113 protein-coding genes, 1 tRNA gene and 6 pseudogenes (1 of these 120 only partly in view) are annotated in these 111,282 nt (G+C 63.1%); 59 read left to right on the top strand and 61 right to left on the bottom strand.

Annotation, left to right across the window (positions count from 1 at the left end):
- From D8Y22_RS10240 to D8Y22_RS10225, 4 genes are all read left to right on the top strand, one after another.
- Positions 1–255 carry the 3' portion of a mandelate racemase/muconate lactonizing enzyme family protein gene (locus D8Y22_RS10240; RefSeq protein WP_141464613.1) on the top strand. Its footprint begins 858 nt before the window's first position, so the window shows 255 of its 1,113 coding nt (coding positions 859–1,113); its start codon lies off the left edge, out of view; it ends in the stop codon at positions 253–255.
- Positions 243–1,832 carry a class I adenylate-forming enzyme family protein gene (locus D8Y22_RS10235; protein WP_246084398.1) on the top strand — a complete coding sequence of 530 codons (1,590 nt, stop codon included), beginning with the start codon at positions 243–245 and terminating at the stop codon, positions 1,830–1,832. The genes D8Y22_RS10240 and D8Y22_RS10235 overlap by 13 nt, the downstream gene beginning before the upstream one ends.
- A 63-nt stretch (positions 1,833–1,895) precedes the next feature.
- Positions 1,896–2,666, top strand: coding sequence for an NRDE family protein (locus tag D8Y22_RS10230; RefSeq protein WP_141464612.1), 771 nt, complete (start codon positions 1,896–1,898; stop codon positions 2,664–2,666).
- Positions 2,667–2,738: 72 nt separating this feature from the next.
- Positions 2,739–3,089, top strand: a complete 351-nt coding sequence (locus D8Y22_RS10225; RefSeq protein ID WP_141464611.1) for a helix-turn-helix transcriptional regulator — start codon at positions 2,739–2,741, stop codon at positions 3,087–3,089.
- Positions 3,090–3,138: 49 nt separating this feature from the next.
- On the opposite strand, the gene D8Y22_RS10220 is transcribed toward D8Y22_RS10225, so the two are convergent.
- From D8Y22_RS10220 to D8Y22_RS10205, 4 genes and pseudogenes are all read right to left on the bottom strand, one after another.
- Positions 3,139–3,549 (bottom strand): hypothetical protein, encoded by a 411-nt coding sequence (locus D8Y22_RS10220; protein WP_141464610.1) that lies wholly within the window; start codon positions 3,547–3,549, stop codon positions 3,139–3,141.
- A gap of 106 nt (positions 3,550–3,655) precedes the next feature.
- On the bottom strand, positions 3,656–4,936 hold the full coding sequence (gene gatA, locus D8Y22_RS10215; protein WP_141464609.1) for an Asp-tRNA(Asn)/Glu-tRNA(Gln) amidotransferase subunit GatA: 1,281 nt from the start codon (positions 4,934–4,936) through the stop codon (positions 3,656–3,658).
- A 1-nt stretch (position 4,937) separates the two neighbouring features.
- Positions 4,938–5,216 (bottom strand): Asp-tRNA(Asn)/Glu-tRNA(Gln) amidotransferase subunit GatC, encoded by a 279-nt coding sequence (gene gatC / locus D8Y22_RS10210; RefSeq protein ID WP_141464608.1) that lies wholly within the window; start codon positions 5,214–5,216, stop codon positions 4,938–4,940.
- A 93-nt stretch (positions 5,217–5,309) separates the two neighbouring features.
- A pseudogene (locus D8Y22_RS10205) lies at positions 5,310–5,455 on the bottom strand (IS1595 family transposase); the annotation flags it as partial.
- Positions 5,456–5,755: 300 nt separating this feature from the next.
- Here D8Y22_RS10205 and D8Y22_RS10200 point away from each other — a divergent pair.
- The 4 genes from D8Y22_RS10200 (at position 5,756) to D8Y22_RS10190 (ending at position 7,850) form a co-directional block, all read left to right on the top strand.
- Positions 5,756–6,736: a transcription initiation factor IIB gene (locus D8Y22_RS10200; RefSeq protein ID WP_141464607.1), complete on the top strand. Its 981-nt coding sequence runs from the start codon at positions 5,756–5,758 to the stop codon at positions 6,734–6,736.
- A gap of 113 nt (positions 6,737–6,849) precedes the next feature.
- Positions 6,850–6,978: a hypothetical protein gene (locus tag D8Y22_RS23140; protein WP_281282392.1), complete on the top strand. Its 129-nt coding sequence runs from the start codon at positions 6,850–6,852 to the stop codon at positions 6,976–6,978.
- 53 nt (positions 6,979–7,031) lie between these two features.
- Positions 7,032–7,475, top strand: a complete 444-nt coding sequence (locus tag D8Y22_RS10195) for a hypothetical protein (RefSeq protein ID WP_141464606.1) — start codon at positions 7,032–7,034, stop codon at positions 7,473–7,475.
- A 72-nt stretch (positions 7,476–7,547) separates the two neighbouring features.
- The gene (locus D8Y22_RS10190; protein WP_141464605.1) at positions 7,548–7,850 is read left to right on the top strand and encodes a hypothetical protein; all 303 of its coding nucleotides are present in this window, start codon (positions 7,548–7,550) and stop codon (positions 7,848–7,850) included.
- 94 nt (positions 7,851–7,944) lie between these two features.
- Here the strand turns inward: D8Y22_RS10190 and D8Y22_RS10185 are convergent, their stop codons facing one another.
- On the bottom strand, positions 7,945–8,586 hold the full coding sequence (locus D8Y22_RS10185; RefSeq protein WP_141464604.1) for a hypothetical protein: 642 nt from the start codon (positions 8,584–8,586) through the stop codon (positions 7,945–7,947).
- Positions 8,587–8,681: 95 nt separating this feature from the next.
- Complete coding sequence (gene nirK, locus D8Y22_RS10180; RefSeq protein ID WP_141464603.1) at positions 8,682–9,773, bottom strand: copper-containing nitrite reductase; 1,092 nt, start codon at positions 9,771–9,773, stop codon at positions 8,682–8,684.
- Positions 9,774–9,944: 171 nt separating this feature from the next.
- On the opposite strand from nirK, the gene D8Y22_RS10175 reads away from it, so the two are divergent.
- Positions 9,945–10,838, top strand: coding sequence for an alpha/beta fold hydrolase (locus D8Y22_RS10175; protein WP_141464602.1), 894 nt, complete (start codon positions 9,945–9,947; stop codon positions 10,836–10,838).
- A gap of 42 nt (positions 10,839–10,880) precedes the next feature.
- Here D8Y22_RS10175 and D8Y22_RS10170 read toward each other — a convergent pair whose 3' ends face one another.
- The 3 genes from D8Y22_RS10170 to D8Y22_RS10160 form a co-directional block, all read right to left on the bottom strand.
- Complete coding sequence (locus D8Y22_RS10170) at positions 10,881–11,150, bottom strand: DUF2249 domain-containing protein (protein ID WP_141464601.1); 270 nt, start codon at positions 11,148–11,150, stop codon at positions 10,881–10,883.
- Between the two features lie 72 nt (positions 11,151–11,222).
- Positions 11,223–11,456 (bottom strand): DUF2249 domain-containing protein, encoded by a 234-nt coding sequence (locus D8Y22_RS10165; protein ID WP_141464600.1) that lies wholly within the window; start codon positions 11,454–11,456, stop codon positions 11,223–11,225.
- A gap of 53 nt (positions 11,457–11,509) precedes the next feature.
- Positions 11,510–11,737 carry a DUF2249 domain-containing protein gene (locus D8Y22_RS10160; RefSeq protein WP_141464599.1) on the bottom strand — a complete coding sequence of 76 codons (228 nt, stop codon included), beginning with the start codon at positions 11,735–11,737 and terminating at the stop codon, positions 11,510–11,512.
- A 135-nt stretch (positions 11,738–11,872) separates the two neighbouring features.
- Here D8Y22_RS10160 and D8Y22_RS10155 point away from each other — a divergent pair, with 135 nt between their 5' ends.
- From D8Y22_RS10155 to D8Y22_RS10105, 11 genes are all read left to right on the top strand, one after another.
- Positions 11,873–12,553, top strand: coding sequence for a helix-turn-helix domain-containing protein (locus D8Y22_RS10155; protein WP_141464598.1), 681 nt, complete (start codon positions 11,873–11,875; stop codon positions 12,551–12,553).
- A gap of 173 nt (positions 12,554–12,726) precedes the next feature.
- Positions 12,727–14,349 (top strand): 4Fe-4S ferredoxin N-terminal domain-containing protein, encoded by a 1,623-nt coding sequence (locus D8Y22_RS10150; protein WP_141464597.1) that lies wholly within the window; start codon positions 12,727–12,729, stop codon positions 14,347–14,349.
- Positions 14,346–15,707 carry an NrfD/PsrC family molybdoenzyme membrane anchor subunit gene (nrfD, locus tag D8Y22_RS10145; RefSeq protein WP_141464596.1) on the top strand — a complete coding sequence of 454 codons (1,362 nt, stop codon included), beginning with the start codon at positions 14,346–14,348 and terminating at the stop codon, positions 15,705–15,707. Before D8Y22_RS10150 ends, nrfD begins: the two co-directional genes overlap by 4 nt.
- Positions 15,704–16,024 carry a hypothetical protein gene (locus D8Y22_RS10140; protein WP_141464595.1) on the top strand — a complete coding sequence of 107 codons (321 nt, stop codon included), beginning with the start codon at positions 15,704–15,706 and terminating at the stop codon, positions 16,022–16,024. The genes nrfD and D8Y22_RS10140 overlap by 4 nt, the downstream gene beginning before the upstream one ends.
- A 125-nt stretch (positions 16,025–16,149) precedes the next feature.
- Complete coding sequence (locus tag D8Y22_RS10135) at positions 16,150–17,241, top strand: Mrp/NBP35 family ATP-binding protein (protein ID WP_141464594.1); 1,092 nt, start codon at positions 16,150–16,152, stop codon at positions 17,239–17,241.
- A gap of 141 nt (positions 17,242–17,382) precedes the next feature.
- A complete protein-coding gene (locus D8Y22_RS10130) occupies positions 17,383–17,712 on the top strand; it encodes a cupin domain-containing protein (protein ID WP_141464593.1) in 330 nt (109 codons plus the stop codon).
- Positions 17,713–17,786: 74 nt separating this feature from the next.
- On the top strand, positions 17,787–18,131 hold the full coding sequence (locus D8Y22_RS10125; protein ID WP_141464592.1) for a glutaredoxin family protein: 345 nt from the start codon (positions 17,787–17,789) through the stop codon (positions 18,129–18,131).
- Positions 18,132–18,412: 281 nt separating this feature from the next.
- Positions 18,413–18,994 carry a DUF7110 family protein gene (locus D8Y22_RS10120; RefSeq protein WP_141464591.1) on the top strand — a complete coding sequence of 194 codons (582 nt, stop codon included), beginning with the start codon at positions 18,413–18,415 and terminating at the stop codon, positions 18,992–18,994.
- A 97-nt stretch (positions 18,995–19,091) separates the two neighbouring features.
- Positions 19,092–19,484: a hypothetical protein gene (locus tag D8Y22_RS10115; RefSeq protein ID WP_141464590.1), complete on the top strand. Its 393-nt coding sequence runs from the start codon at positions 19,092–19,094 to the stop codon at positions 19,482–19,484.
- Positions 19,485–19,831: 347 nt separating this feature from the next.
- Complete coding sequence (wecB, locus tag D8Y22_RS10110; protein ID WP_141464589.1) at positions 19,832–20,941, top strand: non-hydrolyzing UDP-N-acetylglucosamine 2-epimerase; 1,110 nt, start codon at positions 19,832–19,834, stop codon at positions 20,939–20,941.
- Positions 20,942–21,166: 225 nt separating this feature from the next.
- Positions 21,167–22,138, top strand: a complete 972-nt coding sequence (locus D8Y22_RS10105; RefSeq protein ID WP_141464588.1) for a phosphoadenosine phosphosulfate reductase family protein — start codon at positions 21,167–21,169, stop codon at positions 22,136–22,138.
- A 26-nt stretch (positions 22,139–22,164) separates the two neighbouring features.
- On the opposite strand, the gene D8Y22_RS10100 is transcribed toward D8Y22_RS10105, so the two are convergent.
- From D8Y22_RS10100 to D8Y22_RS10075, 6 genes are all read right to left on the bottom strand, one after another.
- Positions 22,165–22,356, bottom strand: a complete 192-nt coding sequence (locus D8Y22_RS10100; RefSeq protein WP_141464587.1) for a DUF7333 family protein — start codon at positions 22,354–22,356, stop codon at positions 22,165–22,167.
- Positions 22,357–22,456: 100 nt separating this feature from the next.
- Positions 22,457–23,209 carry a hypothetical protein gene (locus D8Y22_RS10095; protein ID WP_141464586.1) on the bottom strand — a complete coding sequence of 251 codons (753 nt, stop codon included), beginning with the start codon at positions 23,207–23,209 and terminating at the stop codon, positions 22,457–22,459.
- 67 nt (positions 23,210–23,276) lie between these two features.
- Positions 23,277–24,122, bottom strand: coding sequence for an aldo/keto reductase (locus tag D8Y22_RS10090; RefSeq protein ID WP_141464585.1), 846 nt, complete (start codon positions 24,120–24,122; stop codon positions 23,277–23,279).
- 89 nt (positions 24,123–24,211) lie between these two features.
- The gene (locus D8Y22_RS10085) at positions 24,212–25,648 is read right to left on the bottom strand and encodes an amidase (protein ID WP_141464584.1); all 1,437 of its coding nucleotides are present in this window, start codon (positions 25,646–25,648) and stop codon (positions 24,212–24,214) included.
- A gap of 85 nt (positions 25,649–25,733) precedes the next feature.
- On the bottom strand, positions 25,734–27,110 hold the full coding sequence (locus D8Y22_RS10080; protein ID WP_141464583.1) for a geranylgeranyl reductase family protein: 1,377 nt from the start codon (positions 27,108–27,110) through the stop codon (positions 25,734–25,736).
- 115 nt (positions 27,111–27,225) lie between these two features.
- Entirely contained in the window at positions 27,226–27,969 is a 744-nt protein-coding gene (locus D8Y22_RS10075) for a proteasome assembly chaperone family protein (protein WP_141464582.1), read from the bottom strand.
- A gap of 147 nt (positions 27,970–28,116) precedes the next feature.
- On the opposite strand from D8Y22_RS10075, the gene D8Y22_RS10070 reads away from it, so the two are divergent.
- Positions 28,117–29,025, top strand: a complete 909-nt coding sequence (locus D8Y22_RS10070; protein ID WP_141464581.1) for an RsmB/NOP family class I SAM-dependent RNA methyltransferase — start codon at positions 28,117–28,119, stop codon at positions 29,023–29,025.
- Complete coding sequence (locus D8Y22_RS10065) at positions 29,025–29,606, top strand: DUF7122 family protein (protein ID WP_141464580.1); 582 nt, start codon at positions 29,025–29,027, stop codon at positions 29,604–29,606. Before D8Y22_RS10070 ends, D8Y22_RS10065 begins: the two co-directional genes overlap by 1 nt.
- Before the next feature lie 16 nt (positions 29,607–29,622).
- Here D8Y22_RS10065 and D8Y22_RS10060 read toward each other — a convergent pair whose 3' ends face one another.
- Positions 29,623–30,594: a malate dehydrogenase gene (locus D8Y22_RS10060; protein ID WP_141464579.1), complete on the bottom strand. Its 972-nt coding sequence runs from the start codon at positions 30,592–30,594 to the stop codon at positions 29,623–29,625.
- A 209-nt stretch (positions 30,595–30,803) separates the two neighbouring features.
- On the opposite strand from D8Y22_RS10060, the gene D8Y22_RS10055 reads away from it, so the two are divergent.
- Positions 30,804–32,120 (top strand): MATE family efflux transporter, encoded by a 1,317-nt coding sequence (locus D8Y22_RS10055; protein ID WP_141464654.1) that lies wholly within the window; start codon positions 30,804–30,806, stop codon positions 32,118–32,120.
- 97 nt (positions 32,121–32,217) lie between these two features.
- Entirely contained in the window at positions 32,218–32,955 is a 738-nt protein-coding gene (locus D8Y22_RS10050; protein WP_141464578.1) for a hypothetical protein, read from the top strand.
- 79 nt (positions 32,956–33,034) lie between these two features.
- Here D8Y22_RS10050 and D8Y22_RS10045 read toward each other — a convergent pair whose 3' ends face one another.
- Together D8Y22_RS10045 and D8Y22_RS10040 are read right to left on the bottom strand one after the other, a co-directional pair.
- The gene (locus tag D8Y22_RS10045; protein WP_141464577.1) at positions 33,035–34,597 is read right to left on the bottom strand and encodes a DUF790 family protein; all 1,563 of its coding nucleotides are present in this window, start codon (positions 34,595–34,597) and stop codon (positions 33,035–33,037) included.
- Positions 34,598–35,119: 522 nt separating this feature from the next.
- Positions 35,120–35,437: a hypothetical protein gene (locus D8Y22_RS10040; protein WP_141464576.1), complete on the bottom strand. Its 318-nt coding sequence runs from the start codon at positions 35,435–35,437 to the stop codon at positions 35,120–35,122.
- Positions 35,438–36,179: 742 nt separating this feature from the next.
- Between D8Y22_RS10040 and D8Y22_RS10030 the strand changes: the two genes are divergently transcribed.
- Positions 36,180–36,521, top strand: a complete 342-nt coding sequence (locus D8Y22_RS10030) for a HalOD1 output domain-containing protein (protein ID WP_246084397.1) — start codon at positions 36,180–36,182, stop codon at positions 36,519–36,521.
- 115 nt (positions 36,522–36,636) lie between these two features.
- Here the strand turns inward: D8Y22_RS10030 and D8Y22_RS10025 are convergent.
- Both D8Y22_RS10025 and D8Y22_RS10020 read right to left on the bottom strand, forming a co-directional pair.
- Positions 36,637–37,129: pseudogene (locus D8Y22_RS10025) on the bottom strand (hypothetical protein).
- Positions 37,130–37,198: 69 nt separating this feature from the next.
- Positions 37,199–37,270, bottom strand: a tRNA-Ala gene (locus D8Y22_RS10020).
- Positions 37,271–37,378: 108 nt separating this feature from the next.
- On the opposite strand from D8Y22_RS10020, the gene D8Y22_RS22360 reads away from it, so the two are divergent.
- Entirely contained in the window at positions 37,379–37,546 is a 168-nt protein-coding gene (locus tag D8Y22_RS22360; protein WP_174811822.1) for a hypothetical protein, read from the top strand.
- Positions 37,547–37,560: 14 nt separating this feature from the next.
- On the opposite strand, the gene D8Y22_RS10015 is transcribed toward D8Y22_RS22360, so the two are convergent.
- From D8Y22_RS10015 to D8Y22_RS09975, 9 genes are all read right to left on the bottom strand, one after another.
- On the bottom strand, positions 37,561–38,211 hold the full coding sequence (locus D8Y22_RS10015; protein WP_141464575.1) for a rhomboid family intramembrane serine protease: 651 nt from the start codon (positions 38,209–38,211) through the stop codon (positions 37,561–37,563).
- Between the two features lie 121 nt (positions 38,212–38,332).
- A complete protein-coding gene (gene rpsJ, locus D8Y22_RS10010) occupies positions 38,333–38,641 on the bottom strand; it encodes a 30S ribosomal protein S10 (RefSeq protein ID WP_006090080.1) in 309 nt (102 codons plus the stop codon).
- A complete protein-coding gene (gene tuf, locus D8Y22_RS10005) occupies positions 38,642–39,904 on the bottom strand; it encodes a translation elongation factor EF-1 subunit alpha (RefSeq protein ID WP_141464574.1) in 1,263 nt (420 codons plus the stop codon).
- Positions 39,905–40,092: 188 nt separating this feature from the next.
- Positions 40,093–41,778 (bottom strand): histidine kinase N-terminal 7TM domain-containing protein, encoded by a 1,686-nt coding sequence (locus D8Y22_RS10000; protein WP_141464573.1) that lies wholly within the window; start codon positions 41,776–41,778, stop codon positions 40,093–40,095.
- A gap of 88 nt (positions 41,779–41,866) precedes the next feature.
- The gene (locus tag D8Y22_RS09995) at positions 41,867–43,591 is read right to left on the bottom strand and encodes a sensor histidine kinase (RefSeq protein WP_141464572.1); all 1,725 of its coding nucleotides are present in this window, start codon (positions 43,589–43,591) and stop codon (positions 41,867–41,869) included.
- Positions 43,592–43,657: 66 nt separating this feature from the next.
- A complete protein-coding gene (locus D8Y22_RS09990) occupies positions 43,658–44,605 on the bottom strand; it encodes a homoserine dehydrogenase (RefSeq protein WP_141464571.1) in 948 nt (315 codons plus the stop codon).
- The gene (locus D8Y22_RS09985; protein WP_141464570.1) at positions 44,602–45,153 is read right to left on the bottom strand and encodes an amino acid-binding protein; all 552 of its coding nucleotides are present in this window, start codon (positions 45,151–45,153) and stop codon (positions 44,602–44,604) included. Before D8Y22_RS09985 ends, D8Y22_RS09990 begins: the two co-directional genes overlap by 4 nt.
- A 139-nt stretch (positions 45,154–45,292) precedes the next feature.
- Complete coding sequence (locus D8Y22_RS09980; RefSeq protein WP_141464569.1) at positions 45,293–45,658, bottom strand: NifU family protein; 366 nt, start codon at positions 45,656–45,658, stop codon at positions 45,293–45,295.
- Positions 45,659–45,743: 85 nt separating this feature from the next.
- Entirely contained in the window at positions 45,744–47,222 is a 1,479-nt protein-coding gene (locus tag D8Y22_RS09975; protein WP_141464568.1) for an LVIVD repeat-containing protein, read from the bottom strand.
- A gap of 97 nt (positions 47,223–47,319) precedes the next feature.
- On the opposite strand from D8Y22_RS09975, the gene D8Y22_RS09970 reads away from it, so the two are divergent.
- Positions 47,320–47,520: a hypothetical protein gene (locus D8Y22_RS09970; protein ID WP_141464567.1), complete on the top strand. Its 201-nt coding sequence runs from the start codon at positions 47,320–47,322 to the stop codon at positions 47,518–47,520.
- A gap of 8 nt (positions 47,521–47,528) precedes the next feature.
- Here the strand turns inward: D8Y22_RS09970 and D8Y22_RS09965 are convergent, their stop codons facing one another.
- A complete protein-coding gene (locus tag D8Y22_RS09965; RefSeq protein ID WP_141464566.1) occupies positions 47,529–48,146 on the bottom strand; it encodes a DUF5804 family protein in 618 nt (205 codons plus the stop codon).
- 90 nt (positions 48,147–48,236) lie between these two features.
- A complete protein-coding gene (locus D8Y22_RS09960) occupies positions 48,237–49,415 on the bottom strand; it encodes a tRNA sulfurtransferase (protein WP_141464565.1) in 1,179 nt (392 codons plus the stop codon).
- Between the two features lie 159 nt (positions 49,416–49,574).
- Here D8Y22_RS09960 and D8Y22_RS09955 point away from each other — a divergent pair, with 159 nt between their 5' ends.
- Both D8Y22_RS09955 and D8Y22_RS09950 read left to right on the top strand, forming a co-directional pair.
- Positions 49,575–50,957, top strand: coding sequence for a methyl-accepting chemotaxis protein (locus tag D8Y22_RS09955; protein WP_141464564.1), 1,383 nt, complete (start codon positions 49,575–49,577; stop codon positions 50,955–50,957).
- Positions 50,958–51,090: 133 nt separating this feature from the next.
- On the top strand, positions 51,091–51,783 hold the full coding sequence (locus tag D8Y22_RS09950; protein ID WP_141464563.1) for a DUF4336 domain-containing protein: 693 nt from the start codon (positions 51,091–51,093) through the stop codon (positions 51,781–51,783).
- Between the two features lie 86 nt (positions 51,784–51,869).
- Here D8Y22_RS09950 and D8Y22_RS09945 read toward each other — a convergent pair whose 3' ends face one another.
- Positions 51,870–53,075 carry a methionine adenosyltransferase gene (locus D8Y22_RS09945; protein ID WP_141464562.1) on the bottom strand — a complete coding sequence of 402 codons (1,206 nt, stop codon included), beginning with the start codon at positions 53,073–53,075 and terminating at the stop codon, positions 51,870–51,872.
- Between the two features lie 125 nt (positions 53,076–53,200).
- Positions 53,201–53,779, bottom strand: a complete 579-nt coding sequence (cyaB, locus tag D8Y22_RS09940) for a class IV adenylate cyclase (RefSeq protein ID WP_141464561.1) — start codon at positions 53,777–53,779, stop codon at positions 53,201–53,203.
- Positions 53,780–53,867: 88 nt separating this feature from the next.
- On the opposite strand from cyaB, the gene D8Y22_RS09935 reads away from it, so the two are divergent.
- Positions 53,868–54,836 carry an FKBP-type peptidyl-prolyl cis-trans isomerase gene (locus D8Y22_RS09935; RefSeq protein ID WP_141464560.1) on the top strand — a complete coding sequence of 323 codons (969 nt, stop codon included), beginning with the start codon at positions 53,868–53,870 and terminating at the stop codon, positions 54,834–54,836.
- Between the two features lie 202 nt (positions 54,837–55,038).
- Here D8Y22_RS09935 and D8Y22_RS09930 read toward each other — a convergent pair whose 3' ends face one another.
- Positions 55,039–56,103, bottom strand: coding sequence for a polyprenyl synthetase family protein (locus D8Y22_RS09930; protein ID WP_141464559.1), 1,065 nt, complete (start codon positions 56,101–56,103; stop codon positions 55,039–55,041).
- A gap of 165 nt (positions 56,104–56,268) precedes the next feature.
- Here D8Y22_RS09930 and D8Y22_RS22355 point away from each other — a divergent pair, with 165 nt between their 5' ends.
- The gene (locus D8Y22_RS22355) at positions 56,269–56,445 is read left to right on the top strand and encodes an HVO_A0556 family zinc finger protein (protein ID WP_174811821.1); all 177 of its coding nucleotides are present in this window, start codon (positions 56,269–56,271) and stop codon (positions 56,443–56,445) included.
- A 28-nt stretch (positions 56,446–56,473) separates the two neighbouring features.
- On the opposite strand, the gene D8Y22_RS09925 is transcribed toward D8Y22_RS22355, so the two are convergent.
- From D8Y22_RS09925 to D8Y22_RS09905, 5 genes are all read right to left on the bottom strand, one after another.
- Positions 56,474–57,202, bottom strand: a complete 729-nt coding sequence (locus D8Y22_RS09925; protein WP_141464558.1) for a diphthine--ammonia ligase — start codon at positions 57,200–57,202, stop codon at positions 56,474–56,476.
- A gap of 50 nt (positions 57,203–57,252) precedes the next feature.
- Positions 57,253–58,494: a DUF373 family protein gene (locus tag D8Y22_RS09920; protein WP_141464557.1), complete on the bottom strand. Its 1,242-nt coding sequence runs from the start codon at positions 58,492–58,494 to the stop codon at positions 57,253–57,255.
- A 168-nt stretch (positions 58,495–58,662) separates the two neighbouring features.
- Positions 58,663–59,625 carry a signal peptide peptidase SppA gene (gene sppA, locus D8Y22_RS09915; RefSeq protein WP_246084400.1) on the bottom strand — a complete coding sequence of 321 codons (963 nt, stop codon included), beginning with the start codon at positions 59,623–59,625 and terminating at the stop codon, positions 58,663–58,665.
- Between the two features lie 210 nt (positions 59,626–59,835).
- Positions 59,836–60,717 carry a coiled-coil protein gene (locus tag D8Y22_RS09910; RefSeq protein WP_141464555.1) on the bottom strand — a complete coding sequence of 294 codons (882 nt, stop codon included), beginning with the start codon at positions 60,715–60,717 and terminating at the stop codon, positions 59,836–59,838.
- A 547-nt stretch (positions 60,718–61,264) separates the two neighbouring features.
- Positions 61,265–62,347 (bottom strand): tubulin/FtsZ family protein, encoded by a 1,083-nt coding sequence (locus D8Y22_RS09905; RefSeq protein ID WP_141464554.1) that lies wholly within the window; start codon positions 62,345–62,347, stop codon positions 61,265–61,267.
- Between the two features lie 198 nt (positions 62,348–62,545).
- On the opposite strand from D8Y22_RS09905, the gene D8Y22_RS09900 reads away from it, so the two are divergent.
- Positions 62,546–62,971 (top strand): DUF5791 family protein, encoded by a 426-nt coding sequence (locus D8Y22_RS09900; RefSeq protein ID WP_141464553.1) that lies wholly within the window; start codon positions 62,546–62,548, stop codon positions 62,969–62,971.
- Positions 62,972–62,991: 20 nt separating this feature from the next.
- Here D8Y22_RS09900 and D8Y22_RS09895 read toward each other — a convergent pair whose 3' ends face one another.
- Complete coding sequence (locus D8Y22_RS09895; protein WP_141464552.1) at positions 62,992–63,402, bottom strand: type II toxin-antitoxin system VapC family toxin; 411 nt, start codon at positions 63,400–63,402, stop codon at positions 62,992–62,994.
- Positions 63,389–63,616 carry an antitoxin VapB family protein gene (locus D8Y22_RS09890; protein ID WP_141464551.1) on the bottom strand — a complete coding sequence of 76 codons (228 nt, stop codon included), beginning with the start codon at positions 63,614–63,616 and terminating at the stop codon, positions 63,389–63,391. Before D8Y22_RS09890 ends, D8Y22_RS09895 begins: the two co-directional genes overlap by 14 nt.
- Positions 63,617–63,768: 152 nt before the next feature.
- Between D8Y22_RS09890 and D8Y22_RS09885 the strand changes: the two genes are divergently transcribed.
- Positions 63,769–64,656 carry an SDR family oxidoreductase gene (locus tag D8Y22_RS09885; protein WP_141464550.1) on the top strand — a complete coding sequence of 296 codons (888 nt, stop codon included), beginning with the start codon at positions 63,769–63,771 and terminating at the stop codon, positions 64,654–64,656.
- A 68-nt stretch (positions 64,657–64,724) separates the two neighbouring features.
- Positions 64,725–65,906, top strand: a complete 1,182-nt coding sequence (locus D8Y22_RS09880; RefSeq protein WP_141464549.1) for a DHH family phosphoesterase — start codon at positions 64,725–64,727, stop codon at positions 65,904–65,906.
- Between the two features lie 37 nt (positions 65,907–65,943).
- On the opposite strand, the gene D8Y22_RS22350 is transcribed toward D8Y22_RS09880, so the two are convergent.
- Entirely contained in the window at positions 65,944–66,114 is a 171-nt protein-coding gene (locus tag D8Y22_RS22350; RefSeq protein WP_174811820.1) for an HVO_0758 family zinc finger protein, read from the bottom strand.
- A gap of 146 nt (positions 66,115–66,260) precedes the next feature.
- Here D8Y22_RS22350 and D8Y22_RS09875 point away from each other — a divergent pair, with 146 nt between their 5' ends.
- The 7 genes and pseudogenes from D8Y22_RS09875 (at position 66,261) to D8Y22_RS09845 (ending at position 72,558) form a co-directional block, all read left to right on the top strand.
- Positions 66,261–67,397, top strand: a complete 1,137-nt coding sequence (locus D8Y22_RS09875; RefSeq protein WP_141464548.1) for a glycosyltransferase family protein — start codon at positions 66,261–66,263, stop codon at positions 67,395–67,397.
- Positions 67,398–67,507: 110 nt separating this feature from the next.
- Positions 67,508–68,026, top strand: coding sequence for a DUF7109 family protein (locus D8Y22_RS09870; RefSeq protein ID WP_141464547.1), 519 nt, complete (start codon positions 67,508–67,510; stop codon positions 68,024–68,026).
- Between the two features lies 1 nt (position 68,027).
- Entirely contained in the window at positions 68,028–68,615 is a 588-nt protein-coding gene (locus D8Y22_RS09865; RefSeq protein WP_141464546.1) for an NUDIX hydrolase, read from the top strand.
- 57 nt (positions 68,616–68,672) lie between these two features.
- The gene (locus tag D8Y22_RS09860; protein WP_141464545.1) at positions 68,673–70,007 is read left to right on the top strand and encodes a tRNA pseudouridine(54/55) synthase Pus10; all 1,335 of its coding nucleotides are present in this window, start codon (positions 68,673–68,675) and stop codon (positions 70,005–70,007) included.
- A gap of 84 nt (positions 70,008–70,091) precedes the next feature.
- Positions 70,092–70,640, top strand: coding sequence for a carboxymuconolactone decarboxylase family protein (locus tag D8Y22_RS09855; RefSeq protein WP_141464544.1), 549 nt, complete (start codon positions 70,092–70,094; stop codon positions 70,638–70,640).
- 57 nt (positions 70,641–70,697) lie between these two features.
- The gene (gene rnhB / locus D8Y22_RS09850; protein ID WP_141464543.1) at positions 70,698–71,369 is read left to right on the top strand and encodes a ribonuclease HII; all 672 of its coding nucleotides are present in this window, start codon (positions 70,698–70,700) and stop codon (positions 71,367–71,369) included.
- A gap of 95 nt (positions 71,370–71,464) precedes the next feature.
- Positions 71,465–72,558, top strand: a pseudogene (locus tag D8Y22_RS09845) (sodium:calcium antiporter).
- Between the two features lie 78 nt (positions 72,559–72,636).
- On the opposite strand, the gene D8Y22_RS09840 reads toward D8Y22_RS09845, so the two are convergent.
- Complete coding sequence (locus D8Y22_RS09840; protein ID WP_141464542.1) at positions 72,637–74,268, bottom strand: preprotein translocase subunit SecD; 1,632 nt, start codon at positions 74,266–74,268, stop codon at positions 72,637–72,639.
- Positions 74,268–75,164 (bottom strand): protein translocase subunit SecF, encoded by an 897-nt coding sequence (gene secF, locus D8Y22_RS09835; RefSeq protein WP_141464541.1) that lies wholly within the window; start codon positions 75,162–75,164, stop codon positions 74,268–74,270. The genes D8Y22_RS09840 and secF overlap by 1 nt, the downstream gene beginning before the upstream one ends.
- 118 nt (positions 75,165–75,282) lie before the next feature.
- On the opposite strand from secF, the gene D8Y22_RS09830 reads away from it, so the two are divergent.
- A complete protein-coding gene (locus D8Y22_RS09830; protein WP_174811819.1) occupies positions 75,283–75,699 on the top strand; it encodes a hypothetical protein in 417 nt (138 codons plus the stop codon).
- A gap of 46 nt (positions 75,700–75,745) precedes the next feature.
- On the opposite strand, the gene D8Y22_RS09825 is transcribed toward D8Y22_RS09830, so the two are convergent.
- Entirely contained in the window at positions 75,746–76,219 is a 474-nt protein-coding gene (locus tag D8Y22_RS09825; RefSeq protein WP_141464539.1) for a DUF5812 family protein, read from the bottom strand.
- Between the two features lie 191 nt (positions 76,220–76,410).
- Between D8Y22_RS09825 and D8Y22_RS09820 the strand changes: the two genes are divergently transcribed.
- Complete coding sequence (locus tag D8Y22_RS09820; RefSeq protein ID WP_141464538.1) at positions 76,411–77,715, top strand: glucose-6-phosphate isomerase; 1,305 nt, start codon at positions 76,411–76,413, stop codon at positions 77,713–77,715.
- A gap of 93 nt (positions 77,716–77,808) precedes the next feature.
- Positions 77,809–78,924 carry a CPBP family intramembrane glutamic endopeptidase gene (locus D8Y22_RS09815; protein WP_141464537.1) on the top strand — a complete coding sequence of 372 codons (1,116 nt, stop codon included), beginning with the start codon at positions 77,809–77,811 and terminating at the stop codon, positions 78,922–78,924.
- 39 nt (positions 78,925–78,963) lie between these two features.
- Here D8Y22_RS09815 and D8Y22_RS09810 read toward each other — a convergent pair whose 3' ends face one another.
- Complete coding sequence (locus tag D8Y22_RS09810; RefSeq protein ID WP_141464536.1) at positions 78,964–79,422, bottom strand: NOB1 family endonuclease; 459 nt, start codon at positions 79,420–79,422, stop codon at positions 78,964–78,966.
- Between the two features lie 4 nt (positions 79,423–79,426).
- Positions 79,427–79,672 (bottom strand): PRC-barrel domain-containing protein, encoded by a 246-nt coding sequence (locus D8Y22_RS09805; protein WP_141464535.1) that lies wholly within the window; start codon positions 79,670–79,672, stop codon positions 79,427–79,429.
- A gap of 195 nt (positions 79,673–79,867) precedes the next feature.
- Here D8Y22_RS09805 and infB point away from each other — a divergent pair, with 195 nt between their 5' ends.
- Positions 79,868–81,673: a translation initiation factor IF-2 gene (infB, locus tag D8Y22_RS09800; RefSeq protein WP_141464534.1), complete on the top strand. Its 1,806-nt coding sequence runs from the start codon at positions 79,868–79,870 to the stop codon at positions 81,671–81,673.
- A gap of 100 nt (positions 81,674–81,773) precedes the next feature.
- Here the strand turns inward: infB and D8Y22_RS09795 are convergent, their stop codons facing one another.
- Together D8Y22_RS09795 and D8Y22_RS09790 are read right to left on the bottom strand one after the other, a co-directional pair.
- Complete coding sequence (locus D8Y22_RS09795; RefSeq protein ID WP_141464533.1) at positions 81,774–82,181, bottom strand: type II toxin-antitoxin system VapC family toxin; 408 nt, start codon at positions 82,179–82,181, stop codon at positions 81,774–81,776.
- Positions 82,162–82,449 carry an antitoxin VapB family protein gene (locus D8Y22_RS09790; protein ID WP_141464532.1) on the bottom strand — a complete coding sequence of 96 codons (288 nt, stop codon included), beginning with the start codon at positions 82,447–82,449 and terminating at the stop codon, positions 82,162–82,164. The genes D8Y22_RS09795 and D8Y22_RS09790 overlap by 20 nt, the downstream gene beginning before the upstream one ends.
- 199 nt (positions 82,450–82,648) lie before the next feature.
- Here D8Y22_RS09790 and D8Y22_RS09785 point away from each other — a divergent pair, with 199 nt between their 5' ends.
- Entirely contained in the window at positions 82,649–83,725 is a 1,077-nt protein-coding gene (locus tag D8Y22_RS09785; protein WP_246084396.1) for a polysaccharide deacetylase family protein, read from the top strand.
- The gene (locus D8Y22_RS09780; protein ID WP_141464531.1) at positions 83,722–85,083 is read left to right on the top strand and encodes a hypothetical protein; all 1,362 of its coding nucleotides are present in this window, start codon (positions 83,722–83,724) and stop codon (positions 85,081–85,083) included. The genes D8Y22_RS09785 and D8Y22_RS09780 overlap by 4 nt, the downstream gene beginning before the upstream one ends.
- Before the next feature lie 39 nt (positions 85,084–85,122).
- Here the strand turns inward: D8Y22_RS09780 and D8Y22_RS09775 are convergent, their stop codons facing one another.
- A complete protein-coding gene (locus D8Y22_RS09775; protein WP_141464530.1) occupies positions 85,123–86,046 on the bottom strand; it encodes an NAD-dependent epimerase/dehydratase family protein in 924 nt (307 codons plus the stop codon).
- 172 nt (positions 86,047–86,218) lie between these two features.
- On the opposite strand from D8Y22_RS09775, the gene D8Y22_RS09770 reads away from it, so the two are divergent.
- From D8Y22_RS09770 to D8Y22_RS09755, 4 genes are all read left to right on the top strand, one after another.
- On the top strand, positions 86,219–87,727 hold the full coding sequence (locus tag D8Y22_RS09770; protein WP_141464529.1) for a flippase: 1,509 nt from the start codon (positions 86,219–86,221) through the stop codon (positions 87,725–87,727).
- 111 nt (positions 87,728–87,838) lie between these two features.
- Positions 87,839–88,762, top strand: a complete 924-nt coding sequence (locus D8Y22_RS09765) for a hypothetical protein (RefSeq protein ID WP_174811818.1) — start codon at positions 87,839–87,841, stop codon at positions 88,760–88,762.
- Between the two features lie 184 nt (positions 88,763–88,946).
- Positions 88,947–90,533 (top strand): alkaline phosphatase family protein, encoded by a 1,587-nt coding sequence (locus D8Y22_RS09760; RefSeq protein WP_141464528.1) that lies wholly within the window; start codon positions 88,947–88,949, stop codon positions 90,531–90,533.
- A 442-nt stretch (positions 90,534–90,975) separates the two neighbouring features.
- A complete protein-coding gene (locus D8Y22_RS09755) occupies positions 90,976–93,015 on the top strand; it encodes a right-handed parallel beta-helix repeat-containing protein (RefSeq protein ID WP_141464527.1) in 2,040 nt (679 codons plus the stop codon).
- Between the two features lie 57 nt (positions 93,016–93,072).
- Here the strand turns inward: D8Y22_RS09755 and D8Y22_RS09750 are convergent, their stop codons facing one another.
- Complete coding sequence (locus D8Y22_RS09750) at positions 93,073–94,296, bottom strand: carboxylate--amine ligase (RefSeq protein ID WP_141464526.1); 1,224 nt, start codon at positions 94,294–94,296, stop codon at positions 93,073–93,075.
- 292 nt (positions 94,297–94,588) lie between these two features.
- Here D8Y22_RS09750 and D8Y22_RS09745 point away from each other — a divergent pair, with 292 nt between their 5' ends.
- Positions 94,589–95,605, top strand: coding sequence for a polysaccharide deacetylase family protein (locus D8Y22_RS09745; protein ID WP_141464525.1), 1,017 nt, complete (start codon positions 94,589–94,591; stop codon positions 95,603–95,605).
- A gap of 30 nt (positions 95,606–95,635) precedes the next feature.
- Here D8Y22_RS09745 and D8Y22_RS09740 read toward each other — a convergent pair whose 3' ends face one another.
- Complete coding sequence (locus D8Y22_RS09740) at positions 95,636–95,899, bottom strand: hypothetical protein (protein WP_141464524.1); 264 nt, start codon at positions 95,897–95,899, stop codon at positions 95,636–95,638.
- Between the two features lie 92 nt (positions 95,900–95,991).
- Here D8Y22_RS09740 and D8Y22_RS09735 point away from each other — a divergent pair, with 92 nt between their 5' ends.
- Positions 95,992–97,203, top strand: coding sequence for a CaiB/BaiF CoA transferase family protein (locus D8Y22_RS09735; RefSeq protein WP_141464523.1), 1,212 nt, complete (start codon positions 95,992–95,994; stop codon positions 97,201–97,203).
- Positions 97,204–97,233: 30 nt separating this feature from the next.
- Here the strand turns inward: D8Y22_RS09735 and D8Y22_RS09730 are convergent, their stop codons facing one another.
- The 6 genes from D8Y22_RS09730 to D8Y22_RS09705 form a co-directional block, all read right to left on the bottom strand.
- A complete protein-coding gene (locus tag D8Y22_RS09730; RefSeq protein ID WP_141464522.1) occupies positions 97,234–98,325 on the bottom strand; it encodes a LeuA family protein in 1,092 nt (363 codons plus the stop codon).
- A gap of 50 nt (positions 98,326–98,375) precedes the next feature.
- A complete protein-coding gene (locus tag D8Y22_RS09725; protein ID WP_141464521.1) occupies positions 98,376–99,872 on the bottom strand; it encodes a tripartite tricarboxylate transporter permease in 1,497 nt (498 codons plus the stop codon).
- Positions 99,873–100,427 carry a tripartite tricarboxylate transporter TctB family protein gene (locus D8Y22_RS09720; protein WP_141464520.1) on the bottom strand — a complete coding sequence of 185 codons (555 nt, stop codon included), beginning with the start codon at positions 100,425–100,427 and terminating at the stop codon, positions 99,873–99,875.
- Between the two features lie 73 nt (positions 100,428–100,500).
- Entirely contained in the window at positions 100,501–101,493 is a 993-nt protein-coding gene (locus tag D8Y22_RS09715; RefSeq protein WP_141464519.1) for a Bug family tripartite tricarboxylate transporter substrate binding protein, read from the bottom strand.
- Positions 101,494–101,696: 203 nt separating this feature from the next.
- Positions 101,697–101,978 (bottom strand): HalOD1 output domain-containing protein, encoded by a 282-nt coding sequence (locus D8Y22_RS09710; RefSeq protein ID WP_141464518.1) that lies wholly within the window; start codon positions 101,976–101,978, stop codon positions 101,697–101,699.
- 566 nt (positions 101,979–102,544) lie between these two features.
- Positions 102,545–104,503: an AMP-dependent synthetase/ligase gene (locus D8Y22_RS09705; RefSeq protein WP_141464517.1), complete on the bottom strand. Its 1,959-nt coding sequence runs from the start codon at positions 104,501–104,503 to the stop codon at positions 102,545–102,547.
- A gap of 259 nt (positions 104,504–104,762) precedes the next feature.
- Here D8Y22_RS09705 and D8Y22_RS09700 point away from each other — a divergent pair, with 259 nt between their 5' ends.
- Positions 104,763–105,320, top strand: coding sequence for an HVO_2922 family protein (locus D8Y22_RS09700; protein WP_141464516.1), 558 nt, complete (start codon positions 104,763–104,765; stop codon positions 105,318–105,320).
- 161 nt (positions 105,321–105,481) lie between these two features.
- Positions 105,482–105,926 (top strand): annotated as a pseudogene (locus tag D8Y22_RS23345) (RNA-guided endonuclease TnpB family protein); the annotation flags it as partial.
- 11 nt (positions 105,927–105,937) lie between these two features.
- On the opposite strand, the gene D8Y22_RS09690 reads toward D8Y22_RS23345, so the two are convergent.
- Positions 105,938–106,831: a universal stress protein gene (locus D8Y22_RS09690; protein ID WP_141464515.1), complete on the bottom strand. Its 894-nt coding sequence runs from the start codon at positions 106,829–106,831 to the stop codon at positions 105,938–105,940.
- Between the two features lie 61 nt (positions 106,832–106,892).
- Between D8Y22_RS09690 and D8Y22_RS09685 the strand changes: the two are divergent.
- The 3 genes and pseudogenes from D8Y22_RS09685 to D8Y22_RS09675 all read left to right on the top strand — a co-directional run.
- A pseudogene (locus tag D8Y22_RS09685) lies at positions 106,893–107,300 on the top strand (PIN domain-containing protein); the annotation flags it as partial.
- Positions 107,301–107,456: 156 nt separating this feature from the next.
- Positions 107,457–107,714 (top strand): type II toxin-antitoxin system HicB family antitoxin, encoded by a 258-nt coding sequence (locus D8Y22_RS09680; protein ID WP_141464514.1) that lies wholly within the window; start codon positions 107,457–107,459, stop codon positions 107,712–107,714.
- Positions 107,715–107,963: pseudogene (locus tag D8Y22_RS09675) on the top strand (type II toxin-antitoxin system HicA family toxin); the annotation flags it as partial.
- Positions 107,964–107,988: 25 nt separating this feature from the next.
- On the opposite strand, the gene D8Y22_RS09670 reads toward D8Y22_RS09675, so the two are convergent.
- Together D8Y22_RS09670 and D8Y22_RS09665 are read right to left on the bottom strand one after the other, a co-directional pair.
- Positions 107,989–108,279 carry an HNH endonuclease gene (locus D8Y22_RS09670; RefSeq protein WP_141464513.1) on the bottom strand — a complete coding sequence of 97 codons (291 nt, stop codon included), beginning with the start codon at positions 108,277–108,279 and terminating at the stop codon, positions 107,989–107,991.
- Between the two features lie 34 nt (positions 108,280–108,313).
- A complete protein-coding gene (locus tag D8Y22_RS09665) occupies positions 108,314–109,525 on the bottom strand; it encodes a DNA cytosine methyltransferase (RefSeq protein ID WP_141464512.1) in 1,212 nt (403 codons plus the stop codon).
- Positions 109,526–109,713: 188 nt separating this feature from the next.
- On the opposite strand from D8Y22_RS09665, the gene D8Y22_RS09660 reads away from it, so the two are divergent.
- Positions 109,714–110,895, top strand: coding sequence for a hypothetical protein (locus D8Y22_RS09660; protein ID WP_141464511.1), 1,182 nt, complete (start codon positions 109,714–109,716; stop codon positions 110,893–110,895).
- The last annotated feature ends 387 nt before the right edge of the window (positions 110,896–111,282 follow it).

The raw sequence follows: 111,282 nt of genomic DNA, 5'->3' as shown, positions 1-111,282 counted from the left end.
ATCGCACGCCGGGTCGCAGCCTGGGTGTGCGAGATCGATCTGACGCCGATCGTGACGACGACGATCGACGGCGTCGTCGCTCGGACGGCCGCCGTCCACCTCGCGGCGGCGATCCCCGAAGTTCCCGCCTGTGGGCTCGCTACCGCCGACGTGCTCGCCGAGGATCTCGGGCCCGACCCGGTCTTGCTCGAGAAGGGTGCCGCTGTCGTCCCGCAGGCGAAGGGAATCGGCGCCGACGGAGTGTGGGAACCGTGATCGGGCCGACGACCGACTGGCCGACGCGGGATCTCCTCTCACACCGGGCGGCCGCGACGCCACAGCGAACCGCACTGATCGACGTCGCGACCGACAGGACCTGGACGTACCGGGAGTTCGACCACCGCGTCGACGCCGTCACGACAGCACTCGAGGCTGATTCTGGCGAGCGACTCGGGATCCTCATCGACACTCGCCCCGCGTTCGCGACACTGTTTTTCGCCGCGATGCGCCGCGGTGTGACCGTCGTTCCCCTGAACGTCCGCGAGACGACCCGGGAACTCGCGACGAAGGTCGAACGCACCGGGCTCGAGAGTATCGTCTGTGAGCGCGATACCGAAGCCGCGGCGCTTGACGTTGCAGACGCCGTCGCGGATGGCGGCCCGCCGTCGATCCGATCGGTCGACGAGCCAGGGGACGAACGGACCCAGTCGCTCGCGGTGGCCCACGAGGACCACTCGCCGACCCACTCGGCCGACGCCGCCGCAGTCGAACCGGCCCCCCTCGAGCGCGACGACACGATGCTCGTCATGTTCACCTCGGGCACATCGGGCGATCCGAAGGGTGTTCGACTGACGATCGGCAACCTCGTCGCCAGCGCGACCGCCTCGGCGTTCCGGCTCGGCGTCGGGCCCGACGATCGGTGGCTCTGCTGTCTCCCAACGTATCACATGGGTGGACTGGCACCGATCGTCCGCTCGACACTGTATGGCACCACAGCCGTGATCCAGCGCGAGTTCGACGCCGAGGACACCGCCCGCGTGCTCGAGCGCTTCGAGATCAGCGGCGTCTCGCTCGTGCCGACCATGTGCAAGCGGCTGCTCGCGGCTGGCTGGGAGCCGTCGGATGCGCTGCGGTTCGTCCTGCTGGGCGGCGCGCCGGCCTCGAGCGAGTTCCTCGAACGTTGTCACGAGCGGGCGGTGCCGGTGTATCCGACCTACGGCATGACCGAGACGGCCTCCCAGATCGCGACGGCGACACCCGCGGAGACGCGGGCCCACGAAGGGACCGTCGGCCAACCACTCGCGTTCACCGACGTGACGGTCGTCGACGACGACGGGAACGTCCGCGGCGCGGGCGACACCGGCGAACTCGTCGTGTCCGGGCCGACGGTGACACCCGGCTATCTCGAGGACGCCCACACCGACGCGGCGGTCACCGACCGGGGACTGCGAACCGGGGATATCGGTCGCCGGGATGAGGACGGCCGACTCTGGATCCTCAACCGCCGCAGCGACCGCATCGTCACCGGCGGCGAAAACGTCGATCCCGGCGAGGTGATTGACGCGCTCCGGAGCGCACCGGGCGTCGAGGCCGCTGCGGTCGTTGGACTCTCCGACCCCGAGTGGGGTGAACGCGTGGGGTCGCTGATCACCCCCGACGGCGCTGGGAACGGCGAGACGCTCGAGATTCGGTCCGTCCTCGATCACTGCGAGGATCGGCTCGCTGGTTTCAAGCAACCGAAGACGATCGCCGTCGTCGACTCGTTGCCCCGAACGGCGTCGGGAACCGTCGATCGCGAGGCCGCTCGAGCACGGGTACTCGAGGACGGCGTGGACATCACCGATCTGCCATAGCGTCGACCAAACTGGCGTTCCGCGAGACCCGGAGTTAAGGCGATCCCGCGCCTACAGCGACTCGTGTGTACACTGACGCTCGCCTGGCAGGTCTTCGACGACGTGCCCATCGCAGTGGCCGCCAATCGTGACGAGTCCCTCGATCGCGAGTCGTTCCCGCCCGGGATATACAGCGCGGACCCCGTGATCGTCGCACCGCGGGATGCGGACGCGGGCGGGACGTGGATCGGCTACAACGAGTACGGCCTGTTCGTCGGTATTACGAACAAGTGGACCGACACTGACCTGGCCAGCGACCGCTCTCGGGGCTTGCTCGTCGCCGACATCCTCGAGTGTTCGTCGGCGACTGCAGCGGCCGAGTTGCTCGAGGAAGAGACGGGCACGCGGGAGTACGACGGCTTCTATCTCGTCGTCGCGGACGCGAACGACGCGGTCTGTTATGCGTGGGACGGTGATCTCACCCGCACCGAGTTCGATCCCGGCGTCCACGTCGTGGTCAACGCCGCCGTCGACGACGAGGTCGACGCGCCACCCTCGCGTCGCGAAACGGCTCGAGCGCAGGCCGATAACGCTCGAGCCGTGCGCCGGGAGCTCGCCACGTCGACCGGAGAGACGGCAAGCAAATGGCTCGAGCGGGCTGGCGGCATCCTCGGCGATCACGAGTACGGCGTCTGTCTTCACCACGATGGCTTTGGGACGCGGTCGTCGTCGTTGCTGTCAGTCGGCGAGACGGGAAGCTACCGGTTTGCCGCCGGGCCGCCCTGTCGGACGAGGTACGAGTCGATCGATCTCGAGCGGACCGAGGGAAGTGGCAACCTCGAAGGGCACATTTAAGCGGCTCCCTCTCTCTCGTGTACGTATGGACGGACTCCGACCTGTCGCGGCGAACGCGGAGGGGTGGTCACCGTGAGCGCTATCGAAGCCGAAGCGGAACTCTCCGAGGACGAACGGGCTGGACTGGAACTCGTTCGCCAGACTGGCGGCATCCACCAGAGCGACTTCTGGAAGGAGCTCGATGTCTCCTCGCGCAAGGGGAGTCGTATCGTCGAATCGCTCGTCGAAAAAGAACTCGTCGACCGCGAAGAGACGGTCTACAACGGACACAACACCTACTACATCTCGCCGACCGCTCGCGACCTCGATTTCACGCTGTTGATGGCCGGTGACATGCTCTCGCCGTTTATCGGGGAGGAAGAGGTCGATCCCAACAGTGACGCCTTCTCCCAGTGGATCATGAACCTCGCCTACGAGGAGTAGTCCGCCTGAGGTCGAGTGCAGCGGTGTTTTCGCACCCGACGAGTGACCGCTACGTCTCGATCGGATGCTCGATGAAGACGAACGGATCGCGGCTATGATCGTCGGCCATACTGCGGCTATCGACGGCTTCGATAATTCGTCGGTGGACGTTGCAAGCGGCCAAACACTCCGTCGACGACAGATTATGCGACTCGCGAAGCTCGTCCCAGAACGCCGTCTCGAGCCAACACAACGTCTCCCGTGAGGACTGGTAGACGATGTCGGAACGCTCAAGCCGTCCGCTTGCGGTCAGGTCGTGACCGGCAATTTGTGCTCTTGCGAGGACGGCCACGAGCTGTCGTTTTGAAACCGGAGCATGGACCGCGACCTCGTCGACCGTCTCTCCGAAGTACTGTTCGACGAGGTCGCAAAGGCGGGCAAATTCGTCGAAGGAGACAGTCCACGCTCGTGTTTCGATCATGGTTCGGACGGGTAGTTACTACGACTAACCTCGATCATTTACAAAAGTATATCGTCCGTGCTTCGAGCCTGACGAGTCAAATCAGGCAATTGATTCCGGTAATATCCTACGAGAGTGCACTGCCAGCCCGGATCAGTTCGCGTTCGCCAAAGGCGGGCCCGACGAGTTGCAAGCCGACGGGGAGCCCGTCGGTTTCGCCCGCCGGGACAGAAATCGCCGGCAGATCCGCGAGATTGACCGGGACCGTGTTCGCGTCCGCGAGATACATCTGGAGCGGATCGTCGAGGCTCTCGCCGCGTTCGAACGGCGGGACGGGCATCGTCGGCGAGGCGAGTACGTCGGCTTCCTCGAGGACCCCGTCGAAGTCCTGTTTGACCCACGCACGGGCGTCCTGGGCCTTCTTGTAGTACTTGTCGTGGTAGCCAGCCGAGAGCGCGTAGGTGCCAAGCAGGATGCGGCGTTTGACCTCGTCGCCGAAGCCTTCCTTGCGAGCCGTTGCGAACGTCTCGTTCCAGTTCCCGTCGTAGCCGCCCGACTCGCCGTACCGAACGCCGTCGAAGCGAGCGAGGTTCGAGGAGGCTTCGGACATCGCGATCACGTAGTAGGCCTCGACGGCGTGTTCGACCGACGGCAGCGAGACCTCGTGGTAGCTCGCGCCCTGGGATTCGAGGTCGTCGATCGCGTCCCAGAAGGTGTCGACGACGCCCTCGTCGGCGCCCTCGAGCAGTTCGGTGGGGACGCCGATGGAGAGCCCGTCGACATCGCCGGTCGCCGCGTCGGCGTAGCTGGAGTCGCTCTCGCCGTCCGCGGGCGGTTCCCGAGTGGTGGCGTCGCGGTCGTCCGGCCCTGCGATGACGTCGAGGGTGGCGGCGGCGTCCTCGACGCTCGTCGCGAAGGGACCGATCTGCTCTAAACTGTTGCCGTAGGCGACGAGGCCGTAGCGCGAGACCAGCCCGTAGGTGGGTTTGATACCGACGACGCCACAGAACGCGGCCGGACAGCGAATCGAGCCGCCGGTGTCCGAGCCGAGTGCGACGTCTGCCTCGCCAGCGGCGACGGCGGCAGCGGAGCCCCCCGAGGAGCCACCGGGGACGTGACCGGGTGCGGCCGGGTTCTCCGTCGCGCCGAAGGCCGAGGTCTCGGTCGTCGTTCCCATCCCGAACTCGTCCATGTTCGTCTTGCCGACGATGGTCGCGCCGGCATCTTTCAGCCGGGAGACGACGGTGGCGTCGTAGGGCGGCACGTAGTCGTCCAACATCGCTGACCCGCAGGTCGTCAGTATGCCCTCGGTCGAGATATTGTCCTTGACGGCGACGGTCGTGTCCGCGAGCGGGCCGTCCTCGACCCCGTCGATCGTCTCCTCGGTGATGAAAATGTTCGCCGACATGTTAGGAGACGTTCGGGCCCTTGAAGTAGCCATCCTCGGTTTTGGTCGCGTTTTGCAGTGCCTCCTCGCGCTCGAGGGTGTCTCGAACCTCGTCCGGTCGCATCACGTTCGCGAGGTCGGCCTCGCGGTCGACTTCCGGCACCTCGTCTAACGTCTCGAAGTAATCGAGAATGTCCGCGAACTGCCGGGCGAACTGGTCGACCTCGTCGTCGGCGAGGTCGACGCGTGCCAGCTCCGCGACGTGGCGGACCTCCTCGGGACTGACGGCGTCGTCGCTCATACGTGTTCGAATCGGGTTCCGGGGAGTAAGCGTTTCGATGTCGCCGTTAGATTCGACTGCGCTCTTGTGACGTAGATTGTTGGTGACTCGGCGTGCAGTTTCGAGGATTGTTTTGAGCGCTACTTTCCTGGTTTTCGATAGACATGACGGCGAGGTTGGAGCGCTTTGAGAGACGACCTAAGCTTGTCCGTGGAGACGCCTTGGTGGAGCGAGAGCCAGATCGTGCTAGCAAATCTGTGACAGCAGATTCGCGGCCCGACGCTCCGAGACGAACGCCTTCAATGGGCACATGTTTTGTCAGACCACGCGAATGCGCTACCCCCCTATTCCGCTGTGACTTCCAGCTACCGCTGAGAACTGACCACCAATTCGCTACCCAAGAGCGTTCGACTGGGACATGCAGCGGCCCGCCGATCCGCGCAACTCCCGCTCCGTACTCGGTTTTTACCCCGCTGTACGACCGCAGTATTTAAGTGCTTGAGGCCCGTTACTGTTCCCGCTAGAACGTTTTCGATCGACGGTTGGATTCGTTCAATACAATGACTGATTCCACGATCCGAACTCGCAGCGACGAGCGGCGCCAGGCCGACCAGACGGAGTCGGCCGAACGCCAGGAGGGCGACCGCGAGCAGTGTCCCGAGTGTGACGGTCGCCTCGTCTCCGACGCCGAACACGCAGAGACCGTCTGTGAGGACTGCGGGCTGGTCGTCGAGGAAGGCGAGATCGATCGCGGCCCCGAGTGGCGCGCCTTCGACGCCAGCGAGAAAGACGAAAAGTCCCGCGTCGGCGCGCCGACGACCAACATGATGCACGACCAGGGACTCTCGACCAACATCGGCTGGCAGGACAAAGACGCCTACGGCAAGTCCCTCTCGAGTCGCCAGCGCCAGAAGATGCAACGGCTGCGTACTTGGAACGAGCGGTTTCGCACGCGTGACTCCAAGGAGCGCAACCTCAAGCAGGCACTGGGCGAGATCGACCGCATGGCGAGTGCGCTCGGCCTCCCGGAGAACGTCCGCGAGACCGCGAGCGTCATCTATCGGCGCGCCCTCGAGGAGGATCTGCTGCCCGGCCGCTCGATCGAAGGCGTCGCGACTTCGGCGCTATACGCCGCGGCCCGTCAGGCCGGGACCCCGCGCAGTCTCGACGAGATTTCGGCCGTCTCCCGCGTCGGCAAGGACGAAATCGCTCGCACCTACCGCTACGTCATCCGAGAACTGGGACTCGAGGTCCAGCCGGCCGATCCCGAGAGCTACGTGCCGCGATTCGCGAGCGATCTCGAGCTCTCAGACGAGACCGAACGCCGCGCACGACAACTGCTCAAGACCGCGAAAGACGCCGGCATCCACAGCGGTAAGTCGCCGGTCGGCCTCGCCGCTGCGGCCGTCTACGCCGGCGCACTGCTGACCAACGAGAAGGTCACCCAGAACGACGTCAGCGAGGTCGCGAGTATCTCGGAAGTGACGATACGCAACCGGTATCACGAACTGCTCGAGGCCGAAGAGGGCGCACCAGCCTGAGATCGCCGACCGCGCTTCTAACGACTAATTAACTCGTCGTAACGTCTCACTACGCTACCAGTCACGTCCCTAATCGGTCCATACTCAAGAGGGATTCCGTGGCTGGCGCCAGTATGGAGTGCGATACCTGTGCAACCGAGGGCGAGATCGCGTACACGCTAACGACATACGTCGAACGAAACCCGAGTGAACAGATCGATCTGCACTTTTGCTCGAGCGACTGTCTCGACGTCTGGACGTGATTCCGGGACGGACTTTCCCAGCATCGACCTACGGAAGGGCGTCGTCGACGACTGTGACCGCGTCTGACGCTGCGCGAGCGAGTGCTTCGATCCAGACGTATGGCCTCGGCAATCGCGCGTCGGTCGGGGTCGGCGTCGGACCCGACGGTCGTGTCCGGATCGTCGAACCGAGCGACGAGTCGGGAGGCGCTCCAGCGCTCGAGGGGCGACGCCGCGGCGGCGAGATCCTCGATGGCATCGATAGCACTCGCTCGGTTTTCGCCCAGGGCATCGCCGTCGGCCGGAAACATATCGTCACCGTCGTCGATACGGTCGCTGATCGCCGCTATAGCGTCGAGTCCCGCCACTGCCCAGTACGTCGACCGGAGGGTGTGTGCCGGGTGCGAGACGGTTGTGTCCGGCCAGGCGAGTGGTTCGAATCGAATCTCGTCGAAGTGGTCGTACAGTTCGCTCGAGAGGAGTCGAGCGCTGGGTTCGTCTCGGGGCGGGTCCCGTGAGAGGAGATCCGCCGTCGACGGCGACCGGTGCGGGTAGTCGACGCTCTCGCCGTAAAATTCACGAAATCGCTCGTGGACCGTCGACTCGAGGGCCTCGAGGGCCGCCGTGAGATCGTCCTCGATCGGTCGGGACTGCTCGAGGCTGCCGACGTAGCGTTCGCGGAGGTGATCGCCTCGCGGATCGCGCCGTTCGGAACGATGTCGTCCGTCAGTGGTTCCGGAATCGGCTCGAGGTGGCTCTCGACACGGTCGGCAACTGCCTCGAGTTGCTCGTCGGCGATGTCGACGGGGATCACGGCCGGTCGGTCGGGCACCGATCGGTCCGTCACCGACTCGAGGCCGCTGTCGTCGAACGACGGCGGGTCGTCCCAGTAAGAGCCCCGGCCGCGGTCGAGACAGCCGGCCAGCGCGAGGGTTCCGACGGCGCTCCCGATCGTCGTCAGCGCCCGTCGTCTGGAGGGCGGTCGCCTCATCCGCCGGCCTCCGATGCGTTCGGCTCGATCGTCTCGTACGCCGTCTCCGAATCCCGACACGGGGTTCGGCCGCTCGAGCCGCCGCCTCGAAACGCCATCGAGATCGGTTCGGGCAATCGGATGCAGAGTCCGATCTGTTCTCGCCTGTCCGCGACACAGTCGTCGTCGGGCGGTCGAAGTTCGCGACAGTAGTCGTAGCCGACGCTATTTCCGTCCCAGGAGACGGCCTGAATTCGATACTGCATACAGGATTCGACGCCGACGTGGGCCACGTAGATCGTCTCCGCGTCGAAGTCCGTCTCGGCGAAGAACTCGCGTGTCGACTCGACGTGATCGTCTGGAACGCCGGCGCCGAAGCCGAGACCGTCGGCCTCGGACTGGCTGGTTACGAGCGACCGACGAAGGCGACCCCTCGAGCCATCGGCATCGTCGCGGGCCGAGAGCAGCACCGGTTCCCCCTCGGGATTACGCGGCTGGTGGACGGCCGGATCGTGTTCAGTGCCACGCGACCCGCCGCCCGACCCGCCGTTCGACGGCGTACTCGCGTCGTCCGGTGGCGGGCTCGCGTCCGTGCAGCCGGCCAGTCCGGCCGCGACGGGGAGAGTCGTCCGGAGTAACTGTCGTCGGGTCGGGGACATACCTCGCCGTCGTGTCGGCCGTGATAAATATTTTCGGTCCCGACTCGAGTGCGGCGTAACGAAAAAAGCGACGCGGACGATCGATTCGAGCGCGGCTACGGATCGTCGTCGTAGACATCGGGGTTCGGTTCGCCTTCGACATCGATCACCCCCATCATGCCCTTGTGGAGCACTCGCGAGAGCGCGTGGTCGACGAGTTTGATCGGGCCGGGCACGGGCAGTTCCATTTCGCCGGCCACGACCGTCCCGGGGGCGATCGGCGCCGTCTCGACGTTCTGGCCGGGGTCCGAGAGTAAGTCGCCGTCCCGGTAGAGCCTCGACCAGACGTTGCCGATCGGATGGAACGCGCTCGTGAGGTTCGGACCGCCGTTGGCGAAGTACACCCGAACCGTCTCGCCGACTTCGGCGTGGACCGGGCCGTGCTGGCCGTCGTCGGTGAAGGCGTAGGCCTCGCCGTTCAGGAGGACGTAGGTCGGATCCTCGTCGGCCGAGGCGTCGAAGTCGAAGCGGTGGTGGCCGTCTTCGCCCGTCTCGCCGTCGGTGTACAGTTCGTGCTGACCGAAGTAGAACTCCCGATCGACTTCGGGGAGCCCCTCCTTCGGTTCGACGAGGATCGCGCCGAACATCCCCAGGCTGATGTGCTGGTCCATCGCCGGGACCGCACAGTGGTAGATGTGGATGCCGGGATATCGCGTCTGGAAGCGAAGTCGCGCCGGCTCGTCGCCGGGTGCGATCGTCGTCGCCTCCGCGCCGCCGCCCGGGCCGTAGACCGCGTGGAAGTCCACGTTGTGGACGTCGCGGTTGTGGTCGTCGGGCACCTCGAAGGTCAGGTCGATCGTGTCACCTTCGCGAACCCGGACCATCGGGCCCGGGATCTGCCCGTCGTAGGTCATGTACCGGATGGTGACGCCGGGTTCGATCTCGGCGGTGACCTCGATGGTCTCCATCGTGATCTCGTGCGTTCGCGGCTCGTCCCAGTCGACCGGGGGCGGAATATCCGTCGGATCGGCCGCAACCGTCTCGACGTCGACCGCTTCGGCCGGGGGAAGCCCCTCGTCGTCGTCGGTCGCCTGCGGTTCGTCGTCGGTCCCCGACGCCGAACTCTCGAGGCAGCCGGCAACTGCCACCGCGCCGGTCGCTCCAACACCTTGCATGAACGTTCGTCGATTGATTGTTGTGACGGTCATTGGTCTTCTCCTCAGTTCGACGTATGGGTGTCTATATGTTCAGCCAATCGATGATTCCTTTCGAGAGAGAAAAGCGGCGAATCGGTTCGGCCTGAGGTATATAAAGCCACGACGTTTGCACCGTCGATCGGCACGGCTCACCTTCAAGGGGTTACGCAAAGCCATTCGAGTATGGAACCGACGACGGCCACGAGTGACGCGCTTCCGACGGACGTTGGGTCGAGAACCGACCGCGAGGGACACGGCGTCGACCTCCATGCGGTCGTCGCCGGCGAGGAGACCGATCCTCTCGTTGTCTTCTTACACGGGTTTCCGGAATGGTGGTACACGTGGCGGGACCAACTCGAGCCGTTCGTCGACGCCGGCTATCGGGTTCTCGTCCCCGACCAGCGTGGCTACAATCTGAGCGACAAACCGCAGTCGGTTCGAGCCTATCGACAGTCGGAACTCGCTCGAGATATCATCTCGCTGATTCGGTCCGAGGGTCGTGAGAGCGCCCACGTCGTCGGCCACGACTGGGGTGGGATGATCGGCTGGTATCTCGCGCTCGAGTATCCCGCGGTCGTCGATCGACTCGCGGTCGTCAACGCCCCGCACCCGACCGCATTTCGACGGCAGCTGCTCTCGAACCCCGAGCAGATTCGCCGGAGCTGGTACGCGTATGTATTCCAGCTCCCCTGGCTCCCCGAGCGAGTTTGTCGACACGACGACTATCGGGTGCTCGAGCGCACCCTTCGGTCTACGTCCGCCCCGGGAACCTACACCGACACGGCTGTCGCCCACTACCGTCGGACCTGGAGTCAGGACGGCGCACTGACGGGCATGTGCAACTGGTATCGAGCGAGCGCCCGCTATCCACCCGACCTATCGCGCGACAGGGTAGCCCCACCGACGCTCGTTATCTGGGGTGAAGACGATTCGGCGCTCGTCCCGGCGTTGGCCGTCGACAGTTACGACTTCTGTGCGGACGCTCGCCTCGAGTTGCTTCCCGAAACGAGTCACTGGGTTCCCCGCGAACGGCCGGCGCGAACGACATCGCTCTTGCTCGAGCACCTCCACAAATAGAGACTTGCCCACCCGAGGCGGGACACCCACGCCGTGTTTCGGTTAGACGGCGGGATCCCAGATGACGGTCACGACCTCCGCCTCGAGTTCGACGGTCTCGTACGCGTAGCCTCGATCCTCGAGTTTCGGGAAGAGAAACTGCGGGACTCGGTCGTTGCGCTGGACGAGGACCGTCTCGTCGGGAACCTCGGTCAGTAGCTCGAGCGTCCGTTTGAGCGGTGTTGGTGGACCCAGCGATCGGACATCCAGCGTTTCGCGGGGCCGGTCTTGCGGTGCGTCGGTTCGGTCGGCGACGGAGGTTACAGTGGACATTGCTGCGGTGGGGGGTCGGTATCGGCGGTCGGTGAAACGTGATTAGTGTCGGTGGTCGACGGTTGGTGGTGACTACGGCGCTCGTTTGGGGAATCGTGCGACGAATTTCTCGGGTTCGACGCGTTCGACCTCGTAGCCGTCGTCGTCGAACGCCGGCACTTCGGCCTGGAACTCGTAGAACAGTGGCTTTGGCTCGTGGTCATTGACGATCGTCAACGTCTCACCCGGCTCGAGATCGTCGAACGCGTCGTGGATGGTCGGATGGCGGTTCACCGGCGGTATATCCCTGACATCGAGTCGTGTCATGCGGTTTGATATCGGTGCGTACTCGCTGTCCGTGTTGTCGCGAACATCTTCCCCTACGCCCGTTCTATACGGACGTGCCACAGATCCGCCGATTGTTGATCGCTCTCGTAGGCGAACCCGCGCGTCTCGAGGACATCGTAGAGTGGGACTGGTTCGAACGGAACGACAACCAGGAGTTCGTTGTCGCGCTCGAGGCTATCGAGCGCGGTCGTGATATCCTCGAACGGGGGGCCATCGATGTCGCGGATGTCGACTGTCCGGTCTGCTGAATGTGCTGTCATCACTCGAGGTATTGGGCCGTGGGGAGTTGGCTGTTCGTTCGAACGTGTTCGCCCGCTCGCGATTCCCAGTTCGTAAGAATACAGCCGTACATATTCGTCCCTAGACGGAGTAGGGGTGGATACGAAGGAATTTCTATGGCACAGGCAACACTGACGATCACTATGCCGGAGCAGGTCTGGATCCAGCAACTGTCGACGGACTATCCGGACGCAATCTTTCGCGTTCTGGCAGGCGTTCCCGGATCGAGCACCGGATTCGCCCTGGTCCGAATCACCGGACCGGCCGTTCCGGACGTGATCGACGATATGAACGACCATCCACAGATCACTGAACTGACACTCGCCCAGTGGAGCGACAGCGAGGCGACGGTCCACTTCGAGACGACGGCGCCGTTGTTGCTCTTTTCCTCCCAGGAGTCGGGCATGCCGATCGAACTGCCGGTCGAGATCAGCGACGGGGAGGCGACGATCGACGTGACTGGCTCGAGAGAACGGCTCGCCGAACTGGCCGACCAGCTCGAACAGTTCGGACTCCAGTACCGGATCGACCACGTTCGCGAGCGGCTTCACGAGAGTCAACTGCTGTCCGACCGCCAGCTCGAGGTCGTCGTCGCCGCGGTCGAGGAGGGATACTACGATACGCCACGTCGGTGCTCGTTGACCGACCTCGCGACCCACCTCGATATCGCGAAATCGACCTGCAGCGAGACGCTACATCGCGCCGAAGAAGCGATCATCAAGCGCTTCGTCGACGACGTTCCCGGCCTGGACGACGAATCGCTCGAGGAACAGCTTGCGCCACACGCCTCGACATAAGTATAGGCGAACATATTCGCCCCAATTCTCACGAGGTGGAAATCGGGATGATACTTCATCCGAATCTAGTCGTGAGTGGCCAGTAGCGTAGCCACAAATGAACGTATTCAAGTATAGCCCGGTGAGTACCTATTCGATGATAGACCAGTTATGTTCAGAGGTGTGTTGAGGTAATGAGTACGGACGACGAATCATTCCACCCGCTCGGGAACGAGTGGGAGAACGAACTCGAGGAGATGCTCGACGATACCGAGTACGATAGCGATCTCGGTATGGAGATGGCCCAAGACGCGATGCGGGTCACCAAAGGGGAGCTTTCCGAAGCCGAATTCCACGAGATGTATCACGACGACGTGATGGAGGAATTCGGCGAGGACCAGCGACCGACCGAAGCCGCCTACGAGGAGGCCCAGGCCGCCGAGGAAGGGACGATGTCCCGAATGCTCTCGAAATTCGAGGGCGACGGTGAAGAGGGCCGCCGTGACGCCATGAAAAAGATGGGTGCCGGCGCAGCGTTCGTCGGCCTCGGTGCGTGGGGGACCGTCGACGACGGCGAGCCCGAGCCCCAGGAACAGGTCGCTGCTGCCCAGGAAGACGACGGCGGCGATGGTACCCAGTGGGGGATGACCATCGACCTCGAGCGCTGTGACGGTTGTCTCACCTGTGTCACGGCCTGTGGGAACGAGAACAACCTCGATCAGGGCGTCAACTGGATGTACGTCCTCGAGTTTGAGGATAGTACGCCCCAGACAGGTCGGCCTAACCGGCTCGTTCGACCGTGTCAGCACTGTACCGATGCTCCCTGTGAGAAGGTGTGTCCGACGACCGCTCGTCACACACGTGATCAGGACGGGCTCGTTCTGACGGACTACGACGTCTGTATCGGTTGTCGCTACTGTCAGGTCGCCTGTCCCTACGGCGTCAACTACTTCCAGTGGGACGAACCGGATATTTCCACGGACCAGATCGAGGAGTATTATACCGAAGAGCAGGGGATGGACAGCGACCACATGACCACCACCTACGAGAACGGCGAAGAACGGTGGGTCGACAGTCGCGCCCCGCGTGGCACGATGAGCAAGTGTACGATGTGTCCGACCCGTCAGGACGGCGAGATGGGCGAGGACATGGTCGGGACGACGGCCTGTGAGCAGGCCTGTCCGCCTGGCGCTATTCAGTTCGGCGACGTCAACTCCGATACCAGCGACGCATCGAAGTACGCCACCAACCCGAGTCGGGGTCGGGCGCTTCAATGGCTGTCTCCACCATCCGAAAGCGCTCTCGAGGAGGACCTCGATGGTGCCGACGACGATCTCGAGTCCGTGCTCGAGGCTGCTGGTCTCGACGTGGAGGATCTCATGCTGATGAAAGCCGTCGGGATCACTGGCGAGAGCATGGGCGAGGGTGACGGCGACATGGCTGCCACCGAGACCGACATTCAAGCGGCTCTCGACGTGATCGAAGCACACGGTCTCGACCTCGATGACGAGGATATCCTCGACGAACTCGGCCTCGGCGATGGCGACGCGGACGACGCGCAGGTCGTCCTCGACCAGCAGTATGGTTCGCCGGAATCGAGCTTCTTGCTCCAAGAAGATATGGGAACGAATCCGAACATTACGTACTTCGGCCACGAGCCCGGTCCGAACGCCGAGCAGACTGAGCCAACTGGAACGGGTGTCGAGTACGCCGACCTGAGCTACGAGCGTGCTGACGGCGAGATGGTCGACATGGTCGACAATCGCAAGGAGGTCCTCGACGAGGAAACAGTCGGTGACGCCGGGGTGTCACTATGAGCACGAAGACGCCATCCGAGGGCGATATTATCCGCCCTATCGGCTCGTTCTCGAAGCAGTTTATCGCCCTCTTCGTCGCCTGCGCGCTCGTCTTCGGGGCGTTTCTCGTCGCGTGGGCGTATCAGCTCCAACAGGGAATGATCGTCACCGGCCTCTCGGATTGGGGCTCCGGTGGCGGTGCAACCTGGGGGCTGTACATCGGCGCGTTCATCTGGTGGGTCGGGATCGCCCACGGCGGGATCATCCTCTCCGCCGCGGTCCGGCTGCTCGGCATGGACCGGTACATGCCGGTCGCCCGCCTCGCCGAGATGCTCACGCTGGCCGGTCTCTCCGCGGCTGGCTTCTACATCATCGTCCACATGGGCCGTCCCGACCGGATGGTCACGAGTATTCTCGGTCATTACCACATCACGGTCAACAACTCGCCGCTGGTGTGGGACGTGACGGTCATCACGGCCTACTTCGTGTTGACCGCGACCTACCTCGCACTCACGCTCCGGTACGACATCACGCGTCTGCGTGATCAGCTCCCGGACCTCTTCGAACCGATTTACAAGATGATGACCCTCGGCTACACCGAGGAGGAAGACGAGATCGTCGAGCGGATGGTCTGGTGGCTCGCACTCGCGATCATCATCATGGCGCCGCTGCTCCTTCACGGCGGCGTGATTCCGTGGCTGTTCGCGGTCCTGCCGGGCATGCCCGCCTGGTTCGGCGCCGTCCAGGGGCCACAGTTCCTGACGATCGCGCTGACATCGGCGATCAGCGGCGTCATCATCGTCGCCTACGCGTTCCGTCGTGCCTACGATTGGGACCACATCATGACCGACGACGTCTTCCGTGGCCTCCTGCTGTGGCTCGGTTTCTTCTGTCTGCTGTTCCTCTGGCTCCAGCTCCAGCAGAACGTCACCGGCCTGTTCGCAGCGCCGGTCAGCACCGACGTTGCACAGACGGCGACGATCGGCCACCCGGTCTACATCACCGCGATGGTGCTGGTCCTCGGAACGCTCGCGTACATCTTTGCACAGACAATCCGACCGTCGCTGTTTACCAAGCCTCGAGCGATCGTCGCCGCACTCGCCGTGCTTACCGGCACGCTGCTCGAGAAACTGATCTTCGTCGTCGAAGGCTTCCTGCACCCCGAGTTCGAAATCTACGCGGCGACCCCCGGGGAGTACTTCCCAAGTGCTATCGAGTGGCTTTCGCTCGCCGGCACGATTGGTATGGTCGTGCTGTTCTTCCTCGTGGTTGCGAAGATCGTTCCCGTCGTCGAACTCCACGCGATCGAGCATCTCCGCGGCGATCACGGCCACGGAGAGGACACTGAACACGCGACCGAACAGGAGGTGAAAGCATGAGCGCGACACTCGCAGCTGCACTCGCATCGATCCCACCGGAGGTACTGTATCACGGCTACGACGGCACCCAGGGTGTGACCGGCTTCCCGAACACGGGGACCTGGCTCATCTTCGGCGTCGTCCTCGTGCCGATCTACGCGATGGTTATCGCGTGGTTTACCGGCACGCCCCGCGATGCGAAGACCGGCCTACTCGGCGTTGGCTATCTGGTCGGCCTGACGTCGTCGATGTGGATCAGTATGTTCGTCCTGACCGTCATCATCGGCATCGTCTTCTTCGGCGGTGCACCCGAGCCGCTCGCTTCGCCCGGTCCGTAACCGCTGACTGACACCGTTTTTTGCGCCCGGACTACGTCGGTTCGTTTCCCTGGCTCTTGGCGACTCTGAACCATCACACGTATCCCACTCGGTTCCGTACAACGGATAACGAACACCGACCCAGTATGTCTATTACAGAACACGAACTCAAAATCAAACTCGAGGAGATCACCGATCCCGACATCGGCGAGGACATCATGACCCTCGGGCTGGTCAACGACGTGACGATCGACGACGAGACGGCCCGCATCTCGCTGGCGTTCAACGCGCCGTATGCCCCATCCGAGATGGAACTTGGCAATCGGGTCCGCGAACTCTGTGACGAGGTCGGCCTCGAAGCGGACCTGCGTGCCCACGTCGGCGAGGAGCACGGCTTCGACGATCAGGTGCTGCCACAGGTTCGAAACGTCATCGCGGTCGCCTCCGGGAAGGGTGGTGTCGGCAAGACGACCGTCGCCGCGAACCTGGCTGCCGGCCTCGAAAAACGCGGTGCGATGGTCGGCATTCTCGATGCCGACATTCACGGTCCGAACGTTCCGAAGATCCTGCCGATCGAAGGTGAGCCGGGGGTGATGCCAAACGAGGACATCGTGCCGCCGCGCTCGGACGGCGTTCGGGTCATCAGTATGGGCTTCATGACCGAGGAGGACGACGACCCGGCGATTCTCCGCGGGCCGATGGTCAACAAGTTCATGATGAAGTTCTTGGAGGGCGTCGAGTGGGGCCGACTCGACTACCTCATCGTCGACCTGCCGCCGGGAACCGGCGACGCGACGCTGAACCTCCTGCAGTCGATGCCGGTAACGGGTGCCGTCGTCGTGACGACGCCCCAGGAGATGGCCTTAGAAGACACCCGCAAGGGCGTCCAGATGTTCAACAAGCACGACACCTCCGTCCTCGGCGTCGTCGAAAACATGAGCTCGTTCGTCTGTCCGAGCTGTGGCGACGAACACGGCCTGTTCGGTACCGAAGGCGCCGACACCATCGTCGACAACTACGACGTGCCGCTGGTCGGTCGCGTGCCGATCCACCCGGATTTCGGCGCGGACGGCAGCGAAGGCCCGATCGTCAAAGACGACGATAGTCCCGTTCAGGAACACGTCGAGGACCTCGTCGGCGAGGTCTCGGATCGGATCGGCGAGGCAAACCGTCGAACGGTTTCGGAGCATACGTCCGACGAGCCGGCCGACGCGTTGCCGACCGAGACCGAAGACTGATACTGCCGAATCGAACTATCGTGACCATTCGCCGCCCCGATCCGGGGAGTTCTCTTCGTTGACTTCTGTCCGACAGTATACGGCGATAACTGTCGGTGCGCCGACGCCGTCTTTTTACTCCCGACGCTCGAACGACCGGGTATGTCTCTCGACCGATACGCAGACACGCTCGCCGACATAGAGCCCGACGAGGGCGGCCTCGAGAGCGCGGAACTGGTCGTCACCGACGACGTGCTCGTCAAACTGTTCGTGCTCGGGCCGGGGGCGACCCTCGAGCCCCACGAACACGCCGACAGTACGAACGTCTTTCACGTCCTCGAGGGGGAAGCGACCGTCGTCCAGGACGGGAAACGCGAACGGATCGCGGCGCCGGGTGTCGTCAAACACGATCGGGGGGTCGCCCACGGCGTCGACAACGAAACCGACGAGCGCGTGGTACTGACGGCGAGTCTCTGTCCGTTGCCGTCCTGATCGACCGTCAGTTGCCGGCGGCGGCCCTCGAGAATGACGCAAGGTTGATCCCCGTTGGCCAGCATACTACGGGTATGGACTTTCCACCGAACCAGGGGCTCGATCAGGAGGAAGTCGACGAACAGGTCGATGACACCATCGCCAACAACGAGGTCGTCCTCTTCATGAAAGGGACCGAACTGATGCCACAGTGTGGCTACTCGCGGAAGGCGCTCGGACTCATCTCCCAGCACCGCGACGAGTACGAGACCGTCGACGTCCTCGAGTCGCTCGACGAGTATCGCGCCGCGCTCGATCGTCACAGCGGCTGGGAGACGATCCCACAGACGTACGTCGACGGCGAGTTCGTCGGCGGCTCGGATATTCTGGAGGAACTCGAGGAACGCGGTGAACTCGCCGAGACGCTCGAGACGGCTTGACATCCTCCCCGCACTGAACAGTAGTTGCCGATTCAACGCGGAGAGCCGAACGAAACTTGTCGATAGCCGATTTGGATTGCAGCGCTCCAACGACCGATGCGACACAGCGAGGAAGGGAGCGAAGAAACGCCGCTATCGACGGCTCCCGCGCCGGGCTGCTATCGCGTCGAGGGTGCCGACGTTAAATTAATCCGTACGTATCGGTGACGCAGCTAATAGCAGATCATATAAGTCACGCACCCGTACTAGGGAGTAACGACCCTCGCCCCACCCTTCCCACTATGTCAACAGAGGAATCCAGACACGTATATCGGCTGCACTCGACACTCGAACTGCCACTCGAAGACCTTCGTGATCACATCGACTCGGCGACCTACCCTGACGGGATCGACGATGTCGAGATCACGCGACGCAACAATACGCTCATTCTCAAAGCTGTCGCAAACGACCAGTCGGTGAGCAAGTATACGCCGACGGCTCAGCTCAAAGCCAGCGTCACGGAAAACCGGGTCTACGAGGAAGAGCCGGAAGACCGACACAACTCGTTTCGCTGGGACGAAGACGAAGAGGAGGAGATCGAATCCGAACTCATCGAGTTCGCGGCGTTCAAAGGCGATCGCGAGACGGTCCTCCAGAACTCCCTGTTGCAGTACGAGATGTTTCTCGTCCTCTGTGGCATCGCCGAAGCCGCCGAGAAAGGGACACTGACAGCAATCTCCGAACACGAAGGCGAACTCGAGGCGACCCGAATCGTCGAAGGCGAACAGCGGCCCGCGGACATCGAAGTCGTCGAAGGACCGCGCGACCACGGCTCCGGAGAGACGGGGGTCAACTGGCGAGATAACAAGTTCATCAGCGACTGAGCGACCATCTGCCCGACATTCGAGCTTGATACCTATACGAAGCGGGGCGGTCACTGGCAAGCACAGCGCCTACAACCGTTTCGGTAGTCGTCTACCCATGGTCGACGAAGACCTCGAGCTCGAGGAAGACCTCGGCGAGGCGACGATCGTCTACGAGGATCCCGCGGACGGGACCGTCGAGAAACAGGTACCGAACGAACACGTCGCGTACTTTCAGGATCACTGGATCGTCAAGACCGAAGAGGACGATCGAGGTCGGGATATCGTTCGCCGAATTCCCGCCAGACGAGTTCACTACGTTGAGCGGACCGTCGAGGAGTTCGAAGAAGAAGTCAAGACGCTGTACGACCGCGTCGAGTCGATGGCATCACGACTGCAGACGAAGATTCCGATCGGTGGCGGCGACGCCGACACCGAGCAACGAGAAGACCCCTATCGCATCGACGTCGATTCGGACACCCCCGACCCCGACGACTCCGCCGATCGGTAATCGATCGTCCGTACACTCTGGTGGAATCCGTTAGGGCAATCCGTCTGCATCGGAATGGGACGTTCCGTTGGTGTCCCCGACCCGATAGTCACAGGCGGTGGATTCTACGCGGTAACGCACTGTTAACGATATGGAACCGTCCGGAAGGAGTGACTGCTATGTTTCACGAGGTGATCGTCCGTGCACCGTCTCGGCGCTGAGGCGAACGCACACGTCCACCCGTCCTCCGCGTTTGCCGCCCGACTCGAAACCTCCAGCCGACCGGGACGGCCCCGTCCCGCCGACCGCGACCGGTTGCGCTCGAGGAATCGGACTCGAACCGGCGGTGGATCGACGGAGGGCGAGTGATGCACGTCTGTTCGATCGTCGGCGCACGACCGCAGTTCGTCAAAGCCGCCGTCGTCTCGCGCCAGCTCCGTGAGGTCGGCGAGGAGACGCTCGTCCACACCGGACAACACTACGACGAGGAGCTGTCGGACGTCTTCTTCGAGGAACTCGACATTCCCGAACCCGAATACAACCTCGGCGTCGAGTCGGAGACACACGGTCGTCAGACGGCGGCGATGATCGCACGTCTCGAGTCGGTCGTCGACGAGATCGATCCGGACGTCCTGTTGCTCTACGGCGATACGAACTCGACGCTCGCCGGGGCAGTCGTCGGCTCGAAACGCGACGTCACCGTGGCCCACGTGGAAGCCGGCCTGCGAAGCGAGAACCGCGCGATGCCCGAAGAAATCAACCGCATTCTGACGGATCACGCCTCGGACCTCTGTTTCGTGCCGAGCGAAACCGCCGTCCGAAATCTCGCGGACGAAGGCATCACCGACGGCGTCCACTGGACTGGCGACGTGATGTACGACGCGATCCTCGACGCTCGAGAGCGGTCGCGACGCCGATCGACGATCCTCGAGGATCTCGACCTCGAGGAGGGCAAGTTCGCCCTCGCGACCGTCCACCGCGCGGGCAACACGGACGATCGGTCGAACCTCGCGGCGATCGTCGACGGACTCGCGTCGTCACCGTTGCCGGTCGTCTTTCCCGCTCACCCGCGAACGGTGGATAAGCTGCGGGAGTACGGCCTCTGGACGCGAGCGACGACCCACCTCGAGATCATCGATCCGCAGGGGTATCTCGACTTCGTCCGGCTGCTCGACGGCGCCGAGCGCGTCGCGACGGATTCCGGCGGCGTCCAGAAGGAAGCGTTCTTCTGCAGTACGCCCTGTCTCACGATGCGCGCGGAGACGGAGTGGGTCGAAACTGTCGACTGTGGGTGGAACCGCCTCGTCGGGCCCGACGAGGCCCGCATTCGGGAGGCGCTACATGCCGACTGGACGCCGACATCACATCCCCATCCCTACGGTGACGGGACTGCGGGCCACCGCATCGTCTCGCTCCTCTCGGATCACGTTACGACCGACGCTCCGGATCCGGCACTCGAGACGGCCTCGCTCGATTAGGGGGCCGCCGGCCATCGATCGCCCCCGACCGTCGTCGAGATGGCGGAAAGGATTGCCGAGTCCGCTGGGATCGTCGGCGTACCACCGCCGTCACGCGCCGATGATGTCGCCACTGAGCGACGGCTCACCGTCCGTAGCGACCGTCTGTGAACCGTCGAAGGTTCCGTCAGACGTTTCCGGTCTCCCAAAGGGCTTTACTACGCTAATTATATCTAATTACAGACGATGACCGAGAACTTCCCCGAATACGTCGACGTCGATTACGAGGACGGCGACGGCGAGGAACCCGCGGAGTATCCACACATCAACGAGAAGATCGAGAAGGCAGTCGAGGTCACCCGGCAGGGCTTAGAGCAGTACGAGAACCCAGCCGTCATGTGGACCGGCGGGAAGGATTCGACGCTCGTGCTCTACTTCGTCAAGGAGGTCGCAGATCGCTTCGATCTCGAGGTTCCGCCGGCGATCTTCATCGATCACTACCAACACTTCGACGAGATCCACGGTTTCGTCGACCACTGGGCCGAGGAGTGGGACCTCGACGTGATCTACGCGCGCAACGAGGACGTCGGCGAGTACGTCGACGAACACGGCTTAGAGCCCGGCGACGAGATCGATATTTCGGCACTTTCCGAGCACAACCGCCACCACGTTCGGGACATCCTCGAGTACGAGGAGGACACGTTCCCCTTCCTGCTCGATACCTACGTCGGCAATCACCTGCTGAAGACGGTCGCACTGAACAACGCCTTAGAGGAGTACGACGTCGACGGCGTCATCTCCGGCGTCCGCTGGGACGAACAGGAAGCACGCGCCGACGAGACGTTCTTTTCCGAGCGTCACGATCCGGACATCTACCCGCCACACGACCGCGTCCAGCCCATCCTGCAGTTCGACGAGGCCGCCGTCTGGGAGGGCTTCTGGAACTTCGTCGTCCCCGATACGGTTCCCGAATTCCCCGACGAGGGCTACGTTCCCCAGAGCGACGACGACCTGCCGAACGATCTCACCCAGGACGATATCCCCGTCTCGCCGAAGTACTTCGCCGGCTTCCGCTCGCTTGGTAGCGAAGTTAGCACCGAAAAGAGCGACGAGGAGCCGGCCTGGCTCCAAAATCTCGAGGAGACGACCGAACGCGCGGGCCGTGCACAGGACAAAGAGGATCTGATGGAGCGCCTTCGCGATCTCGGTTACATGTAATTGTCCGCGAGACACGGACGATTCGATCAGTTCGTCGCGCGATACTCCCCGTACTTGAGGCCGATCCCGAGCATCACTAGCCCGAAAACGATCATCGACGGGGCGACCATCATCAGGACGGTATCAGTTGCCATCATTCCAGAGGCGACCATGCCGCCGATGCCGGCTGCGTTGATGAGGACGAACAGTGCTGCAGTGACGGTCAGATCGAAATCCATACCGACGTGTAGGGGTTCGATGACCTAATGGTCGGTGGAACTGTGCATTCGTTCAGAACTGTTGTCTCCGTGGCTCGAAACCGAGCCACCAACTGGTGGCTTACTCCTCGGACGGGCGAACCAGGTTCGCCAGCGCCACGAGACTCCCGAGGAACCAGCCAAGCGGGAACGAGATGCCGACCCACATAGCAGCGTAGGCCGCCCCGGCGAGTTCGTAGTTCGCCCGAAGCCACTCGTTGACACCGCCGACGACCAGTAGCGTATCGAGGATCCAGATCGCGAGTTCGTAGCTCGGATCCAATACGTAGGGCTCGAGCGACGGTGTGACGAGTGCAGCGACGACCGGGGGGAGGAAGATCGCGGTCATCGCGAAGGGGTAGGCAAACAATACCGTCGTGAGCCGACCGCCGAACTTCGCGGCGGTCGCCGCAAGTGCCGTCGAGATGACGGCGACGAGACTCGCCGCTGCGACGGCGAGAAACCGATCGAACGGCAACTGAATGTGTGCGACGACGGTCAACGTCCCCCAGGCGAAGATCGCGATCGCCGTGACGCCGACGATGCCGAGTCTTGTTCGCGTCGAGTCGAGCTTTCCTGCGTAGTATCGAATAGCGAACCCGAGGACGGTAAGCGGATAGAGGACGAGGAGGCCGAGGGTTCCGAGCGTACTCCAGCCGTGATAGCCGATCTTCTGTGGCAGCGTTTCGGGCTCCCATTTGCCCATCACGGAGTGGCCGCGGCCACGCTGGCGTGGAAAGACGAGCTCCATCCAGGCACCGTGTAACCGCGCTAAGTCGGTCCGTATCGCACCGACAACCCCACCACCGCCACCGCTTCGCGAGTGGGTTGACATACGCGAGCCAAAAAGCCGGCGTACCGTAAACTTTCCTTCTCTTTCCGCTCTGGAAACATGTCTCTCGCTACCGGTTCCAGGGGCCGAAATCGGGGTCGACGACGCGCGTACGTTCGTCGATCCCATCGATCCGATCGATGTCTGCAGTCTCGAGGTCGAGCGCGAGCGAACGCCAATTATCGCGGATGTGATCGGAACCCGTCGCTTTCGGAATCGCAGTGATCCCCTTCTCGCGGAGCCAAGCCAGGCTGACTTGTGCCTCGCTGACGCCGTGTTTCTCCGCGATAGCCTGGATCTCGGGCTGTTCGAAGACGTCCCCGCGAGCCAGCGGCGAGTAGGCGACGACTTCGACATCGTGCTCCTCACAAGCTGTCCGAATGTCGGACTGGGGAAGCAGCGGATGGAGCTCGACCTGGTTCGCCAGGATCGGCGCGTCACAGACCTCGAGTGCGGTCTCGAGCTGTTCGGGAAGGAAGTTGCTGACACCGACGTTGCGGATCAGCCCCTCCTCGTAGAGCGTCGAGAACGCAGACAGCGTTGGGTCGGGATCGTAGCTCCGCGCCGGCCAGTGGACGTAGAGTAGGTCGACGTAGTCGACGCCGAGTCGATCGAGGCTCGCTTTGGCCGTCTCGAGGACATCTCCGTGGGCGAGATTCGAGATCCAGACCTTCGTCGCGAGGAAGACCTCCTCGCGGTCGACGGCGGCCCGTGCGATTCCCTCCCCGACAGCGGACTCGTTCTCGTAGGCCTGTGCGGTGTCGATGTGACGGTAGCCCGACTCGAGGGCCGTTTGGATGCTTTCGGCACACTGCTGGGCGTCGGTATTTTGCCACGTGCCGAGGCCGAGCATCGGCATGCCGCTGGTGGTCGGACAGCTGTCCGGCGTGAACGCGTCGATATCGTCACTACTCATACGTACCACGTCGGCCAGCGGGCGAAAGTGGGTTTTGGTTGCGGCGATGTCGTTCCTGCGTATCGATTGTCACAACCGGCGGCGTCCCGTTACTCGTCGGCGTCCTCGTAGAGATGGTCCCAGGGCCGTTCGCGCTCGAGGGCTCCACTGGCAGCGAGCACCACGTCGTCCTCGAACCGGCTGCCGACGAGCTGGATACCGACGGGATGGCCGCGGTCGGTGAGGCCGACCGGCGCGGCGCCGACGGGGTGGCCGGTCCAGTTGAACGGCCAGGTTAGCGTCCAGTTCCAGCCCTCCGAGCCCGGCTCGTCGTGTAGGCCCATATCGGCGCGAGATAGCGTCGGCGTGACGAGCAGGTCGTACTCGGCGAGCCGGTCCTGGATCGCGTCGAAAAAGCCCGTTCGAACGACGCCACTGCGTGCGATATCCGCCGGCCCGTAACGCTCGCCGGCCTCGATCATCGCGAGCAAACTGTTGTCGACCTCCTCCTCGTGGTCCCGGAGATCGATCCCGTGCTCGGCCTCGAGCAGCGTCGCCGTCTCGAGGATCGACGTCGTATAGGTGGGCATGACGGCCGCCTCGAGGTCGGCCATCGAGTAGCCGTGATCGATCGAGATTTCCTCGACAGTCGCGCCCGCATCCGCGAAGGCGGTGACGGCGTCGTCGACGATGTCCTCGACCGCATCGGTAATCGAGAAGACATCGAGGTCGGGACTGTAGCCGATCCGGTAGTCGTCGATCGAGCGGTCGACCGCCTCGAGCGGGTCGACGTCGACGGGGACGCTGCGGGGATCGCTGGGGTCGGGACCGGCCATGACAGAGAGTCCGAACGCGGCGTCTGCGACGCTGCGAGCCATGGGACCTTTCGTGACGTGGTGGGTCGACCGGCCGAACGCGCTCGGTCGGCCGTCGTCCGGAACGAGCCCGAACGTCGGTTTGAGCGCGTAGATGCCACAAGCGGCTGCCGGAATGCGAAGCGAGCCGCCGGCGTCACTGCCCGTCGCGAGGGGCGTCATGCCGGCTGCGAGTGCCGCGGCCGAGCCGCCCGAGGAGCCGCCGGCGTTCAGGTCGGTGTCGATCGGTGAGGCCGTCGGGCCGACGACCGCGTTGTCGGTCGTTCCCTTGTGGCCGAACGCCGGCGTGTTCGTCTTGCCGATGACGATCGCGCCGGCGGCCTCGAGTCGCTCGACGAACAGCGCCGTTCGCTCGGCGACGTTGTCCGCAAAGAGCGCCGACCCGAAGGTGTGGCGGGTACCGTCTTTCAGCCCGCCGAGGTCTTTCAGTGCCAGCGGCACCCCGTGGAGCGGCCCCACGTCTTCGCCGGCCTCGAGCGCGCGGTCGGCCGCCTCGGCAGCCTCGCGAGCCCGATCGGCACAGACAGTGACGAACGCGTTGATCTCCCCGTCACGGGCGTCGATGCGCTCGAGGTGGGCGTCGACGGCGTCGGTTGCCGTTATCTCGCCGTCTCGAATTCGGGATGCGAGTTCGGTCGCGGTGAGTCGCGTGAGTCCTCGGTCGCCAGCCATACCGGTAGGTCGAGACGAAATTTGTTATATGTTAGCATCGAAGCACCGGTCTCGGGGATCCCAAGCTGTCGAACGCTGGTGGCGGTCAGTACTTCGGTTCCGCACCGGCGATGTCGTACACCCGGTCTAACACCCCGTCGCGTTCTGCTTGCCAGGCGTCGTAGTGGCTCGGGTCGTCGGGGTAGCTGTCGTAGACGTCTTTGAGCGAGTCGGCAGCCGTTTGAACCTTGTACAGATCGTAGAGGGTATCCCAGTGGCCGACCGACTTCCACAGCGTCTTGAGTTTGAGCGCGAGACCCATATCGGCGGTCCCGCGTTTGCCGATGGCGTCGACGAGTTGCTGGCCGGGAATAGCCGTGACGAGCGAGACGAGTTCGTCCAGCTCGTGGGCGGTGCCGAAGATGTTGTAACAGTCCATCGCGGCGAAGCGTTTGCCGAAGTCGGTCTGGACGCGACGGTTGTACTCCCACAGTGTGGACTCGCTGACATCGCCGTCTTCGATGGCGTCGGCGGCAACGTCGGCGGCCCAGTGGCCGGCCTTCGCCGCGCCCGGAATGCCGCCGCCGGTACAGGGGTTGACGTGGGCGGCGGCGTCGCCGACGGCGACGTATCCGGGGTGGACGGCCGAGTCGTAGGGCCGTCTGGTCGGTAACGCGGCGCCGAGTTTGTTCTTGACCGTCGCGTCGGCGAACTCGGATCGGTTCGCAACGTCGTCTTTGAGCACGTCGACGAGTTCGATCGGCTCCTGGGTCATCTGAAAGCCGAGGCCGACGTTGATCTCCGTCGACGACCGCGGGAAGTACCACAGGTAGCCCAACTCGTCGGTCGGCTTGAACACCAGCGCGTCGTCCCACTCGACGGGCTCGGACACCTCGAGGACCTCTCGGTAGGCCGAACAGAACTGCGAGTAGTCGACGTTGGTATCGAACGTCGAGTCCGAGAGATCGGCCATATCCTGGAGCACGGAGAGCGCACCGGCGGCGTCGACGACGACGTCTGCCTCGTATTCGATCGCCTCGCCGTCGCTGACAGCTCGAACGCCCTCGACGGTACGGTTGGGCTGGACGACATCGTTGACGACCGTGTCGTAGTGGATCTCCGCGCCGGCTCTTTCGGTCTCCTCGACGAGCACCTGCCCGTATCGGTAGCGGTCGACGACTGCGCCCGTCTGGTCGAAGGGAATCTCGAGCGTCTCGCCGGTCTGGGGGTTCTCGAAGAGCCCCCGTTCGATGTGCTCGTTAGTGAACGATTCTGCGCGCAGCCGGTCGCGATCGACCACGTCGGGAAACGTGCTCTTGCCCTTGATCCCGTCGCCGCAGGCGATGAATCCTGCCTCGTCTTCGGGCTTGCGTTCGACGAGGACGACCTCGAGACCGCGCCGGGCGGCAGTTGCCGCCGCGAAACAGCCGGCGGTCCCGGCGCCGACGACGACCATATCGTACGATTGCGTACCGCTGCTCATTGTGCTCACCCGAACAGTTCGGAGAACAAAAAATACGGTGAAAGTGTTTTGTCCGCAATACGAGGACGAAACGGATGTCGGCAGCCGCTCCCGATGCGTGATAGGGCGACGGTTGCTACTGATACATCCGAAGCGGCTGTGCCTGCGTACTCTCGTCCTGGCCGATCGCTTGCATCTGTTGGGCGAGTTGTTCGCGTTGCTGGCGAATTTCTTCGGCCCGGTCGACCAGGTCCTGGATGTCGACCGAGACATCGGCGATCGGAGCGATACCGTCCTCGAGCAGGACGCTCGCGGCTTCGGGGTCGGGAAACTGCGGGCTACATTCGACGACGATCCCCAGACTGTCATCGCCGAGTTGTGCGGCCCGGTTGATCAACGCACCCGTCGGTCCGGTGACGACGCCGTCCTCCGGCGGAACGGGAACGTCCTCGCGCTCGAGCGTCCGGCCGGCGTCGCCGGTCGCGATACCGTAGAGTTCCGGGCGGCTCTCGTCGCGTTCGGCGGGGAGACCGCTGAGGTAGACCGGCGTCGCGTCTTGGTCGACGATCCAACTCGTGACGCAGTCGGCGACGCTCTCGATGGCCGAGGAACTGATCGGTGCGTCGCTCTGGAGCGCGAAGAGATCGTGGTCCTCACTGACGTAGATTCTGACCGGTGGGCGGGCGGTTCGGTCGCCGCCGCGGTAGACGCCGATCCGTGGCAGTCCCTCGCAGTGGACGCTCGCGTAGTAGCGCATCTCGAGTTGGTTGACGAGATGGTCGGTCGCGATTTTCCCGACGAGTCCGACGCCGGGGAAGCCTTCGACGAGCGTTGGCGATTCGAGATCGACTTCCGGCGCCTGAATGCACATCTCTGACATACCTACAACGTGCACTGCTGACAGTATAAACGCGACGGCGACGGCCACGCTCGGCGACCGCCGAGGCCGTTCGCAAGGGTCGGTCGGCGCCTGAGATCGTCCCGGAGTTCGAAACCCACAAACGACGGGCGCTCGAGAGGACGACTAATGGAGCCACTCGAGCGGTATCGACCGATTATCGACGACTTCAAGGCCTTTCTTGGGGCCTGCGAGCGGCCGCTTCCGAGCGCCGTCCGGATCAATACGATCACGGCCTCGACCGAGCGGGCGCTCGCGATGCTCGAGGCCGACGACGTCGCCTACGAGCAGGCCGAGTGGAACCCACGCGTGCTCCGCCTCGAGACGGCGTCGCCGGGCTCGACGTGGACGTCGTTTCACGGCGTCACCCACGGCCAGGAGGAGGTTTCGGCGGTGCCGCCGGTCGTCCTCGACCCACAACCGGGCGAGCGCGTCTGGGACTGCTGTGGGGCGCCCGGCGGGAAGGCTACCCAGATCGCCGCCCGGATGGACGACCGTGGCACCGTCGTCGCCAACGACAGCAACCTCGGTCGGCTCTCTGCGTTGCGGTTCAACGCCGAGCGCCTCGGCGCGACGAGCCTGGCCGTCACCAACCACGACGCGCGAAACTACTCGATGAAACCGTTCTCGTTCGACGAGTTCGATCGCGCGCTCGTGGACGCACCCTGTTCCTGCGAGGGAACGATCCGGAAGAATCCCGACGCCCTCGAGGACTGGTCGCCGGATCACATCGCGTCGGTCTCGGGCATCCAGAAGGGGATTCTCCGCCGCGCGATTCAGACCACCCGCGAAGGGGGCACGGTCGTCTACTCGACGTGTACCTTCGCGCCCGAGGAAAACGAAGCCGTCGTCCAGCACGCCATAGAAAACGAGCCCTGTCGCGTCGTTGACTTCGACCTCGACCTCAAGTACGCCCCCGGACTGACCGCCTGGGAGGACGAGACGTTCGATTCCACACTCGAGCGTGCGGCCAGAATCTATCCCCACCACAACGACACCGGCGGCTTCTTCGTCGCGAAACTGGAGGTGACCGCCTGATGGGCGACGGCCCGGATGGCGACGACATCGCGGAGATCGGCGAGACAGACATCGCTGGGGACAGCGACGGACTCGAGCAAAACGATGGCCAGCGATTCGACCGGCTCCCCGAAACGCCGGCCGAGCGAACCGTCGAGGGCCGAGTCAGCCGCGAGGAAGTCCTCGAGTACTTCGCGGATCGGTTCGACATCCCGCCCGAAACGTTCGACGACCATACCTTCTGGGAGAAAGGCGCTGGCAAGATCTGGATCTACGCGGGCGAGGCCCCGACCCCGCTCGCGATCGAAGCGATCGGCATGACCTGTCTGCGGACTCGCCAGGAACACTGGAAGCCGACCACCGACTTCGTCCAGCGGTTTGGCACCCACGCCAGCGACTGCGTAATCGAACTCGAGGGGCCCGAGGCTCGGCGGTTCGTCGCCGGCGAGGATCAAGAGATCGACCGCTGGGACGGTGACTGGGGGTATCTGATCGCGACCCACGAGATCGGGAGCGACGTAGCGCCCATGGGCGTCGGCCTCTACGTCCACGGGGAGCTGCGCTCGATGGTGCCGAAGGGGCGCCAGCGCGACCTACCGTAACGACCCAACTCGATCGCTATCCAAGGGACGACCGAATCGCGTCGGCCGCGTCCTCGAGGCCGCGTCGCTCTTCGTCGGTGAGTTCCCACTCGAGAATTTCGGCCACGCCGTCGCTATCTAGCACGACCGGCACGCTTAGCGTGACGTCCTCGAGGCCGTACTCGCCGTCGAGCGGGGTCGCGAGACAGACGGGATCGTTCCGGTCGGTGCCGCCCGCGAGCAGTCTGGAGACAAGCAGGGCTGCGCCGCGGCCGGTCACCCATCGCGAAGAGTCGTCGGCGCCGCGCTTGTCGATCACGTCGTAGGGGACCTGGCGAACGTAGTCGAGGATCGCCTGACGTTCGCCACTCGAGAACGAGAGCGCCTCGCCGGCGGCGGTCGCCCTCGAGAATACGGGCACCATGTGCTCGCCGTGTTCGCCCAGAATCGGACAATAGATCTCGTCGGGCGCGGCGTCGGTACGCCTGGCGAGTTCGTCGGCGAGACGGGCCGTCTCCGAGAGCGAGTAGCCCACAAACGACGAGCGCGGCCAGCCACTTGCCTCCCACAACCGGTGTGTCACCCGATCGGACGGATTCGCGACGACGACCGTCGGCGTCGGCCCGCTCGCCCCGAACCACTCGCCGAGGTCGGCGGCAATCTCGAGGTTGCGCTCGAGCACCGCGAGTCGGCCGCCGCGTTTCAGGTTGTCCATCGAGCGCGGTTCACTGGCGGTGACGACGACGGCGTCGGCCGCCTCGAGGGCGGCCTGACCGGGCTCGTCGGTCGGATCGACGGTCGAGATCGTTCCCGGTCGGTCCTCGAACGCCGGCCGACCGATGGCGTGTGAGGCGTGACACTGTGAATGACGCAGATCGGTTGCGTGGGCGTCTGTCACCTCGGTACGAGGGTCGGCGAGCGTGATGTCGAGGCCGGGCCGATCGACGGCGAGCGTGTACGCAGTAGTGATACCGATAGTACCGCCACCGCCGACGACGAGCACGTTCATGGGCCGACATCGATTCCCGTGACTAAGAATTTCACCCAACCGGAACTGGACGAACGCCTCGCTGTACGGTGGCGTCGATGCCACCGGTATCTGAAACTACAAGGGCCCGTTAGCACAAGGGACAGGTAGTGGAGACTGCTGGCGATCCGTCCCTTCGCAGCCGCGTGTTTCGGGTTTGGCGGGAGGTGTTCGACCTCTCGTGGCCGGTGATGGCAGAACAGGTGTTGCGGACGCTGATGCGGACGACCGACCTGATCGTCGCGGGCTTTTTCTCGCCCGCCGCGGTCGCCGCGGTCGGCCTCGCGGACATCTACGGGCGACTCCCGCTGTGGCTCGGTCTCGGGGTCGGCGACGGCGCGATCGCGCTCTCGAGCCAGGATACGGGCAGCGGCCAGGAGGCAAATCGCAACGAAGCGGTGAGCCAGGCGCTGCTACTGGGGGTCCTCGCCGGGGTTCCGTTCGCGCTGTTCGGCCTCGTCGGGAGCGTCTGGGCGATCGCGATTCTCGGTGCGGAAGCCGAGACGGTGCGTCTTGGCGGGCTCTATCTGGCGATTATTCTCCTCACCGCGCCAGCGTTTCACGTAACGATGATCGCCGCGCGCTCGATACAGGGCACGGGCGACACCCGGACGCCGATGTACATCAACGCAGTCGCGAACGCGATCAACATCGTCCTCACCGTCTCGCTGGCGTTCGGACTGGGCCCGTTTCCGGAGTTGACGATCGTCGGCATCGCACTCGCGACGGCGATCGGCGACGTGCTGGCTGCGGTCACGTTCACCGCGGTTATCCAGAGCCCCTGGAGCGAGCTATCGCTCGTCCGACCGACGAAACTGGTCATCATGAAGCAACTCGTCGTCATCAGCGCGCCACGCGTGGCCGAGGGGCTCGTCGAACTGGTTGCCGAGTTCCCCTTTAACGCCATCTTGCTCGCGTTCGGGACGGAAGTCAACGCCGCCTACCACATCGGCCGGCGGGTCTACCAGCAACTCTCCGCGCCGCTGGCGCGGGGGTACGGGACCGCCGCGAACGTCCTCACCGGCCAGGCGCTGGGCCGCGGCGAGCCCGGCAAGGCCTACTTCAACGGCCTCGCCTCGGCCGCGCTCGCGGTCCTCTCCGTCGGCGGTCTCGGCATCGTCATCTTCGTCGCCGCAGAGTGGGTCGTCCTGGTATTTACCCGCGACCCGGCCACGATCGAGTACGCCGTCGGCTTCGCGCGGGCCTACGCCATCTCGACGTTCCTCATCGCACTGTACGTCGTCGTCGCCGGCTCGCTCCGGGGTGGCAGCGAGACCCGCCCACCCTTCGTCGCGAAAGTTACAGGTGCCGTCTTCTTCCTGCTTGGCACGACCTACGTCCTCGGCGTCTCCCTCGAGTACGGTGTCGTCGCGGCCTACGTCGCCATCGTCGCGGACTGGGCCTGGCGCAACGTCGTCGTCGGCACCGTCTACCTCCGGAAGGGCTGGCTCGAGCGCGGGACGGCAATGATGCACGAGCGCGGAAGCCTGGCGGAGGACGAAGATTGAGGCAGTTCGAGCTCGGATGCGAGAATGGCGACACAAACCGAGTGTCGAACGCCTGGCCGACCTGAAAACACTTGCCACGCCAGCGTGACAATCAGGTATGCATCGACGGTCCCTGCTGGCCGCACTCGGCGCGTCCGGCGCCGTGCTTTCCGGCTGTCTTACGAGCCACGGCCCCGACGACGGTTCGGACGGCGGCGAAACGAACGACACCGGCTCGGACGACGGCCCGAACGGCGATGGTTCGGATAGTCGATCGACGACTACTGGCTACGAAGCGTGTACAGCCGGTCCCGAGGTCGTCCCCGTCTCGAACCTGCCGCCCGCCGCCGAGACCGAGGCGACGACCGCCATCGAGACCGACGCCTACGAGACCGACGGCGACCTCATCCTCGAGTCACTGGTCGACCTCGAGAGCTATCACCTCATCCAGGGCGGCAGCTACTACGAGGCGACCGTCGAGCGAGACGACGGCGAAACGCGACTCGTGCTCGAGCCATCGCTACCGACAGCGTCGCACCTCGAGGTGGAAAACGCGACCGACGAATCAGTGTCGCTCGGTGTCCGCGTCGAACTCGGGGGCGAGACGCTCCTCGATCGCGAGGTGTCACTCGACCCCGGCGAGGAGCGGCCGCTAGCGGACGCCGACTACCGATACGGGAGCTATCGCGCCGACCTCGAGACCGACAAGCAAGCCGAGACCCTCGAGTGGCGGGTCAACGAGTCGATCTGGCAGCCGGTCATCGTCGTCACCCCCGAAGAAATACGGCTCAGACAGGATGTCGCCGAAATCGTCTACTGCGACTGGGACGACGAAGGTCGATTGAAACCGGTGTGACGTGCTCTTACAGCGCTCGACGCATGGTCGACGGTTCTCGTGAGCCTAACGTACTCGAGTCACACCCCCAGGAGTTGGGTTACTCGCGCTCGAGGAGCGTCCCGCCCGCCAGCCCCTCCCACTCGACGCGATAGCCCAATTCCGCGAGAATCGCACTCAAGTCGTCGATCCCTCGCGTCTCGAGTGTGTCTTCCGCATCCGACAGCGACATCCCGGCCTCGAGCGCGTCGGCCAGCGACTCGAGTACACTCGGCCGAACGAGGGTTCGGCCGACGCGTTCGTGTTCGGGAAACGTCTTGTCCGCGAGGGCGTCGGTACTCACGCCGTGGCGGTCGGCGAGTGACTCGAGCGAGACGGCGTCCTCGTCGGGGCGCAGTTCGTCGGCCAGCGAGGCTGCGCTCTCGGCCACCAACTGGCGTTCGTACTCGCGAAGGACGCTCGCGACATCCTTGATCCGCACGGATCCCGAGTAGGTGATCGCACGATGATCGCGAGCGTCGATTTCCTCGCCCACACCGAGGGATTCGTCGACGGCGACGAGCATGTCGACATCCTCGAGCGTCGACAGCTGCGAGAGCTTCTTCTCGACGTACTCGGGCGTCCAAAAGCCCATGATCTCGAAGAACACGCGAAACTCGCCGTGTTCGTACTCGAACGCGAAGTCGGGGATCATCACGCGCGTGCCCGTCGCCAGCGGCTCGGGTTCCCGGACGAGAGTCCACTCGAGGTCGATATTTTCGAAGCGAGCAGCGAAGTCAGCCTCGACGCCGCTGTCGAAACTGACCTCGGCGACGGGGGCGGCCTCGGGCACCGCAACCGGATCCTCGTGAGAGAGCGAGAGCGTGCGCTCGGTCCCGCGGTCGTCGATTGTCGCCTCGAGGGACCACTCCTGGGCGCTCGCGACGGTTCGCAGGAGGCGGGCGAATCGCGTGCCATAGCGCCGAGTTGCCCGGAAGAGGTGCGTCGGGCCGGTGACGATCACCTCGCGGTCGCTCGCGGCACCGTTCGGGGTCGCAAGTACATCTTGCTGGAGTCCGTCCGTCACCTCGTCCTCCGGACGGTGAATCTCGTAGAGCAACCGCAGCCGTTTGACTGCCGAGACCAGCGCCTTCGGATCGCTCGAGCGCACTCGCAGTTCGGTCGCGTCGAACAGTGCCGTCTGTGACAGCGAGAGGTTGTACTGCTCCAGTAACCCGTCGGGCGTCCACCGGGGATCGACCGCGGTGAGGCAGTGGCGCTCCTCGAGGTCGGCGTACAGGGCGGTCTCGAGATCGTCCGCAGAATGCCCGAGTGATTCGCCCGCTCGAACGAGCGCCATCGCTCGCTCGTCCTCGTCGACGACGCCAACCGCCTCGGCGGCCTCGAAGGCCGCCTTGCGCGCCCGTTCGGGGTCGACCGTCGCCTCGGTCTCGAACGTCGCGTCGCGCTCTAACAGCGCCGCGAAGCCGCGGACGAGTTTGAAGTCGTCGGCGTCGGTCTCGAGGTCGGCAAGTGCAGCCTCGAGATCGCCGCGTGTTTCGCCGACGTGACCTTGGTAGGTCCCGAGGACGCGAGCCGCGAGCGGCCGGTGTTCTCGCTCGGCGAACTGGAGACGATAGCCTCCACCCGCTCTCGAGACGCGCAGCAGGTCCTTGGTCAGCATTCCTCTCGAGGTCGGGTCCGAGACGGCAAAAACCGTCCGCTCCGCGGTCCGCCGCCTGCCGACTGGTCGGGACGCCTCTGTCGAGACGTACGAGAAACCTGGTCCGTACAGGCGGCCAAGGCGACTGTCCCGGGTGTGTTCACCACGGTGTGGTATGGAACATACTGGACGAAGCGTGACCAGCGATCTCTCTCCGTCGTCGATCGCTCACCGGTGGGAACGCTTTCGTTCCCGCTGTCACCGGACGGTTCAGCCATAGCTCGTCAGTTGGCTCATCGTGATCTCCATACGATCCAGCTGTTTCAAAACAGAATATGGGTTTATTACTGTTTAGATTAGAGACCGAAATGGCCTCGAAGCACCCTGCAATCCGTCTCGAGGCCGGTCATATCGATGTCCACTGGAAGCTGACACTTGACATGCGATCGGCGGTGACGAAGCGACGAACGCCCTCGAGGCCACAGAGAGTCGCGCCCACCGAACCGACCAGGTGGCCAGGCAGAGCTGACCCGGTCCGAGCGATCACAGCTCGAAGACCGTCGCGACTGGGACGGCCGGTTGCTCTTTCATGCCCAGTCCGCGAAGGCAGTCCTCCAGGGGAACGGCGTTGACGCCACGGCTACCGGCGCTGTCGGGGCTCCGGTTCAGCAACGCGAGCGAGCGGCCGACGAAGTTATCGAACTGAGCGACGAGCACGATCCCGAGGTGTTCCGGGCGATTCTGGCCGGCGACGATCCCGGCGTCTCGAGTGCTCGTGTTCGACGCGCCCAGGAGACGATCGCGGATATCCGTGCCGAGTACGGTCACGGGTTCTTCGAACGGGCTGCTCGAGACTGCCATCGCGAACGTCGAGCCGCTCCCGAGCCAGTCGATCCGGTCCAGTTCGAACGCGATTCGCCGACGGGTTGGTTCATACCACCGAGCCCCCAGCCGGATCCACTTCCAGACGTCGATCGGTCGGCTGCCACTGTCCGGTTCGTCACGCAGGACTGTGTGCCTGCAAGAGTTGGTCGAGGAGACGAAACTGGACGGTTTTGGCCCAATGGCTCTCTGCTCTGAGCTCGAAACATCCTCTGGTCATGGTGGGGTACTTCAGCGGTACGCTCTTGTGAAGCACGTTGTTGATTTTCAGAGCATAAACTCAGCACGACATCATCGTTTGTTTCACGTCGAACCCGGTGATGGACTACCAGATCAAGTCTCAGCGATAGCCTCGATGTGAAGGTTGTTCGCTCCAGTCAACATCTCGCGGACAGTGATCGTACCGACGAGTTCCAATACTTCTTCGGCGAACTCCGCACGCTCGTCAGGGGGCACCCGACAAATGATAAAAATGTGGAGTTGGTGACTTCCTCCCCACCCTACTCGCTCACGGCTCGCGCCGTTCGCTCCTTGAGGGTAGCGTGAGACCTGCGTCTCGTTCGCACACCAGAAATCTCCGATTTCTGGGGACGCTGTATCCCCTCCCTGCTCGCGCCTTCGGCGCTCGCTGAGGAAGGGGCATTAACGCCTCGATTTAGGTAAAAGAGTATTGCGCGAGCAAAATCCAGCGTCATCCCAGTGGAGCCCCTCCATTCTGGTGATGGAATTCTCTACTAAGACGGTGGATAGCGTCGAAGTCGTTCCAACGATGGAATCCGTTGAGTTCGTCGACGATGATGGTGTCTACCGAGCGGAGTACGACAGTAGTCAAGATCAGCCGAGTTTAGCAATTGTCGCGGTGATAGCGGCTGCTGACCAAAGCGCTCTTTCCGAATTACCTCCACTCTACTCCGCGATTGATACTGACGCGCTCAATGAACTGTTCTCCACGACTGCCACCGAAGGGCAAAGAAAGGGCCGCCTCTCATTTCCGTACGAAGGATTTGAGGTGACCGTATCCAGCGAAGGAGTCATCGAGGCCAAACCGACGGAGAACGCGTAGTCGGAAGTATAGTTCTGAGTATACGGCACTGCTAGTGGCTTCCCAAGCCTGCACTGCTGGGTCGAACCAGTTGGCGGGTGTCGGTTCGACCCAGCAGTCGACGGTTGGGAGGGTACTAGATTGAACCTCTCTGTTTGAGTGCTTCAACTGGCGGTTGATTGTCGAGTGCTTGGTGGTTTCGATGGTGATTATAATAGGCGGTGTAGGCAGTCAACCAGCGCTGAGCGCTGGCTTGACTGCCGTTCCAGGTTTCGTGGAAACGCCCAATTCGCATCGTATAGGTCTGAAAGAGCTTTTCGACGATGTTTCGATCAGTGTAGTTGACGTCACCACTCAGATCGGTGCGTGCAAGCGCAGTGAGATAGCCCATGCCATCGACGAGAAACATAGTGATCGGCATAGGCTTGATACCAGTGATGGATCGTGGCTCGGCGTCTCTCGACGCCGAACCACTCACAGAAATCTCGACATTCCGCTAACGAGGCTGCTCCGGCATGAGCAGCGCACGCCAGCCTGATCAACCAGGCTGGCGTGCGCGTCCGGTCACTATCCAAAAACTCCACATCCGAAAAATTCGTTATGTCTATCTGGTGTTCTTCGAATAGCATCTTCCCACCCTAATCGAAGAACTCCGTTCAGTTCAACCTCAATCTAGCAGTGCCCGTGCCGCAGAATTATGGACTCGCTGGGATTTGAACCCAGGGCCTCTTCCTTGCGAAGGAAGCGATCTACCACTGATCTACGAGCCCTCGAGAGCTTGTACCCGGCGTTTCTATTTGTACCTTGTGTTTCATCGGGAGACCGTGAAGATGGCACACGCACCGACGCTTTTGTCCGTGGCGGCCGTACCGCCGGACATGGTTCGACAGTGGATCTCTCGAGTGCGTGAGTGGATCGCCGTCGAGGATCCCGAGGAGCGAATCGAGGGCTCGGGCGAGCCGATTACGTCACCACAACATCGGCGAAGTGCAGACGCGGACGAGCTATTGTCGGAGACCGACGAGCATCGTGAACGGGAGTCCTGATCGAGACGTTCGAGCTACCGACCGGCGTTGAGTATGCGCGCTCGCCCAGCGAGCAGCCCTAACAGGAAGCCGGTAAAGTGAGCGATCAACGCGACCCCGGGGGCCGCGGTCGCGAGTGTAACGGCGATCGCGAGCCCGAGAAAGACGACCCAGGCGAGCCAGCGAGGGACATCGACGAACGATGCGAGTCCGGCCGAAAGTCGGTTCGAGGCGATGAGATAGCCAAGCAGTGCAAAGACCGCGCCGCTGGCACCGAGCACGCCAGCCGTCGGTGTCCCTGGTACGAACGGCATCGCCGTGGCCAGTCCCGGGACGAGGATCTGGGAGATACCCGCGAGCGATCCCGTCACGAGGAAGAAAACGTGAAAACGGATTCGAGTCGTCGCGCGGGCAACGGGCCAGCCGAAGACGATCAACGCGACGCTGTTCGAGAGGAGGTGGCCGATACCGCCGTGGGCGTAGACGCTGGTGACGATCGTCCAGGGGTTGGTCTCGAGCGGCGGGGTGAGGACGAACAAGCTGGCCATCGCGCCGACGAGCGAGGTGAGCCACTGGAGCGCAAATACGACGACAAAGACGACCAGTACCTCGAGGATGGGGCTGGCCGATCCCGAGTCGGGTTCGGTCGCCCTGGTGTCCGATGGGGGACCCGGATAGGTCGACATACGTGTTTCTGTGCTGTCGAGCGACAAAAGTCTCTGCGTCGACTCGTATGACAGCGTTCGAGCGAGTGGCTCTCGAGTGGTGAGAAAACGAAGGAAATGACTGCAAATCAGCCGATCGAGCTCAGTCTTCGAGGACGATCTCGATCGAAACGTCGTTTGGCACCTGAATGCGCATGAGCTGTCGGAGTGCGCGTTCGTCGGCGTCCAGATCGATCAGGCGCTTGTGGACGCGCATCTCCCAGTGCTCCCACGTCGCGGTGCCTTCGCCATCAGGCGATTTCCGGGTCGGCACCTCGAGGGTCTTGGTCGGCAGCGGGATCGGACCGCTGAGGTTGACGCCGGTATTGTTCGCAATCTCGCGGACATCGTCACAGATATCGTCTAAGTCTTCTGGACTCGTGCCCGCGAGTCGAACGCGTGCCTGCTGCATTTATTTCTCGTTGACTTCGAGGACCTTGCCGGCCGCGATGGTCTGACCCATGTCGCGGATGGCGAAGCTCCCGAGTTCTGGGATCTCGCTGGATGGCTCGATGCTGAGGGGTTTCTGTGGCCGGATGGTGACCACAGCAGCGTCACCCGACTGGATGAAGTCGGGGTTCTCCTCGGCGACCTCGCCGCTCGAGGGGTCCATCTTCTTGTCGATGGACTCGATCGTACACGCGACCTGCGAGGTGTGGGCGTGGAAGACCGGCGTGTAGCCGGCCGTGATCACGGATGGGTGCTGCATGACGACGACCTGTGCCTGGAAGGTCTCGGCGACCTTTGGTGGGTCGTCGGCTGGGCCACAGACGTCACCACGGCGGATGTCGTCCTTACCGATGCCTCGGACGTTGAATCCGACGTTGTCACCGGGTTCGGCCTTTGGTACTTCCTCGTGGTGCATCTCGATCGTCTTGACCTCGCCGCCGACGTCGGACGGCTGGAAGACGACATCGTCGCCGACGTTCATGACACCGGTCTCGATACGTCCGACTGGGACGGTACCGATACCCGAGATGGTGTACACGTCCTGGATCGGAAGGCGGAGCGAGGCGTCCGTCGGTGGCTCCGGCTCCGGCAGGGCGTTGAGTGCCTCGAGGAGGATTTCGCCGTCGTACCACGGCGTGTTGTCGGAGGCCTCGGCGATGTTGTCGCCTTCGAACGCCGAGATCGGGATGAACGAAGCGTCGTCGGTGTCGAACTGGACCTGCTTGAGCAGCTGGGTCACTTCTTCGACGACATCGTTGTAGGTGTCTTCCTTGTAGTCGACGACGTCCATCTTGTTGATGCCGATGATGAGTTCGTCGATACCGAGGGTGCGGGCCAGGAAGACGTGCTCCTGGGTCTGGGGTGCGACACCGTCGTCGGCGGCGACGACGAGGACCGCGTTGTCGGCCTGGCTCGCGCCAGTGATCATGTTCTTGACGAAGTCGCGGTGGCCAGGACAGTCGACGATGGTGAAGTCGTACTCGTCGGTCGAGAACTCCTGGTGGGCGATGTCGATGGTGACGCCACGCTCTCGCTCTTCGGCGAGGTTGTCCATCACGTAGGCGAATTCGAAGCCGCCTTTGCCCTTCTCTTCGGCTTCTTCGCGGTGCTGTTCGATGACGTGCTCTGGTACGCTCCCCGTCTCGTAGAGGAGTCGTCCCACGAGCGTACTCTTCCCGTGGTCAACGTGGCCGATGATGGCCAGGTTCTGGTGTTGTTCGCTCATTGTTGTAGCTCACGCGCAGAGGCGCTTATATCGGTCTTGTTTGCTCGTTGCGGTTAAAACCATTTCGAAAGCGTATTCTACCGAACCCGTCGCCTTCTTGCGGTTTGCTGAGCATTCACACGCGAAGGGACGTTTGCCGGACGCCGGTACGGTGGACCAACGCCGGTACGTACGTTGGCGGAGCGTCGTTACGATCGGGGCACGTGGATCGATACCAGGTTCCGATTACGGCCGGTCTCGATAGCCATCGACGCCGTGGATCGCTCGACGATCCAGTGGACGATCCAGAGGCCGATTTCGTTCGTCTGTTCGAACAGTTGTTGGTCCGATTGGGCAACGACTGCCAGTTCCGTCTGGGGGAGGCAAGCACCCTCGTCGATCACGGTGACGGTCGCGTGCTCGTCCGTCCGCTCGAGGGCGACCTCGATCGTCGCCTGTGGATCGGCGTGTTCGAGTGTCGTCTCGAGGAGGATATCGAACGCGTACTCCAGTTCCGGATCGGTTTCGATCGCACACTGGTCGGGAATCGATAGCGAAATGGTTGCGGGTATCTCGTCGGTTCGGTAGAGGCCGACGAGTTCTTCGAGATGATCGGCGAGATCCAGTTGCTCGGCACACCCCTCGCGATCGATAATTCGTTGGATCGTCCTGGCGTTGCGACTCGTCGCCAACAGTTCGTCGCTTGTCTCGACGATTTCGGCTGCCATCGGTGCGACTGTCGGGTTTCCCTCGTTGGCGATCATCGCGGCGTACCCGCGGACGAGCGAGAGGTCGTTACGAAGGTTGTGTCTGAGCACGCGCGTCAGCAACTGGCTGACGAACTCGAGTTCGGATTCGCGTTGTTCGAGCGCTCGCTCCCGTTCTTTGAGGGGCGTAATATCGCGGAGAACGATCAGTCGACCGGTAGCGTCGGCGGGGCGACCGTCTTCGAGTGGCGAGATCGTGAGGTGGAAGTCCCGTCGTTCGCCGTCTGTTGGGATGGTGACTTCGGTGTCGACGCCACGAGTGTCGCGAAATCGCTCGATTGCGTCGGGGACGGTGTCGAAGAATTCGTCGACGGGTGTGCCAGCGTAGTCGCCGTCGACGCCGATCAGGTGGCGAGCGGCGGGGTTGCAGTCGACGACGCGATCCTGTGCATCGAGCACGACGGCGGCGTCGTCCATCTCCTCGACGATGCGGCGGTGGCCGACCGGGACGGTCTTGAGGAGGTTCGCCCGAAACAGCGCCCAGGCGATCGCAAAGACGCTTATACCGACACCGAACGGGAGCAACGAGAAGACGGTCGCATCGATCACGTAGACATCGATGACCGTAATCACGAGCGTCGGGACGCCGGCGGCGACGAGCGCGAGACTTTGATTGCGTCGCGCTCGAGGGCCGGTGATGACATCGGCCAGCAGCAACAACGCGGCGACGGCGGCGACGGCGAGCGTCGAGACGACGAGGACGGTTGCCAGCGGCTCGGCCGAACCGATATCGAGGATCGGTCTGGCCGTCGGCCCCCAGAGACGGCCGTGAATCGGGTCGGTCAACGAGAGCAGTTGGACGGCGAGGACACTCACGGCTGCGGCGTTGACCAGCCGTGTCGAAAGTCGAGCCGTCTCCGTGTATTCGATCGCGAGAAACAGATATCCGATCGCGGCGAGTTGCCCGCCGAACAGAACGAGCGATCCGAGGGCCAACACGGTACTGTAGGCCGACGACGTGATTGCCAACCCGTACGCGACAGACCAGATAGAAAGACCGATCAGCGCGACGAGTAGCCCGGTACTGCCTGGCTTCTTCGAGTGACGCCGAACCGAGCTGACGAGTGCAAAAGGAACGAGGCCGCACGCGAGATACGCAAGCGCAAGCAGCGATGTCACAGAGACCATCGGTTATAGTTACCCACCAGCCACTCGTGAGATATAGTTTATTCCATTCTTGGGCTTGAAAAGACAGCGCTACCGGCGTTCGGAACAGTTAGTGGCCCGGAACAGATTTCGAACTGGCCGCCATCGAGCGCGGGGATGTCGGGATGCGTATCGACACTCGAGTACCCGCCGATCCGGTATCGAACGTGATCGATGCCCCAGAGCGATCGACGACCCAGTGGACGATCCAGAGCCCGACGCCGCTGGTGTGCTCGAGTGGCGTTTCCTCGCCCTGTTCGAGGACGGCGAGTTCCGCCGGCGGAATTCCGGGGCCGTCGTCGGCGATCGTCACCGTCGTTTCGTCGTCGCCTCGATCGACGGTCACGTCGACGGTCGGTTCGTCTCCGGCGTGTTCGAGGGCGTTCTCCAGCAGGACATCGAACGTGTGCTCGAGCCACGGATCGGCCTCGACCGGACAGCTGTCGGGTGCTGTCAGCGAGATCGTCGCACGATCGTACGTGCTCCGGTAGTCGATGACGAGGTCGGTGAGACGTGCGGTGAGATCGAGTTTCTGCGTGACCGGGTCTTGGTCGATCACCTCTTCGATGATCCGGGCTTTGCGGCTCGTTTCGAGGAGATTATCGCTCGTTTCGACGATCGTCTCGGCTAAATCGGCGTGTTCCTGCTTGGCTTCCGTCGCGATCAGGTCCGCATAGCCCCGTACAGCCGTTAGATCGTTTCGAATGTTGTGTCTGAGAACGCGCGTCAGGATTTGTCGAAGAAACTCGAGTTCGGACTCCCGTCGCTTGAGCGTTCGCTCGCGTCGTTTCAACGCCGTGATATCGCGGAGAACGACCAGACGGCCCGCAGGAACCGACGAGGCGTCGTCGAGGCGTGACACGGTGAGATGAAAGTGGCGCCGGTCGCCGTCGATCGTGGCGGCGAGTTCGGTATCGACACCGCTGTCGTCAGCGAGTCGGTCGACGGCGGCCGGGACGGAACTGAAAAACTGCTGGACGGAGAGCCCGGTGTACTCCGGACCGATGTCGACGATGCGGCGGGCTGCGGGGTTACACTCGACGACGCGGTCGTCGGCATCGAGAACGACGGCGGCGTCGGTCATTTCCTCGACGATACGTTTTCGGCCGATCGGGACGATGTCGAGAAAGTCCTTCTGGAAGATCGCCCACGCGTACGCGAAGGCACTTCCGGCGAAGCCGATCGGAAGCAGTGTGAGTTCGGAACTAGATAACAACGCAAAATCGACGAAGTAGCCGGCGATCGTCGGTATGCCAGCGAGTACGAGCACAAAGCTTTGTCGCCGGCGAATGCCGCTTGCAGTGACGACATCGGCGACGAGCAACAACAACGCGGAGATGGCGATACCGACCGTCGCGAGAACGATGAGGATACCAGCCGGACCGAGTGTCACTTCGTTCATCGGTGGCGTCGTCGTCCCCTCCCAGACGAGGTGGTGGTACGGATCGCTGAGTGACAACGCCGCGGATAGTCCGATCGCGGTACCGAACACGTATCCCGTTCGTCGCGTCACCACCAGGGCCCCAGTGTACTCGGTTGCCAACAAGAAGTAGCCGACAGCAGCGAGCTGCCCGCCGGCGCCAAACAACGTCCCGAAGAGCCGGTATCGAGTCGAATCGGTTTCCAGCAGCAACAATCCGACCGCGATCGACCAGATCGCCAGCCCGAGAAGCGTCACGAGAACGCCGATCTTTCCAGGTTTCGGACCCGCGTTCCGAACGGAGGGGACGAGCGCGAGTGGCAGTAGTCCACAGCAAACGTATGCGACGGCCAGAAATACCACTGTGGAAACCATTGCACCCGGCGAAATGGTGCAGCGGAGCCGTTAAATACGTATCGGACGCCTCACAGTTCGGCCCGCCTACAGCAACGGGAGGCGTCCGACGTCCGAGAGCACGGCCGTGGCCGTTTCCGGACCACCGGCACCGCGCCCGCTCGAGTGCAACGAGCCGGCGTTCCGGGTCTCGATCTGGACGATGTTGCGCGTCCCCGTGACAGCCAGCGGGCCGTTTTCGGGGACGAGTCGCGGTCCGACTCGGACGCCATCGCGGGTCGCCTCGCCGATGAGCCGAATCGTGCGGCCGTCTTCGGCGGCCAAATCGAGCGCGCTTCCGGGCACGTTCTGGATCCCCTCGACCGTCGCATCCTCGAGGGCGAAGCCACCGTCGGCGAGGACGTTCGCGAGGATGACGAACTTGAGCGCAGCGTCGGTGCCGTCGACGTCGAACGTCGGATCGGCTTCGGCGACGCCCAGATCCTGTGCCTCGGCAAGGACGTGTTCGTAGTCCAGCCCCTCGGCAGCCATGCGTGTGAGGATGAAATTTGCCGTCCCGTTGAGAACGCCACGAACGGCCGTTACGGCCTGGGGCGTGCTATCCTCGATCGTCGACAGTACGGGAATAGCACCACCGACGGTCGCTTCGAATCGGATCGAACCCGCGCTCTCGGCTTCGAGCGCGCGGATGTCTTCGTACCGTTCGGCGACGGGCCCCTTGTTCGCCAACACGACGTGGCGGTCGGACTCGAGTGCGCGTTTCGTGTGTGAAAAGCCGGGTTCGGCATCACCGAGCGTCGTCGGCGTCGCCTCGACGAGGACGTCGTAGTCGGTCTCGAAGATCTCGTCGGGATCGGCCGTGCCGACGCCGTCGTCGCCCGCCTTGCGCTCGAGGGTGGCGTCGATGTCGATGCCGCCGGGATCGACGGTCGCAGTGCTCGAGTCGGCGATCGCGACCACGGTGTGGCCGTAGTCCGCGGCGAGGTCGGCGACCGAGCGCCCGACCGCACCGGCACCCAGGATAGCGAGTTTCACGCGCCCTCACCCCCCTGCAAGGGTTCGACGACGGTGAGGTCTTTCGCCGAGCCGATCGATCGAATCGACGCCACTGCGGCGTCGGTTTTGCCCGAGTCGATCGCGAGTCGGATCCGAGCGCTCGAGACGTCCTCGGTGCCGTCCGGCGCTGCGAGCGAGAGGTCCCGAACGGCCGAGTGGGCCTCCGATTCGATCCTCGAGAGCGTCTCGGAGAGATCTTGCTCGACCAAGTGACCGATGAGTAAGACGTTGATCTCCTCGCCGTAGTGTTCGGCACCGGCCTGGATAACGTTGACGCCGGCGTCTCGCAACGCGTCGACGATCCCGTCGAAACGGTCCGGTGGACACTCGATATCGACCTCGACAGGAATGTGGCCACGCGGCGTCATGTTCCCTCGTTCGTGATGGATACTCAGCAGATTTCCGCCGTTGTCGGCAATCGGGGCGAGCGCGCGCAGCAACTCGCCGGGTTCGTCGACGAGCTCGAGACGGACGGTGTACGCGCGTACGCCGCCGTCGGTCTCGGCGTCGTTGCCGTCCTCACCCATCGCCGTCACCCCGTTGTCGTGGGCGTCTACACGTCGTCATCGTTACGAACAAGGTTGGCGGGCACACGCATATAGGCGTTCCCAAAACTGTCCGTCACCGTGGTCACCCCGGACGCGTAGACGAGACCGCAGCGACTGGTTAGAGGTGGTCTTTCCCGGGATTGGACGATCCCCAGTCACCGCGGCCACCTTCGGTTCGGTCGACGCCCATTATCGACTCGGCCTGTTCGGGGCCACCCAGGCTTTCACGGGGGTCGGGAACGCGGATGGTAACTTCCTCGATCTCGGACCAGGTGATGAGTTCGGCCTCGATGTTCCCCGTCGTGACATCGCTGACGGAGCAGCCCTTGCAGCCGCCGCCCAGTTCGATGACGACCTCGCCGGTCTCCGGATCAGCCTCGCGGACGGCGCTCGTCCCGCCGTGCATCTGAATGATCGGCATCTCACGAGCGAGCCACATCTCGACGCGCTCTTGGAGCGATCGATCGGCGTCGGATTCGGACATACCCTCTCTTGGGGCTCGAGCGGGGTATAGGTTGTGTCACACAGCCGAATTCGTCAGGAACGACCACGAAAGACTCCTGGTTTCACTACTGTCGCCGGCGACGTAGCCACTCGAGGCCGACGACCCCACCGGCGACGGCCGCCCCGGTCGCGGTAAATCCGGCCATCGGATCGTCGCTCGAGGCGGCGTCGGCCGTGGATGGGTCGTCCGACGCTTGACTGGACGCCTCGGTCGCGTCGCCGTCGTCGGTCGCGTTCGGTTCGCTGGCGACGCCGTCCGGTACCTCGAGGTCGTCGGGGTCGGTCAACGACGGCGGATCGGCTTGCTCGCCGGCCTCGATCGGGACCGTATAGAGGGCGCCTTCCGTCGGGGAGTTGGGAATCACGGGCGTGCTGCTGGCGACGAACACCGACCCCGGATCTGCGACGCGAGCGGTCCAGAAGCCCGCCGTCTCGGGCTCGAGCCAGCGCGCGCGTTCGACCGGCTCCGCGGGATCGCTCACGTCGTGGATCGCGACGCCGCCGCGGTACCACGAGGAGTAGAGTTCCCCGTCCCGGAGTTCGAAGTTGTGTGCGGTCGTCCAGAGGCCGCCCGCGTAGCTCTCGTCGATCGCCCGCGGGGCGTCGATCGTCGCCCGGTGTTCGGGGTCATCCGGATCGCTCACGTCGTAGAGGTCGATCCCGCCCGGTCGGTCGGGCTCGTCGCCACCGGTCGCCCAGGCCTCGCGCCCGACGGCGAGCAGGTCACCGGTCTCGTCGACCGCCGCGTAGTGGTCGTTGCCCGGCAGCCCGAACTGGGCCTCGTCGTCGTCGCGTTCGCGCTGGGTCTCGAGGTCGGTCTCGCGCACGTGCGACATGTACTCGGGCTCGCTGGGATCGCTCACGTCGAGCAGGTAGGTGCCGGGATTCCAGTGGGCGAGGTAGGCGACATCGTCGTGGACGTAGACATCGTGGAGATAGCGCGCGAGCCAGTCGATATCTGCCCAGCCGGGTTCGTGCTCGAGCAGGGACCACGACCCGATCTGCTCGACGCCGTCGCCGACGTCGAACACCTCGAGCGTGTTTTCGGTCAGTTCGTTTCGAACCACGTACAGCGTTTCGCCGTCGAGATAGCAGTTGTGGATGTGGTAGCCGGTTTCGTAGGGGTCGCCGATGAGGGCGGGCTCGCTGGGATCGCTCACGTCGAAGCAGAAGAAGCCGTGAAAGATCGAGTCGGGGCCCTGGTTGGCCGGTCCGGGGACGACGAGTCGGTCGCCGTCGACTGTGACATCGAGAATCTCCATCAGCGGTACGTCCGCGACCTCGAGGCGTCGTTCGGTCGCGAGGACCGCGGGATCGGCGGGGTCGCTCACGTCGACGGTCGCGAAGCCGGTCGTCGTGGCGAGATACGCCGTGTCGCCGTCGTCGCCGACGACCGCCTCGGCGGCCCCATCGACGTCGACCCGGCCGAGGGGCTCGTACGCGTCCCCGTCCGTGTCGCCCTGTCGCCACGAGACATCCGGTCGCGCGATCGCCGAAACCGAGAGGGCACAGCCGGCGGTACGAAGCAGGGATCGCCGTTGCATACCGTCAGGTACGCCGACCAGTTACATATACTGTCGGCCGACCCCAGTGCCGACGGAACAGCGGGGCTTTTCATCCGGGGCACGCGAACTGAAACCCATGGCAGGGGACGCGATCATTCCGCGGACGGCGATCGAGTGGTACATGTTCGGCGGGATACTCGTGGTGCTCAACATCGTCGGCTTACTGCTGACCGGGCATACGCTGATAGCGGCCGTCGGTCTGGGACTGGTCTCCGGGCTCACGATCGCGCTGCTGGTCGCTGTCGTCGCGGCCGTCTTACGGGTGGTCCGAGAGTAACTGAGCCGCTATGGCGCCGACGCGTACTCGGATTCGGTCACCCGAACCACGAGTGTCTCCGAGACATCGCGGAGATCGTAGGCCGGCAACTCGCCGCCCGTCCGCCGAACGTACAGTGGTTCGACGAGCCGCGGTCGACCCGCTGCCGGCTGTGTCTGTCCGCCGTCGTCCCCCGGCTGTGCTGGCTCCTCGTCCGTCGGAGGACTCGAGTCGTCGTCCCCGGCGGCTCTCGAATTAGCTTCGGCCGCAGCCGCTTTCGAGTCGCCACTCGTCCCGTCCGACTCGCCGGACTCGCGCTCGAGACCGTAGACCTTGTAGAACTCACGCGTCTCGGCGGGGTCTGCGTCCCCGTTTCGAAGCCGTTCGGCCAGCGGCCGCGACAGCCATTCGTCGTCGCTGATGCTCGGCTCGAGGACGAGCGCCTCCTCGACGAAGCGGGTGAGATACCACTGGAGGTCGTTCAACAGCGAGATGGCCGCGCCGATGCTGACGGTCCGAACCGCAAGCGAGTTCGCGAAGGGGCGCTCGAGGTCGTAGGTCGCGAGCGCGTCCCGGGAGGTCTCCCGGGAGAGGAGTTCGTACTGCAGATTGCAGTCGTCGTCGCCGATGAGACAGACGCGGGTCACTATGTGCCACTGTGGCGGAAGTTCGTAATGTCGGTTTCGTCTCTCGGGCGCGAGTGGCGATCGCCCGCCAGCGGCGTTCGACCCTGGCAGTTACGGATCGACCAGTTCCGCGTTTCGCGCCGCCTCCTCGGCGCGCTCGAGGAGACCGTCGGGTTCGTGCTCGAGCAACACCCCGTGGCGGGCGTTGGTCTCGACGCGGTCGGGTGCGACGCGGTTGCAGCCGGCGTTGATCGTCGACTGGGTGAAGGTGTCGATCTCGCGGGCCTGCGCGACGATGTCCTGTTTGTCCCGGGTCAACAGCGGCCGGTGGATCGGCAGATCCGTCGCGCGACTGGTGACCCCGAGGTTTTGCATGGTCTGGCTGGATTTCTGGCCGACGGCTTCGCCGGTGACGATGGCGTGGGCGTCGACGCGGTGGGCAAGCACTTCGCCGATCCGGTAGAAGAACCGTCGCAGCGAGAGCATCCGTCCCTGTTCCATCTCCCGAACCAGGAGGTCGACTGCCTCGCCGCCGGGGACCTTGTAGACGGGCAGCTCCTGGTTGGGCGCGTATCGCGAGAGGGTTCGGACCGTCTCCATCGCTCGCGCCTCGTGATCGATCCCGCCGTACGCCCCGAGGTCGACGTAGGCTGGCACGATCGGACTCCCGCGTCGCATCATCTCATAGGCTGCGACCGGCGAGTCGATGCCGCCACTGACCAGCGCGACGACCCGTTCCTGAGAGGCAAGCGGGAGTCCACCGGGGCCAGGAGCTGACTCGAGGTAAACGTATGCGGCGTCCTCGCGGACTTCGACGCCGAAGATGAGATCGGGGTCGTCGAGATCCACTTCGGGGTCGAACTCGTCTTCGACGGTCTCCCAGATTGCCGTCCCAGCCTCACGTGCCAGATCCTCGCTGTCGTAGGGAAGGGTCTTGTCGGCCCGCCGAGCGTCGACGGCGAACGTCCCGCCATCGTAACACTCGTCCGCAATTTCGACGAGAGTCTCGAGAATCCGTGCTTTCTCGGTGCTGACGGTACGACAGGCACTCGCAGAGACGACGCCGAAGGCGTCGGTCGCGGCCGCGGTCGCTGGGGCGATGTCGTCTTCAGTCGTGTGAATCAACGGTCGGTTCCACCGGTGCTCGACGTCGCCGCCGATCGATCGGTCCTCGAGAAGGGCCGCGAGATTGTCGACGAGCAACTCGACCATCCGACGCTTGACGACGTTGCTCTTGGTGTTGATATCCCCGTGGCGGACGAGGACGGTGTCGGCCCCTGGCGGATGCATGTGCTGTGATAGATGGCTGTGGCTATAAGGGGGTTACGAGGACCGCCGGCCATGCCGTTCGGGACGCTGGGAGAGGATGACGGACGAGAGCTACCGCCGAATCGTGCGATATCGAACTGGCCAATGAGATTATATGTGCTGCGTCTGGTTTCCTGCATAATGAGCGAAACGATACGCGACAATCATGTGGGATCTGTTACCGATAGTCAAGGTGAATCCGCACTCCTCGAGCAGTATCTCGATTCGCTCGAGACCGAGGGGCTCGACGAGCGCGAGCGGCTCCGCGAGGAGCGGGATTTCTGGCATTCGATGTTCGCACAATTGGTCGCCGCCTTCCCGGAGGGAGCGTTCGCGGTCGCCGAAGACGGCGAAATAACGAACTGGAATCGGGCGATCGAGCGGATCAACGGAACCGCACCGGAAGAGGTTCTCGGGATGAACGCCTACGAGTTTTTAGGCACCGAAGGCGAAGACGAAACGCTCGCCGAGACGGTCATCAGACGGAACGAGGCGATCAGTGAGGACGATACACGAACGATTCCGACGACGGACTACTACCACCAGGTCTACGCCGTCCCGTTGCGCGACCCAAACGGCGATCCGGTCGGCGCGTTCGAGGTGACGCCGGACGTCACCGAGTTTGTCCAACAGCAACAGGCCTACGAGAACCTTCAGGAGACGGTCTCCGAACGCGTCAGAGCCGAAGTCGAAGCGCTCGAGGCATCGTCGGAATCGATCACGGAGACGATCACCGAGGTTCGCGACCGCGGTGTCGATCAGACCGAGCGAATGGAGACGGTCGCGACGGAGGTCTCGAACCAGAGTGCGACGATCGAAGAGATCGCTTCGACGACGGAAACCGTCAGAGAGAGTAGCGACGACGCCGCCGAACTGGTTGAAGACGGTGCCGATTCCGCAAGCGACGCCATCGACACGATGACCGAGGTCTCCGAGGCCGCCCAAGCGGTCTCGGATGACATGGCAACGCTCCACGACAGCGTCGACGAAATCGAGGCGATCGTCGACGTCATCAACGACATCGCCAGACAGACCAACATTCTCGCGCTCAATGCACAGATCGAAGCCGCACAGGCCGGGGAAGACGGGGCCGGTTTCTCGGTCGTCGCCAGCGAAGTGAAATCCCTCGCCGAAGACACCCAGGAACAGGCCGGGCGCATCGAATCGACGATCGAGGAGATCCAATCCGAAATCGGGACGACCGCAGACAGCCTCGAGACGACGACCGATCGGATCGACGAGGGCGTCGACCGAGTCGAAAACGCCCTGGCGCGACTCGACGACATCTCGACGGCCGTCGCCGACGTCGCGACCGGCGTCGACGAAGTCGCGACGGCGATCGACGATCAGGCAAGTGGCAGCGAGGAAATCGCCGCGACCGTCGATTCCGCCGTCGACGAGATGGCCGCCCTGCAAGACGACCTCGAGACGATCGCCGAGGCCACGCGGGAACAACGCGACAGCGTCGCCGCCGTCCGCTCGAGCGTCGAACAGCTCTCGGAGACAGAAACGACGTTCGAGTGACCGCATTCGGATCGTCGAGGGATCGAGCGCCGAACGCAGTATCTGCCGATCTGTGGCTTGCGACCAGTACGTCCCGTCCGGGCCGGGTTCGACCGCAGTTATATACCCTCGTGTCTCGTGTGGACGGATATCGATGCTCACCCGGCTCGGCGATCGCTTCTGGGTTTTCGCGGAGCCACTGGCGTTTTTCGGCGTCGAAATCGGCCGTATCATGTCCGTCATCGAGCTCTCGAGTGGCGGACTCTTCGTCCAGTCGCCGGCACAACTGACTCCAGCATTGAAATCGGCACTCGCCGATCTCGGCGAGGTTCGGTTCGTCGCGCCGGCGAGCAAGCTCCACGGACACATGTACATGGAGCAGTACAGAGCCGCCTACCCCGACGCCGAACTGCTCGCCGCACCCGGTCTCGAGGCGCGCAGACCAGATCTGGTGTTCGACCAACAGGTGGGAGATATACCCGATCCGCGGTGGGCCCCCGATATCGACCACGTCGTGGTCGCCGGTCACCGCTGGATCACCGAACTTGCCTACTTTCATCGGCGGAGTCGAACAGTTATTCTCGGCGATATCGGGTTTCACATCGGCCCATCCAGTCCGCTGCAAACGCGACTCGTCGCGCGCGGGTTACGGGTGTACAAACGAATCGGCCCGCCGATCGAGTTCCGCTATACGATCGCGAACGAGCGGTCGTTTCGGCGGGCCATCCGCGACGTCCTCGCCTGGGAGTTCGATCGCGTCGTACCGGGCCACGGCGAGATCATCGAATCGGGCGGGAAAGAAGCGCTGCTCGAGGGCTTCGAGTGGCTGCTGGCGAGCGATTCGTGATCGACCCAAAACACGGCCGTCCCCCAGATGGAGTGTATCGGCTCTCGTACGGACTGCTGTCCGTCGTTACCGGTACAACAGACGTATCAGAACGTCGATAGCTCGCCGTCGATCACGCGCCGGGTGATCTCCGTGACGTTCGCGAGTTCGGCGTCGACGATCGCCCCGACCTCGTCTTCGACGTCGCTGAGTGCGACGCCGTCGTCGGTCACGACGTGGACGTCGGCGACGTGGGGCTGATCGATCGGCCGGCCGATCTGGCTGAGCAGTCGCACGCGCAGGTCACGAATGCCGTCGACTTCCCGGACAACCTCTTCGGCGATCTCGGTCGAGAGCAGGTTGTAGATCTTCCCGATGTGGTTGACGGGGTTCTTGCCGCTGGTGGCTTCCATCGACATCGATCGGTTGGGAGTGATAAGTCCGTTCGCGCGGTTGCCGCGGCCGACGGAGCCGTCGTCGCCCTGTTCGGCGGAGGTACCGGTGACGGTGAGGTAGATCGACCCCTCCTCGTAGTCGTCAGCCGTGTTGACGTGGACGGTGACCGCACGGTCGGTGTGTTCGCTCGCGACATCGGCGACGAACTCCTGGACCGCGTCGACGGCGTCGGCGTAGGCGTCCAGGTCCGCGATGTGTTCGTCGATCATCGCCGCCGCCACGGTGACGTCGATCGCATCGCCCTCTCGTTTGCCCATGATCTTCACGTCGGGGCCAAGATACGGATTCTCCGCCGCGAACTCGCCGTTGAGTCGTCGCTCGGCCTCGAGGACGATCCGCTCGGTCTCGGTCAGGGGTGCGTGACCGACCCCGAAACTCGTGTCGTTGGCCATCGGAACGGAGACTTCGTCTTCGCCGAAGACCTCCTGTAAGTCGCCACTGCCCTCACCGAGTTTGACGTCGACGACGATGTCCTCGCCGTAGGCGAGCTGTGGAATCGTCTCCTCTAAGTACTCGCGGGCAGCCCGCAACGCGATCGTTTCGGCCGGGATCGTCTGGCCCTCGTAGTGTTTGGTCGCGCGACCGACGATCAGGAGATAGATGGGATCGACGACCTCGCCGCCGCCGAACGCGGGCGCGGCTTCGCCCGCCACCAGCTGCGTCTCGTCGGTGTTGAAGTGCAATACTTCGCCGACGCGGTCGAGGTACTCCCTCGCCAGCGCGCCGGCGACGGCCTCCGCGACCCCGTCGCTGATCGAGTCCGGATGTCCGATCCCCTTTCGCTCGACGATTTCGACCTCTTGATCTTCGACTGCTTGCCGATCGATCGGCTCGACCCGGATATTCCGTTCGCTCATTGGCGGCTATAGACGACTCGAGGTTCTATAACTTGCGGAAACAAATTTGCCAAGAAAATACACAGGAGTAATTACGCTGCCGTCGTCTGGTCTCGACCGAGGGTGTGAAACGGTACACCAGACCGTCAGGAGTCGAGCAACAGGCCCAGATACGACGTCCGAAGCTGGTCGTCGGGATCGAGGTCCAGCCGTTCGAGGACGGTGTAGGCACCCTCGCGAGCGGGCTCGAGGTCGGCTTCTCGCTCGACGTCGGTTTCGACCTCGACGTACTCGCCGACGTCCTCGACCGCATCGAGCGTGATCGTATACGGATAGGCTGGCGTCTCGGCCTCGAGCGTATCGGGCTCGAGACGATACCGCTCGCGTTCTTTGCGGACCGTCGCCGCGGGGTCGAAGCCGAGATTCGTCAACACGGCGGCCATCGTCTCGCCGTCGTCGACCCCGGTTTCGAACTCCTCGCGGCTCTTCGACTCGTCGTCCAGCAGCGGCCCCTTGTAGGTGATCCGGGCCACACCGACGTCCGACCCAAACGTCGACTCCCGACGGATTCGCAACGCTTCGTCGGTTTCGGCGAACTCGCGGTGGGGCGCATCGTAGTACGTATCCGCCTGAACGATGGCCCGCTCTCGGCTCGCACCGAGGGCCTCGAGTCGATCGCTGACGACCTCGAGATCCGCGGGGACCTTCACTTCGACTTCGTACATAGCCGAGGCCACACGGAGCGCTCGTAAGTATCGGTCGCTCTCGGGCCAAAGCGTCGTACTTAAATGTCGACGGCGGGACGTACAACGTATGACCGAGGAACAGGAGGCCGAGCTCGAGGAGCAGGCCGATGACGTCGATGCAGACGACAACGACGAGGAAGCCACCGGACTGCAACACGGTGACTTCGTCGAGATCGAATACACCGCCTACACCGCCGACGGCGAACAGCTAGTCGATACGACCGATCCCGAGGTCGCCGAGGAGGAAGGTGTCGACGACCAGGGCCAGGAGTTCAAGCCCCGGACGATCGTTCTGGGCGAGGGCCACATCTTCGACGGCGTCGAAGACGCCATCGTCGGCAGCGACCCCGGCGATTCGGACACTGTAACGATCGACGCCGAGGACGCCTTCGGCGAGTACGATCCCGACAACGTCGAGACCGTCAGCGCCGAGAAGATCGACGAGGACGACCGCTACCCCGGTGCGAACGTCCAAATCGACGGCCAGCAGGGCTACATCAGCACGATCATCGGCGGACGCGCCCGCGTCGACTTCAATCACCCGCTCGCGGGTGAGGACGTCGAGTACGAGTACGAAGTCGTCGAGGAAGTCGAGGACCGGGAGAAACAGGCCGCCGGCCTGTTCGAGATGTTCCTCGGCATGGAGCCCGAACTCTGGATCGAGACCGACGAGGTCGAAGAGGAGGTTCCCGTCGAACCCGACGAAGACGACGACGATGAACCGGCCGAACCCGAGTTCGAGACCGAACTCGTCGAGAAAGAGACGCTCTACCTCGAGGCGACGCCACAGATGACGATGAACCAGCAGTGGATGATGGGCAAACAACAGATCGGTCAGCAGATCATCGACCAGATCGGTGTCGACCGCGTCATCGTCCAGGAGGTCATCGACGGTATGGGCATGGGTGGCCTCGGCGGCATGATGGGCGGTATGGGCGGTGGCATGGGTGGCGAAGAAGATATCGAGGCAGCACTCGAGGACGCCGATATCGACGCCGACGAGATCGTCGACGAACTCGACGTCGACGAAGAGTAATCCGCTCTCTCGTTTCGACTGTTACCGGACTAGTACTGTAGCGCCCAGTCTCTCATCGTCGCCGCTGGACACCTAATCGAACGGCGGCTGTGTGAGTAGTGTGTGCAGTGGGTACTATCGCCACCCGGTACTGTGGGGATTCCAGCGAACAGAACGGTACGCACCAGGAGGCCGCCAAAGGTGGCCAGTCGGCGTATCGCCACTACACGTCGCGCTCGATGACGAACATCGTAAACTCCCGCAACTTGCGCGTCGTCTCCTCGTCGAACTCGAGGTCTTCGATCTCGGCGCGAGCCTGCTCGGCGAGGCCGAGCGCGCGTTCGCGGGCGTACTCGATGCTGCCGGCCTCCTCGATGATCGAGAGCGCCTCGAGTACCTCCTCGTCGGTGGTCGAGTCGGCGGCCAGAATCTCCTGGAGTCGTTCGGCTTTCTCAGGCGAGCTCTTTTCGATGGCGTGAATGACCAGCAGCGTCTTCTTGCCCTCGCGGACGTCGTTACCGAACTCCTTGCCGAACTCGCCGGCGCGACCGAGCGAGTTTTCGACATCCAAGATGTCGTCGCCGATCTGGAAGGCGACGGCCGTGAGTTCGGCGTAGTCGGCGACCGCTCGTTCGACGGCTTCCGGTTGACCGGTGACGATCGCCGCTAATCGAGCCACGATACGACCGAGACAGCCGGTTTTGCAGGCACACATCTCGAGGTACTGATCGGGCGTGATCTGTGGATCGCGTTCGTTGTGCCAGCAGATGTCCATCCCCTGTCCGAGATGCGTGCGATTGAGTTCGGCGATCAGCATCTCGTACGCGGCGAGTTGGCGGTCGGCAGGAAGAGCAGCGGGGTTTTGCGTCAGTACCTTCAGTGGCAGGAAGTACATCGCGTTGCCGGCGTTGAGTGCGACGTCGCGGCCGTATATGTGATGCAGTGCCGGTTCGCCGCGGCGTTTTCGAGCCTCGTCTTCGACATCGTCGACGATGATGGTCCCGTTGTGAAGTATCTCCGGAATACAGGCGTAGGGCAAGTACCTCTCGGGGTCCTCCCCGAACCCCTCGATAAAGACCAGAAAAAGGACGGCTCGCCAGCGTTTCCCACCCCGATCGAGCAGTTCCCAAAGTGGGTCCGCAAGCGCTCGTTGGATCCCGTCGGGATCGTATTCGTAGGTCGGCTCACCGAAGTACGCCTCGAGATAGTCGGCGTCTACCTCCCGTGGAACGAGATCGGTGATCGCCTCGTCGACTGCCGGCCGCCACTCGGCAAGCGTCTCCCGCATACCCACCACGAGACGGAGCCACGTGAAAAAGATTCAGTTCTTCGGTGATTCGTGACATTCAGCATCGACGTTGCTCGTGTCACCTACACCCGTCAACAGGGTCCATGCATTCGGCTGGCACAGTCATGGCCAACCGTTTCACCGCCATCTGCGATTGGGTGATATATGGCACAATCACCCCAGCCCGCCGCGGACGACCGCCGACTCCTCGACGTTCTCGAGGAGCGTCCCTGCTCGTTCTGTGAAACGGGCACACTCGAGCGTGGTCTCTACAAGGGTAACAACGCCGTCGTCTGTGACAACTGCGGGACGCCCCGTGCCCAGCTCTGGACGCCCTCGTGACAGGCCGCGACGGCCGTGTACGGTCTTCCTACGACTCGAGTTGGGCCTCCATCACTCGAATCGTTCCGCGAGATCCGTCCCACGTCGTCTCGTACTCGAGATCGAGCCGTCGATCCATGTGGGGACCGTCGACCACCAGCGTCTCGAACTCGCCACCCTCACCCAGGATGTGGACGCCGTACTCCTCGTTGTGTTTCGCGAGTTCTTCGATCGCATCCCGATCGAGGCTGCGTCCGAGCCAGGATTCGTCGAGTCCATAGGCAGCGACCTGGATGATCCGGATCTCGAAGCCGGCCTCGAGCATCGCATCGGCGAGATCCCGCGGTGATTCCTGCCAGAGCGGGGCATACAGCTCACAGTCGAGTCTGTCGCACATCGCCTGGATGCGACTCGTCTGAAACTCGCTTTCGACAGCACCAGCCGTCACGCCCGCGATGCCTCCCTCGAGTTCGCAATCGAGGTCGACCAGCGCCGCTTCCAGGGGCTCGAGTTCGTCGTCGCCCTGCTGGCCGGCATCCGTCGCCGAGCCAGCCTCGAGATCGTCGGGTTCGACCTCGAGCAGTTCGATCCCGATGCTCTCGGCGGCCAGCCCGGCGAGCTCCGTCGCCGGAACGTGATACATGTAGGAGTCGTCGGTCGGGTGGACGGTGACGAGTCGGCGGACATCGAGGCCGTCCTCGATGGCGCGATAGAGTGCCCACGAGGAGTCCTTGCCACCGGAAAAGAGGCTCACCCACGCACCGTCTGTCTCGCTCATGGTTGGCCCTCGAGGTACGCGAGTAAATGCGTGACGAGTCGACGCGACGATCAGTCCGGTCCGTCGTCCCGCTGGTCGTCCGTCTCTGCGGTCGAATCGTCGATCATCACCGTTTCGCCGGCCGTTTCCGGGCCGCCGTCGGTAACCCCTTCCGAGGACGAGGTGGCGTCGCCGCCTCGAGTGCCGCTCATCGATGCCGCGATACGCGCACCGACGAGGCTGAGAACGATCGCTGTCAGGACGAATAACGCGAGTCGTTCGCCGGCGGTGATCACGAACGGATCGACCGAAAGGACGCCCAGTTCGATCGCCGGGACGGCGACGGGTTCGATGACGCCCTGTTGCTCCAGAAAGTACGCCGAGAACCCGCGGACGACGAGCCCGACGGCGACGACCAGAAACGGCAGATTGAGATACGAACTGCGGATCGGCTCTTCGCTGATCGCCTCGTCGAGCAGGCGACCGGCGCTTGCGGTGAGCCCGGCCATCGCCAGCCAGGGGACCGCGTCGAATGCGAACTGGGTCGCGGGGACGACGACCCCCTGTGGATCCTCGAGGCTCGAGACGCCGAGGACGCCGGCGAACAGCCCGACCAGCGTCAGCCCGGCGGCAGCGACGTAGGTGACGACCGACACCTGCCCGGAGTACAGCGACTCGCGCACTTTGTGGGCGACGCCGGTCATGATCTCGTCGACGCTAAAGCCCTTGTAGAGCAAGAACAGTCCGATGACGGTCGTGATCGCGGCTGCTGCCTCGGCAGGCGAGCGGACGGCAGCCAGCATCGGAAACACCAGCAGCGTCAATCCAAGCGGGATGAGGATCGTCTGGCGAAGCTCCTCGTCGGCGAGAAACTGCTTGAGCAGGTAGTAGGTCGATTCGATATCTCGCGCCTGCCGGACGACGACGCGGTCGACGGAGTCGACCTGGACGCGACTCTCGACGATCGGCACCAACCGTTCGTCTTCGGCGCTGTCGATGACGACCACCGCCGAATCCGGCTCGTGGTCGACGATGAGGTCGTCGAGCTGGCGGGCGACCGCTCTGTCGGCAGAAACCATCGACTCGCGGTCGCCCGAGACGACCGCGACGATCGCCTCTTCGTCGCTATCGCGGAGGTCCTGTGCAACCCGCAGCGTCTCGAGCAACGTGTTGACTCCTGAATCCTCCGGATCCGAGAGTCCGATGTCGGTTACCAGCGCGCGAACTGCCTCCCAGCCGACGATGGGCGATCGGAGCCCAGTTTTCCGGCCGACATCGTCGGTCCGGTCGAGGCAGACGACCAGCGTTGTCACGAGTTCGACTCCTTGCTGTGTGACGATAAAACCACTCATACGGTTTACTGTAAGTCATTTCCGGCGCACCCGCGACCCGGACGGCGGGTGCGCCGGTACATCGGTACAGTAATCCGTATCACTCGTTCGGACGGTTCGACCGCGCCACCCCGACCGTTCGCAGGCCGGTCAGGTCCGCAGGCGGAACTGGCGGTCAGTTGCGATGCTCGCGACACCGGCGCCGAACGCGTATGCGACCGTTCGTGCACCGGCACCGAGCTTGGCCATCAGCGGTCGCTCGGGTTCGAACGCCGTTACCGTCACCGTATCCCGATCGAGCCTGTCGGCGAGTTCGTCCTCGAGATCCCGCCGGGTGCCAAGTTCGTCGACGAGCTCGAGATCGTCTGCCTCGTCGCCGAGATAGATGCGAGCTTCGGTCTCGCGGACGAACTCGGGGTCGAGGTCGCGGCCGTCGCTGACCCGGTCGACGAACGTCTCGTAGTAGTCGTCGATCAGCCCCTGCAGGTATTCGCGTTCGTCCTCCTCGAGTTCTTTCAGTGGCGTGCCGGCGTCTTTGAACTCGCCGGCTGCGAACCGCTCGTAGGAGAGCCCGACTTTCTCCGCGAACTCGGTCGCGTTGACTCGCGAGCCGATGACGCCGATCGAGCCGACGATCGACCCCTCGCGCGCCCAGAGTTCGTCACAGCCGCTTGCGATCCAGTAGCCGCCACTGGCACAGACATCGGTCGTGTAGGCGATGGTTGGCCCGTCGAATCGCTCGGCGGCGAGGCGGATGTCGTCGCTCGGAACGACCTCGCCGCCGGGCGTATTGAGCTTCACTAAGAGTGCGTCGACGCTGCCGTCCTCGTCCGCGCGGTCGATCTGTTCGACGATATCGTCGGCCGGCGTCGATCGTGGATTTTGAGGTAACGGACCGCCGCTACCGTCTCGCGTAATCGGTCCGTCGACGGCGACTTCGGCGACGTTGTAGCCTGGAAAGAGCGATCCGGCGACGTTGCCGGCGATCCTCACGCCGACCACCGCGACGACGAGCGCGAGCACCACGCCGAACAGATCCGTCAGCGTCGCCGGATACCAGACGAACAGTGCGACGCCGACCCCGACCGAGACGACGGCGGCAAGCAGTACGATCGTGAGTCGGCCGACTGCAGCCTTACTGACCACAGCTACCACCTCGAGTCATGTCCTATGCTGGGTGTGCCGGGCGGTTAATCGTTGTCGTCCCGGCGGCTGTTGGCTGGATTGGCTCGATGGACCAGCGACTCCTCGATCAGGCTCGTTGGGCAGGTGTCGGCGCGCGCCTCCGGTGAAAAAGACCGTGAGACGAATCGAAACGACGACCTAGAGCAGTCCCGTCTTCTGGAGCTTCATCAGGTCCTCGGTATCGAGAGTTTCGCCTTCCTTGAACTTCTGATAGATTTCTTCGGCCTCCTCTTTGGCCTCCTCTTTCTTCTTGTCGCGTTCGGACTTGCGCTCTTCTTCTTCCTGCTTGTCGAGTTCGCGCAGGCGTTTCTGGACGCGCACGAAGTCCTCGTGGTGCTGGTCGGCGGCCTCCTGGGCGTCGACGAACTTCTCGTGCATCTCGTCGGCCTCGTCACGGATGTCGTCGGCCTCGCGGTAGGCCTCGATCATCTGGTTGTGGTGTTCCTGGGCCTTGTCGGCGAGTTCCGTGACCTTCTGGTGGTGCTGGGAGGCTTCGGATCGCACTTCCTCGGCTTCCTCGACGAGCCCTTCGAGATCCTCGTTTTGCTCGAGTTTCTGCTTGCGCTCTTCGTACTCCTCGCGCTTGGTCTCGATCTTCTCGATGAGCTCTTTTTCGTCCTCGCTCGAGAGGACCTCGGTCTGTTGTTTGAACTCGAGATCTTCGATCTCACTCTCGAGTTCCTCGAGGTCTTTTCCCTCGTCGAGTTCCATGTCGGACTTGAGCTTCTCGACCTTGTCGAACAGCTCGTTGGCCTCCGCGTTGAGCTCGTTGCGGCTCTCTTTGTGCTCTTGGACTTGCTCGTTGAGCTCGTCGCGCTGTTCGCGGTGTTCCTGGGCCTCGTCGACTTTCTCGCGGGTCTTCGCGTTGAGATCGTCACGCTTGGAGGCCCGATCGGAGGCCATCTGGTTCAGCTCGTTTCGCCGGTCCCGCAGTTGGCCGGCCATTTTGATGAGCTGTCCTTTCGATTTGTTTTCTAAGTCGTCCTCTGTCAGTTCGATGTTTTTCGATTCGTCTACCATGTGTTACTCAAACCTCTGTGCCATACCCGCACCGGGATGGAACCGAGTCGGCGGAGTGCCCGACCGATCGCGGGTCGAGTACAGCGCGCAGTTGGGTTCCCGTATAAAGCAATCGCTCACGATCTGCGAAACCTCGGTGAATAAGATTTCCTGTCATCGATCGTCGAGCGATACGCGCCCCGGTGGCGTTCTGGTACCGGTGACTACTGTCGCCTATAATTTAAATGTACCGATCTACAGACCCGTGAAAACCGTTAGCAGGGGCCTCGTCCGGCATGTCGACAACTCACATGGGCGTCTCGAGTATATATAAACGGCCGACCAAACGTAACGGAATGGGGACGGGCGGTGAGACGCGACAGAACGGTCACGACGACCGGCTTATACGGACTGCTGTACGTCGGTACCGGAGCGACCGCGAGCCGTCCGACAGTCGTTCCAGCAAAACGGTACAACAGACCGTCTCATACGGTTTACTGTAAGTCATTGCCGGCGCACCCGCGACCCGGGCGGCGGGTGCGCCGGTAAATCGTTACAGGAATCCGTATCAGAAGAGATTCTCGAGGCGGTCGTCGGTGAGCTCCTCGGCCGGATCGGCCCGTTCGGTCTCCTCGGCGTGTTTGGCCTCGCGTGCGCGTTCCATGAACTCGTCGACCCGATCGGATCGTTCCGCACCGCCAAGCAGGACGAGCGCGCCGAGGCGATCACTATCCAGCGGGAAGTCCCCGCCCCGAACCTGCATGCTGCCGGTCTCGTCTTCGAGCCAGCGCCGCGCCTTCTCGACGCCTTTGCGGGGAATCAGGTCGGGCTGGCCGGCGATGACCAGCAGCGCGGAGTCGGCTTCCGTCGCGTCGGGCATGCTCGTGCCCGTCAGTAGGGCCTGCCGGGAGACGCTCATGACCGTCTGGAGGTTCGTCGCGCTGTCCTCGCTCGCAAGTTCGCTTGCGTACCCAAGCACCGAGATACCTCCTGCACGGAGCGTGTTGATGACCTCGCTCGAGTCGACGACGCTCTCGCCGACACCGTCGACGGCCTCGCCGGACGCGAACAGTAAGCCGACCCGTTGGGCGATCTTGCCGTTGATCGTCTCGAAGGCGCCTTCGACGCTCTCGCCTTGTTCGTGCCACGAATCGTTGTCGATCAACAGCGTCGAGTCGGCTTCGCGAGCGAGGGTTTTCAGCGAGCGCCCGGCGTTTGCCTGATACAGTGCGCCTTCGTTGCGCCCGGGGAGGATACCGAGCGCGTAGACGGGAACGTCGTAGACCTGCTGGAGGTGATGGACGAGTACCGGCGCGCCGCCGCTGCCGGTTCCGCCGCCGAGACCGGCGACGACGAAGATCGCTTCCGAACGCGAACTGACGCGCCCGTCGAGCCCACCGAGGACTTGCTGGACATCGGATTGCATGATTTCGGTCCCGAGTTCGTTGTCGCCGCCGACGCCGTGTCCGTTGACGCGGTCGGCGCCGATCAACTGCGTATCGACGAACTCGAGCGATTGGAGGTCTGGTTTCGCGGAGTTGATGGCCAGGGCACCCTGCACGGCTTCGAAGCCCATGTTCGCGTCGAACCGGGCGAGTCGTTCCGTGACTTTCCCACCGGCCTGACCGACTCCGATCAGGGCGACTTTCATACACCAGGCCATATTCGTGAAGCTAGTTGAACGTTGCGATGGTTCATATCAGGCCGACGGCAGTAGAGAGTGTGTATCGCGTTCGGATCGGGGTGTACCTATGCCGTTTGGGCGATACGGCCCGCTCGAGATGGACAACCACCACTTGCCCGAACGCCAATGGCAATTCACTTGGGGCCCAACGCGTTCAGTTCCGGTATGTTCCACGAACAGCGCCTGAGTGCGCCCGACTCGCCCGAGCAACTACAGGCGGAGTACGCCGCCGACCTCGCCGCTATCGTCGACGGCCGCGGCCCCGACGCGGTCGCGGACGCGACCGATCTCGATCCAGAGACCGCAGCGGCCGTCGGCAAAGAACGCGTTGGGGGCCTCAGCCTCGAGGCGGCCGCCCAGATTCAGGCGCTCGAAGACGGCGCGCCCGACGCGGAGACGATCGTCACGATGGCCTGCGAGCATCTGCTGCTCGGGATGACCACTGCTGTGATGGATGTCGACGCCGTCGAGAGCGAACTCGAGATCGAGCTGGACGCCAAGGAGATTCAACAGAAGATCGAACGGCGCGCGCCGATGTCCTTCGAGGAGTTCGTCCACGTCCAGTACGCTATCGCCGACGGCGCACCCTGAATCGGAACGAGAGTGTACGGTCAGTATTCTGTCCAATCGACGACAGTAACGTCGTCAATTCGCTGGAAGTGATCGACGTTTGCCGTGAGGACCGGGAGTTGTTCCGTTTGAGCCGTTGCTGCGATGTACACGTCGTGCAAATCGTGTAACGGACGACCACGACGCTCGAGATCAGCGATAATATTCGCGGCAGCGGTAGCGACTGGACGGGAGATATCGACGACATTGAATCGGGCGAGAAGTCGATCGAGACCATCGAGAGCGTCCATTTTGTGTCGGCCAGTATCGTATCGTTTGTTGACGCCCAGTCGAAGTTCTGTGACAGACACTGTACTAATCACGTGACGGCCCTCGTCGTCCAATCGATTGATTCGGTCGTCGTCTCCGGTGCGATCGATGTCGACCAACACCGACGTATCACAGAGTTTCATCGTCAAGTCGAGAGAGTGTACCGCGGCTCAATCGTTCTATATCGGCTTTCGTGTCGTCGTACGACGTTTCGTCCAGAATCCCTGCGCCAGCGATATCGGCTAATTTTCGGCCGTCGTCGAGAGTCTCATCGATCACGTCACTGAAACTCTTATCTCCCTTCTCGCGCTTCAGTTCTCGGTAGACCTCGTCCGAGATTGCGATGTTCTTGCTCATAGATAATATATGTGTACCCATACGCAAAACAGTATCGCAACCGAGAGTACCACGCCGCTTTCCAGCCACCGGGAGTTCGACAGATCGAACGAAATAGAACGGAATGTCTCCTCGAGCGGTGTCGTTATGACCGTTCGTCTACAAGTTTCCGTATGGACGTTGCAATTTTGGGATGTGGCCACGTCGGTCTCGAGTTGGGTCGCCAACTCGAGTCTCGCGGACACCGCGCGATCGGCGTGCGACGATCAGAATCGGGACTCGAGGCGATCGACGAGGCCGGGTTCGAGCCGGTGCAGGCGGATATCACCGACGTGGACGCCCTCGCAGCCGTCCCGGAGGTCGACGCGATCGTCTTCGCCGCCAGCAGTGGCGGCCGCGGAGCCGAGGCCGCCCGCGAGGTGTACGTCGAGGGCTTGAAAACGGCGATCGACGCGTTCGGCGAGCGTGAAACGCCGCCCGAACGGCTGGTCTATACCTCCTCGACGGGCGTTCACGGCGACCACGACGGCGACTGGGTCGACGAGGAGTCGCTCCTCGAGCCCACGACCGACAAGACCGAGGTGCTGGCCGAGGCCGAACGGATCGCCCTCGAGCGCCCGACGGAACACGGCTACGACGGCACCGTGGCTCGCTACGCCGGACTGTACGGCCCCAGTCGGTACCGCCTCGAGCGCTACCTCGAGGGGCCGGTCACCGAAGGCTATCTCAACATGGTCCACCGTGACGACGCCGCGGGATCGGTCCGGTATCTCCTCGAGGAAAATCTCGCGCGCGGCGAGGTCGTCCAGGTCGTCGACGACGAACCCGTCGACAAGTGGGACTTTGCGGATTGGCTCGCCGAGCAGTGCGGTCTCGAGGCGCCGCCGAAACAGACGAAAGCCGAGCGGCTCGCGGACGACGACCTCTCCGAGGCGGCCCAGCGGCGGATTCTGACGAGTAAACGCTGTTCGAACGATCGGCTTCGCGATCTCGGCTACGAGTTCGCGTATCCGACCTTTCGCGCGGGGTATCGCGACGCTATCGACGACTACTGCAACTAAGTTCCATCAGCAATAGTGATTGTCTCGAGCGGGGGAAATTTCTTAATCGTTCGATTTGAGTGTCCGATATGAACAACTGGGACGCCTCGGCCGGCATCGAGTTCGGGGCGGACCGCTCGACGCTCGAGGGACTGGTCGAACCGATTCAGTCCCTCGAGCCACTCGTGCTCTCGTTAGTGGTGCTTGCGGTGGCTGTATTGCTCGTCGGTGGCTGGTGGCTCGTCCGCTGGTTTCGCCGGCCCGCAGGCGCGCGGCTGCAACGGGTCCTCGACGATTACGACGCGGTGACGGTGTTGATGCATCCCAACCCGGATCCGGACGCGATGGCCTGTGCGATGGCCGTCGAGACGATTGCCGAATCGGTCGATACCGATGCGACGTTACAGTACGCTGGCGAAATCAGACACCAGGAGAACCGTGCGTTTCGAACCGTTCTCGATCTCGATCTCGACACGATCCAGGCGAGTTCCGAACTGGCGACGGATCCGGTCGTGCTGGTCGATCACAACACGCCGCGGGGCTTTACCGGCGCGCAGTCGGTCGAACCGATCGCCGTCGTCGATCACCATCCGGGAAACGGCACCGGGACGCGGTTTACTGATGTCAGAACCGAGTACGGGGCGGCGTCGACAATCTTCGTCGAATACCTCGAGGAGCTTGGGGTGACGGTCGACGACGAGGACGACGGTTTCGAGCTCGAACCGGCGCTGGCGACCGGCCTGCTCTACGGGATTCTTTCGGATACGAACCAGTTGACCAACGGCTGCTCGAGCGCGGAGTTCGACGCCTGTGCGACGCTGTTTCCTGCTATCGATGAGGATCTCTTAGAACGGATCGCGAACCCGCAGGTCAGCGACGACGTGTTGCAGGTCAAAGCGACGGCGATCACCGACAAACGCGTCGAGGGACCGTTCGCGATCTGTGATGTCGGGTCGATCAGTAACACGGACGCGATTCCCCAGGCCGCAGACGAGCTGATGCACTTAGAGGGTGTGACGGCGGTGATCGTCTACGGCGAACACGACGGGACGATTCACCTCTCGGGACGTTCACGCGACGATCGGGTGCACATGGGCGAGACCCTACGCCACGCCGTCAGCGATATTCCGATGGCAAACGCCGGCGGCCACGCACGAATGGGTGGTGGACAGCTCTCGGTCGACCACATGCGCGGGATCGGTCCCTCGGACGGGATCGATAAAGCGGAGTTCGAAGATCGGCTCTTTGCGGCGCTGGCTGGCGAGCGATAGTCGGAAACCGACACGATCCGTTATCGAACCGGGCTCGTCACCGAATCTCTTTCCACTTGGCGTCACAGTCCGGACAGATCCTGACCGTCTTGATCTCGTCCGGGTCGTTTTCGGTTTTTAGGGGCTTTTCGCACTCGCCACAGACGAGCCGGTCGTAGGTGTCTTTGTCGAGTTCGCCTTCGCGGAGTGCCTTCCGGACAGATCTCATGTGCGCTCTGTATGAAGCTAGGGGAGAAAAAGACCGGGGCTTCATCGAACGTGACGTTCTGTCAATCGGATATGGGTTTTCGCCAAGTGGACGTTACGTTGGCCGGAGTCGTGGCCGTTATACTGGTTCGGCCAAACACACACCCGATGGAATACGTCCAGGAGCGGATCGCGACGCTCCACGATCTCGAGGGGGGTGACGCTGCAGAAGCGGTCAGTGCAGAAGGTACGGGCCCGATGCCGTCTCTCGATGCGACCGCCGTCGTCGTCCCGATGACCGATCGCGAACACGAGAGCCAAGCCGCCGCGCGCGTGCTCTCGGAGCTCGAGACGCTCGATCCGACCGCGGTCTTCGTTCCCGTCCGTGCCGCGGCCGACCGACTCGAGCCATTTCGGGAGTGGCTCGGGTCGTTTGCGCTGCCTATCGACATCCTCTGGTGTAACTCGCCGTCGATGGAGAGCCTGCTCGCAGACGCCGGGCTCGCGAACGGGTTCGGGAAGGGACGCGATGTCTGGCTCGCGCTCGGACCGGCGGCCGCGGCCGGCGAGTACGTCGTCGTCCACGACGCCGACGCGCGTAGCTACGAGGCCGAACACGTCCGTAGACTGGTAGCGCCGCTGGCGATGGGGTTCGAATTTTCGAAGGGATACTACGCTCGCGTCGAGGGCGATCGGCTATACGGGCGGCTGTTTCGCCTATTCTACGAACCACTCGTCGCGACCCTGTCGACGGCCCACGACGCGGCGATCCTCGAGTACCTCGAGTCGTTTCGGTACGCCCTGGCCGGCGAGTTCGCCGTCACCGCCGATCTCGCGCGTCGGCTGCGCGCGCCCCGATCGTGGGGTCTCGAGGTCGGAACGCTCGGCGATGCGTTCGATCACGCCGGATTCGCGGACACGGCACAGGTCGATCTGGGCCGACACGTCCACGATCACCGCGCGGTCGCCGGCGAAAGCGGACTCGAGAGGATGAGCCGCGAGGTCGCTGCCGAACTGCTGCGAGTGTGTGACGAACGCGGCGTCGAGCCGGAGTACGAGACGCTGCAGGATCGATACCGCCAGACTGGCGAGCGGTTGATCGGCCAGTACCGCGCCGACGCGGCCTTTAACGGCCTCGAGTACGACGTGGTTGCCGAGCGTGACCAGCTCGAGCGTTACGCCGACTCGATCGCACCCCCGGATACCGACCGACGGTTGCCGCGATGGACCGACGCGCCGTTCGATCCGGACGCGGTCCTCGGGGCGACCCGCCCGTGGCACGACGAACGGCTTCAAACTAAGTAACGAGGCGGATTCCCCCCCCACCGTGGGCGGGGTTGAATCGAGTGTGAGTGTGTAATGGCGTCCCGAATCGGCTATCAATCTTTATCTGGTAACCACCCGTTTGGCCGGACATGAACGTGACCGCCGACGAACTGGCAGGCGTGGTCGACCTCTTCGGCGGCCTGACGCGAGGGGAACTCGAGCGCGCGCTGTCGGAAGCCGCGTTTCGAGTCGACGGTGGGTCGATCGACGAGGCGGCACTCGAGGAGACGCTCGAGGCGGCCCTCCACTCCTACGCACTGCTCGAGTTCGAGCAGATAGCTACCACCGCAACCGCGACGGCGACGACAGACAAGGTGAACAGCGGCGACGACCAACCGGTGTTCGTCGCCGGCCCAACGGCGTTTCCGACGTTGCCGTCGGGTGCAGAAGACGTCCCGCACATTCTCGACATCGAACCGCGGCAGTTCGATCGCGAACGGCTGGGCGAGCGGGCTCGTGAGCGATTACTCGAGGATCTAACGGCCGCGATAGCGGCCGACGACGCCGACCGTTGTCGTCGTCTGCTCGATGTCAGTTACGATCTCGAGGCGTGGGCGCCGATCGATCTCGACGACGAGCGACGACGACTGGAGGCGGCTCTCGACTGAAATGGTACGACTGACTCTCGATCCCGTCGCCGCACACGAGCCGACCACGATAACCGATCAGACGTACGATGCAGCGGTTCTCGCACCGGTTATCGACCGCGATGGCGAGGACCATCTGCTGTTTACCCGTCGGGCAGACCACCTCGGTGAACACCCGGGCCAGATGAGTTTTCCCGGTGGCGGTGCCGAGCCGGTCGACGAGACGATCTTAGAGACAGCACTCCGGGAGGCCAACGAAGAGATCGGGCTTGATCCGGAGACGGTGGAGATCGTCGGGCAGCTCGACGACATCCGGACGGTCAGTGAGTATGCGGTCACACCCTTCGTCGGCCGCGTTCCCGACCAGGAGTACGAACGTGATGGCAGCGAAGTCGCCGAGATCGTTACCCTCCCGCTGTCGGAGCTGCTCGATCCGGCGAACTTCGAGTACGAACGTCGGGACCACCCCTACTACGGTGACATGGTCGTCCACTACTTCCACGTCGACGGCTACACCGTCTGGGGTGCGACCGGCCGTATCCTAGTGCAACTGCTCGAGTTAGCGACTGATTTCGACGCGCCGGAACCGAGTGCCCAGTCAGATAGCTGATCTTCGCGGCTGGCCGAAAGGAAAACGTGTTACCCGCGGCGGCCCCATCCTCGAGACATGCTTACCGAAGACGCCCGCGCGTTGCTCGCGACGGGGCCGGTCTGTGATACCTGTCTCGGCCGCCCCTTCGCCGAGCGGAGTTTCGGGCTGACGAATGCCGAGCGCGGTCGGGCACTCCGCACGACGATCGCACTCGATGACGATGCCGATTTCGAACCGGACGAGCCGGCCGATTGTTGGGTCTGTGAGGGGTACTGTGGCACCTTCGACGCCATCGCCGAAACGATCGTCGACCGGCTCGAGACCGTCGAATTCGACACCTATCAGGTCGGGACGCGCGTCCCGCCGCTGGTCGAGGAGAACGACCGCCTCCTCCGGGAAGACGCCGGCCTCGAGGCCGACGCCGGCGAACACATCAAACGCGACGTCAACCGGGAGGTCGGCCGCCGCGTCGGCGCTGCGACGGGCACTGACGTCGACTTCGATCGCCCGGACGTGCTGGCCGTCGTCGACCTCGAGGGGTTCGATCCGCTGGAAGCCATCGAGACGGGGTCGGTCACGGGCCACGCGGTCGACGTCCAGGTCAACCCGGCGTTCGTCTACGGCCGCTATCGCAAACTCGAGCGCGACATTCCTCAGACGGAGTGGCCCTGCCGGGAGTGTGGCGCGAGCGGGGTGCAGTTGGGCGACGACGGCGAGGAGCCCTGTGACCACTGCGGCGGCTCGGGGTACATGTACGACACGAGCGTCGAGCAGGTCGTCAGACCCCACGTCGTCGACGCGATGGACGGCGAGGAGGGGACCTTCCACGGTGCGGGTCGGGAAGACGTCGACGCGCGGATGCTCGAGGATGGTCGTCCGTTCGTCCTCGAGGTCAAACGGCCAACGCGGCGCGATCCCGACCCCGAGACACTCGAGCGCGCGATCAACGATGCGGGCGACGGCGCAGTCGAAGTCGACGGCCTTCGGCTGGCGAGCTACGAGATGGTCGAGCGCGTCAAGGAACACGACGCGAGCAAGCGCTACCGAGCCGATGTCGAGTTCGCCGACTCGATCACGGCGGACGACTTCGAGACCGCACTCGCGGAACTCGCGGGCACCACCGTCGAGCAGTACACGCCCACCCGCGTCGATCACCGACGAGCCGAACTGACCCGAGAGCGAACCGTCTACGATATCGACGGCGAGTTGCTCGAGCCCACTCGCGCGGAGGTTCGAATCCACGGCGAGGGCGGCCTCTACGTCAAGGAACTCGTCAGCAGCGACGAGGGCCGAACCGAGCCGAGCCTGGCCGGCTTGCTCGAGACGGACGCCGAGGTAACGGCACTCGACGTTATCAGCGTCGACGGCGAAGACGAGCCGTTTGAACTCGAGGAATACTTTCGAACGTAGTACCGCACCGATCGCCGACTGACGGTGGACGCGCCGTCGTGCCGGGTTGCATACTATTTTGCTGCCGTGTGCGAAACGGGGACTATGTCGCGCGATAGCGCACGCGTTCCGCTCGTGACCCAGGACGAACTGCCCGAGGACTACCAGTATCTGTTCGACGAGGACGTGCTCGGCGAACTGCATCTCTTCCAGTCGATGGGCCACGTACCACGCGCCATGCAGGCGTACATGCGCTACGGCACCGCCCTCTGGAACGCGGGTGATCTGACGACCCGTGAGCGCGAGCTGGCGATTCTGGCCGTCGCCAGAACCGTCCGCGCACGCTACGAATGGCACCAGCACGTCGAACTCGGCCGCGAGGCGGGCATCACGGATTCGGAACTGGCTGCGATCGCCCGCGACGACGATACCGACTTTCCCGAACGCGAGCAGGCGATCATGCGTTACGCGAGTGCCGTCGCGACCGGCGGCGTCACCGACCCACTCTTTCGGGCCGCCGAGGAAGTCACCGACACCGAGACGGTCGTCGGATTGACGATGCTCGCCGGCCACTACCTGATGACTGCCCGGATCCTCGATTCGTTGTCGGTGCCGATCGACGACGAGGCGTTCGTCGGTTGGTCGCCGACTTGAGCCGTCCGGCGGAACGACGAACACAACGGTTTAGCCGTCGGCGCTCGATCGTCGCGTATGCCATTCGGGGTCGACGAAGCCGGCAAGGGACCGGCACTGGGCTCGATGTTTGCCGCTGCCGTTCACTGTGACGAGCGATCGGTTCTTCCGGACGGGATCGCCGACTCGAAACGACTGTCGCCCGACCGTCGCGAAACCCTGGCCGCGACGCTTCACGAGGACGACCGAATCGCCGTCGGCGTCGCCGAGATTACGCCAGCGCGAATCGACGACCCCGAAACGGACATGAACTCGCTGGCCGTCACAGCCCACGCCGACGCCATCGCCGACGCCGTCGCTGGCCTCGAGTTCGACGGGCGTGAGGCGGTTACCGGGCTGTGTGACGCCTGCGACACCGACGCCGATCGATTCGCGCGCCGAGTCACAGATGCGTGTGCATCCGCACTCGAGGCTCCGATCGACATCGATGCCCGTCACGGTGCGGACGACGAATCGGCGCTCGTGGGCGCAGCGAGTATCGTCGCGAAAGTCGAGCGCGATGCACACGTCGCAGGATTGTCCGAGGCCGACGACGTCGGCAGCGGCTATCCGAGCGATCCGACGACGAAAGCGTTTCTCGAGGGCTATGTCGACGATCACGGCGAGTTACCTGCGTTCGCTCGCGAGTCGTGGTCGACCTGCCAGGACATCCTCGCGGCGGCCCAGCAGACGGGTCTCGAGCAGTTTTGACGACGCGGGAACCTATCGTCATCGCGTCGGTGTTCGGATGTCGCCGAGCGATCGCTGCGGATCGATTTATCAGTCCACTCAGAGAAGAGCGACGCGTGTTCGACGTCCTCGTCCTGCTCGCGCTCGCTGTCGGCGCGACGGCCGTCGTCTGGAAGGGAAGCAGTTGGCTTGATACGGTTTACTGTAAGTCATTTCCGGCGCACCCGCGACCCGGGCGGCGGGTGCGCCGGTAAATCGTTACAGTAATCCGTATGAGACGGCCGCAAACGATCTCGCGGCGGGCTACGGCGTTCCGGCGATCGTACAGGGGGCGATCATCGCTGCTGCAGGCTCGAGCATGCCGGAGTTGATGAGTGTGTTGCTCGCGACGCTGGTACACGGTGAGTTCGAACTCGGCGTCGGCGCGATCGTCGGCTCCGCGGTGTTCAACCTACTGGTGATCCCAGCGGCGGCGGCACTCGCCAGCGAGGACCGACTCGAGACCGGTCGAACCCTGGTGTACAAAGAAGCGCTATTTTACATGTTGGCGGTCGCGACGCTACTGCTGACGTTCTCGCTGGCGGTCATCTACTATCCCCTCGAGGGCGTTAGACTCCAGGGAACCGTTACCCGTCCGCTCGCACTGGTTCCGCTGGTCCTGTACGCGCTCTACGTCTTCACCCAGTATCTCGACACGGCCGACGAGGGAGTGGCGAGAGATACCGACGTCGCGCTTGGGCGGACCTGGCTGTGGTTCGCCGTCGGACTCGTCATCATCGTCGTCGGCGTCGAGGGGCTCGTCCGCGCTGCAATCGGACTCGGGGAATCGTTCGGTACACCCGCGTTCCTCTGGGGGATAACCGTCGTTGCCGCCGGCTCGAGCGTGCCGGACGCCTTCGTCAGTATCACCGCCGCTCGCGCCGGCCGGCCCTCGGTCAGTCTCGCGAACGTCCTCGGGAGCAACATCTTCGATCTGCTCGTGGCGATCCCGGCGGGCGTGCTGGTCGCCGGCACGCTCGTGATCACGTTCGAACACATCGTGCCGATGATGGCGTTTCTGGTACTGGCGACAGTCGTTTTCTTTACGATCGCTCGGACGGACATGCTGTTGTCCGAACGGGAATCCTGGCTACTACTCGGTCTGTACGGACTGTTCGTCGCGTGGCTCGCCCTCGAGAGCGTTGGGCTAATCAGCGTCGTTCCGACGTGAGACGACGCGCTCGAGTAGCGAGGTGCGCTGTACGACGGCGCACCAAAGAGCGTACATACCGAGAAGGATATCGGTTCGTTACTTGTCCGTCAACAGCCGCTGGAGGATGTCTCCGTAGGCCGGACGAGTTACGAGGACGCCGATCAGCACACCGAGGATCGTGATGATCGCGAAGCCGCGCAGGTCGCCGAGGCTCAGCACGGCCAGTGGCGAGAGCGCGATGATGGTCGTCGCGGCGGCCGCGCCGATGACCCAGAACGCCTTTCGGAAGCGGGATTCGAACACCCGCTGGGAGCTCACCTCGCCGTCGTCCATCACCTCGTCGGCGATGATGACGAGGTCGTCGACTCCGGTACCGACCACCGCCACGAATCCGGCGACGTGGGAGAGATCCAGCGGCATGCGTATCAGCGCGGCAAAGCCAAGGAGGATGACGACCTCGGCGGTCGCCGTGAGGATCATCGGTGCCGCGACCTTCGGATTCCGATACCGCAGGAAGACCATTCCGCTGACGGTCAACACCGAGAGCGCGCCGATGATCAACGAGTACAGCTTGAACTGATCGGCGAGTGCCGGCTCGAGCGAGAACGTTTGTTCCTGGGAGAAATCAAGCGGCGCGGTCAGGGCACCGGAGTTCAGGTTGACCGAGAGTTCGTGGGCGTCTTGCTGGGTCGGCACGATCATCTGGAAGGACGGATCGTTGACCCAGGTCCCACTCGCCATGCTCTGTCCGAGATTGCCACCCATGCTATGGGCGTCGACGACCTCACCGTCGACGACGGTGAGCAGACACCACTGTGGCTGGTCGTGATCGAAGTGGAACTCTCCCGCCGCCCGATCGTGGATCTGACACTGCCCCTGTCCTTCACCGGTGAACCCGAGTTCGTTCATCGAGTCCTGGTAGTCTTGGGCCGGACTAGTGCCGTCTTCGCGGGGTGTGTTGTCGACCGAGACTGGGACGTAGTGGCGATCGCGCTGTTCGTCGTAGGACGCCGAGCCGGGGTCGGCGATCTCCTCGCCTTGCAGCACGGTCGTGTTGGTTTGTTGGCCGTCGTCGTCGGGATGATAGGCAACGATCTGGACTTCACCACGTGCGGTCAACAGCTCTCGAAGTTCGTCGGGATCCATCCCGGGAACCTCGGTGACGATGTAGTAGCCACCCCCGAGGGTCGCCTCTTCGTAGGCGGTACCGCCGTCGAGTCCGCCTTCGTTGATACGCAGTTCGATTGTTTCGATGATCTCGTCTCGAGTCTCCTGTGTGACGCCGTTCTCGATATCGTCTTCGGTGGCGTCGACGCCAGCCTCCTGTAGTGCTGCGGCGAACTCCGCCTGGGTGACGTCGTTGCTGAATAGTTCGGCGGTGTGGCGTGGTGGTTCCTCGTGGAATCGGACGTTCGCGTCTCGTGGCTCGAGATCGGCGTTCTCGTAGTCGTAGCTGTACAACGTCGACTGGACCTCGTGTTCCTCGCCCGGTTCGATATCGATGTTCTCGGCGGTCATCCCGACCGGCGGGGCGCTCACCCGGGTACCGCCGTCGAGTCCGATGCCGTACTCGAGGTTCGTCGGCGTTTCCTCGACCTCGCCGTCATCGACGAGCGTCTCGTCGGCGACGATGCCGCCCGGGATAAACAACGCGATCAGGGCAAAGCCGACGAAGCCGACGATCATCAGAATCCGCCAGTACTCCTTGACGAACGCAACTGGACCCATTAGGATCTCACCCCGTGGAACTTGTACCAGCGAAGCATGCTCATGTTCAACATGTAGGTGTTCATCAGGTCGGCTGCGAGACCGACGAAGAGGATAATGCCGATCGATGCCATCAACTCGACGCCAAAGAGGTACGCGGAGATTCCCATCACGAGCATCGCCATCATCGACGTCACCGTCATCGTGATACCGGTCCGCATCGCGCGATGGGAGCTCTCGTAGAAGTCACCCTCGCGTCGTAGTATGTGGTTGTTTAACAGGATGTCCGAGTCGACGGAGTACCCGATCAACATCAGCAGGGCAGCCACGGTCCCAAGCGAGAGCGGAATGTCGGCGATCGACATGAACGCGAGCGGAATCACGATGTCTGAAAACGCCGAGACGACGATAGCGATCGACGGAACGAACGTCCGAAACAGCAAGAACGCGATGACGCTCATCCCGAGAAACGCGACTGCGAGCCCGAGCAGGGCAGTCTGTTGGGTCTGAGCGGCAAATCCTGGCGATGCCGTCGACTCCTGTTGGACGATCGCGGCGTCACCGTCTTGGGCGAGATTGGCTTCCGCTTGCCCGGTCAGCTCCTGGATCGCATCCTCGTCGTCGATGCCGGCGAACTGGACCGTGTACTGGTTCTCGACACCGGGCGCCTGGATAGACTGAATCGAGTCTGGCTCCACGCTGAAGGCGTCGTTGATCTCCTCTTCGGACGACGTCGTCTGAATTGTCAGTTCCGCGCCGCCAGCGAAGTCCATTCCCAGCTGCACTGGCGTGCCGTAGACGAGAAACGAGCCGCTGAGAACGAGCAGCGCAACTGCAAGCACCGCAAGCGGCACGGCCGCGAGCTGGCGATTGCTGTACCGGGTGTACTCTATCTCCGGTACGTCGAAATACCCCATGTATCCAACCACTGGCAGTCACCCAAAGTAAGCCTTCTCAATTTCTGTAGCATTTTCCAGCCCGATCCGAGTCGAAACAGACGGTGCGCTCAAGCCGCTCCAGCCACTACGGACGGCGATGACCGCAGAATCAGAACGATCGACTGACCGACTCGAGACGGATCGAGCCGCGGATCCCGAGAACGATCGACCCGGCGCGTCCGAACCGGAGCGTGACAACCAGTCCGTCGCCGCCCGGGTGGTCGTCTCCTACCCCGCCGACCTGTCGGACTGGGGTCGGTTCCAGGTGGAAAAACCGTCGTTTCGCGCGTTCCTCCGAAAGACACGAGACAGCGCTCGAGTCGGCGACGTCTGGGAGGAGTTCGTCGGCGTCGGTTGCTGTGGCAATACGCTCGATGTCCCGTTGCGCGTCGAACGGGTCGACGGCGGCGCTCGAATCGACGACTCGACGACTATCGAGTACGCGGTCCGCGAGGCCTGCGGCATCGAGGGGAGTTGGCGCGTCCAGAGCAAGGGTGGCCCGAGTCGGGCGTAGTCGCGCGGTCGTCGGCCGTGCGTCGTCGAGCGATCGTCCCTCGAGTCTAGTCCGGCAGATACCGGACGCTCAAGACGCCGTCGTCGGCCGAGCGCCGGACCTCGACGCGGACGGCCCCGAGCCGGGCCGCGCGTGCGATCGTTTCCTCGTCCTCGAGGATATCCTGGGCCGCCGCTTCAGCCTCACCGTCGGGCACCGCAAAGACGTGAATCTCGCCCGTCCCGGCTCGCTCTTCTTCGATAAGTTCACCGATGTCAGCGTCGGCAGCCAACGCCATGGCGTGTTGGGTCGGCTCGAGATCGCTATCGACGAGGTCGATCGAGCGCCGGTTCTCGACCTCGACGAGTTGCCACGTGACCTCCAGTGGCGGATCGGGAGCGACGGTGGCCTCGAGAACGTCGTGAACCTCGAGGCCGGGATTCGACGCGAGCGTGTGTACCTGTGCGGTATCGACGTCGCGGACGACCGCCGACTCGGGTTCGGCGTGGGTGACGACGAACGTGCCCGTCTGTTTACTCATAGCCGACGGTAGGTCGCGAGCCGGTTTCGGCGTTTCGTTGTCGAGCGGGACCCCAGAGTGATCGCGGCGCGGTCGATCGCATCGGATCGCTCCCGTGGGAACGGTAAGATCGATCCAGTTCCCGATCCACGACGGTTCAACGCACGACCCATGGCGGAACGCCTTTTGTGCGGGCCCGTGGCTGCTCTACTATGAACGTCGACATTGGCAACGCACTCGGCTCTGTCGCCTCGCCTGGTATCTCGAGAGCGGCCCTCGAGCACCTCGATGAGCAGGTGGCGGACGCTCACGAGCGCATCGAGCGAGGAATGGCGAACGGCGAGCACGGTTACGAAGCGCTGAATCTGCCGGAACGAACCGATCCCGACAAAATTCGGGCAGCCGTCGAGCCCGTCGCCGACTGTGACGCGCTCGTGACGGTCGGTATCGGAGGCAGTGCCCTCGGCGCGGCGACGATCGTCGACGCCCTCGAGGAACGCGGCGACGGCACCGAGACCGTCTTCCTGGACAACGTCGACCCCGAGTGGGTTACTGCCCATCTCGAGGCGCTACCGCTCGAGGCCACGGCGATCAACGTCGTCTCGCGCTCGGGGACGACCGCGGAAACGCTCGCGAACTTCCTCGTCGTTCGTGAGGCCTTCGAGTCCGCGGGCGTCGACTGGACCGAGCGAACGATCGTCACGACCGGCGAGTCGGGGCCGCTGCGGGATCTCGTCGATCGCCACGATCTCCCCTCGCTGACCGTTCCGGACGGCGTCCCCGGCCGGTACGCCGCTCTGTCTGCCGTCGGACTGGTCGCCGCTGCGGTTTGTGGGCACGACCTCGAGGCCATCCTCGAGGGCGCGGCCGCCGAGCGCGAGACGCTTTCCGGGTCGCTGTTCGACTGTCCGGCCTACGCCTACGGCGCGACGGCGTACGCGCTCGACCAGCGCGGCGCCGGAACGAACGCGATGGTTCCTTACGCCGAATCGCTCGAGACCTACGCCGAGTGGTTCGCCCAGCTCTGGGCCGAGAGCCTGGGGAAAGACGACCTCGGCCAGACCCCGGTGCGCGCACTCGGCGTCACCGACCAGCACTCCCAACTGCAACTCTACCGGGCCGGGCCGCGGGACAAACTCGTCACGTTCGTTCGCCCGCTCGAGGCCCCGGATCGCGAGATCCCCGCCACCGAGGTCGACGACCTCTCGTATCTCGGCGACGCGACGCTCGGCGAGTTGCTCGACGCCGAGTTCGAGGCGACCGAAGCCAGCCTCGCCGCCGCTTCCCGCCCGAACGTCCGGATCGAACTCGAGTGCGTCGACGCCGACGAGATCGGTAGCCTGCTCTACGGCATGGAAGCCGCCTGCGTGCTCGCGGGCGAACTCTACGGCGTCGACACGTTCGAGCAACCTGCCGTCGAGTGGGCGAAGAAAGCGACGCGAGGGCTGCTCGGCGGCGGCGAGTTCGAGGAAGCAAACGCCGTCACCGAGAAGACCACGCTCCGGGTTGATCACTGATCCCGGTTCGGCACCACACAGGAGATCGCCTGGCGCCGCCTCGGGGGCGTTCGGTTGCGGAGTCCCTATAGGGATTCAGCCGAACACACGGATATGGAGACCACACGGTCCGAGCCCGAGCCGGAGACGAACGGCGCCGTCGCCGGCGTCGGTGCGGTCGCCGCCGCAGTGACGGTGGCCGCGGTCGCCCAACCGCTGCAGACGGGCCTCGAGGAGCCAACGCTCTGGGCGGCGGCTGGCCTTGCCATCGTCGCCATCGCTGCCTTTCTGGCCGGCCGATACGAGCTTCTCGATTCGACAGTTGCCGGCGCGGGTGCTGCCGTCTCGAGCGTCGGCGTCGTCGTACTCGCTGCGTATGCGTTGAATCAGGGGACGACTGGCGGCGTCGATGTCGGCGTCTTGCCGTGGTCGGTGCCGCTCGTTTTCGCCGGGGTTCTGACCGCTGGCGTCACGGGCGGCGTCGCCGTCGCTTATGCGACCGGCGTCGACCTGCCCGGGCTGGCGAGTCGAACGCTGTGGTTCGGCGGACTGCTCGTCTTCGGCTACGTCGGCCTCGAGATCATTCAACTCGTGACCGGCGTGCTCGCGGTGCCGGTCTTTCTGACCCTCGAGTCGCCGACCGACGTTCAGTTGACGATCCTGACCCAGATCGGCATGGTCGTGGGCACGACCGTGGTCGTCGCTGGCTATTTCGCTGTCCGCGAACTCGAGCTGTCGTACCTCGACGTTCGCGTGCCGACGATTCGTGACGCGATCTGGACCGTTGCGGGGCTCGTCGTCATCTTCGGTGCGCTGTTTCTCATCTCGGCTGTGTTCTACACGACCGGCGTCGAGAGCGCCGAACACGGCACGGCCCAGCAAGCGGAGCAGGACCCTCGAATCCTCCTCGTCTTGATTCCGGCGTCGATCCTCGTCATCGGCCCTTTTGAGGAGTTACTCTACCGTAACGTGATCCAGAAGTCGCTGTACGAACGGTTTTCCCGGTACGGTGCCGTCGTCGTCGGGAGCGTCATCTTCGCCGCGGTTCACGTCCTCGCGTACGCGACCGCCGGCGCGGGCGAAGTGATCGCCAGCCTCGCGGTGGTCTTCGGGCTCTCGATCGTGCTGGGAACGATCTACGAACGGACCGAAAACCTGCTCGTCCCGTCGCTCGTCCACGGGATCTACAACGCGATCCTCTTTGCGAACCTCTATCTCTCCTTCGTCTAGACGGCGGGAGTTCGTCTGTACGCCGCGAACCAGCGCCGGCTACGATGGATTCTTCCGTGCCAGTTCGGTGCCACAGATCGGACACCGATCCTTCTCCTCGTCGAACTCCCGACCACAGCCCTGACACTGATAGTGCCAGTGGCGTTGCTCGTCGATTCCCTCTCGAGCGATCACCTCGACGGCGACGTTGAGTTTCTCGGCGACGTTTTGCATCGCGTAGTCGTCGGTCACCAGCGTCGCGTCGAGTTCGAAACTCGCGGCGACAAGCCGAACATCGGTATCGGACAGCACCTCGAGGTCGCCGGACTCCTTTGCGGCCCGGCGGACTTTCTCGGTGGTATCTTCGTTGGGAATGTGGATGTGCATCCCGGAGCCTTCCATCGCGTCGAAGCGATAGGCGCTCTCGTCCTCGAGTTCCTCGCGGACGAGCGGGATCGTTGCAGTCTGTGCCGAGGTGTGGAAGTCGTGAATAAAAGCCGAGGAGTCGAGAACGTACATACCGTTAGCGCTTGACGACGATGTAGTCTTTGACCGCTTGGACGCGGTTGACGGGGACCAGGAAGCGACCGGTTTCGTCGACATCGAAATCGATCGCGTGCGTTGGAACGTCTTCGTGGGGGTCGACGATGAGATCGTGCAGCGAGCCGCTTTTGATGTCCATCGTGATGTTGTACAGCATGCCGAGTTCGGTGCCGTCCGAACCCATGACGGATTTGCCCGAGAGATTTTCAGCGAGTATATCGCTCATGCTACCCCGTACTGACTAGTCGATATTAAAGACCACGGGGTCAGGAACCACTCGCCGATACTGACAGTCGTTCAGTGGACATCGACGACCCGCTCGAGAGCCTGGCTGGAGACAGTTTCGGGTTCGCGCGGCGTGACGATGGGTTTAACTACCGTCCTACGGACGCTCTAGGCAAGACCTTCTTGGTGGTTCACCATGTCGGAACCCGACTCAGACACTCTCGACCCTACATCCCTCAGAACGCCTATCGTGGCCGTGCTGGGCCACGTCGATCACGGCAAGACGAGTCTCCTCGACAAGATCCGCGGCTCCGCGGTCATCGAGGGCGAAGCAGGCGCGATCACCCAACACATCGGGGCGACGGCGGTCCCCCTGGACATCATCTCCTCGATCGCGGGCGATCTCGTCGATCCGGAGGACTTCGACCTCCCTGGATTGCTCTTTATCGACACGCCGGGCCATCACTCCTTTACAACGCTTCGCTCTCGCGGCGGCGCGCTCGCGGATATCGCCATCCTCGTCGTCGACGTCAACGACGGCTTCCAGCCCCAAACGCTCGAGGCCCTGGACATCCTCAAACGGTCGCAGACGCCGTTTATCGTCGCGGCGAACAAGATCGACACCGTCCCCGGCTGGGACCCGAACGAGGATACGCCGATCAACGCGACCTACGACGACCAGACCGATCGCGTCAGCTCTCGCCTCGACGAGAGTCTCTACGAAATTATCGGTAACCTTTCGGACGAGGGCTTCTCCGCCGATCTCTACTGGCGGGTCCAGAACTTCCAGCGCAACGTCGGCGTCGTCCCCGTCTCCGCGATGACCGGCGAGGGCGTTCCCGACCTGCTCGCGGTCATGATGGGCCTCTCCCAGCGCTACATGAAAGAGGAGATGGAGATCGATGTCGCCGGCCCCGGCGTCGGCACCGTCCTCGAGGTCAAAGAGGAGAAAGGGTTCGGAACGACGATCGACACCGTCCTCTACGACGGGACCATCCGGGCCGACGACACGCTCGTCGTCGGCGGGATGAACGACCCCATCGTCACCGAAGTGCGTGCGTTGCTCCAGCCCCGTCCGCTCGCGGAGATCCGGACCGAGAGCCGCTTCGAGAAAGTCGACGAGGTCGGCGCCGCGGCCGGGATCAAGGTCGCCGCACCCGAACTCGCGGACGCGATGGCCGGCGCACCCGTTCGTGTCGTCCGCGATCGCGACCTCGAGGCGGTCATCACGGAAGTCCGGGCCGAACTCGCGGACATCGCCGTCGATACCGAGGAACAGGGCGTCGTCGTCAAAGCCGACACGCTGGGCAGTCTCGAGGCGATGGCCGACGCCTTGGAGGAGGCCGAACTGCCGATCGTTCGCGCGGAAGTCGGCGACGTCGCCCCGCGGGACGTCTCGGTCGCCTCGACCGCGGAGGACCCCAAACAGCAGGTCATCCTCGGATTTAACGTCGACGTGCTCGACGACGCCCACCAGCGCGCCGAGACCGACGACGTCCGCATCTTCGCCGACGAGGTCATCTACCAGCTCATCGAGGAGTACGAGGAGTTCGTCGAGGAACTCGAGCGCGCACAGCAGGATACGATCCTCGAGAACATCGTCCGACCCGCGCGATTCCGGATCCTCCCGGATCACACCTTCCGCCAGAACGATCCCGCGGTCGTCGGCGTCGAGGTAAACTCCGGGACGATCCAGAACAACACGAACGTCGTCAAATACGAGAACAACGAGCCCGAACGCGTCGGTCAGATCAAGGGCATTCAGGAACAGGGCGAGGACGTCGACGAAGCCCGCGCGGGCAACCGCGTCTCCGTCGCCATCGACGGCCCCACCGTCGGCCGTCAGATCGAAGAAGACGACGAACTCTGGACGCAGATTCCGGAAAAGCACGCGAAGATCTTAGAGCAAGAACTCGCGAGTGAGATTCCTGGCGACGAACTCGAGGCGCTGAACATGTACCTCGACAAGCAGCGGAGTCGGGATCCCTTCTGGGGCAAGTGATACGGTTTACTGTAAGTCATTTCCGGCGCACCCGCAATCCGGGCGGCGGCTGGGCCGGTACATCGGTACAGTAATCCGTATGAGTCGATCGGCGAACGGATCAGTACGGTTCGACGGTGACTCCCTCGAGACGCTCGAAATCGTTCACGTTCCGGGTGACGACGGGCGTATCGAGTGTTTTCGCCGCAGCAGCGATGAGGAGGTCGGCAGTCAACGAGTTGATCTCGTGTTGGCTACAGTTCGAACGTCTGAGTGCTGCCTCGAGTTCTCCGGCTACGAAGGCCTGTTCACTCGTAAACGGGACGACGTCGATCCACTCGAACGTCGATCGTATCTCGGTGCGGTCGTATTTCCCCTGTATCTCCCGTCCGACGGCGATCTCTTTCAGATTTATTGGGGTCGTGACAAACTCTGCAGTGTCTTCGGTATCGGCGAGAAACGCTTCGACTGCATCGAGGCCCGCCCAGTAGTGAATGAGAAACGTCGTATCAAGCAGTTTCCGACCCATCGTCCTCCTCGTCTACCATCGATAGTTCTTCGAGCACTCCCTGCTGTCGGTCCGAGAGATCGGCGCCGAGTTGTGCTCGGGATCGAGCACTGAGTGACTCGAGTTCGTCGGCCTCGGTGTCCGAAAGGGTTCCAAAGCCATCACGCCAATCCGGGGTCGACTCTTCGAGGAGGCGATCGACGAGCTCGGTGAAGCTTTCGTCGTCGCGTTTCCGTCCCTTCAGCTGATCGTAGACATCTTCGCGGAGTCCGATCGTTTTCGTCCCCATAGATTGTGCTTGTACACACAAACACAAAATTGTTTCTCGAGGGGCAGTTACTCGAGTTTCGACGACGGTATCCGCCACTTGACGATCGGTTCGGGAGTCGACGCCGAAACAAACGCCCTCGAGTCGTTCGGTCCAATCGTTCGCAACCGCGTAATGTCCTCATTTACTATCGTATCGGTTCCGGTGACAGTGACACGAGATGACCGACACGACTCGTCAGCGGCGGCGTCTCGAGGCCCTCCCGCCCGACGCCGAGTTCGCACTCTGTTTGACCCACGACGTCGACCGGCCCTACAAGGGGTGGCGGTCGTTGTACTACGCGACCCGCGAACGGCCGGGCTATCACCTCCGGACGGCGCTGTCCTCGCGCAATCCCTACTGGCAATTCGAGGCGATCATGGCCCTCGAGGACGAGTTCGACGTTCGCTCGGCCTTTTATTTCCTGAACGAACAACACCTGCTCGCCGATCGACCGCCTCAGGAGTGGCTCTCGCCGGCGAACTGGGTCCAACACCTCGGACGCTACGATCTCTCGAGCGGGGAGATTTCATCCGTCATCTGCGACCTCGAGACCGGCGGCTGGGAGGTCGGGCTCCACGGCTCCTATCACACGCCCAAGGATCGGAAGCGATTGGGCGAGGAGAAACGCGCGCTCGAGGATGTCCTCGAGGGGTCGATCGCCGGCGGTCGTCAACACCACCTGCGGCTCTCCAGGCCCGAGACGTGGCACCACCATCGGGCGATCGGGCTCGAGTACGACGCGACGCTGGGCTCGACGACCGAGTGTGGCTTCCACCACGGCTATCACCCGATTCGGCCCTTCGACGACGAGTTTCTGGTCTTCCCGCTGACGATCATGGATCAGGCGCTGCCCGACCCCGGCTCCTCGCCCGAGGCCGCCCGTCGGACCTGCGATCGGCTGCTGGCAGACGCCGCCCGCAACGACGCGGTGATGACCGTCCTCTGGCATCCCCGTTACTTCGACGAGGACGAGTTTCCCGGCCACCGCGGCCTCTATCGGTGGCTGCTCGAGCGAGCGCAGGAACGCGGGGCCTGGATCGGCTCGCCGCGAGAGTTCTGCGCGACGCTCGAGGACCACGGTCGGTCCCAGCGGGGGGCCGACCGCGAGGAATCGACGGCGAGTGCACGGGCGCTCGAGCGGGGTGGATCGAACGAAACGCGACCGCAAGCCCGTGCGGACGGTGCCGGAGATAGCGGCCCGTTCGCCGGTTTCGAAACGCCGTCTCGGATGTCGGGACGTGGCGGTGAGCCATGAGCCACAACTGGTCGACCGTCCTCGCCGTCGTCGCGGTACTGATCGTCGGCGCGCTCGCCGGACCGGCAGGGGCTGCCGTCGCGGGAACGGCGAGTGCATCGACGGTCCAGCAGTCGGCCGATAGCTACGTCGTCGAACAGGGCGAGTTCTGTGAACCGATCGAACCGCTCTCGAGTTCCGGCTCGGTCGAGGCGTTCTACGACTATCGCGATCACGATACCCATCCCGACGGCGTCGATCGAATGTACAGTTCGTACGGCACCGAGCACCTCCAGGAGTCCGACACGAGCCTGCTGTTTCTCCACCAGGGGACCGACGGGACGAGTCTTGTGATGGTCCACGACGAACTCGAGGGTGACACGGCCGGCGGCGTCGTCACGTTCGAGATGGCTGGTGTCCCACACGATGCGGAGTGGGTGGTTCGAAACGACGACTACGACGGCGACACCAACCGCGACGAGTTCGAGACGGGCGACGGCTGGGCGTCGGCCGACTGGGCCTACATCCAGAACAGAACCGGCGGCGGTGCGCTCAACGGCGGGTTCGACGACGAGTTCGCGGTGACGATCCACCCGGGATTCAACGAGGATGCGAATCTCTACGACGCCGAGGTCGACGAGGAGTTCGACGACGAGAACAGAACCGGCTACGGCGGCGACTGGTGGGACGGCGGCGACATCGAGGACTGGGAGGTGCTGTCCGGCGACGCGGAGGATCCCGATCGTGGCTCGATTCCGTCGATGGACGAGCCGGTCACGATCCGAACGGGCACGTGTGACGGGCCGAGCGTCACCTACGAGCGAACTGACGACGGCATCACTGTGACCATCGACGACGTCCGGGCCGACGACACGGTCTCGCTCCAGCCGACACGGGGCACGCACGACGGCGTACGCTTCGAGCGCCTCGAGACGACCGGTCTCGCGGACGACACGACGCTCACGTTCGAAAACGACCGACCCAGCGGCGTCTCCGCAGGCGACCTCGAGGGAAGCGAGGCGCTTTCGACGGTGACGGTGACGGGCGACGATCCGTCCCAGGGTTCGTCCTCGACCGTCACGTTCAGTGTCGATTCGAGCGAACTCGACGAACTCGGCATCGATCCGGACGAAATCGCCCTCTACGAGGTCGACGACGACGGCGCCTGGAACGTTTCCACGACCGAGGTTCGGGCCGATCAGGGCGGCAGTTACCAGTACGACGCCGAGGTCGACTCGCTCGAGGCGCTCGCGGTCGGGCCACATCCGGACGCTGGGTCGGTGGACGCGTCGCCGCTGGCAGGGTTCGAGGTCGGTCTAACGGTCGCGATCGTTGTGCTGATCGCGTTGTTCCTTGGGACACGGGCTCGTCGTCGATAACGGACTCGAGACGGCGGCTGTGAACGTGCGATTTTCCGTCTACTTCGTTCGGTGGGCAACCAGATCGGCGATGCCATCACGTAGTGCCACGGTCGGTTCGTACCCGAGTGTGTTTCGGCTGCGCGAGAGATCCGCGCGGCTCTGGTCGATGTCGCCGTCTCGCGCCCCGGTGTGAACGATCTCCGAGGACGAGTCGGTTGCATCCCGGATCAGTTCGGCGAGTTCGACGACCGTCACCGACGAGCCGGTGCCGACGTTGTAGGCCCGACCGACGGCGTCGGTCGTCGCCGCTAGAACGTTCGCCCGAACGACATCCTCAACGTGGACGAAATCGCGAGTCTGGCTGCCGTCGCCGTGGACGGTGATCGGCGCGTCGGCGCGAGCCTGCTCGAGGAAGATATCGATCACGCCGCTGTAGTCGCCGCCACGCTGGCCGGGACCATAGACGTTGAAGTACCGGAGTGGGACGGCCTCGAGGCCGTAGCGCTCGTGATACAGTCGCGCGTAGTGGTCGATCGTGAGCTTCTCGAGGCCGTACGGCGAGGCCGGCGTCTTGGGCGCGGATTCGGGGACAGGCACCGTCTCGGGATGGCCGTAGATAGCCGCACTCGAGGCCAACACAACGCGTGCGTCGACCTCGCGAGCCCCTTCGAGAACGGCGAGCGTCCCGTCGACGTTGATCGCGTGGCTTCGCGTCGGTGCGTCGATCGAGGCCGCGACGCTGACGAGTGCGGCCTGGTGAAACACGGTATCGACATCCTCGAGCGCCCGCGAAACGGCCTCGGTATCTCTGATGTCCGCGTCGACGATGGTCGCGTCGTCGGGGACCTTCGACCGGTCGCCGCTCGAGAAATCGTCGAGGACGACGACATCGTTGTCGGGAATGAGATGGTCTGTGAGGTGCGAACCGATGAATCCCGCACCGCCGGTGACGAGGATGTGGTGGTTCGAGAGCGGAGCCATTGGGCTGTCGTTCCACGATCCAGGGTATAGTCTCGGGGGCAGGATTCGCGACGTGAAGATACGCGTTACAGCCGGTAGAATCGCCATAACAAGGACGATACCGCTGTTTTGTCCGATAGCTTCCCTGCCGTGGGGTTCGCGTTCGAAACCGACGACGATTCCACCACAACGAATGTCCGTAACTGATACGATCGCCGGCGGGTTCAAGGCGACGCTCGTCTCGAAGATCGTCGAGATTGGCGTCAACGGGCTGTTGATACTGCTGCTCACTAGAGTCTTCCTGACGACCGAGGAGTACGGACTGCTCTACCTGGCGATATCGATCTTCGGGATGGCCGTCTTCTTCAGCCGGATGGGGTTCGCGAAATCCGCGGCCCGGTATGTCACGGAATATCGCGACACCGACCCGTCGGTGGTGCGGGCGATCGTTCGCCGATCGCTCCTGTTCAACCTGCTCAGCATCGCGATCGTCTCGGCCGTCGTCGTGGTCTTTCGAGAGCCGATCGTCGCGGGCTTTGGGGAACCGGAGTTGCTGTCGTTGCTCTCGCTGGGCGTGTTGTTCATCGTCGCCCAGACGCTTCGGTCGTACGCGTACTTTCTCTGTCAAGGGTTCAACCGCGTAACGTGGAGCGCGATCCTGTCGATCGTCTCGAATCTGGGTATCTTCGTCTTCGCGATCGGCTTTCTCAGTCTCGGGTTCGGCATCGCCGGCGCGTTGCTCGGTTACATCGTCGGCTACGCGCTCGGGGCAACCGTGGGATTGGTCGTCCTCTACCGGTGGCTCTCCCAACTCGAGCCAGCTGCGGACGCGACCGACGACGCCGCGTCCGCGGAGACCGAACCTCGCGACGACGACGGGAGCATCACGCGACGGCTCCTCGAGTATAGCGTTCCGCTGACCGTGACTGGCGCGTCGTCGATCATGTTCAAACGCGTCGATATCGTACTCGTCGGGGCCTTTCTCACGCCCGTCGCGGTCGCGTACTACACCCTCGCGAAGCAACTGACCGAGTTCGTGGCCGCACCGGCCAGCTCGCTGGGGTTCGCTCTGGCCCCGACGTTCGGCGAGTCGAAATCGAACGACGACGTAGCGCAGGCGGCGGCGATCTACGAGACGACGTTCGAACACAATCTGTTGTTTTACGTTCCCGCAGCGACGGGGATGTTGCTCGTCGCCGATCCGGCCATCAGGCACGTCTTCGGCGAGGAATATCTCGGTGCCATCCCGATCGTGCAGGTGCTGTCGGTGTTCGTCGTTCTGGAGTCGATCAACAAGCTCACCAATGGGGCGCTCGATTTCCTCGGACGTGCGCGCCATCGGGCGCTGTCCAAGGGGGGTGCGGCGATCTTCAACCTCGGCCTCAACGTCGTCCTGATCCCGACGATCGGGCCGACCGGTGCGGCGGTTTCGACGGTGATTAGCTACGCGATCATGGCCACGGTCAACCTCTATCTCATCCACATCGAACTCTCGCTCTCGGTGGGTCGGCTCGCCAGAACGACGCTCACCGTCTGCGGTATCGCCGCCGGTATGGCCCTCGCCGTCGTCCTCGCGCTCCCGTACGTCTCGAGCGTAGTCACGCTGCTTTCGACCGTCCTTCTCGGCGTTGCCGTCTGGCTCACGCTGGCAGTCGGCAGTGGCCTGCTCGATCCGCGATGGGCGGTTTCCCAGCTCAATTAAACGTTCCGATACGCCCCTTTACCGGACTGTCGGTACCGACGGAGACTCCGACCTAAAGACTGGTCTGGTTAATGGCGAATTACTTCGACGACGCGGGCTCGAGACGGGAGTATGACCGACACCCACGATTCGCAGACTGACTGTGTGAGACGACTGTCACTCGAGCGCCGTTCGTATCTCCGTGGCATCGCGAGTGCAACCGTCGCCACGGTCGCCGGTATCGGGACGGCCGCCGCCGAGGACGACGACGTGATCGCTGTCCCCGCCGGCGATCTGTACACGGTGCAACTCGGCGACGGGGAGACGTTCGAAAACACGATCATCGATATCACCGCCGACGGTGCGCAGTATCAGATCACCGCGAGCGGCTCCGACTGGGCGATCCGCAACGTCGGGGTGCGCGGCGTCTGGGACGGCCACGCGAAAGCCGAGCCACTGACCGCCAGCGTTCCCACGGATGGCACGGCGTCGATCGAGAACCTCTACCTCGGCGATGGTGCCTACGACGACACCTATCCCGGCGCGACCGGCATCTTCGTCGCCGGTAGTCACGCCGGCGTCCTCGAGATCGATCGGGTCAACATCCAGGGTTACCCCGACAACGCAATCTACGGTAGTTCCCCTGGAAACACCGCCAGCCACCCGGCCGGCCGGGGAAGCGCCGGCGAAGTTCACATTACGAACTCCTACGCGGCCGATTGCCGGGCCGGTGGCTTTCGCGTCGGCACGAACGGTTCCTACGTCGAGAACTGTGTTGCGACCGGCTGTGACCGCAACGCCTGGGGGTTCTACGAGGAGATCGAAGTCATCGACTGTGACTTCTCGGACGGCCAGATGGGCGACGTTGGGACGGGCGACAGCCAGTGGCAGGCCGATGCGTCGGTTCGTGTCACGGACAGCCGATTCGAAACGACCGTCGAACACTCCGGACGGGTCGTCGGCGAGTCCGCAGGCGAACCCGATCGAACCGACCCTGAAGATGTCGACGGTGTCCCGCTCACTGCCGCGGAAGCGGTCGACGATTCTGCGGCGTAAGGCGACGACTACGATTCGATTTTGCTCGAGTCAGATTGGTATAGCGATCCTCCCGAACGACTGGGTATCGACGTGTCTCGATACCACCACGCGCTCGCGGCTCGTCGCGTCCGTACGACGACGGCTACCGAGCGTAAGCCGCGGTATAACAAATATCGCTTCTGGCATGAACGTCAACGACACGATGACTATCGACGCTACTGATACCGATCGGGCACTCGTACTCGGGATCGATGGCGTCCCCTGGGACCGCATTCACGACTGGATCGTCGAGGGGAAGCTACCGAACTTCGGCCGCCTCCTCGAGCAGGGGGTTGCCGCGCCACTCGAGAGTACGACGCCGCCGACGACGCCGACCGCCTGGCCGTCGATCGCGACCGGCGTCTGGCCGGACAAACACGGTATTTACGGCTTTCAGCGGGTCGAATCCGACTATACGCAGGAGATGAACACAAGCGTGAACCTCGAGCGGTCGCCGCTGTGGGAGCACCTCTCGCCGGCCATCGTCGGCAACGTCCCGATGACGTATCCGGCGAGCGACATCGACGGGACCATGGTCTCGGGGATGATCGCGCCGTCGCTGAACGATCGGTTCGCTTCGCCGTCCTCGCTCGTCGACGAGATCGACGAGCACGTGCCGGAGTATCGGATCGGGCTGAACTGGTACGACTACGCCGACGACGAGACACGGTTTACGGACGATCTCGCCTCGCTCGTCGACTCGCGTCGCGCGCTGATGGATCATCTCATGGAGATCGACGACTGGCGACTGTTCTTCTTCGTCTATACGGCGCCCGATCGACTCCAGCATCTCATCTGGGACGACGATGTCATCCTCGAGCACTACGAGCAACTCGATGCGATCCTGGGCGATGTCCTCGACTATGTTACCGAACACGAGGCCAATCTGTTCGTCGTCTCGGACCACGGATTCGGCCCGATCTCGAAATTCGTCAACCTCAACACCGTACTGTCGGAGGCGGGATATCTCACGCCAAAAGCGGAGAGCACGGCCCGAAACTCGCTCTCGCAGTTGGGAGTCACGAAATCGAACGTCCTGGGGATGGTCAAGCGAATGGGTGTCGACGACAAGCGAGTCGTCCAGGCGCTGCCGAAACGGCTCGTCGACGGCATCGCCGAGCAGGTGCCCGGTGAACACGGACTCTACGACGTCGACTTCGCGGAGACGGTCGCGTTCACCCACGGGCCGGGCTACGTCTATATCAACGACACCGATCGGTTCGCCCGCGGCGCCGTTTCGCCCGCGGAGATTCCATCGCTCAAACGCGAACTGCACGACCTCTTTGCGGACGTAACCGACCCCGAAACGGGCGAGACAGCGCTGTCGGTGCACGACGGCGACGACGTGTTCCCGACCGACGATGAGTCGCCAGATCTCGTGATCGTCGGCGAAGATGGCTACGAGGAGAAGACCTCACTCGGCGACGATGTCTTCGAATCCGCAGGATCGAAGGCGGCGAGCCACCGGAGCCAGGGCGTCTTCTTCGCCTACGGACCCGGTATCGACGCACGCGGCACCGTCGAGGAACTCGAGGTCGTCGACATCGCACCGACGCTGCTCCATAGCGTCGGCGAACCGATTCCCGACGACATCGACGGAACGGTCCGAACCGATCTCCTCGCCTCGGAGGCGGCGCCGACGGTGCAGGCGGCGGGCGAGGAACGATCGTCTGCGAGGCCGGACGACGCCGTCGACGACGACTTCGGCGACGTCGAGGACAGACTTCGGGGACTCGGGTACATGGATTGATTGATACGGATTGCTGTAACGATTTACCGGCGAAACCGCAGACGGGTCGCGGTTTCGGCGGTAACGACTTACAGTAAACCGTATGACGGTGAACCGGATGACAGCAATCCATACCGACCGCGGTTGACGCCACCAGACGCTGCTTCTCCGTCCTCGAGAGCGACGGTTAGAACCCGATACAGGCGAGTTATGCCTCGATTCGTACACGACTGCTTATTTTGAGATCGCCGCCTCGAGCGTACGAGCGGTTCATCGTTCGTCTCCCTTCCCCGATACGCGCTCGCAGTCGACGTGTCGACTCGGCGTTATTTCGAGTCCTGTCGGCGGTAATCGCTTCGCGGATCACGTAATCTGAGTATCATTTTTTACTGAGAGTCCGGATTTAAAGACTACTCAGTTTAACGGAGTATTACTTCGCCGAACTGTTCTTCGCCATTGATGTATGACGGATACCCACGACTCGCAGACGGATGGCGAGGATCGATCACTGCTCGGTCGCCGCTCGTACTTGCGAGGGGCAGCGAGTGCTGCAACACTGAGTGTCGTCGGCGTCGGGGCTGTTGCGGCCGACGAATCGTTCGACGTTGTCGAGGTGTCCGCCGGGGACACCTACCGCGTCCAACTCGGCAGCGGTGACACGCTCGAGAACACGCTCATCGACATCACCGCACGCGGTGCACAGTATCAGATCAACGCCACCGGTACCGACTGGGAAATTCGCAACGTTGGTGTCCGTGGTAGCTGGGACAGTCACGCGAAAGCCGAACCGCTAATCGTCAGCGTCTCCGCTGGCGGCTCGGCGCGCATCGAGAACCTCTACCTCGGCGACGGATCGCCCGACGACACCTATCCCGGCGCGACCGGCATCTTCGTCGCCGGTAGTCACGCCGGCGTCCTCGAGATCGACCGGGTGAACATTCAGGGCTACCCCGACAACGCGATCTACGGCAGCTCGCCCGGTAATCCCGCCAGACACCCGGCCGGCCGGGGCGGCGGTGGCGAGGTACACATCACGAACTCCTACGCGGCAGACTGTCGCGCGGGTGGCTTTCGGGTCGGCACGAACGGCTCTTACGTCGAAAACTGCGTCGCGACCGGCTGTGACCGCAACGCCTGGGGATTCTACGAGGAGATCGAAGTAATCGACTGCGACTTCTCGGGCGCACGAATGGGGGATATCGGAACGGGCGACAGCCACTGGCGAGAAAACGCCAGGGTGCGAGTGACCGACAGCCGGTTCGAGTCGACCGTCGAACACTCCGGACGAGTCATCGGCGAATCCGTCGGTTCCCCACAGCGAACCGAACCCGAAGACGTCGAGGGCGTCCCGCTGACTGCCGAGCAAGCGGCCTCGGGATCGGCCGAGCCGCCGTCTTCCGGTGGCCCGGGCAACGGTGACGACGAAGACGACGAAGACGACGAGGAGGACGACGGAGACGGTGACGAGTACCTGCTCGCGTTCGTCACCGAGCCCGAGGCAAACCTGGCGAGCTACGAGTTCCTCGCCGAGGGCCCCGTCGAGTTCGCCGACGCCCCCTACGAGACGCCCTCCGGCGGCAGCATCGAAGGCGGAACCTTCGAAGCCGAGGACTTCATCGACGAACACGGCGACACTCGCCACGCCGGCGGGACGACCGGCGGCGGCCACGGTGACGCCTTCCGCGTCGCCGGCCCGATCACCGACATCGCCCTCGAGCAACCCGACGTGATGTGGGTGGAACTCGACGGCGAACGGATGGAACTCGAGGAAATTATCGAGGAGACGGCCGACGATGGTAACGAGGACGAAGAGGGAAATGAGAACGCCGGTGACGATCGTCTGCTCGCGTTCGTCACCGAGCCAGAAGCTCGCTTCGCGAGTTACGAGTTTACCGCCGGCGGCCCGGTCGAGTTCGCCGACGCCCCCTACGAGACGCCCTCCGGCGGCAGTATCGAGGGCGGCACCTACCAGAGTGAGGACTTCGTCGACGAGGACGGCGACAGCTGGCACGCCGGCGGAACCACCGGCGGCGGCAACGGCGACGCCTTCCGCATCGAGGGTCCCGTCACTGCGATCGACCTCGAGCAGCCCGACGTGATGTGGATCGAACTCGACGGGGATCGGATGGACCCCGAAGCGGTCATCGAGGAGACTGCCGACGACGGCGACGAGGACGACGACAACGGCGACGAAAACGATGGAAACGAGGACGACGGGGAACCCGGCGACGAAGACGATGGCGAGGACGATGCGGAGCTGACGAACGCCCTCGTCGTCGATGGCAGCTACTCGAGCGAGCCAAGCACCTACACGTTCGAGGTCACGGGGTCGGTCGAGGTCTCGACGTATCGAGACGCAACGCTCGAGGAGACCGACGTTGATGGGACCGCAGTCTCCGGTGCCGTGGCGGGTGATCGGGACGCGTACTGGTTCAGCGGCGACATCGTCGACTTTTCGGTGTCTGGCGATGCACGCATCGACATCGAGTACGACGCTCGGTGACGGCGGTTCGACGCGCCGATCGGTCGCCTCGGCCGGTTCCGTGGTCGGCCGGGGCCGTCACTTGATCGAGCCGCGCCGTTTGTAGTCGTCGTAGGCGTTTCGGAGATCCGCCAGGAACGGGCGAGGATCGTCGAGGCTCGCGTAATCGAACCGTGGATGGCTGACGATCGAGCGTGCGACCTCGAGGGCGGCGTCAGAGAGGTCCGGTTTGTCCGCGAGTTCGACGTCATCGAAGTAAATCGACCGAAGGTACAGCAGTTCACCGCGCAACAGGTGGCCGGCGATGCCCGCCTCGTAGGCGTGGTCGATCCGATCGGCTTCGTCGTGTGTCAAGAGCCAGTAGTAGTACGGAAAGTCCGCACCAGCCTGCACCGAGAACGGCAGCGACGACCAGAACCGCGGGTTGACTTCCATGAGTTTGAACTCACCCGTCTCCTCGTCCCGCAGGAATTCGACCATCGCGAGCCCGTGCCACTCGAGGGCGTCGAGGAGATTTCGACCGGCCGCCTCGAGCGCTGGGATACGGACCGATTCGCGAAAGGAACTCGCGCCGCCGGCGTAGCTGTACCCCCGTCGCTGACGGTGCTGAAAGGTCGCCACGGGATCGCCGTGGTCGTAGAGCGCGAAAAAGCCGTACTCGTCGGTCGTGGGCACGTACTCCTGGACCAGGGGATCGTGGCCCATGCCGTGTCGAAGGGTATCGACGTCGGGTTCGATGCCCGGTCGCAGATACTCGGTCTTGGGCGGATCGAGAAACTGTTCGGGTCCGTAACCGTCGAGATACTCGTCGGTGAGCACGGCATATCGCGCTTTGACGATCCAGTGGCGATCCCAGTCCCAGTCGGTCGCCTCGGCCAAGACGGTCGTTTCCGGGGCAGATACGCCCGCATCCGCGGCGATATCGAACAGGTGGACGCGATCTTGGACGGCCGCGAGCGTTCCGATATCCGGCCAGATAGTCGCAACGTGATCCTGAAATTCGGATTTGTACCGCGAGAGGACGTAGACGTCGACATCTCGTACCGGAATAATCGTCGCGACATCGGGCCGCATCGCGATCGAGAGCAGTGCATCCTTGTAGGCCAGCAGGTCGTCGTGGGGGTTCGGTACCGAGAGGGCCTCGTCACAGTACTTCGAGTGGACCGCCGGGGCAATCTCCTGATCCGTCAGCACGATCGTCCGAATGCCCCGCCGCCCGAGCGAACGCAGACAGGCGACGGTACTCGGTGCGATCGTTCCTGGGATAGCGACCGATCGATCGATCCAGCTGTCACTGCCCATCGAAATCACCCGGTCGACGGTGACCCCCGTCGGTCCAGCGAGTCCGATCTCTCACAACGGAATCGGCCATGCGAACACTCACAGCAGTGTGAACGTTAGTTAAGAACGGAGTACTCTCGTCAAGCAGTCGGGACCTGTAACACCCGATCGGTTTTACTCCCCGCCCCGGTGTGGCCACGGCGGACAATCGGTCCCTACTCGTCAGCCAGCGTGTAATCGAACCCATACTTAATGACTCGCTGAACAGATCACTGATCGTGGACGAATCGATCGACCGGACACCGTGATCGCTATGGGACGCGTAGTACTCTCGATCGACGCCGAACTTGCCTGGGGATTTCACGACCTCGAGCAACCGCCGATAGACCGTATTCGAAACGCTCGACGCGGATGGCGTCGACTGCTCGAGTTACTCGAGGCGTACGAGATACCGGCGACCTGGGGCGTCGTCGGCCACCTCATGCTCGAGGCGTGTGACGGCCACCACGTGGACCATCCGGCCGCCGATGAGGGGTGGTTCGCGTCCGACCCGGGCGGACGTGTCACGGACGACAACTGGTGGCTCGCACCCGGTCTCGTCGAGCGGGTCCGAGATGCGCCCGTCGACCACGAGATCGGTTGTCACTCGTTTTCACACGTCCTGTTCGACCCGGTCGCGACACCGACAGCCGTCGTCGAAGCTGAACTCGAGGCCTGCCTCGCCGCCGCCGCCGAATTCGGGGTCGACCTCGAGTCCTTCGTCTTTCCCCGGAACGTCGTCGGCCACAGAGAGCTTCTCGCGACCTACGGTTTCAGCTGCTATCGCGGTCGTTCGCCATCAAGATGGTACGACGACTCGCCGCTGTATCCGCTCGGGAAGGTGGCCGAGTACGCCGTTTGCCAGACCACGCCGCCGCTGGTCGATCCCAGGGTCGACGAGCACGGGCTGGTCGATATCCCGGCCTCGCTGTGTCTATTCTCCTTCGAGGGCGTCGCCCGCTCGCTCGTCGAACCGATCGTCGGTGATCCGGTCGTTCGCAAGGCAAAACGCGGCATCGACGCCGCCACGGCCGGTGACGGGATCTGTCACCTCTGGCTCCATCCCAACGAGGTGACGACCAGACGTAACATTCGACGCCTGCAACGCGTCCTGGCCTACATCGACCAGCGAAGACGCCAGACTGAGCTTCGCGTCGAAACCATGGCTGCAGTTCAACAGGACGTTACCGGGAGCAGTCCGACTCGAGCGGTCCCTCTCGAGCACAACAATAACAATCCACACCGGTCCGAACGCGCGGACCAGTCGGCTGTTCGGCGTATCGACTCGTGACGCTACGAACGTAACGGCGCCGAAGTGCTGTCAGAAACGACGCGAAAGCGTCTCGGCCGGAACGTGCGTATCGTCGTCGAGGACGACCTCGAGACGGCCGTCCTCGAGCAGGGTCTCGATCTGATCGTGTGTAAAGCGACCGTCACAGTCCAGACCGACGAACGTCACGTACTGGTCGGTTCGGTCGACCACCGTCGCGAGCGAACTGCCGTCGCGGTAGTGGTATCTGACGCTCGCTTCCGGCTGCAACGCGGCGGCGGTAAGACGGCGATACGCCCGTCGATGGCGGTCCATACCCACCGGCAGCCTCCGCCGTCGGTCGTGTCTGGATACGGACGCCACTCCGTATCAGCAACTATTTGTCGCTGGTGGGACCGACAGGAAGCATGACTGGGCCAGCTCCCTCAGCGCCAGCCGGCGACGCGCCTCTCGAGGACGTGACGGTTCTCGAACTCGGCCACATCGTCGCAGGACCGTTCTGTACGCTCATCCTCGCGGACCTCGGCGCGGACGTGATCAAGGTCGAAAATCGGAGCCACGGCGGCGACTCGGTCCGGGACTCGAGCGAACTCGGCACGAGCCTGTTCAACGCGATGAACCGAAACAAACGCAGCGTCACCGTCGATCTGAAAGACGAGCAGGGACGAGCGGTGTTCGAGGACCTCGTCGACGAGGCCGACATCGTCGTCGAAAACTTCGGCCCAGGCGTCACCGAGCGCCTCGGCGTCGACTACGAGACGCTGTCGGCGATCGACGAGGCGTTGATCTACTGTTCGATCAAGGGGTTCGGCGAGGGTCCCTACGAGGAGTATCCGGCACTCGATCCGATCACGGAAGCGTTGAGCGGCCTGATGAGCGTCACCGGGCTGCCAGACGAACAGCCGGTCCGGGTCGGCACCAGCATCTCCGATATGGCGGCGTCCTTTTTCGCCGCCGTCGGCATCCTCTCGGCGCTTCGCGACCGAGACCGCACGGGCGAGGGCAGCTACGTCGAGGCACCGATGTTCGAGAGCACGATGCCACTCATGTCTTACTGGCTCGCCTACAGCCAGGCCCACGACATCGTCCCGGAGCCGATCGGCGCGAGCCACCTCAACTGGGCCCCCTACGACGTCTTCCAGACCGCCGATGACGAGTGGACGTTCGTCGGCCCCTCTTCCGAACGCCACTGGGAACGCCTCTGTGATGCCCTCGAGACCGACCTCGACGAAGACGAGCGATTCGCGACGATGGACGACCGTCGCGAGCACCGGGGAGAACTTCGCGATCGGCTGGCCGACGAGTTCAACCACTGGACCCAAGACGAGGTTCTCGAGCGGCTTCGCGAAAGCGGGGTCCCCGTCGCGCCTGTCAACGACGTCGGCGACGTGATCGACGACGAGCATCTCGCGGCGACCGACGCGCTCACCGAGATCGAGACCACCGAGGGAACGAGCACGTCGGTCGACGTACCGAAACTGCCGCTTCGATCCAATCGGTTCGAGCCCCCCGAAGGCGAACAGCCACCGGCACTCGGCGAGCACACCGACGAGGTGCTCCGTGAATTGGGATACGACGACGCCGAACTCCAGGCTCTCCACGAGCGCGACGCGCTCTGATCGAAACCGTTCTTCGAGGAGTCGTGGCGATTACTGTTCGTCTCGAGCCAGTTCGAGCGCTCCCTCGAGGTCGACCGGTCCTTCTCGCTCGAGCGCCGAAAGGATCGTTTCTACGCGCGCGTCGGTCGCCTCGACACCCGCCGCCTCGAGCAGGGCTCGAGCAGCACCACTGCCGCTGCCAGCACCGAAGACGAGCGAGCGCTCGCCGCCGTAGGTTTCGGGGTCGAACGGTTCGAACGTGCTCGGATCGCGTAACATGGCGGCCGTATGAAGACCGGATTCGTGTTCGAAGACGTCCCGGCCGAGGACGGCCTTGCGCTCGTCGACGGGTTCCTCGAGCGCCGCGAGCACGTCCTCACATCGGGGGACGAGCTCGGCCGTCTCGAGCCCGAGTTCGGCGTACCCCTCCCGATCGCAGTGGATCGCGACCTCCTCGAGGGCGGGGTTGCCCGCCCGCTCGCCCAGCGAGGCGACGCTGACATCGAGTCGTCCGACATCGTGTCTGGCCGCGACGAGCGCGTTCGCCGTCGCGACGCCCAGGTCGTCGTGAAGGTGTACGCCGAGTCGGTCGGGATCGACGCCCGAGTCGACGAGAGCCCCAAGGCGTTGCTCGAGCGCCAGTGGCGCCATCGCACCGACGGTATCTGCGAGGGTAACGACGGCCACGTCCTCGAACCGATCGATCGCACGATCGACGTGTTCGTCCGCGGTCCGAAACGCGTCCATGATCGACAGGTGAACGGTTGCCCCACTCGCGGCCGCCCGATCGACCGCCCGCCGCATGCGGTCGAACGCTGTCTCACGGTCCGTGTCGAGGGTCGTCTCGAGGTGACGTGTCGAGAGCGGGGCAAACACCTCGATCACGTCGGCGCCGGACTCGATCGCGGCGTCGACGTCACGGTCTAGGGTCCGGGCGATCGCGACGATGTCGGCCTCGAGTTCGTCGGCGAGGGTGGCGACGGCGCGGCGATCGGTCTTCCCGGTGATCGGAAAGCCGACCTGCACGAACGCCACGCCGAGGTCGTCCAGCGCACGGCCGGCCTCGCGTTTCGCCTCGAGATCGTACGATCGGCCGGGAAGCTGTTCGCTCTCCCGAATCGTCACGTCACAGAGATCGGTCATCGGTCATCGTTCGAGGGGAGGGACAGCGCTCCCAAGGCTGTTTGGACTTGCTACGCGTCGCCACGCGAGCGCTCGAGTGCCGCCTTGAGGACGGGTGCGACCAACACGAGGATCGTCAACACGACGAGGATGCGCGCGGGCCAGCTGTCGACGAAGATGAGCGGCGAGCCGTCCGAGAGATCGAGCGATCTGAGGAAGTTCTCCTCGGCGATGCCGCCTAAGACGATACCGAGGATGAACGCCACGATCGAGAAGTTGTGTGCGAACATGTAGTAGCCGATGACGCCGAATGCGGCGACGGTGAGGACATCGACCCAGTTGCTGCGCAGCATGTACGCTCCCGAAATCGCGAGCACGAAGACGATGGGGATGAGGATCTGGGTGTCGATCCGGGTGAGATACTCCATGCGCGTGATCAGGCTCAGGCCGACGACGAGGATCACGATGTTGCCCAGAAACAGCGAGACGAAGACGGCGTAGGTGAAGCTCAACTCCGTCGTAAACAGATCCGGCCCGGGGTTCAGTCCGTGCATAAGCAGGCCACCGAGCAGGACGGCCGTCGCCCCGCTGCCGGGAATCCCGAACGACAGCGCCGGGATGAGCGAGCCGCCGACGGTGCCGTTGTTCGAGGATTCGGCCGCGACGACGCCGTCGAGTTCACCCTGACCGAAGTTTTCGGGGGTCGTCGAACTCCGAACGGCCTCGCTGTAGGCCACGAAATTCGAGACGGCGGCTCCCGAGCCGGGAATCGACCCGATGAACATGCCGATAAACGAGGACTTGACGAGCAGCCACCACCGGGACCCGGCGGCCTTGACGCCCTCGAGTGGGCTGCCGTCGGGGTCGATGGTGCCCCGAGCGATGCTGCCGCGTTCGCTGGCGAGTTTCAGCATCTCGGCGACGGCAAAGATGCCCAGAATCGCCGCGACGAAGTCGATCCCGTCGTAGAGGCCGATGTAACCGAAGGAGTAGCGCACCTCCGGGGACATCTCCGCGACGCCGACCGTCGAGACGAGCATGCCGAAGGCCCCGGCGATCAATCCCTTGACGATCGAGCCCTGGGCGACGATCGTGATCATCGAGAGTCCAAGCACCGCGACGAGGAAGTACTCCGGCGACCCGAACATGAGGACGATCGTGATCAACACCGGCGAGATAACGATAAGAGCGACGATCGTCATGAACCCTGCACTCGCCGAGGAAAACGCCGACGCCGACAGGGCGAGCATCGCTTTGCCCTGTCTCGAGAGCGGGTAGCCGTCGAACGTCGTGGCCGCAGCGGCGGCGGTTCCGGGGACGTTCATCAGGATCGCGGCGACGCTGCCGCCGTACATCGAGCCGCTGTAGATGCCGACGAGTAGGATGATGCCGTTCGTCCCACCGAGTGGCAGCGTCAGCGGCAAGACGACCGCCATTCCGAGGTTGGGTCCAATTCCCGGTATCGCTCCGATGGCGATGCCGAGGACGATCCCGACGACCAGCCACATGACGGTCGGCCACGAGAGGGCGATCGACATTCCCTCCAGGAGTGCGTGTGTCGTCGACATTTACCAGATCCACTCCAACAAGAAGCCGTCTTCTAACGGTGCGTTAAACAGGAGGTAGAAGGCGAAGACGATCACCAGCGTGGTCACGAAGACGACGGCACTAACTCGCCTCGACTGTTCGAACCACCACGAGTACGCGAGCACGAAAAGCGGCGTCGCCCAGAGAATGCCGATCAGGAGCGAGACGGCGATGTATCCAAGCAACAGGCCGTAGGTCGCGATCGAATCGGGAACGCCTCGGGTCGTCGCCGATGCCGTTTCGGCAGGCTCTGGGGCGGTCTGTTCGTTCGCCGCCGATTCGTACTCGCTATCGGGCTGTGCGATCGACACCGGTTCGGCGACGATCCGTCGCAGCCCCTCGGGGAGAGCGTCCTGAACCACCAACAGCACCGAGCCGACGATAATCACTCCCGCGGTCAACCGTGGAAAGAGCGCAGCCGAACTGAACTCGAACGTAAACGTCAGGCCGAACATGACGAGGCCAACGAGAAGAAAGAATAGACTCAAGGCCCGTTCTGTATCGACCGCTCGAGCGAGCGCAGTAGTCCGTGTCATCTGTGACTTGTCGTAGCGTGACCCGCTATCTCGCGTCAGTTATACGCCGATTCGAGCGTCCACCGGCGACGAATTAGTCGCCAGCTTCTTGCCTGAGCTCGTCGATATCGACGAGTTCGGGAATCTCCTCCCAGATACTCTCGAGGGTGTCGTTGGCGTTTTCCGGGCCGTCGTAGACCATCGGATTCCCGGATTCGTCGGCCCAGTCCTGCATCGTGTCGGATTCGATCGTCGTTTCGACCGCTTCCGTGAGGATGTCGACCCGATCGTCGGGTGTTTCTGGTGGGACCCACATCGACCGGGTCACCTGCCCGACAAAGTCGATTTCGTCGTAGCCCTGGTCGACGACGGTCTCGGCGTCGGGGAAGACCTCGCTGCCCTGGGTCGTCAGGACGGCGATGACGTCCGCATCGCCGCTCTCGACGGCCGAGGCAGCCCCTGCGTCGGACGTGATCGCCGCAGGCACCTCACCGGAGGCGATCGCCTCGTTGATCGGGCCCGCGCCCGAGTACTGGATGTATCGATCCCAGGGCATGCCGTACAGTTCCTGGAAGAACGTCGCGTGGACGAGGTAGTTGACGCCGAGTCCGCCGATCGTCTCGAACTCCTCGTCCTCGTACCGGCCGACCAGATCGTCCAGCCCGTCGATATTCTCGTCGGCGTTACCGATGACGACGAGCGCGTTGAAACCGATCGTCGCTAACCCCTCGAGATCGGTCATCTCGAAGTCCGGCGGCTCGATCATCGCCTGAATCGAGGTTGTGAGCGGATTGAACTTACTGATCGTGTGTCCGTCGGGATCCTCGTTCAGGAACTGGCCGATGCCCCGCATGGCGCCGGCCCCGGGAACGTTGTTCACTTCGATCGTCGTTCCGAGCTCCTCCGATAGCGGATCGGCCATCTGACGGACGATCACGTCGGAGCCACCACCCTCGTCGAACGGGACGAGCACCTCTACCGACCCGTCGGGAAACTCGTCACCGCCCATCAGTTCACCGAGACACCCCGCTGTCGCCACCCCTGCCGTTGCGACACCCGTCGTCCGCAGGAACGTCCGTCGGTCCATAGTAAGGATCGATACAAATGCTAGTATAAATAGCTGCTGTATGGCCGTGGCTGTCTGTACAACTATCTGTACTCCATCGCGGTATATTTGTATATATTATTCTTCAATTAGGGGTCTAGAATGCGAAAATTGGGATGTCTCCCTGTCGTTATTCTCACGTCCCTCCCCGTGAGGAATTCGTTCACGATTGCGTCTGTGTCGGCTCACCGCCGTAGTTCGACGATCGTTCCGTCGACGAGACGAACGTCGATGTCGCCGAACGAAAACCGGACACTCCCACGGCGCGTTGCCGTGTTCGTGTCGACAAACAACTCGTCGATCGCTTCGGGGTCGACGTACTCGTAGAGGGGATCGATTTCGGTCCCCTTCTCGCCGGTCAGCGTCTCGAGGGCGCGAACGACGGCGATAGATGGCTTCTCGTGTGGCTGTACCTCGACGCGGACCGTTGGCTCCTCGCCGGAGCACTCGTCTCGATATTCACTCACCAGGCTCACCGTCGGTTTTCGCTACACCTCTTTTATGATTGCCAGCGGCCTGAAACGATCCGTTAGTCCGTTCAGGCGTTTAACAGCGGGTATCTGTCATCCCGCAACTGAGTGGCTGAAGGCCACCGACTGCAGGCTACGGATCGCGTTCGTGTTGAGCGACCGTCTGTGAGAGCAGATTCGCCAGTCCGCGATGGGTCCGACCGGTCACCGCCGCGTCCGAGACGCCGAGTTGGTCTCCGAGCTTCTCGAGGGTCGTCTCTTTCGGATTCTCGAAAAAAACCGGCCTCGAACGCCGTCACGAGCGTTTCGTACTGTTTCTCGGTAAGGTCGTACTCCATCGTCGGACTGACCTCGAGTTCAGTCCGGAGCCGCTCGAGCACCAGGTCGATGTCGTACTCGCGAACGAGTTGCTGGAAGGTTTCGACGCGCTCCTGGGACCGGAATCGGATAAACGTTCACCGGCGGTGGATGGTTGTGCCAACGGTGTGGCAACCGAGAGACGGCGGTCACCTCGTAACGCCGTCGACCGGGACGATATCGGGGTTCGGCCGGGCTCGAGACGCTTAGGCGTCGTCGTAGATCCTGTCGACCCGGTCCTCGAACTCGTCTAAGATGACGCGGCGCTTTTTCTTCATCGTCGGGGTCAGCATCTCGTTTTCCTCGGTGAACTCCTGTGGGACGAGTTCGAACTGCTTGATCGTCTCGTGTTTCTCGAAGTTCTCGTTGGCGCTGTCGACTTCCGCCTGGATGTACTCGATGACGCGCTCGTCGTCACACATTGCCTGGGGATCCTCGGGGAGATCGATGCCTTCCTCGTCGGCCCACTCGCGGACGTGGTCCGTGTTCGGGACGATCAACGCGCCGATGAACTTCTCCCCGTCGCCGACGACCATACACTGCTCGACGCGCTCGCTCGCGGCGAAGGCGTCTTCGATCGGGCCCGGCGCGACGTTCTTGCCGGTCGAGAGAACGATGATCTGTTTGGCCCGGTCGCGGAACTCGAGGTAGTTGTCGGGTCGCAGGTGGACGATGTCGCCGGTACGGAACCAGCGCGTGCCGTCCTCGTCCTCGGTGAACGCTCCCGCCGTCGCCCCGGGCTTGTTCCAGTAGCCCTGCGTGACGTTCGGACCGTCGACGAGGAGTTCGCCGACCTCACCGGGATCGTCGTCGAAGGCGTCCTGATCGGCGACGCTCTCGTCGACTTTCAGGTCGACGTTCGCCAGCGGCGGGCCGATCGTCCCGATCTTCACCGCTTCGGGCGGGTTCGTCGAGACAACCGGCGAGGTTTCGGTCAATCCGTACCCCTCGTAGATCGGCAGCCCCATCGCGTGATAGAGCTGACAGAGCTCCGGCGAAAGGCTGCCGCCGCCGCTGATCAACAGTTCGATTTCGCCGCCCAGGGCCTCTCGAACCGTCGAAAAGACGAGTTTGTCCGCAAGCGTCTGCTTGGCCTTCAGAATCGGACCCGGCGAGTCGGCGCGCTGGTACTCGACACCGACGTCGGTCGCCCACTCGAAGATACGTCGCTTGGCGCCCGACTCGCTGGCCTGTTCGCGAATCCCGTCGTAGATCTTCTCGTAGACGCGGGGCACGCTCGTCGCCGTCGTCGGCTGGACCGTCTCGAAATCCTCCTGGAGCGTGTCGGGGTCCTCGGCGTAGGCGACGCAAGCCCCCGTCGCAAAGAGGACGAAGTGACCGGCCGTCCGCTCGAAGACGTGCGCCAGCGGGAGGTACGACATCGCCAGCGAGTCCTGATCGAGCGTCGGAACGTCGTCGGGTTTGTCCGGGCGCGGCGCGAAGCGCTTGCGAATCGCGTTGACGTTCGACCGGAAGTTCCAGTGGGTCAACTGGACGCCCTTGGGCTGGCCGGTCGTCCCGCTGGTGTAGATCAAACTCGCCAGATCGTCGAGCTCGGGCTCGTCGAGCCACTCCTGATAGGCCTCGAGATCGAACGCATCCTCGCCACGGTCGTGGACTTCGGCGAGGGTCAGGATATCGTCGCGGTCGTCGTACCCCTCGAACTCGTCGAATGAAACGATAAACTCGAGCTCGAGTTCGTCTTCGACCTCGAGGACGCGCTCGAGGAGTTCCTCGTTCTCGACGACGACGGCCGACGCGTCGGGATCGTCGAGCAGGTACTCGACCTGATCCGGTGAGGAGCTGGTGTAGACCGTCGTGATGACCGCACCGGCGCTCAACAGCGCGAAGTCGGACTGGGCCCACTCCATCCGGGTGGTGGCGAAGATACCCACTCGATCGCCGGTTTCGACGCCCAGCTCGCGAAAGCCCGCGGCGAGGTTGCGGACGATCTCGCGCATCTCGGCGTAGGAAATCGTCCGGAACGCACCGGGGTCGGCAGCCGGAAGCACTGCGTCGGTCAGCGATCGGTCGTAGATTCCCCCTTTGTATTTCTGGGCCGGTTGGCTGGTGTTTCGCTCGACCGACTCCTCGAACATCCGGCCGAGCGTCGTCTCCCCGATGACCTCGTCCTCGTACTCTCGTTCGGCCTCCCGCCAGTTCATATTGGTATGTGAGACACTCCCCCGCGATAAAAGTGTTAAAACTGATCGAATCGGTCTTTGGGTTTATCCTGGAGAGCCGGAGCGCTCGTCGGCCGAACAGCATCGGTACGACCTACACTCGGGAGACAGAGCGTACCACGGCGAAGGGACATCGGGACGACGGATACGCTCGCGGTCGAGGCACCGAATCGTTTCTGAAGGATGATATTTACCGAACGCTGAACGAGAGAATTTCACGCCGGGGCGCGTACGGCGGTGTATGACGGATCCAAACCGAGAATCAGACACGTCGGCGACAGATGCAGCTGCCGAAGACGACGGTGACGAACGCGAGATCGAACGACTCCTTTCGCGCGACGCCGGTGGGGCCCTGTTGCGACGAATGGCCGACGGGATCGCGAACGGCTCACTCACCCTCGAGGGCGACGAGTCGATCACCGTCGCCGTTCCGGAGCGGTTCGAACTCGAGCTCGAGTACGAAACTGCGGACGACGCCGCCGAACTCGAGGTCGAACTCGAGTGGCCGATCGTGGACGGGGAGGCGGTCCCAGCCGCGTCTGACTCGGGCACGGACGACGAGGCGGAGGTGGTGTCGACGGCGACCGACGCACCGGTGTCGACAGCGACGGCCAGCAAGGCTGAGTTCGAACTCTATCGCGACGCCGCCGACGAGTGGCGGTGGCGACTCGTCCACGACAACGGTAACGTCATCGCCGACAGCGGCGAGGGCTACAGTCGGAAGGCCGGCGCCCGACAGGGTCTCGAGAGCGTGATGCAAAACGCACCTGGCGCGAACGTCGTCACGGTCGAGGACTGATACGGTTTACTGTAAGTCATTGCCGGCGCAACCGCGACCCGGGCGGCGGTTGCGCCGGTAAATCGTTAACAGCAATCCGTATGAGGCCGACCGGTGACCGTCACGCCCGAGGTACCGGCCGATCTGCGTCGCCGTCTCTACGAGTTCGGCCCCGGCTGGATACGAAATACAGGAGAAAACTCACGGAGTTCGTCGGACGAAAAGAGGACGGACGGTTCAAGCAGATGCTACACCGCATCAGCAACGAACTCGTCGCGGAGGCCCGTGAGAACGGATGTTTGACCATTGTGTTCGAGAATTTGACTGACATCCGCGAGCGGACTGGGGCGTCGTGGGGCCACAAGTGGGCGTTCGACCGCTTGTACGAGTACGTCGAGCACAAGGGCGAAGAACATCGGCTTGCAGTATCTCCGTCGTCATCAGAACTCGAAGCGTTCTGATTGGCTCGAAAATCACAATTCGATTTTCGAACGCAACCAAACTGGGGGCGAGGGAGGCGCACCCTTGGGCGTGCGCTTAAATAGCGGGACGCTGAACGTGGATGGAGGCTATTCTCCTGGCTCAACTGAGGCCAGAACGGGAGTCCACGCTGAATCCCACCGCTTTAGGTGGGTAGCTCAAAGTTTCAAGCGGCTCCGAAGTTGGCTGAGTCTGGACTGTTCGACGACGGTCGCCGAGCGCGCGAGCAGGACCGTCTGCTCGGTTCGCGGGATGACACGCTGTGGAATCGAGCCGACGAGCCGACGGTGTAGCGTACGCTGGCGAGTCACACCGAAGACGATCACGTCGTGATCCGGTGCCGTGTCGACGATCGCGCTCGGCACGTCCTCGTCGGTTTCGATCGCCGTCGCGATATCCACGTGGGAGCCGGGAGCCGTCTCGAGGAGGGCGACCGCCGCCGTGACATCGTCTCGAGCGGTGTCGGCGTCGCCGTCCGGGGCAGTGACTGCGAGAACGGAGACCGTCGCATCGTTGCGAGCGGCGATCGCTTTCGCTGCGTGTGCGGCCGGTCGAACGTGGGGGCCGCCGGCGACCGGCAGCAAGATCGAGTCGACGCTGTCGGCCTCGTATCCGATCCGTTCGACGTAGAGGTCACAGGGTGCGTGTTCGATGAGATGATCGAGCGTCGTACCCAAGACCGCGTCCGTTCGGGTCCGCCGTTCGTGCCAGCCAACGACGAGCGCCTGTGCGTCGACCTCCGAGACGGCCGTCCGAACGCCCTCCGCCACCGAGCGACCGACGACGATCTCGCGCTCGACGACGACATCATCGGGAGCGGTTTCGACCGCCAGATCGAGCACGTCCTGAGTGTCCTGGGCGAACCGTTCGACGATCACGTCGTCCGTGTAGATCGAAAACGGGGATGCGCGAGACTTGGTGACTATCGAGACGATCCGAACGTGTGTCTGGCGGACTCGAGCGAGGTCACTGGCCGTCCGGACCAGTTGTCGCACACGGTCCGGGTTCACGACGGCAACCAGCACTGGTCGATCGGTCGCCGAGTTCGACATCGGCACTCGATTGGTATACGGTAGCGACCACCTTACTCTTTGCTGGGAGGGAGACGGGGACGTGACTCGTCACGAGGGTTCGGTCCTCGATTCGTTGGTCATCATCGACATGCTCGAGGGCGTCGACGACACCGTCGCCTACGTCGAGTCACAAGAGATCCCGTATCTGACGTCGTCGATCTGCGTCTACGAGGTGCTCGCAGGCACACTCGGCCGCGGCGAGACGGACGTTCGAGCCGAACGACAGCGCTTCGGTGGCGTCCGCACACTCGCGTTCAACGAGGAAATGGCACTCGAGGCCGCTCGACTTCAGGACAAGTTGCTCGACGACGGCGAACGGATGGCCGTTCGAGACCTCGTGATCGCAGCGACGGCGCGATCGACCGGTGATCACCTCGTCGTCGCCGATTCGGATTTTCAGACTGGCGTGCTCGAGTCCGAGTTGGACGTGACGAATCTACAGGCGGAGCAGGCCGAGTGCCTCGGGAAATTTGACGCTGACGTTGGCGTACTTCATAGTACTACTATGGTAGCACAATGCGATAAAACTGCGGGATGGTCGGCACACTGTCCCGTCTGGTGGACTGTCTGAAGTTCATCGTTGCCGTTGCCCTCTGGGCTGTATATGAAGAATTCAGTCCGCAACGGCCAGACTGCAGGCGTCGAGTTCGGCCACGAAGACGACGGCAGTATCACCGCTATCGGCCTCGAGAGTGGTGTTGCATCGTTCGGCGATAGCAAGTCCGAAGCATTGGCAATGCTCGCCGAGGCACTCGAATTGCACGAGGGCGGGGGCGAACCAGTCACCGACGATGATCTCGAAGCGTGGGGAATCGAACCCGACGCACAGCGGGACAACGAACTCCCCGAGTTCATGCAATAGATGGTTCGGACGTCGTTTTCCGGCCGGAAAATCGCGACCGTCCTGCGAGATCACGGGTTCGTTCCTGTCGACCGGACGGGAAGTCACCTGAAACTCCGGTACGAAAACCCAGGCACTGACGAGGTACGGGTCGTCACCGTTCCGATGCACTCCGAAGACAAAATCCCAACTGGAACGATGCGATCGATCGCCAACCAGTGTGGTGCGGCGGATTTTCACGCCTGGTGTGTGTGGATCGACGACAACCGATACTCACACACGGACCCGATTGTCGCTACGTACGATATCGACCTGCGCTCTCGAGGAGCGCCCGATCGAACGCCTCGCCGTCGGGCCCGTGGTGGACCCGGCGATGGCAGTTCGGACAGAGTGCCACCACGTTGTCGGGGTGATCCGGGCCGCCGTCGCTCCGGCGCTGGAGGTGATGGACCTCGAGGAACGGCTCGCCGTCGGTGTCGGTAAACGGCGCGGGCTCGTCACAGCCCTGGCAGACGCCATCGGCGCGTAGGACCCAATATATGACTAAATAGGAAAAGGAGGATGGAAAATCGTGCAGTGATATCAAATAGGTCGAATAGCAACAATTTCAGACAAGAATCTTAGTCTGCAAAATCGAGTGTCGCCTGTTTGGCGTAGCCACCGATCTCGCTTCGCCTATTGTTGAACTCTTTCGGAGTCATCGCTCCGCACCGCAGTTCGTAGATTCGCTTCTGCTCAGCTTCGGTAAGTTCATCGCCATAGATGCTGTCTCTCAGATAGTAGCCGAGCGCCTCACCGAGATACGGTGGTACTGCATTGCCGATCTGCTTTCGAATGGAGACGAGACCACCATCAAAGCGATACGTATCAGGAAACGTCTGCAGCCTGGCACCTTCGCGCGGAGTAAGTCCGCGGTCCTGGAACGGATGGACACACCGTGCGCTCGAGGGTTTGGACATATTCGACGTAATCGCTACAGCGGGCTCGGTCGAACTGAGCCGAGAGTAGGAGTTGTGATATCCGGAGGAAGGTTGTAGTTCGTCGGGAATGGCCGTTCGGTTTCCACCATCAGGTATATGAGAAATCATTTCAATCATATCCTGTGAGTGGTTTGCAGCGATATGGGCTGTCAGTTCCCCGCTATCGTTCCTGAGGTCTTGTTGGAGAAGCGTTCGGGGTTCCGTATTGTAGTTTGTGACCTCTTCTCCGGGGCTGACTTCTGGAAGATCACCAATTCCGTCCATTACGCCCGGCGTCTGCACCGGATTTAATTCGAATCCGTCAAACGGATGTTCATGAATGTCTTTTTTCGTCGCAATCGCAACGAGTCGACGCCGGTGCTGGGGAACGCCGAAATCGGACGCTTTGACGACTCTGTGGGTTACATCATAGCCAATCAAATTAAACGACTTTTTAACAGCCTCGAGGAATTTTCCGCCAGCCGTATTCTGGATTCCACGAACGTTCTCGAAGAGTGCTGCATCCGGTTCGAGTTCGTTCACCCAACTGATAAAGTTCGTAAAGAGGTGATTCCGATTATCGGAGCCGTCGGGACTCACAACTTCGGAGAACCCCTGGCATGGGGGGCCACCGGCGACCAGGTCGATAGAGCTCTGGCCGACGATATCAACGATATCGTGGTTATCTACGTCTCGGATATCTCCTGTAATATCGGCTGGCACAAGGCCATCTCGGTTCCTTGCGAACGTTGATCTTGCGTCCTCGTCTACCTCGACGGCGTGTTTCAACTCAAAGCCGGCCCTTTCTAACCCGATAGAGAGCCCTCCTGCGCCAGCAAATAAATCAACGTAGGTAAGATTCCGGTCACCCATCTAATGAAGACTGCCGCCTAACCGTATTTAATCATTCGCCCTCTCACTAGTTCTGCCACAATTGGTATTTGAATGGAAAGTTCTTTAGCAGATGTGTTATTGAAATACACAGTACTATCATCGCTCGTCTCCAGAAGGGACGCCCACAGCGAGTTCAATGATAGACCTCACGAGGCTGTGCTAGTAGAATGAGCATAGAAATCACGGATGATGAACAGAAAAAAGTCGCCGAGTTTCTCGATAACTATTTCGACGGAGAGCGTGATCAGCGGCTCCTCGCCTACAGCGAACAAGACAGCGACGAATCAACCGTCGATGAAGCCGACGAAATCGAAGAGTTAGTCGCTCGAACACGGAACCTCTACGACGAGCGGGGGAAAGGCTATCTCGGTCTTGCACTCTCTTTTATTTTATCTGTCGAAGATCTCTCGCAGTCAGATCCATGGCTTGAGGAGTTTCATTCGGATCTTAATTGGGAAGACGACATCCTCCCGCGGTACGAACAAAAGGGAACCGACTACCATACGGGCCGCAATCTCGACACACTCACCATTCGGTTCAACGACCACGAGGTCGGAATCCGTGGCCAGATCAACGATATCGGTGACTTCTTCCATCAAACCATGAGTCGGACGAATTTTCCGAACGCTCCCGGCCACTACACCGGCAACTGGGGTGATCACATCGAGATTCTCGAGTCGGCATTTATCCTGTCTCGAGCGGGACGTCGCGAGGCAGCGGAACGAATTATTGCGTTGGGGCTCAATCGATTACAGTCCAAGGACTATCCGAGGCGGGAGCCTGCATTCTCACAACCGTTTCTCAAGGTTTTGAATGATTACGAGCGAACGGACGACAACGAAATGGGTGGGCTGGCCTATCAGGCGATGGTGTACGGCTACGCCACAGCCGAGTGGCCACACCTGTCTCTCCGGGCAAGTAGCGTCCGAACGGGATCGTCACGTCAGCATCGGTTTGGAGATATTGATGGCTACAACGGTCCGGACCTCATGATATCTGTCGAAGCAAAAGATAGGGTCATCGACGAGTCAAATATCGATACCGAGCTGGGAACCATGATGACGTTGGCCGAGCGATCGACCACAATTTCGATCGCCGTCTGTCAGAAGATCGAGAAAGATGCCCGCGAAACGCTGCAAGACGAGGGCGTAAAGGTCATCACTGACAAAGACCTTCGGATTCAACTCCGAACGTGGGACTACCACAAGCAGAACGTCGCACTTCAGGGGATGGTCCACTTCCTCGAGCATATCGAAGAGAACCCAACGGCAACACGGCGGCTGCTGCGATTTATTGAGAATGTTGACCCAAATAATTCAGCATTAGCACATCTTGATGACGAGAACTAACGTTCATTGGCATATCTCGTATTTGTATCCCTCCTCATCAATGCTGAAAGCAATACCATCTTCGGTCTCTGATCCCAACATTTGATAGTATCAGATTCTCCTCGAGGTACTTGAACATCTGCTCATCAAACGTGTATATCCACCAGTCTGGCGTTCGGCCTATTACGATTCATACGGACCGTTGTAGTTCTTTACCGGTGATCACCGACTCCGTCCGGCTGATCACCGGTAAAACGCTACAACAATCCGTATCAGGGGTTCAGTCGCGGTGTAGTCGTCTTTCGATTTGTTTGGCTGTGTTGAATCGCCATAAGGCGGTGGAATTCACTGTTTCACGGCTCGCTTGATGTTGTAGACGACACACATCAGGGCGATTTCTCGGAACTC

It is taken from the genome of Salinadaptatus halalkaliphilus (assembly GCF_006543045.1).
Classification (GTDB): Archaea; Halobacteriota; Halobacteria; order Halobacteriales; family Natrialbaceae; genus Salinadaptatus; species Salinadaptatus halalkaliphilus.
This window is presented reverse-complemented; position numbering and strand designations above follow the sequence as displayed.

Excerpts from the sequence above, each read along its gene's own strand:
- D8Y22_RS10045 (WP_141464577.1), bottom strand. The coding sequence starts at position 34,597 with ATGCTGACCAAGGACCTGCTGCGCGTCTCGAGAGCGGGTGGAGGCTAT.
- D8Y22_RS10155 (WP_141464598.1), top strand. The coding sequence starts at position 11,873 with ATGGCACAGGCAACACTGACGATCACTATGCCGGAGCAGGTCTGGATC.
- D8Y22_RS22360 (WP_174811822.1), top strand. The coding sequence starts at position 37,379 with ATGGTTCGACAGTGGATCTCTCGAGTGCGTGAGTGGATCGCCGTCGAG.
- D8Y22_RS09970 (WP_141464567.1), top strand. The coding sequence starts at position 47,320 with ATGGCAGGGGACGCGATCATTCCGCGGACGGCGATCGAGTGGTACATG.
- D8Y22_RS22350 (WP_174811820.1), bottom strand. The coding sequence starts at position 66,114 with ATGAGATCTGTCCGGAAGGCACTCCGCGAAGGCGAACTCGACAAAGAC.
- D8Y22_RS09985 (WP_141464570.1), bottom strand. The coding sequence starts at position 45,153 with ATGGGTGAGGACGGCAACGACGCCGAGACCGACGGCGGCGTACGCGCG.
- D8Y22_RS09660 (WP_141464511.1), top strand. The coding sequence starts at position 109,714 with ATGAGCATAGAAATCACGGATGATGAACAGAAAAAAGTCGCCGAGTTT.
- D8Y22_RS10075 (WP_141464582.1), bottom strand. The coding sequence starts at position 27,969 with ATGTCAGAGATGTGCATTCAGGCGCCGGAAGTCGATCTCGAATCGCCA.
- D8Y22_RS10185 (WP_141464604.1), bottom strand. The coding sequence starts at position 8,586 with ATGTCCCCGACCCGACGACAGTTACTCCGGACGACTCTCCCCGTCGCG.
- D8Y22_RS09745 (WP_141464525.1), top strand. The coding sequence starts at position 94,589 with ATGGGACGCGTAGTACTCTCGATCGACGCCGAACTTGCCTGGGGATTT.
- D8Y22_RS10000 (WP_141464573.1), bottom strand. The coding sequence starts at position 41,778 with ATGGTCTCTGTGACATCGCTGCTTGCGCTTGCGTATCTCGCGTGCGGC.
- D8Y22_RS09860 (WP_141464545.1), top strand. The coding sequence starts at position 68,673 with ATGCTTACCGAAGACGCCCGCGCGTTGCTCGCGACGGGGCCGGTCTGT.
- D8Y22_RS09995 (WP_141464572.1), bottom strand. The coding sequence starts at position 43,591 with ATGGTTTCCACAGTGGTATTTCTGGCCGTCGCATACGTTTGCTGTGGA.
- cyaB (WP_141464561.1), bottom strand. The coding sequence starts at position 53,779 with ATGTACGAAGTCGAAGTGAAGGTCCCCGCGGATCTCGAGGTCGTCAGC.
- secF (WP_141464541.1), bottom strand. The coding sequence starts at position 75,164 with ATGGGGTATTTCGACGTACCGGAGATAGAGTACACCCGGTACAGCAAT.
- D8Y22_RS09705 (WP_141464517.1), bottom strand. The coding sequence starts at position 104,503 with ATGAACTGGCGGGAGGCCGAACGAGAGTACGAGGACGAGGTCATCGGG.
- D8Y22_RS09840 (WP_141464542.1), bottom strand. The coding sequence starts at position 74,268 with ATGGGTCCAGTTGCGTTCGTCAAGGAGTACTGGCGGATTCTGATGATC.
- D8Y22_RS10220 (WP_141464610.1), bottom strand. The coding sequence starts at position 3,549 with ATGATCGAAACACGAGCGTGGACTGTCTCCTTCGACGAATTTGCCCGC.
- D8Y22_RS10085 (WP_141464584.1), bottom strand. The coding sequence starts at position 25,648 with ATGGCTGGCGACCGAGGACTCACGCGACTCACCGCGACCGAACTCGCA.
- D8Y22_RS10135 (WP_141464594.1), top strand. The coding sequence starts at position 16,150 with ATGTCTATTACAGAACACGAACTCAAAATCAAACTCGAGGAGATCACC.
- gatC (WP_141464608.1), bottom strand. The coding sequence starts at position 5,216 with ATGAGCGACGACGCCGTCAGTCCCGAGGAGGTCCGCCACGTCGCGGAG.
- D8Y22_RS09875 (WP_141464548.1), top strand. The coding sequence starts at position 66,261 with ATGGAATACGTCCAGGAGCGGATCGCGACGCTCCACGATCTCGAGGGG.
- D8Y22_RS09730 (WP_141464522.1), bottom strand. The coding sequence starts at position 98,325 with ATGACCGATCTCTGTGACGTGACGATTCGGGAGAGCGAACAGCTTCCC.
- D8Y22_RS22355 (WP_174811821.1), top strand. The coding sequence starts at position 56,269 with ATGGCACAATCACCCCAGCCCGCCGCGGACGACCGCCGACTCCTCGAC.
- D8Y22_RS10200 (WP_141464607.1), top strand. The coding sequence starts at position 5,756 with ATGACTGATTCCACGATCCGAACTCGCAGCGACGAGCGGCGCCAGGCC.
- D8Y22_RS09795 (WP_141464533.1), bottom strand. The coding sequence starts at position 82,181 with ATGGGTCGGAAACTGCTTGATACGACGTTTCTCATTCACTACTGGGCG.
- D8Y22_RS09720 (WP_141464520.1), bottom strand. The coding sequence starts at position 100,427 with ATGACACGGACTACTGCGCTCGCTCGAGCGGTCGATACAGAACGGGCC.
- D8Y22_RS09690 (WP_141464515.1), bottom strand. The coding sequence starts at position 106,831 with ATGTCGAACTCGGCGACCGATCGACCAGTGCTGGTTGCCGTCGTGAAC.
- D8Y22_RS10165 (WP_141464600.1), bottom strand. The coding sequence starts at position 11,456 with ATGACACGACTCGATGTCAGGGATATACCGCCGGTGAACCGCCATCCG.
- D8Y22_RS09945 (WP_141464562.1), bottom strand. The coding sequence starts at position 53,075 with ATGAGCGAACGGAATATCCGGGTCGAGCCGATCGATCGGCAAGCAGTC.
- D8Y22_RS10070 (WP_141464581.1), top strand. The coding sequence starts at position 28,117 with ATGGAGCCACTCGAGCGGTATCGACCGATTATCGACGACTTCAAGGCC.
- D8Y22_RS10015 (WP_141464575.1), bottom strand. The coding sequence starts at position 38,211 with ATGTCGACCTATCCGGGTCCCCCATCGGACACCAGGGCGACCGAACCC.
- D8Y22_RS09935 (WP_141464560.1), top strand. The coding sequence starts at position 53,868 with ATGACCGAGGAACAGGAGGCCGAGCTCGAGGAGCAGGCCGATGACGTC.
- D8Y22_RS10095 (WP_141464586.1), bottom strand. The coding sequence starts at position 23,209 with ATGTCAACCCACTCGCGAAGCGGTGGCGGTGGTGGGGTTGTCGGTGCG.
- D8Y22_RS09770 (WP_141464529.1), top strand. The coding sequence starts at position 86,219 with ATGTCCGTAACTGATACGATCGCCGGCGGGTTCAAGGCGACGCTCGTC.
- D8Y22_RS09925 (WP_141464558.1), bottom strand. The coding sequence starts at position 57,202 with ATGAGCGAGACAGACGGTGCGTGGGTGAGCCTCTTTTCCGGTGGCAAG.
- D8Y22_RS10140 (WP_141464595.1), top strand. The coding sequence starts at position 15,704 with ATGAGCGCGACACTCGCAGCTGCACTCGCATCGATCCCACCGGAGGTA.
- D8Y22_RS09750 (WP_141464526.1), bottom strand. The coding sequence starts at position 94,296 with ATGGGCAGTGACAGCTGGATCGATCGATCGGTCGCTATCCCAGGAACG.
- D8Y22_RS09680 (WP_141464514.1), top strand. The coding sequence starts at position 107,457 with ATGAAGAATTCAGTCCGCAACGGCCAGACTGCAGGCGTCGAGTTCGGC.
- D8Y22_RS23140 (WP_281282392.1), top strand. The coding sequence starts at position 6,850 with ATGGAGTGCGATACCTGTGCAACCGAGGGCGAGATCGCGTACACGCTA.
- D8Y22_RS09890 (WP_141464551.1), bottom strand. The coding sequence starts at position 63,616 with ATGAGCAAGAACATCGCAATCTCGGACGAGGTCTACCGAGAACTGAAG.
- D8Y22_RS10030 (WP_246084397.1), top strand. The coding sequence starts at position 36,180 with ATGGAATTCTCTACTAAGACGGTGGATAGCGTCGAAGTCGTTCCAACG.
- D8Y22_RS09975 (WP_141464568.1), bottom strand. The coding sequence starts at position 47,222 with ATGCAACGGCGATCCCTGCTTCGTACCGCCGGCTGTGCCCTCTCGGTT.
- D8Y22_RS10080 (WP_141464583.1), bottom strand. The coding sequence starts at position 27,110 with ATGAGCAGCGGTACGCAATCGTACGATATGGTCGTCGTCGGCGCCGGG.
- D8Y22_RS09815 (WP_141464537.1), top strand. The coding sequence starts at position 77,809 with ATGGAGACCACACGGTCCGAGCCCGAGCCGGAGACGAACGGCGCCGTC.
- D8Y22_RS09865 (WP_141464546.1), top strand. The coding sequence starts at position 68,028 with ATGGTACGACTGACTCTCGATCCCGTCGCCGCACACGAGCCGACCACG.
- D8Y22_RS09785 (WP_246084396.1), top strand. The coding sequence starts at position 82,649 with ATGACCGACACGACTCGTCAGCGGCGGCGTCTCGAGGCCCTCCCGCCC.
- D8Y22_RS09905 (WP_141464554.1), bottom strand. The coding sequence starts at position 62,347 with ATGAAAGTCGCCCTGATCGGAGTCGGTCAGGCCGGTGGGAAAGTCACG.
- D8Y22_RS09820 (WP_141464538.1), top strand. The coding sequence starts at position 76,411 with ATGAACGTCGACATTGGCAACGCACTCGGCTCTGTCGCCTCGCCTGGT.
- nirK (WP_141464603.1), bottom strand. The coding sequence starts at position 9,773 with ATGACCGTCACAACAATCAATCGACGAACGTTCATGCAAGGTGTTGGA.
- D8Y22_RS10060 (WP_141464579.1), bottom strand. The coding sequence starts at position 30,594 with ATGAACGTGCTCGTCGTCGGCGGTGGCGGTACTATCGGTATCACTACT.
- tuf (WP_141464574.1), bottom strand. The coding sequence starts at position 39,904 with ATGAGCGAACAACACCAGAACCTGGCCATCATCGGCCACGTTGACCAC.
- D8Y22_RS09960 (WP_141464565.1), bottom strand. The coding sequence starts at position 49,415 with ATGCATCCGCCAGGGGCCGACACCGTCCTCGTCCGCCACGGGGATATC.
- D8Y22_RS10100 (WP_141464587.1), bottom strand. The coding sequence starts at position 22,356 with ATGGATTTCGATCTGACCGTCACTGCAGCACTGTTCGTCCTCATCAAC.
- D8Y22_RS10105 (WP_141464588.1), top strand. The coding sequence starts at position 21,167 with ATGACCGAGAACTTCCCCGAATACGTCGACGTCGATTACGAGGACGGC.
- D8Y22_RS09830 (WP_174811819.1), top strand. The coding sequence starts at position 75,283 with ATGACCGCAGAATCAGAACGATCGACTGACCGACTCGAGACGGATCGA.
- D8Y22_RS10125 (WP_141464592.1), top strand. The coding sequence starts at position 17,787 with ATGGACTTTCCACCGAACCAGGGGCTCGATCAGGAGGAAGTCGACGAA.
- D8Y22_RS09790 (WP_141464532.1), bottom strand. The coding sequence starts at position 82,449 with ATGGGGACGAAAACGATCGGACTCCGCGAAGATGTCTACGATCAGCTG.
- D8Y22_RS10175 (WP_141464602.1), top strand. The coding sequence starts at position 9,945 with ATGGAACCGACGACGGCCACGAGTGACGCGCTTCCGACGGACGTTGGG.
- D8Y22_RS09735 (WP_141464523.1), top strand. The coding sequence starts at position 95,992 with ATGACTGGGCCAGCTCCCTCAGCGCCAGCCGGCGACGCGCCTCTCGAG.
- D8Y22_RS09725 (WP_141464521.1), bottom strand. The coding sequence starts at position 99,872 with ATGTCGACGACACACGCACTCCTGGAGGGAATGTCGATCGCCCTCTCG.
- D8Y22_RS09780 (WP_141464531.1), top strand. The coding sequence starts at position 83,722 with ATGAGCCACAACTGGTCGACCGTCCTCGCCGTCGTCGCGGTACTGATC.
- D8Y22_RS09950 (WP_141464563.1), top strand. The coding sequence starts at position 51,091 with ATGCTCACCCGGCTCGGCGATCGCTTCTGGGTTTTCGCGGAGCCACTG.
- nrfD (WP_141464596.1), top strand. The coding sequence starts at position 14,346 with ATGAGCACGAAGACGCCATCCGAGGGCGATATTATCCGCCCTATCGGC.
- D8Y22_RS09825 (WP_141464539.1), bottom strand. The coding sequence starts at position 76,219 with ATGAGTAAACAGACGGGCACGTTCGTCGTCACCCACGCCGAACCCGAG.
- D8Y22_RS09930 (WP_141464559.1), bottom strand. The coding sequence starts at position 56,103 with ATGCGGGAGACGCTTGCCGAGTGGCGGCCGGCAGTCGACGAGGCGATC.
- rnhB (WP_141464543.1), top strand. The coding sequence starts at position 70,698 with ATGCCATTCGGGGTCGACGAAGCCGGCAAGGGACCGGCACTGGGCTCG.
- D8Y22_RS09775 (WP_141464530.1), bottom strand. The coding sequence starts at position 86,046 with ATGGCTCCGCTCTCGAACCACCACATCCTCGTCACCGGCGGTGCGGGA.
- D8Y22_RS09760 (WP_141464528.1), top strand. The coding sequence starts at position 88,947 with ATGACTATCGACGCTACTGATACCGATCGGGCACTCGTACTCGGGATC.
- D8Y22_RS10160 (WP_141464599.1), bottom strand. The coding sequence starts at position 11,737 with ATGACAGCACATTCAGCAGACCGGACAGTCGACATCCGCGACATCGAT.
- infB (WP_141464534.1), top strand. The coding sequence starts at position 79,868 with ATGTCGGAACCCGACTCAGACACTCTCGACCCTACATCCCTCAGAACG.
- D8Y22_RS10130 (WP_141464593.1), top strand. The coding sequence starts at position 17,383 with ATGTCTCTCGACCGATACGCAGACACGCTCGCCGACATAGAGCCCGAC.
- D8Y22_RS09810 (WP_141464536.1), bottom strand. The coding sequence starts at position 79,422 with ATGTACGTTCTCGACTCCTCGGCTTTTATTCACGACTTCCACACCTCG.
- D8Y22_RS10055 (WP_141464654.1), top strand. The coding sequence starts at position 30,804 with ATGGCAGAACAGGTGTTGCGGACGCTGATGCGGACGACCGACCTGATC.
- D8Y22_RS09885 (WP_141464550.1), top strand. The coding sequence starts at position 63,769 with ATGGACGTTGCAATTTTGGGATGTGGCCACGTCGGTCTCGAGTTGGGT.
- D8Y22_RS09895 (WP_141464552.1), bottom strand. The coding sequence starts at position 63,402 with ATGAAACTCTGTGATACGTCGGTGTTGGTCGACATCGATCGCACCGGA.
- D8Y22_RS09980 (WP_141464569.1), bottom strand. The coding sequence starts at position 45,658 with ATGTCCGAATCCGACGCCGATCGATCGCTCCAAGAGCGCGTCGAGATG.
- D8Y22_RS09910 (WP_141464555.1), bottom strand. The coding sequence starts at position 60,717 with ATGGTAGACGAATCGAAAAACATCGAACTGACAGAGGACGACTTAGAA.
- D8Y22_RS09855 (WP_141464544.1), top strand. The coding sequence starts at position 70,092 with ATGTCGCGCGATAGCGCACGCGTTCCGCTCGTGACCCAGGACGAACTG.
- D8Y22_RS09870 (WP_141464547.1), top strand. The coding sequence starts at position 67,508 with ATGAACGTGACCGCCGACGAACTGGCAGGCGTGGTCGACCTCTTCGGC.
- D8Y22_RS09805 (WP_141464535.1), bottom strand. The coding sequence starts at position 79,672 with ATGAGCGATATACTCGCTGAAAATCTCTCGGGCAAATCCGTCATGGGT.
- D8Y22_RS09700 (WP_141464516.1), top strand. The coding sequence starts at position 104,763 with ATGACGGATCCAAACCGAGAATCAGACACGTCGGCGACAGATGCAGCT.
- D8Y22_RS10040 (WP_141464576.1), bottom strand. The coding sequence starts at position 35,437 with ATGGCAGTCTCGAGCAGCCCGTTCGAAGAACCCGTGACCGTACTCGGC.
- D8Y22_RS09715 (WP_141464519.1), bottom strand. The coding sequence starts at position 101,493 with ATGGACCGACGGACGTTCCTGCGGACGACGGGTGTCGCAACGGCAGGG.
- D8Y22_RS10120 (WP_141464591.1), top strand. The coding sequence starts at position 18,413 with ATGTCAACAGAGGAATCCAGACACGTATATCGGCTGCACTCGACACTC.
- D8Y22_RS09880 (WP_141464549.1), top strand. The coding sequence starts at position 64,725 with ATGAACAACTGGGACGCCTCGGCCGGCATCGAGTTCGGGGCGGACCGC.
- D8Y22_RS09755 (WP_141464527.1), top strand. The coding sequence starts at position 90,976 with ATGACGGATACCCACGACTCGCAGACGGATGGCGAGGATCGATCACTG.
- D8Y22_RS10065 (WP_141464580.1), top strand. The coding sequence starts at position 29,025 with ATGGGCGACGGCCCGGATGGCGACGACATCGCGGAGATCGGCGAGACA.
- D8Y22_RS09665 (WP_141464512.1), bottom strand. The coding sequence starts at position 109,525 with ATGGGTGACCGGAATCTTACCTACGTTGATTTATTTGCTGGCGCAGGA.
- D8Y22_RS09900 (WP_141464553.1), top strand. The coding sequence starts at position 62,546 with ATGTTCCACGAACAGCGCCTGAGTGCGCCCGACTCGCCCGAGCAACTA.
- D8Y22_RS10050 (WP_141464578.1), top strand. The coding sequence starts at position 32,218 with ATGCATCGACGGTCCCTGCTGGCCGCACTCGGCGCGTCCGGCGCCGTG.
- D8Y22_RS09740 (WP_141464524.1), bottom strand. The coding sequence starts at position 95,899 with ATGGACCGCCATCGACGGGCGTATCGCCGTCTTACCGCCGCCGCGTTG.
- D8Y22_RS09765 (WP_174811818.1), top strand. The coding sequence starts at position 87,839 with ATGACCGACACCCACGATTCGCAGACTGACTGTGTGAGACGACTGTCA.
- gatA (WP_141464609.1), bottom strand. The coding sequence starts at position 4,936 with ATGTCGGCGAACATTTTCATCACCGAGGAGACGATCGACGGGGTCGAG.
- D8Y22_RS10115 (WP_141464590.1), top strand. The coding sequence starts at position 19,092 with ATGGTCGACGAAGACCTCGAGCTCGAGGAAGACCTCGGCGAGGCGACG.
- D8Y22_RS10170 (WP_141464601.1), bottom strand. The coding sequence starts at position 11,150 with ATGTCCACTGTAACCTCCGTCGCCGACCGAACCGACGCACCGCAAGAC.
- D8Y22_RS10090 (WP_141464585.1), bottom strand. The coding sequence starts at position 24,122 with ATGAGTAGTGACGATATCGACGCGTTCACGCCGGACAGCTGTCCGACC.
- D8Y22_RS09955 (WP_141464564.1), top strand. The coding sequence starts at position 49,575 with ATGAGCGAAACGATACGCGACAATCATGTGGGATCTGTTACCGATAGT.
- wecB (WP_141464589.1), top strand. The coding sequence starts at position 19,832 with ATGCACGTCTGTTCGATCGTCGGCGCACGACCGCAGTTCGTCAAAGCC.
- rpsJ (WP_006090080.1), bottom strand. The coding sequence starts at position 38,641 with ATGCAGCAGGCACGCGTTCGACTCGCGGGCACGAGTCCAGAAGACTTA.
- D8Y22_RS10150 (WP_141464597.1), top strand. The coding sequence starts at position 12,727 with ATGAGTACGGACGACGAATCATTCCACCCGCTCGGGAACGAGTGGGAG.